This window comes from Methanomassiliicoccus luminyensis B10 (assembly GCF_000308215.1).
In the GTDB taxonomy this organism is placed as follows: domain Archaea; phylum Thermoplasmatota; class Thermoplasmata; order Methanomassiliicoccales; family Methanomassiliicoccaceae; genus Methanomassiliicoccus; species Methanomassiliicoccus luminyensis.
This window is the reverse complement of record NZ_CAJE01000020.1, coordinates 1-90,121: the sequence shown is the minus strand read 5'-3', so window position 1 is coordinate 90,121 and position 90,121 is coordinate 1. Positions and strand designations below refer to the sequence as shown.

Genomic DNA, 90,121 nt, shown 5'->3' with positions numbered 1-90,121 from the left:
GGCGGGGGACCCGCCCTTCGCCTCACTGGGCGAAGGACTGGTCGTACTTCCCCGCCAGGACCGCTTCGCGGAACACCTTGGGCTCCTGTCCGTCGATGGTAACTCCCATCGAGGTGCAGGTGCCTGCTACCTCCAACACTCTCATCTTGAGGTCCTTGCCCATGAGGGAGGACTCCTTCATCTGCGCGACCTTGATGGCCTGGGCGATGCTCAGGTTGCCGACCTTGGTGGCCTTGGGAGAGCCGGAGCCCTTCTCGATGCCCAGCTCCTTGCTTACCAGCGAGGAAGTGGGAGGGGTGCCGACCTTGATGTCGAAGTTCTTGGTCTTGGAATCGATGATGATCTTGACCGGGACCTTCATCCCGTCGAACACCTTGGTCTTGGCGTTTATCTCCTGAACTATCTTGGGTATGTTCACGCCCAGGGGGCCCAGGGCGGGACCCAGGGGCTGGCCGGGGGTGGCCTTGCCGCCTTCAACTAGCACTTCAACAGTATCTGCCATAAACTCACCTTTCTTTCTCGAGAACCCTTACGTGATCTCCTCTGACCGTTACCGGGATGGGAACCATCGCTTCGAACAGCTCCACGGTGATCTCCTCCTTGGCCTCGTCTATCTGCTGGACCCGGGCCTTCTCGCCCTTGAACGGTCCCGCCACGAGCTCGACCACGTCGCCTTCCATGATGCCCGACACGAGGGGCTTGGGGGCGAGGTAATGGTCTATCTCGGAGAAGTTCATCTCTCCCTCAACGAAACTGTGTGCCTTGCGGACGCCCTTCACCGCCTCCCTCAGCTTGTCGGTGTTCATGCCCTCGATGAGCACGTAGCCCCTGAGGTTGGTGGGGGCCAGGATGGCGGCGATGTCCGACTTCCCGGCCTTGGCGCGGCTGGCGATGCCGTCGGCGACGTCCTTCTCATGACCGATGGAGGTCTTGAGCGCGAGGATTGACTGCCTGGCCTCTGCCGAGAAGGCGAGGCGGTCGCACTCCGACGGCGCCTCCACCAGGCAGGCCTCCAGGCCTATGAGGATCTTGTCCTGGTAGGCCGCTCCGATGGGGGCGTGGGCCTCCAGCTTCAGCTCCTTGGCCTTGGAACCCTCCAGGTAGAACTCGAACTCGGGGGTGGACTGGGAGCTGTGATTGTCGAACAGCGAGCCCCCCGCGGCGTCGAAGAGGCGGATGCTCCACTCCGCGGCGTCGGCGGGCTGGAGGTCGAGGGAGACCTTCATCCTGACCTTCTTCTTGCTCGCCTCCTTCCCCTTCAGCTGAAAGCTCCAGCTGGTCATGCTGGACGCGGGGACCTTGGCCTCGGAGCCCTTTCCGATGAACGCAAGCATCGCGTTGCCTCCCGAGACCGTCGGGACAGCCTGTAAATCATCTTTCATTTGCATCAATCCTGAAATGTTTAGGTGAAGTATCCTGGAAGGTACGTCATCAGCCAATAGATGAGGAACCCCAGGCCGCCGATGGCCACCAGGCCCAGCGCGGTGATCTGGATGATCTTGACGTACTCCTCGGTGGAAGGGCGGCGCGCCATCTTGATGACGCGGCCGTACTTGCCCTTGCCGATCTTCTTTACCCGCTCCTCGATGTCCTTTTGGACTTCCCAGGACTTCTCAACAACGTCCATCTTCACACGCTCTCAGTAGGCGCTGCGTTCGTTAGGTTAGACCCATCTACTTAATAAAGTCGACGTCAACCGCCTTGGCGCTCCGGTCCTGCCTCGTGGGACCAATGATGTTCTTCGACTTGACGCCGGTGATCACGACCATCACCCTGACGGTGTCCTTGAGGCTGGGGTCCACCGCGGCGCCCCATATGATGCGGGCGTTGGGCGATATCCTGGACTGGATGATCTCCGCGACCTTCTCGGCCTCGGAGATGCTCATGTTGTCCCCGCCGGTGACGTTGACAAGGGCGCCGGTGGCGTCAGAGACGTCCACGTCGATCATGGGCGAGTTGATGGCCTCGTTGATGGCGTGCTCGACCCTGTCATCGTCGTCCCCCTCTCCCAGGCCGATCATGGCCACGCCGGCGCCCTTCATGATGGTCTTGAGGTCGTTGAAGTCGAGGTTCACCAGCCCGGGCTTGGTGATGAGCTCGGTAATGCCCTTGATGGCCCTGACCAGCACTTCGTCAGCGACCTTGAAGGCGGCGTTGAGCGCCAGCCTCGGGCAGATCTCCAGCAGCTTGTCGTTTGGTATGACGATGACGGTATCGGCGGTCTGGCGGAGCCTCTCCAGGCCCCACTCCGCGTTCTCCGAGCGAATGGCCCCTTCGGCCTTGAATGGATATGTGACAACAGCGATAGTGAGAGCGCCCATGTCCTTGGCGATCTTGGCGACGTAAGGAGCGGAGCCGGTCCCGGTGCCGCCGCCCATGCCCGCGGTGACGAACACGATGTCCGCGCCGGTAAGCATCTTCCTGAGGTCCTCCTCAGCTTCCCTGGCCGCTTCCTCGCCTACCTGGGGCAGGGCGCCGGCCCCCAACCCGCGGGTGGAGCGCCTTCCGAGAAGGATTTTGTGCGGCGACCTTATAGCCAGGAGGTGCTGGGCGTCGGTGTTGGCGGCGAAGATGTCCGCTCCCACGATGCCCACCTCGGACAGGCGATCGATGGTGTTGGTCCCGCCACCCCCGCAGCCAACGATCTTGATGTTGGTCTTCAGGCTTTCCAGTATCTTGACGAGCTCCTGGTCGGCGGAGGAGTACTCTTGGTAGGACTGGGAGGCGTTCCCACCCTGAGCACCAGCGCGGGATATAGCGTCGCTGAGGAATGACTTCATTATAAGCCCTCCTGGGCGAGCCTGACGTCTAGTGCTGAAGCGGTCGCCCGGGCAAGGGCTAACATACATTTGTACTTTAAAAAGTTTCGGTGCCGTATTTAATTTCAGTATGTGAGCCTGGGGGAAAGGGAAAAAGGGGGCCGAGAAGCCTCTCTCGGCCCGGAGTTGGTGCTGCCGTACGTCCAAGACTCACTTTATGAAGTCCACGTCGGTGTCCTTCAGCCGGGAAGGCCCGTCGTTGCCCCGGCCCAGGATCTGCTTGGACTTGACGCCGGTGATCACGACCATCACCCTGATCTTGTGGTCGATGGCGGGGTCCACCGCGGCGCCCCATATGATGCGGGCGCTGCCCGACACCTTCGTCTGCAGGATCTCCGCCACCTTCTGGGCCTCGGCGATGGTCATGTCGGCGCCGCCGACGACGTTGACCAGTACGCCGGAGGCGCTGGAGACGTCCACGTCCAGGAGCGGGGAGTTCAGGGCATCCTCGATGGCCTCGGTGGCGCGGTCGTCCGTTTGACCGTTGGATTCGCCCAGGCCGATCATGGCCACGCCGGCGCCCTTCATGATGGTCTTCACATCGTTGAAGTCAAGGTTCACCAGCCCGGGCTTGGTGATAAGCTCGGTGATGCCCTTGATGGCCCTCATGAGGACCTCGTCGGCCACCTTGAAGGCGGCGTTGATGGACAGGCGCGGAACAAGCTCCAGGAGCTTGTCGTTCGGTATGACGATGACGGTGTCCGCAGCGTTGCGGAGCCTCTCCAGGCCCCACTCTGCGTTCTCCATGCGCATCTTGCCCTCGCCCTTGAAGGGCAGGGTGGTGACGGCGATAGTGAGAGCGCCCATGTCCTTGGCGATCTTGGCGACGTAAGGAGCGGAGCCGGTCCCGGTGCCGCCGCCCATGCCCGCGGTGACGAACACGATGTGGGATTCCACCAGGCTCTTGCGGATATCGTCCTCGGCCTCCATGGCGGCCTCCTCCCCGACCTTGGGGAGAGCGCCGGCCCCCAACCCGCGGGTGGAGCGCCTTCCCATGAGTATCTTGTGAGGCGCCTGTATCGCCAGCAGATGCTGGGCATCGGTATTGGCCGCGTACAGCTCGGCACCGGTGATGCCTTCCTGGGCGATGCGGTTGATGGTGTTGGTCCCACCGCCCCCGCAGCCGATGATCTTGATGTTCGTCTTGAGCTTTTGCAGAAGTGCCAGCAGTTCCTCGTCAGCAGAGCTTACCTGCGCGACCGCTGGCCCTGCCGCCGCCACCGGAGATCCGAAGCCCGGACCGGCAGCGCTTTCTCTAGCCAGCGCTTCCTCGACCAAAGATTTCATAGTGCATCCCTTGGCCGCCAAATGGGGATTTTAACTATTAAATAATATCATCCCCTTTTTGACAAAGAAAGAAAATAATCGATGTGAGGGGATGCTTCATCATGACAGAAAGGGCCGAGGCCAGATTCTACGGGAAGGTGCAGGGTGTCTCGTTCAGGGCGTACACCCGGAGGTACGCCATCGCCGGCAGGGTCCACGGGTGGGTGCGCAACGAGGAGGACGGCTCGGTGTCGGCGGTGTTCGAGGGCGAGCGCGCGGACATCGAGCGCGTCATCCACCGCTTGTGCAGCGAGCATCCTTACGCGAAGGTCGACAAGTGTGACGTCAGGTGGAGCGCGGGGGCCGGGGAGTTCGACTCGTTCGCCATACGACGTTAGTCGATAGTGATGCCGTAAAGCCTCTCGGGGTTCTCCTTGTGAATCGCCCAGGCCTGATCCTCGGACATCTGTCCTGACGACAGGTATGCGTTGGTGCGCTTCGGCACGGTCTTGATGTCCATCACCGCCCCCGGGCGGGACGGCTCGTCCATGAAGTCCGTCTCCATCACGAAGCGGGTGCCCTTGGACAGCGCCTCGGTGACGGCGGGCTTGGAAGCCAGCACCGAAGGGAACAGGCCGTGGTTCTCCTCCTCCAGGACCAGCGGTGGGGAGTAGTGCTTGATCGCCCTGCCCCGGTCCAGGCCGGCCCGGTCGGCGATCCTGGCGAGGTCAAGCATGACCTCGGGGGTGCCGCTCTCGGTGTGAAGGACCACCGGGCACCCCGCTTCCTTGGCCAGCTGCATGCCGTAGAGCATGATGCCGTTGGACGCCTCCCATATCTCAGGGGGCACGGGGAAATGGGGCCGCCCGATCTCACCGATCGCTACGGCCTTGCGCTCCAGCACCAGCTTCTGCGCTCTTTCCATGCCCTCCCTCATGACCTCGACCGCCCGGGGCATGCCGAAACGCTCCGTCAGGCCGATGAGCAGCACCGGGTACGGACCCACCGCGGGGAAGACCTTCACGCCCGTTTCCGCGTTGGCCCGGTCGGCCAGGGACAGGGTGATATCATAGGAGCGGGAGAAGTCCTCGCCCGTGGATATGGCGACCTCGCGGTACGGCATATGGCACAGGATGGCGTGCGTCCCCCCGGCCTTGGAGAAGTCGAGGAGGGCCCCCACCCCCCTCCCGGAGGGCTGGAGGTGCATGTGGTTGTCGAAGATGGGTCTCATTCAGCGCAGCAGCCCGGCGGACTTGAGTTCTACGGTGATCTTGGTGACCGCGGCCTCCACGTCATGGGGCTTCCTGGCGCCGGTGCACACCAGCTTGCCGGAGCCGAACAGCAGGACCACCACTTTGGGCTCGTCCAGGCGATAGACCAACCCCGGGAACTGCTCCGGCTCATATTCCACCCTCTCCAGGCCAAGGGAGATGGCGATAGCGTTGAGGTTGATCTCCTGTCCCAGGTCCGAGGACGCCACTATGTTCTGGACCTCCACCTTGGGTTCGTCCCTGATCTTGATGCCCGCCTTCTCGATCTGCTTGGCGACCTTGTTGATGGCCACTTTGACGTTTTCCAGGCTCTTGGCCCCGGTGCATACCACCTTGCCGCTCCTGAACAGCAGCGTGGCGGTCTTGGGCTCCTTCAACCTGTATATAAGCCCCGGGAACTGCTCCGGCTCGTACTCTGCTCCCTCGAGGGCGAGGGCGATCGCCTGCAGGTCAAGCTCTTCACCAAGGGACGTGGAAGCGACAACGTTCTCTATCTTGATCTTGGCCACTACAAGTCACCGGGTCGAGGTATTTATATATCTTTATATAGTACTATGTGTTTGCAAATCCGCCGAGCCACACCTCTTCGGCGTGAAGATCGCCAGATTTTTATAAGTGGCTTTGAAAAATGCACCCCCTCGGAACGTCGGACAAATGGGGGCTCGAGGTCCTAGCGAGGGCGCGCATCGGGACCGGGGGCCTCGGAACCCTCCCAGACCCGAGAGCCACATTCAATGAGCGACCCGTCGGACGGGCCTCGCCCACATCGATTCAGCAATTCGGAATCCTTGGCGATAACGAATGGTCCGCGGCACGTGCTATCCGACCTTGCCCAGACTGCTGTCGGGCACAGTGTCAACAAAGCGTAGGAAGCCTACAAGCATTATATAGTGCCTAGTGTATTATGACATTTGTCTGACAAATTATCAAAATCCGTCGGACGCACCTCTGAAAGGGCCAGAACATGAGCGACACTGAAAGGATCACCATCAGGATACCGAGCGACAAGGTCGACGCACTTGAGTCACTGGTGAAGGACGGTAGCTTCCCCACCATCTCCGACGCGATACGCGCGGCCATCGACAGCTTCGTGGAGAGCCACTTCACTCCTGAGCACATCGAGAGGGTCACCGTGGAGCTGCCCAAGGGCAACGTGGTGGAGCTGGAATCCCTGGTGAAGGACGGTGACTCCGTTTCCATCGACGACGCCATCCGCAATGCGGTGCGCGAGTACACGCGGAAGAGGCTGACCCGGGCAGTGGAAGAGATGCACTAGTTCTTTTCATCGGATCTGGGACGATGGGGGAAGGGACGGTGGAGCACTATGACACAGAGGAGGAGCTGAGGCAAGAATGCGCCCAGCTGAAGATCCTGGTCATAGGGTGCGGCGGGGGAGGATGCAATAGCGTCAACCGCCTGATGAACATCGGCATCCGGGGAGTGGAAACGGTTGCCATCAACACCGACAAGAGCCACCTTCAGACCGTCAACGCCCACCGCCGCCTGCTCATCGGCAAGGACATGACCAGGGGGCTCGGCGCGGGGGGCCTGCCCGATGTGGGAGAGGCCTGCGCGGAGAACGCCCTGGACCCCCTCAACACCATACTGAGGGACGTGGACCTGACCTTCATCACCGCCGGCATGGGCGGAGGGACCGGGACCGGGGTGGCGCCGGTGGTCGCCAAACAGGCCAAGCGCCACGGCTCCCTGGTGATATCCATGGCCACCACCCCCTTTGAGTTCGAGAGGGGCGGGAGGATGGAGGCGGCCCTGAGGGGCATCAAGAAGCTGAACGAGAGCTCCGACATGATGCTCCTGCTGGACAACAACCGCCTCCTGGAGATGGTCAACAACCTGCCCATGGCCCAGGGCCTCACGGTGATGGACCAGCTCATCTCCGAGGTCATCAAGGGGCTGGTGGAGGCGATAACGGTGCCCTCGATGGTGAACCTGGACTTCGCGGACCTCCGCACCATCATGCGGCACAAGGGGGTGTCGACGATCCTGTACGGCGAGAGCACCGACCCCGACGGGGCGGTGAAGGACGCCCTCAGCAACCCACTGCTGGAGGTGGACTACGAGGGTGCCACCGGCGCCATGATCCACGTCACCGGGGGCAACAAGCTCACCGTCAAGAAGGTGTCGAGAGTGCTGGACGGCATGAGCGAGCAGCTCGACCCCGACGCCCAGGTCATATTCGGGGCCAGGGTCGATCCCGACTGCGGGGACCTCATCAAGGTCATGGCCGTCATCACCGGCATCAAGGAGGTGCCGCAGCGGCGGGGGCCGAGGACCAAGGACGAGAAGAAGCTGGACGAGACCCTGGAAGAGCTGGTGGGAGCGGCCGGCTGATCACTTGGGCAGGCGCTTCTTTCCCTCGATGATCTTGTAGGCGTCCCCGATCACGCCCATGATCGTATAGAACTCCCACTTCGTCGGGACGGCCCGACCCATCATCCGGCGGAACATGGTCTCGGTCTTGTCCCGGCGGTAGTCGGGGTAGTCGATCGCCACCAATAGATTGTGGAAGAACTCGAACAGCTTTTCCTTCTCTTCGATGGTCGCTACCGCGGGATGGTACGGCCTATCCCTCGTCAGGAACATCTCGTACAGCACGATGGACACCGCGTGGGAGAGGTTCAGGACCGCATAGTCGGGGTCGGAGGGGATGTGCACCAGCATGTCGCACCGCTCCAGCTGCTCCTGCGTCAGGCCCAGGTCCTCGGGGCCGAACACCACGGCGACGGTCCCTTCGTGGTCCTTGATCTTGGAGGCGAAAGCCCTCGGCGTCTCGGGTATGCGCACGAAGTGCCTCGGTCCGGCGGTCACTATTCCAGATGTCCCGACCACCAGATCGCAGCCCCTGACGGCCTCCTCGAAGCCCTGCACCACCAGGGCGTTCTCCAGCACGTACCCGGCATGCTTGGCTCTCTTGTACGCCTCCTCGGTGAGCTCGCAGGGATCGACCATGCGCAGCTCCTTGAACCCGAAGTTGGCCATGGCCCTGGCGACCGCTCCGACATTGCCGTCATGCATGGGCTCGACCAAGACGACTCTTACTGCTGGCATCGTTCCTCGCGGAAGCCTTAATAGATGATTTCTACTTAATCCTGACGTGGTCTGGCGCGCAGCGGTAAAGCTCGCCTACGACGGCAGGGCGTTCATGGGTTCCCAGCGCCAGCCCGGGGAGCGCACGGTCGAATCGGAAACTATCGGCGCCCTGGTGAAGATAGGGGCCATCGGGTCGGTGCAGGGGTCCCGCTTCAAGTTCGCCAGCCGCACCGACCGGGGGGTGAGCGCCCTGGGCAATGTGACCGCCTTCGACACCTCGTTCTCGAAGAAGGCGCTGCTGCGCGCGCTGAACTCCGCCGTCGAGGACGCCTATTTCTACGCCGTGGCCGAGGTGCCGGAGAACTTCACCCCCCGTCGGGCCAAGGGGCGGTGGTACCGCTACCTGCTGCCGTATGGAGAGCAGGACCTCGAGGCCATGAGGCGGTGCGCCGAGCTGTTCGAGGGGAAGCACGACCTCAAGCGCTTCTGCAAGCCGGACGGCCGCTCCACCGTAAAGATCATGGAGAGCATCGAGGTCTTTGAGGTGGGCGACCTCATCGTGATCGACCTGCGCTCCCGCGAGTTCCTGAGGAACCAGGTGCGCAGGATGGTGGCGGCCATGGACGCGGTGGCGCGGGGGAAAGCGCCCCCCGAGGACGTCAAAGCCGCCCTGGACGGCAAGGACCTGTCCTTTGGCCTCGCCCCGGCGGAAGGGCTCACTCTCATGGACATAGAGTACGGGTTCGAGATGGTCCCGGAATGCCCGCCCACCATGCTCCGGCGGGCGGAGAGGTACCGGCAGGACGCCTTCTCCCGCCTGGCCTTCATCGACTCCCTGCTCTCCCGGTGCCCAGGCAGGTGATCCTCAAGGACATGTCCTGCTCCAGATGGTCCGGGACGCCCGTTCCTACGCTCCGACAGCGGCGGAAAAAAGGAGCGCCGCCGCGGAGGGGCAGGGGCCCCGAGAAAAATCGTATCCAGATGTTTCACCCCTTATTCCCCATATTAAAAACTAACTGTAGCATGCTCAACAACCCCTTTAATACGGCAAAGAGAATCTGTTAATCCCCAATGGAAGGAGAAGGTCCACGCGGGAACTATACCTACGCCGGGGTCCCCACCCCGGCCATCAGGGCATAACTATTTTCTGCGTCATCGCCCTGCATCAATCGTGATAGCCTCCATCACCGGCACGCCGGGAACGGGAAAAAGCAGCGCCGGGAAAATATTGGCATCGCGCGGCCACCGCATCATCGAGCTCGGTGATTTCGTCAAGGAGAAGGGGCTCTACGACTCCTATGACGAGGAGCGGGGGAGCTATAATGTCGACCCCGAGGTGCTGGACGCGGCGCTGCGGAAGTGCCTGGCAGGCGACCCGGTCCTCCTGATCGGGCACCTGTCCCACCTGGTGACCACGGACCTCATCGTGGTCCTGCGCTGCCGCCCCTCGGTCCTGGCCAGGCGCCTGGAGTCCCGCGGATGGGGCCCCGAGAAGGTGCGGGAGAACGTGGAGGCGGAGGCCTTGGACGTCATATTGGTGGAATCGGTGGAATCATCCTCCGATGTCGCCGAGATCGACACCACCGAACTGACCCCAGAGGAGGTCGCTGACGCCGTCGAGCGGGTGCTGGCAGGAGAAAAGGAGAAGTACGGGGTGGGGAATGTGGACTGGAGCGGGGAGGTGTTGGATTGGTTCTAGATTCCAAGCGCCAGAGCGTGGAGTTCATCATCGAGCCGGTGGCCAAGGCCCTGTCGAGGTTCCATCCCAACACGGTGTCCTGGCTCGCTTTCGTCCTGTCGATAGTGGCCGGCGTGCTCATATTCATCAGCCCGGAATGGTGGCAGGTGCTGCTGCCCCTGGCCTCGATCGCGGTGCTGGCGAGCGGCTTCTTCGACGCCCTGGACGGGAAGGTCGCCCGCCTCACCGGGAAGGCGTCCCGCCGCGGCGACCTGCTGGACCACGTCCTGGACCGCTACGCCGACATAATCATGATCGGCGCGGTGGCGGTGAGCGCGTGGTGCAGCCCCTACATCGGCATAGTGGCCATCATCGGCGTGCTGCTCACCAGCTACATGGGCACTCAGGCCCAGGCCATCGGCGCGGGGAGGCTCTACTCCGGCCTGCTGGGGAGAGCGGACCGCGTGGTCCTGCTGATCGCGGCGCCCCTGCTGCAGATGCTGTTCTTCGCCTTCACCTCCGACGGGTGGCTGGCCATCGGGCCGATAAGCCTCTCCGCCTTCGAGCTGGTGATGCTGTGGTTCGCGGTGGTCGGCAATATCACTGCGGTGCAGCGGGCTCTGAAGATCTGGAAGATGGTGCCGCCTTAGGCCCCTTTTTGGGGGCGGGCTTCCGCGGGTTGTTCTTTATCCTATAATAGTTGAGCGGATGCTTGATGGGATACCTGGAGTTGCACAGATTGTCCGGGTTGAAGCAGATGCCGTAGCTCTTCATGGTCGAACATTCCGGGGGCGTGTACTCCGTCCCGGAGGTCTCCCCGGTGATGTGGTCCACCTGGTACTTGGTCTTGGAGACGTCGAAGTCCGGCGAGGTGGCGAACAGGGCCAGGATGTCATCGGACGACAGCCCGATGCTGTGCAGGAAGGCCACCAGGGAAAAGCGTCCGGAATGGGGCATGTTCTCCCCCGCCTGGGACATCCCGATGAGGTGCTTCATGCACGGCGGGAAGTTCTCTACGCTCACCTTCCCGAAGTCGTTGGCCTTGAACTGGTCGCGCTTGACGGCGGTGCGGTCCTTGAGCTCCCGCAGGTCCTCGCCCAGCGCCTTCACGATGGTGTCGTTCACCGGGAGCGGGAGCTCGGCCTCGATGCGGTCCTGGAGGGCCTGCTGGAGCACCCTGGCGAACTTCGTCTGGGTCAGGGTCACGCGGCCGTTCTTGACCTCGGTGTTGACCAGCTTCCACTCCTTGCTGCGCATGCGGGAGGTGAACCGCAGATAATCGGAGAAGTGCATGCGGAGGTCGTCGCCGTCGGTCGAGGACCTCACCCCGAGCTGGTAGGCCACATCCTCCACGATCTCCAGCTCCTCCTTCTCCAGCCTCTCGCACATCGCCACCCCCTCCGCCAGGGCGTACCTCCTGACGAGGAAGCGGTCCCCCACGCAGGAGACGAACATGCGGGCCATGGGATACGAGAGCACCTCCTCCAGGCGCTCCACCGGGCTGCCCATGGGACGCAGGTGAATGACCCCGTCCTCCAGAGCGTCGATGACCCTGAGCTTGCCCCTGGTGCGGGCGGGGCGGTAGACGTCGTGGGCGAGCAGCTCCTCCAGCGTCACTCCCTGATCCTTGAGGTACTCTGCCGCATCCTTCAGAAAAGGGTACTTGGCGAAGTGCAGGGAGTCCATCGCTTGAGTCAGGGCTTGCGCGGATAAAAAAGTTCCACCGCCGGCATCGCCCGGGTCAGTCGAACGAGACAAGGTCCTTCAGGCCCGCCGCCACCTTGGGGTCGTCCAGCGCCTTGGCCAGGTCGTCCATGCTTCGCAGGGGCCTCTTGCGGAACAGCCGCACCGCCCTCTTCCTTCCCACTCCGGGCAAAGCCTCCAGCGCCTTCAGCGGGCAGGAATTGATCCTCAGGGGATGCTCGATGGCGGTGATGCTGCGATAGCCCCACCCGACGACGGCAACGTCGACGAACTTTCCGAGTTCGACTGGGTAGGGAATGCCGATGAGCAGAGGGTAGGAGCCGATCTGCCGCCCGAAGGTTGTGCCGCCGTCCCGCAGCTCGGTGTACACTCCCCGCAGCGCCCGGCCCTCGGGCACAAGGCGCGATAGCATGGGGCGGTCGATCTCCTCCCTAACCCTCTCCTTGAACTTGACGAACTGAGCGTGGGAGATGGGCGAGGAGAACTCCCGGCGGATCGGGATGACCTGCCGGATGTTCAGGCGGCGCAGCAGGTACCCCCGGTCCAGCACCTCCTTCAGGAAGGCGTGGTCGATCTCCAGGGTCTGCGGGGTCTCGCCGTCCAGTCCGATGATGAGGTTGAGCCCGGGCAGCAGCCGGGGCAGGCCGTTCTCCCCGACCTCCCCACCCTCCTCGTTGATGATCCGTATGGCATCCATCACCTGCTCCGCCGTGGAGTTGAGGTTGTTCGCTTCCACCACCATGGGGTCCGCGCTCTCCATCCCCAGCGCGAGCACGTTCCCGGGGGTGCAGTGCCGGACCAGGGAGCGCAGCACCTCCCTGCCCTCGTCCGGATACGCAGCGATGACCGCGGGATTGGCATTGTCCACGTGCAGCACATCCACGCCGAGATCGGCGATGCCGGAGAATAGCCTCTCCACCGCGGCAGGGTTCGGCCTCGGAGGATCGCCAGTGCTCAGGTCAGCCTTGTACGAGATGATGCAGGTCTGCGCTCCCAGGCGGAAGTTCCTCACCCCCAGCTCGTGCAGCTTCCTGCACTCGTCGATGATGTCCTCCTCGTCCCGGAACGACGGTGCCCCCTTCAGCGGCTCGACGCAGAAGGAGCATCCCCCGGAGGAGTGGCGGACGCAGCCCCGGTAGGTCTCGATCTCGGCGATCAGGGGCTGCGGGAAGTCGGGATGGTCCCTGACGATGTCGGCGCCCGCCAGCAGCCACCGGTTCCATTCCTCCACGCTCCTCCAGCGACCCGACGGCTCCTTCCCCGTCAGCAGGTCGTACACCATCGCCGCGGGGTCCCTTGATGCAAGGTGGTGGAACATGCCGCCGTCCCTGAACCGCGGTTCTAGAACCGCCGGGCCCGCCAGGACCCTCATCCCGGGGAGCTGGGCGGCCATCCGTTCGACCTCCTTACCGGATGCGGGCATGGCCCGCAGGTACTTCCCGGGAACGGCCGCCCCGGCCATGAGGACGCTCAGGTCCGCCCGGGGGAACGCCTCTCCCTTCCTGAAGCGGTCTACGGTGGAGTAAATGGCCTCGGCCCCCGCATCGACGGCCGCTCCCGCGATGGCCCGGACCTGCGGTGAGATGTACGGAGGAACGCCCAGGCACGCCGGTTCATCGATGTACCCATCCACCACCAGCACTTTCATCATATCACCCGCGCCCCGTCGGGCCCATGCGCCGAACCCTTCTGTCATATAATACAGTATAGTGTATATTGTGTCGCTTCGCCCTCGCACCGATGGCGCTTGCCGGACAGCCCTGTTGCGAAACCTCCCTGTCCGTTTACGATTCCCAATCCGGGGTCGACCCCATGCCCTCCTCGCCGCATTAGTCTTAAATAACGTTGCGGCATCTTTCCCCCAGAAACCCATTAGTGCTGTTACGAATTAATGCGTAAATTTCCGACGAATAGGGGTTGCGGTCATGAGTCCTGATAAAGAAACCGAAACAGAACTGCTGAAGAAAGCTAACAAGCCCGCCGAGCTCGCCATGAAGTACCACCCCTTCTACGAGGGGAAGATCGAGGTCACCGCCAAGTGCCCGGTGAGGGACTTCAACGATTTCGCCATCTGGTACACTCCCGGGGTCGCCGAGCCGTGCAAGGACATCAAGAAGAACCCCGAGAAGGTGTACGAGCACACCGCCAAGGGCAACATGATCGCCATCGTCTCCGACGGCACCAGGGTGCTGGGTTTGGGGGACATCGGCCCCGAGGCCGGTTTGCCGGTCATGGAAGGCAAGGCCCTTTTGTTCAAGTACCTGGGCGGCGTGGACGCCGTGCCCATCTGCCTCGCCACCAAGGACACCGAGGAGATCATCAAGACCGTGAAGCACCTAGCCCCCTCCTTTGGCGGCATCAACCTCGAGGACATCGAGAACCCCAAGTGCTTCGAGATCCTGGAGCGCCTGCGGAAGGAGATGGACATCCCGGTATGGCACGATGACCAGCAGGGTACCGCCACTATCGTCACCGCCGGAGCGATCAACGCCCACAAGGTGGTCGGCAAGAAGGTCTCCGAGTCCAAGGTCGCCATGGTCGGGGCCGGGGCCGCCAACATCGCCATCGCCAGGATCATGGTGACGGCGGGATTCAATGTCAAGAACATCATCATGGTCGACAGCAAGGGGACCCTCCACCCCGGCCGCGAGGACGTCAAGAAGACCCACGCCGAGAAGTGGTGGATGGCTACGCACTCCAACGCCGAGCACGTGCACGGCGGCATCAAAGAGGCCATGGAGGGCGCCGACATAGTGGTGGCGGCGTCCCGCCCCGGCCCCGGGGTCATCCAGAAGGAATGGATAAAGGGCATGGCCGACGACGCCATCGTGTTCGCCACCGCTAACCCCACGCCAGAGATCTGGCCCTGGGAGGCCAAGGAGGCCGGCGCCCGCATCGTGGCCACCGGCCGTTCCGACTTCCCCAACCAGGTCAACAACTCTCTGGGCTTCCCCGGCATCTTCCGCGGCGCTCTCGATGTACGTGCGTGGACCATCACCGACGAGATGTGCATCGCCGCGGCCGAGGCCATCGCGCAGACGGCCGAGGACCACGGGCTGTCGGAGGACTACATCGTCCCCAACATGGACCAGTGGGAAGTATTCCCCCGTGAGGCCGTGGCCGTCGGGCTGAAGGCCATGGAGACCGGCGTCGCCCGCATCAAGATCAGCAGGGACGAGCTCCAGCATCGCGCCGAATCCGCCATCAGGCGCGCTCGCGGGGAGACCAAGCTGCTCATGGACCAGGGCTACATCAGGGCCCCTCCAGAATAAGACGGTAGTAAAACTCTTCAAACCCTTTCCTCATTCTCCCTTCAGGTGTATAGATGAAGTTCTCCGAGGCCCGGCAGGGGCGCGTGTTCGTGGTCCGCCTGGAACAGGGCGAGATCGTCCACGAGGTTCTGGAAGCGTTCGCCAAGGACCATGGGATCAGGGCCGCCGGGCTGCTGATGGTCGGCGCGATCGACAAGGGCTCCCGCCTGGTGGTGGGGCCGGAGGACGGCGACGTCCCCCGAGTGGTGCCGCTGGAGCATGCTCTGTCGAAGCCGCATGAGGTCGCTGCGGTGGGCACTATTTTCCCCGATGAGGGAGGCCGCCCGACGGTGCATATGCACCTGGCGGCCGGACGGGAGGGCATGGCCGCCGCGGGCTGCATACGCCGCGGGGTGAAGGTATGGCTGATCGCCGAGGTCATCATCTACGAGATGGTCGGCACCAACGCCAAGAGGGTCGTGGACCCCGCCACCGGCTTCGAGCTCCTGACCCCCTGAGCGCGGGAGGGCAGGAATTATATCGACGTTATTGGATGCAGTCATATGGACCGTCGCGCCGCGATCATCATGGCATTGGCAGTGGCCGCCGTCGTCATCATCGCCGGCTTCGCCATCCTGTCGGCCTCGCCGTCGAAGGATAGGGAAGCGCTCTACCAGGTCTCCTCCCTGGACGCGCTGGTGGAGGGCCGCCTGGCTGGGGTGCAGCCAGTGGACGACCTCCTCCGGCACGGGGACATCGGGGTGGGGACGTTCGAAGGCCTGAACGGTGAGATGATAGTGATCGACGGCAAATGCTACCAGGCCCTTGCGGACGGGACGGTCCGGGAAGCTTCCGGCTCGGCCGCCGTCCCCTTCGCCCAGGTCACCTTCTTCGATCGGGACGGGACCACGGCCCTGAGCGGCAACATGAGCGAGGCGATAGCCACGCTCTCGGCGGCCCTGGCCTCCGACCGCGTGTTCTACGTGCTGCGCATCGACGGCACCTTCGACAGCATCACCGTGAGGAGCGTGCCGGGATGGGAGGAGCCGTACCCCACGCTGGAGGAGGCGACGGCAGAGCAAACGGTCTTCTCGTACTCGTCAATAAAGGGTACCCTGGTATGCATAGTGTCCCCCTCCTTCACCGACGGGATGAGCGCGGCCGGATATCATTTCCACTTCATCAGCGACGACCGCACCAAGGGCGGGCATGTCCTCGCCTTCGACATCTCCGGCGCGGAAGCGCAGTGGGACGAAACGCCCCGCTATGTCGCGGACCTTCCAAAGTAAAAAATGAACGGACAGGGCGCGGGGGCGCGCCAAATGAGTTTCAGACCAGGGTAATGGTCACGCTGTCCACGCCCTGCACTTCCGGTACGGCGCGGAGGGATTCCTCGAGCTTCTCGATCAGGCCCTCGGCGTCGTCCATGATCGCGGTGACCTCGATGATCTTGAGCCCGAAGGCGAACGGCTTTACCACCATGTTGCTGACCTCGACGCCCTGGGGGACACGCTTGGGGATCTCCCCCATGATCTTCTCCGTGGGCACCTCGGGGCTCTCGGGTATGACATTGTAAACGGCTGCGACTTTTCCCATGACGGCCACCTTCAAGGTCCTGCGAACCCGCACTTCTGGCAGGTGTAGGCGATGCTCTGGTCCCTGCACTGGGGGCAGCGACCGATCTCTACCTCGCCGCAGTTGGGGCACTTGAAGAACGTCATGCCGTCGTTCTTGCCCAATCTAACTCCACATGAGCTGCAGATCTTCTCGTTCTCCATGGAAACTCACCGAATTTAAGCCGCTACAGTTTTGTCCATATATATAAGACTTGTCTGGCGGTCCTTCAGAACCATCTTCGCTTCCTGAAAATGCCGATCATGGCCGCTCCGATGAAGACCATGATGGCCGTCACCAGAGCGTACCCCCAGGGATGCTCGAACCCCGGGAGGTAGCGGAAGTTCATGCCGTAGAACCCCACGATGAACGTGAGCGGCGCGAAGATGACGGAGATGATGGTCAGCACCTTCACCACCTGGTTGAGCTGGTTGCTCACATTGGTCTGGTAGATGTCGATCATCTCCGAGAGCATGTCCCGGGAGGTGTCGATGGTGTCCATCAGCTCGATGGTATGGTCGTAGACCTCCCGGAAGTAAGGATAGGCGTAGTCGCCGATGAGGTCCGACTCCCCCTTCACCATGGCGTTGACCGCCTCGCGGAACGGCCATATGGCCCGGCGAAATCTCACCAGGGAGCGGCGCAGACGCTGCACCCTCTCCAAGGCGTCCTCGGCGTTCTCGTTGATGATGCGGTCCTGTATGTCCTCCACGCGGTCCCCCAGCTCCTCGGAGACCGCGTAGTAGCCGTCGACGATGGAGTCGAGGATGCTGTACAGGAGGTAGTCCGGCCCCATCTTGCGTATCCTGGATCGGGGGTTCCGTATGTTCTCCCTGACCTCCTCGAGCGGAAGGTCCCCGGTGTTGGTGGTGATGAGGAAGTCCTTCCCCAGGATGATCTTCGACTGCCGCTCCTCAATGGAGTCGTCGGTCCCGCTGAACCTCAGCAGCTTCAGGGAGACGAAGATGACATCGTCGAAGTCCAGCATCTTGGGGCGCCCTGGGTCATGCTCTACGATCTCGTGCACGATGACCGGGTGGAGGTCGTACTTATCCGCCAGGGCCTGGGCGTCCGCCGGCGTCAGAGAGTCCTTGATCTCCACCCAGGCCACCGGGTACAGGCCGGTGCAGGCCAAGGCCCTGTCCAAGCTCCGGGGGGCGTCCTCGGCGATGGAGTCCGCGCCGTAGCATACCGTGGCGATCCTCGACCCTCCTCCCTCCGGCCCTCCGCCGGCGTCCTTGTTCATCGGGTTGATATTCGAGGGACGGGATAATCAACGATTTCGTAGGGGCGCCCTGAGGAGCACCTCCCGCTCCAGGGTGTCGGTCTTGATCTCGTGGAGGACCAGCTCGTCCCCGCCGATGTCCAGCATCCCCATGGCCGGGTGCGACCGTCCCTTGAGCCGCCTGGTGGTGGCGGTGCCGGTGGTGACGAAGTAGGTGCCGTCGAGGTTCCAGATCCAGGGAAAGTGTTTGTGCCCCGAGAGCACCAGGTCCACCGAGGCCTCCTTGCACAGCCCCAGGACGTCCCCGGCGTCCACCGGTATCTGCCTCTCCCTCCCGGTGCCGGGGATCGGTATGAGATGATGGTGCAGGGCCAGTATCCTCACCCGGTGCCCGGCGAGGTTCGCGATGATGTCGTCATAGTGCTCCCGCCCCACGTGGCCGTCGTCCACGTCCGGCTCCGTCGAGTCGAGGCCGACCACACTGACCTCCCCGCTCTTGAAGCAGGGGAACCTGTGGCCGAACATCTCCTCGAAGATGACGTACCCGAGGTTGCGGGCGTCGTGGTTCCCCGGCACGATGAGCTTGTCCCTGGCGTCAAGGCGGTCGATGAACTTCTTGGCCAGCTCGAACTCGCTGACGTAGCCGTCGGCGGTGAGGTCCCCCGTGACCACCAGCAGGTCCGGCCGCTCCTCGTTGATGATGGTCATGACGTTGTCCGCCCATTCCTTAACGAAGTGGGAGGAGGCGAAGTGCAGGTCCGAGATATGCGCGATCTTCATACTTTCCTGAACAGGAAGGGTTCGGGCGGCATATGCATCTTATGCCTCGCATACATCGTGCCGGCGAAGGGCTCATTACGCCGCCCGCCGATGGCGGCGGCATGGACGCCAGGGAGAAGGCCGAGGAGATAGGGACGAGGTTGCGGGCCATGGCAGACCCTCGGGACGCCGCGGGCATGGCCAGGTTCGGCATCAGGGCCAGCAACGTGCTGGGGGTCCCCGTCGCCAGACTGAGGCCTCTGGCCAAGGAGATCGGGAAGGATCACCGGCTCGCCCTGGCCATGTGGGAGCTGGACATCCATGAGGCCCGGATGCTCGCCGCCCTGGTGGACGATCCCAAGCAGGTGACGGAGGAGCAGATGGAAGCGTGGGTGAGGGACTTCGACACCTGGGACATCTGCGATGCCTGCTGCGGCCAGCTCTTCGACCGCACTCCCTGGGCCTTCCTTAAGGCGAGGGAATGGCCGTCCCGAGAGGAGGAGTTCGTGAGGCGGGCCGGCTTCGCCCTGATGGCCTCGCTGGCGGTCCATGACAAGAAGGCCCCGGACCGCCAGTTCCTGGAACTGCTCCCCCTCGTCGCCGCGGGCGCGTCCGATGACCGAAACTTCGTGAAAAAGGCGGTGAACTGGGCCCTGAGGCAGATAGGGAAGCGCAACGCCGAACTTAACAAGGCCGCCATCGCCTGCGCCGAGGAGATAAAAGGGCAGGGATCCAGGAGCGCCCGGTGGATCGCTGGCGACGCGCTCAGAGAGCTGCGCGGCGAGGCCGTGCAGGCCCGCCTGTCGCGGCGGTAAAGGGCTGTTAATGGACAGCTAAATTAATAATACTCGTGAACGCGTTACACCCTCCGATAAAAGGCCCGGGACGTGCGATTTTACCGGCCTTTGGGAATAGCCAGTAGGCTCAATGACAATACTTATATAGTTGGAGTCGTTACTCCCCCTTCTGCAATGCCCGTTAGCTTGCATTGGGCCCGTAGCTCAGCTAGGTAGGACCTCAGTGTCGCACACAGGGGTCCCTAGAAAGAGCATCTGGCTTTTAACCAGGTGGTCCGGGGTTCGAAAGCGCACGGCCTTCCCGTGCGTCCGAAAATCCCCGCGGGCCCGCTCGGAGCGAGGTAGAAGAACGATGGAAGGGGAAACGTTCGGTGAGCCATTGCGGCATTCTTTTATAACTCTGACTCGAAGTGAAATCGCATTTCCAGCATGTAGAATGGGCGAGGTGAACTAGTTGGCGGAATCCGATCTAAATGTCTTAGAGCACGATTTGGTACCGGAGCATCATTTGCTCTCCGCGGAAGAGGCCGAGAAGGTCTTGGCCGAGCTCAAGATCACTAAGGACCAGCTCCCCAAGATCAGAAGAGGGGACGCCTGCATCCGTTTGCTGGAGAAGATCCACGGCCCCATCAACGAGGGCAGGATCATCAAGATCGTAAGGCGCAGCGCCACGGCCGAGGCGTTCGTCGTCTACCGGCTTGTAATCAAGGAAGTTAAGGGGTGATTGAACATTGCGTGATCTGATAGAACTTTATTTCAAGGACAGGAGTATAGTCAACCATCATATATCCAGCTTCAACGACTTCCTTTCCACCCTGGACAACCCCAACAGCCGGATGCAGAAGATCGTGGACAACCTGAGGGTATCGGCGGACGACATCGACCGCGGGATCATCAGGCTGGACCCCGACCGCACCGAGGGGCGCATCGTGGAGATCCGCGTGGGACGCCGCAGGGACGAGAAGACCGGGAACGTGGACCCCCAGGCCCGCCCGACTGTCCATGTGCAGCTCCCGGTGGTCAGGGAGGCCAACGGGGCCACCCATCCCCTGACGCCCATGGAGGCGAGGCTGAGAAACCTCAACTACTTGGCGCCGATATTCTTAGATTTCACTATTATAGAGGACGGCATCGAGAAGGAGCCCGAGAGGGTTCACCTCGGCGACCTCCCGGTCATGCTGCGCTCCAAGCGCTGCAACCTGTTCAAGGAGAACATGGAAGAGGAGAGGGAGCTGACCGATGACGAGTACAGGCAGAAACTGATGGAGGCCAGCGAGGATCCCGCGGACCCCGGCGGCTACTTCATCATCGGCGGCACCGAGAGGGTGCTGATATCCCTCGAGGACCTCGCCCCCAACAGGGTCATGGTCGAGTACAACGAGCGCTACGGGACCCAGCTGGAAGTGGCCAAGGTCTTCTCCCAGAAGGAAGGGTACCGCGCCCTGACCCTGGTAGAGAAGAAGAAGGACGGCATCCTTATGGTCACCGTCCCCGCCGCCTCCGGCCAGATCCCCCTGGTCGCCCTGATGAAGGCGCTGGGCATGGAGAACGACAAGGACATCTACGAGGCCATTGTCAGCGTGCCCGAGATGGCCAACATCGTGTACGCCAACATCGAGGAGTGCCACGACAAAAAGCTCTACCCGCCCAACGGCATATTCACCACCGAGGACGCCATCACCTACCTGGAGCGCAAGTTCGCTACCGGCCAGGCCAAGGAGTACAGGGAGAAGAAGGTCGAGTCGATCATCGACCGCTCCCTGCTGCCCCACCTCGGAGATACGAAAGAAGACAGGGTCAAGAAGGCCTATTTCCTCGGCAGGATCGCCCGCTCGGTCCTGGAACTGAGCATCGGCATGAGGAAGGAGGACGACAAGGACCACTATGCCAACAAGAGGCTGAAGCTCTCCGGGGACCTGATGGAAGACCTGTTCCGGGTCGCCTTCACCAACCTGATGAAGGACCTGAAGTACCAGCTGGAGAGGAGCTTCGCTCGCAAGAAGGACCTGCGCATCGCCTCGGCCATACGGCCCGATCTGCTGACGCACCGCCTCCTGCACGCTCTGGCCACTGGCAACTGGGTCGGCGGCAGGGCCGGCGTATCGCAGCTGCTGGACCGGACGTCCAACATGAGCACCCTGTCCCACCTGAGGAGGGTGACCTCATCCCTTACTCGGTCCCAGCCTCACTTCGAGGCTCGTGACCTGCACCCCACCCAGTGGGGCCGCCTTTGCCCCAACGAAACGCCAGAAGGTCAGAACTGCGGCCTGGTGAAGAACGCCGCGCTGATCATCGACGTGTCCGAAGGGTTCCGCGAGGAGGACGTGCAGTGGCTGCTCCGCGACCGCGGGGTCGTGGAAGTGAAGGCCGGCGAGCTCCGCTCCGGGGCCAAGGTATACGTCAACGGGGACCTGGTAGGCAATGTCGATAACCCGCGGGTCCTGGTCCAGGAGGTCCGCGCCGGACGGAGGCAGGGCCTTTTGTCCAACGAGATCAACATCCGCTACGACGAGGAGATGGGTGAGGTCATCATCAACTGCGACGAGGGCCGCCTGAGAAGGCCGCTGCTGGTCGTCCAGGAAGGCAGGACCGCCCTGGTCCGCAAGCACATCGAGGACATCCGCGAGGGCCGCCTGAAGTGGGCGGACCTGCTGCGCGACGGGGTCATGGAGTGGATCGACGCCGAGGAGGAAGAGGATACCTTCATCGCCGTGGACCCTTACGATCCGCCGGAGAGGTGCATCAACTGCGGACGCGCCCTTTCGCCTACTGACGTTGACTGGATGAACCCCGGCACCGAGAGCACCGATGCCGTCCTGAAGTGCAAGCACTGCAGCGCCGACATGTCGGTGCCGCTGCTGCTCAACAAGGAGCACACCCATATGGAGGTCGACCCCATGGTCATTCTGGGAGTGGCGGCCGGCGTGGTCCCGTACCCCGAGCACGACTCCTCCCCTAGAGTTACGATGGGGTCCGGCATGGCCAAGCAGTCGCTGGGCCTCAGCTGCACCAACTACCGGAAGAGGCCCGACACCCGCGGCCACCTCCTGCACTACCCGCAGAAGCCGATGGTGCAGACAAAGCCCATGGACTTCGTGGCGTTCAACGAGAGGCCGGCCGGCCAGAACTTCGTGGTCGCGGTCATCTCCTTCCACGGGTACAACATGGAAGATGCTCTCATCCTGAACAGGGCCTCGGTGGAGAGAGGCCTCGGACGATCGACCTTCATGAGGACCTACCGCGCCGAGGAGCGCCGATACCCCGGTGGCCAGGAGGACCACTTCGAGATCCCCTCCCCCGATGTGCGCGGTGCGAGAGCGGACCTGTCCTACGCCAACCTGGGCGAGGACGGCCTCATCTCCCCGGAGACCAGGGTCTCCGGCGGCGACGTGCTGGTCGGCAAGACCTCCCCGCCGAGGTTCCTGGAGGAGGAGACGGACTTCCTCACTCCCCAGAAGAGGAGGGAGACGTCCATTACCATCAGGCCCGGCGAGAGCGGCTGGGTCGATTCGGTCATGCTGACCGAATCGGAGAACGGCTCCCGCCTGGTCAAGGTGAAAGTGCGTGACGAGAGGATCCCCGAGCTGGGCGACAAGTTCGCGTCCAGGCACGGGCAGAAGGGCGTCATCGGGCTCATCGTCCCGCAGGAGGACATGCCCTTCACCGCTGACGGCGTAACGCCAGATCTGGTCATCAACCCCCACGCCATCCCGTCCCGTATGACCGTCGCCCACGTCCTGGAGATGATCGGCGGCAAGGTCGGCGCGATGGAAGCGAGGTCCGTCGACGGCACCCCCTTCTCCGGCGAGAAGGAGGAAGCCATCAGGGAATCGCTGGTCCGCAACGGGTTCAAGCACACCGGCAAGGAGGTCATGTACGACGGCCAGACCGGCAAGCTGATCGAGGCCAACATATTCACCGGCGTGATCTACTACCAGAAGCTGCACCACATGGTGTCTGGAAAGATGCATGTCCGGTCCCGCGGGCCGGTGCAGATCCTCACCAGGCAGCCTACCGAGGGCCGTTCCAGGCAGGGCGGTCTGAGGTTCGGCGAGATGGAGAGGGACTGCCTCATCGGCCACGGCGCGGCGATGGTCATCAAGGACCGTCTGCTGGACGAGTCCGACGGCACCTTCCTATATGTGTGCGGGAACGGCAACTGCGGCCACATCGCCATGATGGACCGCAGGGGAGCGATACGCTGCCCGGTGTGCGGCAACAATACCAACGTGCATCTGGTGCAGACCAGCTATGCGTTCAAGCTCCTTCTGGACGAGCTGCTGTCACTTGGCGTTGTCATGCGCCTTCAACTGGAGGACCTAAGATGATGCGAGGCGTTTCAAAGAGGATCGGCTCTATCAAGTTCTCAACCCTTTCGCCCGATGAGATCAGGAGGATGTCCGCCACCAAGGTCATCACCGCGGACACCTACGATGACGACGGGTTCCCCATCGACATGGGCTTGATGGACCCCCACTTGGGCGTCATCGAGCCCGGCCTGAGGTGCAAGACCTGCGGCAACAAGGTGGACGAGTGCCCCGGGCACTTCGGACACATCGACCTGGCCATGCCGGTCATCCACGTCGGCCTGGTCAAGGAGATCAAGAAGCTCCTGCAGTCCACCTGCCGCTCCTGCGGCCGGCTGCTCATGACCAAGGAGGAGGCCCTGGAGAAGACCAAGGCCATGGAGGCCGTGGAGGACCTGGGCGGCGACGCCATCGACTACCGCCTCATGGCCAAGGACCTGGCCAAGGACGCTTCCAAGAACACGGTGTGCCCGCACTGCGGCCAGGTTCAGGGCAAGATCACCCTGGACAAGCCCACCACCTTCCGCGAGGACGGCCACAAGCTCACCCCCAAGGAAGTGAGGGAGCGCCTGGAGAGGATCCCTGACGACGACCTGCCCCCGCTGGGCATCGACCCCGGCTCCTGCCGCCCCGAGTGGATGGTGCTGACCGCTCTGGCAGTGCCCCCCGTTACCGTTCGTCCGTCCATCACCCTGGAGTCCGGCGACCGGTCCGAGGACGACCTCACCCACAAGATGGTGGACGTCCTGAGGATCAACCAGAGGCTCAGGGAGAACCGTGACGCCGGCGCGCCCCAGCTCATCGTGGAAGACCTGTGGGAGCTGCTGCAGTACCACGTCACTACCTACTTCGACAACCAGACCTCCGGCATCCCGCCGGCCAGGCACCGTTCCGGCCGACCCCTCAAGACCCTCGTGCAGAGGCTGAAGGGGAAGGAGGGGAGGTTCCGTTCCAACCTGTCCGGTAAGAGGGTCAATTTCTCCGCCCGTACCGTCATCTCGCCCGATCCGACGCTGTCCATCAACGAGGTCGGCGTTCCCTACGAGGCCGCCCGCGAACTCACCGTGCCGGTCCACGTGACCAACGCGAACATCGAGGCGCTGAGGGAGATGGTGAAGCGCGGCAGCACCGGGCCGATCAACGAGGAGAAGTACACCCCCGGGGTCAACTACGTCATCAGGCCCGACGGCCGCAGGATGAAAGTGACCGACAGGAACGCCGAGTCCATCGCGGAAGGCCTGGAGATAGGCTATGTGGTGGAGAGGCATCTCATGGACAAGGACGTGGTGCTGTTCAATCGGCAGCCCTCGCTGCACAGGATGTCCATGATGGCCCACACCGTTAGGGTGATGCCCTGGAAGACCTTCAGGTTCAACCTCTGCGTGTGCCCGCCCTACAACGCCGACTTCGACGGCGACGAGATGAACCTGCACGTGCTGCAGAGCGATGAGGCCAGGGCCGAGGCCATGATCCTCATGAGAGTGCAGGAGCATATTCTGTCCCCCAGGTTCGGAGGACCGGTCATCGGCGCCATCCACGACCACATCACCGGGACGTTCCTCCTGACGCACAAGGACCCCCGCTTCGACAAGCAGGAGACCCTCAACATCCTGACCAAGGTGAACCACGAAGGGCTCCCGGAGCCGGCGGTGGTGGAGGACGGAAAGGAGTACTGGACCGGCCACCAGCTGTTCTCGCTGGTGCTCCCCAAGGACTTCCGCATCACCTTCAAGGCGTCCATCTGCCGCAACTGCCCCTCCTGCAAGAAGGAGGACTGCGACCTTGACGCCTACGTCAAGATCAGGGAAGGCAAGCTGATCCAGGGGACCATCGACGAGAAGGCCATCGGATCGTTCAAGGGCAAGATCCTGGACAAGGTGACCCGCGACTACGGCGCCACCGCGGCCAAGGACTTCCTGGACAACGTGACCAAGCTGGCCATCGGAGCCATCATGGTCCGCGGCTTCACCACCGGCATCGACGACGAGGACATTCCCGCGGAAGCTACCAAGCAGATCCAGGAGACCCTGCGCGACGCCGTGGCCAGGGTCGCCGAGCTGGTCGAGGCGTACCGCGAGGGCATACTCGAGCAGCTGCCCGGGCGGTCTCTCGACGAGACCCTCGAGGTGGAGGTCATGAAGGTGCTGGGCCGGGCTCGTGACGAGGCCGGTCAGATCGCCGGCCGCCACCTGGGCATGGAGAACTCCGCCGTCATCATGGCGCGTTCCGGCGCCAGGGGCTCCATGCTTAACCTGTCCCAGATGGCCGGCTGCATCGGACAGCAGGCCGTCCGTGGCGAGAGGCTGTCCAGGGGCTACTGGAACCGGACCCTGCCGCACTTCAAGAAGGGCGACCTGGGCGCCGAGGCCAAGGGCTTCGTGCAGAACTCCTACAAGAGCGGGCTGACCCCCACCGAGTTCTTCTTCCACTCCATGGGTGGACGCGAAGGTCTCGTCGATACCGCGGTCAGGACGTCCCGTTCCGGCTACATGCAGCGCCGTCTGATCAACGCGCTGGAGGACCTCAAGCTGAAGCAGGACGGCACCGTCCGCAACACCGCGGACATGATCGTCCAGCTGAGGTACGGCGAGGACGGTGTGGACCCCACCCGATCGGTGGGCGGCGACGCCATAGACGTCGACGACATCCTCTCCGAGGTGCTGGGCGACGAGGCCGACCTCCTCGCCAAGATCGAGGAGAAGAAGCAGGCCGGGTACGCCACCATCGAGAAGGACCTCATGGAAGCGACCACTGCCGAGGAAGAAGAGCTGGAGGAGCCTGAGTACGACTCCGGCGGCGGAGGTGAGGATTAATGGCACGCAAGGACACCCAGAACGCACTGCGCAAGAGGGGCTTGGACGACAAGACCGTGGATAAGCTCCTCACTAAGTATGCCAGCCTGGGCGATGTGTCCGCGGCTTCCGTCGCGGAGCTTATGGACCTCGGCCTGAGCGAGGGAGAGGCGGCGGACGTCCATAAGAAGGTGGGCAAGAGCAAGAAGGAGCCGTCCAAGAAGGCCCCCAAGGCGGCCGAGGCCGCCCCCGAGGCCGAGAAGATAGTGTTCAAGGCCCCCGACAAGTCCCGCGCCATTACCCCGCTGGAGGAGAAGATGAACCAGCTCCTCGCGGACATGAAGATGAAGATGCCGCTGCGCGTGGTATCGGACATCGCCTCCCGCATCGAGGGCGTGGACATCCCCGACGCCAAGCTGAAGGAGATACTGAAGAAATCTTACCAGAGGTACGATGAGCACCAGATGGACGCCAACGAATCGGCTGGCATCCTGGCCGCCCAGTCCATCGGCGAGCCCGGTACCCAAATGACCATGCGTACCTTCCACTACGCCGGTGTCGCCGAGATCAACGTTACCCTCGGTCTGCCGCGTCTCATCGAGATCGTGGACGCGAGGCGCGTGCCGTCGACCCCCATGATGGAGGTGCATATACAGCCCGAGTACATGGGCGACGTTGACGTGGTCCGCAAGGTGGCGTCCAAGATCGAGAAGACCACCCTGCTGGACATCGCCGACATCGAGACCGACATCGCTAACATGAAGGTCGTCGTCCACCCCGACACGGTGAAGATGGAGCAGAAGGACATCTCCATGGAGCAGATCAAGGAGCGCCTGAACAAGGACCGGCGCCTCCGCGGCCTCGTGAACATCGAGAGCGACCACCTGGTCATCTCCTCCGATGAGCCGTCCTTCAAGAAGCTCCAGGCCATCGTGCAGGCTACCAGGGACTCTGTGATCCAGGGTCTTGAGGGCATCGAGCGGGCCATCCTGCGCAAGCAGGGGAACGAGTACGTCGTCTACACCGCCGGCTCGAACCTCCGCGACGTGCTGGCCGAGGACAAGGTGGACCGCACCAGGACGACCACCAACTCCATACAGGAGATATACGATGTCCTGGGCGTGGAAGCCGCCCGCAACTCCATCATCAACGAGGCATCAAGGACGCTGGATGAGCAAGGTCTCACCGTGGACATCCGGCACATCATGCTCGTGGCCGACCTGATGACCAACGACGGCGACGTCAAGGCCATCGGCAGGCACGGAATATCCGGTAGGAAGTCGAGCGTACTGGCCAGAGCGGCCTTCGAGATCACCGCCACCCATCTCCTGCATGCCGCTCTGACCGGAGAGACCGACTACCTGGACGGGGTGGCCGAGAACATCATTGTAGGGCAGCCGGTTACGCTGGGGACAGGTGCTGTCAACCTGGTGTACACCCCCAAGCCCAGGCCCAAGGAGGCAAGCGAATGATAGATTTGGGAAGAGCAATCAAGGCCGCTGCGACCACCGGCAAAGTGGTCTACGGCGTGCAGCAGGCAGAGAAGGCGGTTACCAGCGGCGAGGCCAAGATGATCATTGTCGCCGAGAACTGCCCGAGTGAATTCCTCAGATCTGGAAACCACAGCACAAAGGTTTACAAGTATGAGGGGAGCAACATGGAGCTAGGGGCTCTATGCGGCAAGCCGTTCTCGGTGTCCGCCCTGGCGGTCATCGACAAGGGGACCTCCAACATCCTTTCGTTGTGATATCATGCCAGCGGAAATCACTTTCACTGAGGATACCCTGAGGTACATCAACCTGTTCGAGCAGGTGACCAAGACCAGGGTGAAGGACTGCATGGAGACCGAAGAGAAGCTGGTGTTCGTGGTAGAGCCTGGCCAGGCCAACCGGGCCGTGGGCAAGGGCGGGGAGAACGTCATCCGCCTGAAGAACCAGACCGGCAAGAACATCCAGGTCATCGAGTACTCGGACGAGCCCGAAAAGTTCATCCGGAACGTGTTCTACAACTACAACGTGCAGAACGTGGTCATCGAGAACCGGGGGAACGTCGTCCATGCCACCGTAACGGTGGACCCCAAGGTCAAGGGGCGCGCCATCGGCAAGAACGGGCGCAACCTCAAGATCGCCAGGGACATCGTGAATCGGCACCACAACGTCCAGAGCATCAGCGTGGCCTGAGCGGCTCGCGCTCGACCTCGAGCCTATCGGCGGTGGGGTACTCCTCCACCAGGAAGGAGTCGTAGGGGAGGAGGGGAGCGATCTCCTCCAGGACCCACGGCGCCACCTCCACCCTTTTCTTTTCTTTATCTATTCTCATAAGTTCGTCCGGCACGTCATGCTCGCTGCGCAGCAGGGCCATGATCTCCTCCGACGGCCCCTCCACCACTCCCTTGAGCAGCGTGCCCTCGGCGGTGATGACATCGGACGGCAGCGCCACGCGCTGAGCTCGGCGCTTGATCCTCTTGCGCAGCTGCACGGCGTCCTTGAAGCTCGATGAGCAATAGTGCACCGGAATGCCATGGCTCGAAGCGACCAGGCGGAGGGCCGTCTCATCGCTCCCCCTCACCGCGCTGGAGATGTCGTCCTTGACCTCATACCCTTTCTCGCTCAGCCGGTCCCAGTTGCCTTCCGAGAACTCCAGCTCGTTGAGGTTGACGAAATCGAGGCCGGCGTCCCGGGCGTACGCGATCAGCGCCGCCAGCTCCGCTTCCTTGTCCGGGAGCGCGGGCACCTCGAACCCCACCTTCATCTTGGTCCTCTTGACGAAGGATGCGATATCGGTCCCTTCCATCCGGGTCCACATCTCCGCGGCCGGGTGGATCCTTAACTCGTCGAGGCCCGCCTCCTCCAAGGCCGTGAACGCCTTGGTGTCGAGGGACGAGGTATACAGGTGGATATGGTGCCTCTTCCCGAAGCGCTCCTTGAGCAGCCGGATATAATGGACGGTGCGGTCGAGGCACGCTGCAGGGTCCCCTCCGGTTATGCCGGTGCCCTCGGCCCCGATCATCTCCGCCTCCTTGAGCACCGCCTCATCGCCGGACGCCTTCAGCTCGTTGGCGTACAGGACGTCCTTGCCCTTCTTCTCCAGGGACAGGGGGCAGTAGAAGCAGCCGGTGGAGCACCGGCCGGACACCAGGAGCACCATTTTGGCCCCTTTCCGGCACAGCACGCACCCCCTGGGCAGGCGGCCGGTGTACGCGGAGCCCGCCTCCATATCCTCGACCCTCATCTGGCCGAAGGAGGCCGCCTCACGCTATAAACCTTCCCTTCGCTTGGGGGCCGGCATTTCTTACGACCGTTAAGAACAGGCGCGTTCGATAGGACGATTGAAAAGATTAAATACAAGCGGCTCAAATTAAATCGCGGAGGAAGTGGGAAACGTGTCGATCAGAGCGGGCGATTCGGAGACCTTCTTAGTGGAAGGTAACTCATTTTCGACGATGGACGGGGAGAGGGTGATAACCACCCCTGCCAAGCTGATGTGCATCAGGACCGAGGACATCCCCACCAGATGGGTCGAGAAGAGGGTCAGTGTGATGAACCAGCCCCGGTTCGGGCAGAGGGACTACGCGAGCGCCCGTTTCTGCATCGAGGAGGGAGGGTTGGAGAAGGCCATCGTATCCTTCGAGACCGTGGTGTACAAGGACGCCCCCACCGCCTCCGGCGTGTTCGTGGGCACCTTGAAGAGCTTGGGCTTCCTGAACCTCTCCAAACTGCAGGTGGGGGACATGGGAGCTATGGTGGAAGTGCCTGGTCAGCCGTCCCGCAGGCTCCGCGCGGTGCTCTTCGCCGAGCGGAACGTGTTCGGGCTCATACTCCTCTCCCATGCCAAGGACAGCGTCGTATCCGATTCCTGGCTGATCTCCATGGCCAGGCTCATGGTCTCCCGCATGCACTGAGCTACACTATTATATCGGAAAGGGCCATCCTCGTCCCGGTGCACTGATTTGAGGAAGAAGACCCGGATGGTCCTGGCCCTGGACGAGACGGACGAGGCCAAGGCGCTGAAAGTGGCGGAGGACGTGGGCGGACTGGTGGACGCCATCAAGATAAATTGGCCCCTGGTCCTGTCATCCTCCCCCGAGATGATCACCAAGCTTTCCCGGTACTCCGAGGTCATCTGCGACTTCAAGATCGCGGACATCCCCAACACCGCCCGCCTCATCGTGGAGCAGGCGGTCGGAAGAGGAGCTTCCGCGGTCATCGTGCATGCCTTCACTGGGACCGACTCCCTGCAGGCGGCGGTGCAGGCCGCCGGGGACCGCCAGGTGTTCGTGGTCACCGAGATGTCCCATCCGGGGGGGCAGGAGTTCACCGCCCCCCACGCCGAGCGGTTCGCCCAGATGGCCGTGGACTGCGGCGCGGCGGGGGTCATCGCCCCGGCCACCCGGCCCGAGCGGATAAGGAAGATCAGGTCCATCGTGGGCGATCTGCTCATCCTGTCCCCCGGAGTGGGGGCACAGGGCGGCAGCGCCTCGGACGCCATCGCTATGGGTGCGGACTACGTCATCGTGGGCCGTTCCATCTACGGTGACAGGGACCCCCGGGGCGCCGCGGAGCGGTTGGCCGCGGAGATCGCCCACGCCCTCTCTCCCCGAGGAGAAATCTCCCCGCCTCTTTAGTGCAAAAAGGGTCCGCCGAGGAGGTTTTTTCTGACCTCCAGCAATACCTGCCGAGAACGTCAGGCCCAGGATTTCCTAGGATAGACTATTTATATTGGGCCCGTAATTGTTGGGCGATTCTCTTAGGAGACCTAATAAATGGAATCGAATGAGGGTAGGTCGTTGGGCCGATCCCTGAGGGAACTAAAGCCTGTAAGAGGTAGCTCCCGCTCTGGTCCCAAGGATACTTGGCTGGGGAGGAATTGGAGCACTGTCCTCATCCTGGTAGCTATCGTTTTGCTCGCATTATTCGTGCGTAGCTACTTCGGATTCTCCACCGCGGTGGACAATGGCTTTTTGGTCGCTGGCGGTTCAGACTCATATTATCATCAGCGCGTCATCGACTACGTCAACTCAGAAGGCTCCCACCTCGTTCAGGACCCCGCGCTCAACTATCCCTTCGGGATGAGGAACGCCCGTCCGCCGATGTTCGATTGGTCCGTAGCCATAGGCAGCCAGGTACTGTCCGGCATCTCCGGTATGGCCATCTCCGACGCCGCGGGATACTCCCTGCTGGCCTCCTCTGCCATCTGGGGTTCCCTCACCTGCATCCCCGTCTACCTGATCACCAGGGGCGCCTTCGGCAACCGCGCCGGCATACTAGCCGCGCTGCTGTTCGCGTTCATGCCCGGTCACATCAGCCGCAGCGTGTTCGCCAACGCCGACCACGACGCTTTCATCCTGTTCTTCGTGGTGTTCGCCCTGTACTTCTTGATGAAGGCCCTGCAGTCCATGAAAGGGACGAAATGGGTCTCCTCGTGGAAGAAGACGGACTCCATACGTACAGGCATCAGGTCCTATTTCCAACAGAATCAAAGATCACTAATATACTCGGCCCTGGGCGGCGTGTGCATAGCCACAGTGGCCATGGCATGGACCGGGTACACCTACATACTGGTAATCATACTGGTATACTTCCTGGTCCAGGTCGTCATCAACCGCTTCCGCAACGCGGACTCCATGGGCGAGTTCTTCATCGTGGGGATCATGCTCCTGACCGCGTTCGTGCTGGCGGCCCCGCTGTACTGGCAGCTCAGCTACTGGAGCCAGTGGTTCGACGTTCCGTTCTACCTGTTCCTGGGCTCCATGTTCATCGGCGGGTTCTTCACCGTCACCAGGGACTATCCCTGGACCTTGACCATACCCATCCTGGTCGCCATAGTGGCCGTCGCCCTGGTCGGCGTGTTCTTCATCGCCCCCAACCTGTTCGAGGCCATCATCTCCGGGCAGGGCTACCTGGTCAAGAGCAAGCTGTACTCCACCATCGATGAGGCGTCCGCGCCGGAGTTCTCCACCCTGGTCTTCAGCTTCGGGGTGGTGTCGTTCTGGCTCGCCATAATTGGTCTGGTGTGGGCCGCGATCAAGATACCCAAGGACCAGTCCCCCTACCTCGTGTTCATCGTGGTGTGGATGGCCGTCAGCATGTACATGGCCGCTTCCGCGGGCAGGTTCGTGTTCAACGCCTCCCCGGCCTTCGCCATGGCCGCGGGATGGATCCTCGCGCTGCTCATCAGCAAGGTAAAGTTCAGCGAAGTGCCCCGGCTGTGGGCCGGCTTCTGGTCCAATCCCAAGAGCACCCTCCGGAAGGCCTTCAAGCTCAAACACGTGGCCGTCGCGCTGTTCCTGGCGTTCCTGATCGTCCTGCCCAACGTATGGACGGCCCTGGACGCGGGCATCCCTTCGCAGACCAAGACCGACTACGACAGGGAAGTGTACGAGGCCATGCCGTCCTTCCTTCGCCCTGACGGGTACGATGTCCAGAACGGCACCTACTGGTACTTCGGGGCCTTCGGGTACTCCCTGCCCATGCCGAACACGTACTGGCCCACTGCCTGGTCATGGTTCAAGACGCAGGACGCCGATATAGCGGACCTGGAGGACCGCCCGGCCTTCCTATCGTGGTGGGACTACGGGTTCGAGGCGATACAGGAAGGGCAGCATCCCACCGTCGCGGATAACTTCCAGAACGGCTACGAGTACGCCGGTTCGTTCATCACTTCGCAGAACGAGAGCGACGCGGTGGCCCTGTTCATAGTCAGGGTCCTGGAAAAGGCCAAGTTCACCGACGCCACCCGCCAGATCCTTCAGGACGGCGGCGTGGACGTAGTGAAGCTGGAGGACATAATGAACAACCCCCAGAACTACGTGGACGAGGTCAAGAACAACCCCCTGATCTACGGGGCCTATGACTCCGAGCTCAGCGCCAACAACGCCAAGTATGCCGCGGCGAGGATCGAGCTGCAGAAGGTAGGGCTGGAGGATATGGTCGAGATATACAACCAGCTGAGGGCAGCTACCGGCATCGACATCGGCTACTTCGCCGTGGACGGCCGCCTGTTCCCCTGGAGCGCGACCTCTCAGACCATCTTCTATGCCCCGGCCAAGCTGTCCGACCGCGTGATCGATTCGACCACCAACGCGCCGACCGATTACTACGAGATCCTGGCGGTCACTCAGAATTACGAGACCAAGCGGATATCGGACCTCACGGCGAGTGATTATCCGATCATAACCTACACCATCGTGTACAAGGAGGCGTTCTACAACTCCATGCTATACTGCTCCTTCATGGGCCTGAGCCCGGCGGACATCGGGTCGACCAACATGCAAAGCTTCCCAGGCTACAACCAGATGGCGTCGTACGGCGCCATGCCCGGGTACAACCTGACTCACTTCAAGCAGGTCTACCGCACCGCGTACTACAACCCCTACACCGACGCGACCAACCACTCCGACGCCTGGAAGGCGGTGTCGTGGGAGGAAGCGCTGTACCTGCAAGAGCAGATCGAAGCCGGTGCGGAAGGGACCGTGGACATGTCCGTCTCGGCCCTGCAGTCCGGCGTGGTGTTCATGCAGTACTATGACGGAGCGATCATGGAAGGCGTCGCGCGCGCCACTGACGGCACGCCCTACGCCGACATCTACGTCACCGTGCTGGACGAGTACGGCATACCCCACCAGGTCGTCAAGACCGACTCGGAGGGTCGCTACAGTGCGATCCTCCCCTTCGGCAACGTCAGCGTGGTCTATTCCTCTGGCACCCTGAACAATGCGACCAAGATCGCCTCCGAGCTCGACCGCGTGGACCTGTACGTCACCTACGCTCAGGCCATGAGAGAGGAGCCCTACCACTTCGACGGCGACATCACCCTCTCGGCGGCCCTCGTCACCGGCAGCGTATTCTATGACAACAACGGCAACGGCCGCTACGACGCCGGGACCGACGAGCTCATCAGCGACGCCCAGGTGACCCTGACGAACCCCTCCACCGGGTTCAACGAGACCGTGACCACCTCCACGACGGGATCCTACCGGATCCTCGGCCTGGCTGGCAGCTCACAGGTCCTCTACGCCACCTACAACGGCCATAGGCTGGGGGAGACCACGGTCACGCTGACCGCGTCCGGAAACTCCAATCGCAGCATCGCCATCATGCCCGCCTCGCTAACCGGCACCATAAAGCTCCAATCAGGGAGCGCCGCCGGCGGGGTGGGCCTGACCCTGGTGGACAAGGTCAACGGCAACAAGTACTACGCCACCAGCGACAGTAGCGGGAAGTACACCTTCTCGAACCTGCTGCCCGGCGACTACACCCTTACCACCACGGACTCGAGCCTGAGCGTGGGCACCCAGAGCATCACCCTGACCCAGGGGCAGTCCGCTACCCAGGACCTCAAGCTGGTCCAGGCGACCACCGTCTCCGGGACCGTGACCATCGGCGGGGTCCCGCAGGCTAACGTGTCGGTGGTCTTCCGCTCCGAGCAGAGGGAGATCTCCGTAATGACGAACGCCAGCGGCGGGTACCTGGTATCCCTGCCCCGTGGGGAGTACAGCGTGTACGTCCTGACCGTCGACGGCGACGGGAACAAGTGCGCCGCACTGGAATCTTTCAGCACCGGTGATGCCGACACCGTCCCGCCACTGAACATCGAGCTGGGCCCTGCGGCCGTGCTCTCCGGCACGGTCTTCAAGGATCTCGACGGGGACGGCGAACAGGACACCAACGAGAGCGCCGTCAGCGGCGCCATCGTGGTCTATACCCTCCCTGACGGCTCCTATGTCAAGGCCGTCGCCAATGCGAAGGGCGAGTATAACGTGATAGTGCCAACCGGCACCTACTTCATGTATGCGTCCGGAGGGGGCAGGTCCTACTGGGCCAGCGACGTCCAGATCCTCGCCGACGCCACCACGGACATCGCCCTGGGCGATTCCGTGTATCTCACCGGCAAGGTCTTCAGGGACCTCGACGGGGACGGCGAACAGGACAGCGGGGAGTCCGGCATATCCGGCGTCCTGCTGAGCATATGGAACTCCGATGAGCCCGGGGAGAAGGTGCGCTTCGTCACCGGCTCCAACGGCAACTACAACATCTCCGTTCCCGCTGGCTCCTACATAATCAACGCCACTATAGAGGGCTACTCTACCTGGCAGGGCGACGCCGGCACCGGTGTTAGCATCGCCTTGGAGGCGGAGGACCGCGAGGTGACCGGTACGGTCACTGACGAGGACGGCATCTCCATAGGCGGCGTGACGGTGAACTTCAAGCCCACCGGCAGCAGCGGCCAGGAGGACAGCGCGATCACCGATGCCTCAGGCAGGTTCATCGCGTCCCTGGAACCGGGGACCTATTGGGTAGTGATCGACCAGAACATTTCCTCAGGTGACGACTCCTCGAGGTACTACTACAACAGCACCCTGACCGTGCCCATCTCCAGGGACCCCGACGCCCTTGACATAGAAGCCGCCGTGCAGCACAAGGTCGTTCTGGACATCACCGGTCCCAGCACGTATGATTCGGACTCCACGATCCGCATCATCGGTCCGGAGAACAGGACCGTGGGGGTCAACGACCTCCCGCTGTACCTGAAGCCAGGCACCTACACGATATATATCGACCTGACCGACGAGGATGACCACTACGTCTACCTCGGCTCTGTGATCGTAGCCCCGGGCCTCAACGACCTGGGCGATCTGGAGGCAAAGGTTGCCCATAACCTGCGCGGCCAGCTGCAGCACGACGGCGAGGACCTCTCGATCCCCGCGGCCGTGAACATAACCTACGGCCCGGCGGTCCTGCCGGTGACGGCCAGCTCGCGCGGCATCTTCAGCGTGTACCTGCCGGCCGGCGACTACACCGTCTCGGCCGAATACACCACCAAGGCCACCCTGGAGGACGGCAGCGCCCGGTACGTCAGGTATTATAACTCCAGCATGCCGGTGACGGTCGACGCCGAGGAGATAGAGGACTTTGAGCTTCTCAGGGATCTCAACAACTCCACCGTGAGCCTGACCGCCAACGGGGCCGTTTCCGACGTCACCTGGCAGTTCATCGGCCTGTCGGACACCGCCATCGATCACACCGTCGGCTCGTCGCCCAGCTCCGTCTCCCTGGCTCCCGGCGTATACAGCGTGTACGCCCATGACGCCTCCGGGAACGTGTACCTGGGCATCGTCGACGTGAAGCCCGACGTGGGCAACACCCTGAGCGTGACGCTGGCGGCCGGGACCGAGGTCAGCGGCCACGTGACCATCGGCGGCGAGGCCAAGTCCGGCGCCACCATAACCTTCGCCGACAACGCCATGGTCAGGACCACCACCGACGCGAACGGTGATTACTCCGTGTTCCTGCCCCGGGGCTACTACAACGTCACCGCCAAGGTCGTGGTGGCGGAGAACCATCCCGGTCCGGTGAACATGACCTACGCCAGGTCCTTCGACCTTGAGGTGAACGGCACCGCTGTCCCCGCCAAGGACACGGCCTTGGAGCTGGTGGACAGCGCCGTGGTGGAGCTGGTCTGGAGCGAGGCGAACTCGATACCGACCATCGCCCCCGGCGAGAGCGTCGTGTATAACGTTACCATATACAACCGCGGCAACGTCAACGACACCTACGAGCTTAGCACCACCTCCGACTGGGGCGTGGAGTTCTCGCAGAAGACCGTTTCACTGCCCTGGGGCACCGGGACCGGGCAAACGGTCCAAGTGACCATAACCGCCCCGGCGGACGCCAAGGTCTCCCACTCCCCCATAAAGATAGTCGCCAAGTCGACGAACCGCACCGGGAGCCAGGGAACGGTCAGCGTGGATGTGGACATCACTCCCACGTACAGCGTCGTCGTCAGCCAGCCCTCCGCGCCCAGCACCGATGGGTCCACCGTGACCTACAAAGTGCTGGTGAAGAACACCGGGACCTCCAGTGACATCTTCGTGTTCAGCCTGACCAACCCCGATGACCTGAGGAGGGACGGCTGGAACGCCACAATAACCGGGACCAGCAAGCATACTCAGAACCTGACCATAGCCGCAGGCGCCTCCCAGACGGTGTCGGTGACCCTGACCCGGACCAACTCGTCCGCCTTCACCGCCGACATCGTGCTGAATGTGACGGCCCAGAGCAAGAACCACGGCGGGACCCCCGCCACGGCCAGCCTGGCCCTGAACGATGCCGACCTGAGCGTGGCCGACGACAAACTGACCGCTTCCGGCCGCGGGGCGAGCATGATCATGCCGGGCATGACCGGGACCACCTGGCTCCTGATCGCGCTGATCGTGCTCGCACTCGCCAGCGTGGTCATCCTTAGAGTTAACAAGGGGGTGTTTGGACGCAGAAGAAAGCGGTGATATCGGCCGCAGCGATCGCCTCGCTGCTATTGATGGCAACCTTCGCGGCCCTGCCGGCGGCAGCGGGGGACGTTGCCTACAAGATAAACTTCGACGGGAGCGTCCAGTACCTGCCCACTGGCGGGACGGGGAAGGTCATCGTGAACGTGGGCGACGGCAGCCCCGAAGGCAGCTACAACTACACTGCCACCGCCGACAAGGGCTCGGTGACACCGTCCAAGAACGGCCCCATCTCCGATGACAATTTCACCCTGACGGTCATCGCTCCCGCCACCACGGGGGACATGACCGTTACGGTGAAGCTGAGCAACGGGACGGACAACACCACCGCCAAGTACGTCATCCACGTGGTGGAGCCGGTGGTGATCTCGGCGACCGTCAAGAACTCCGGGAACCTGACCCTCAAGGGCGTCCCGGTGCAGTTCTACGTCGACGGCACCATGGTCAACGCCACCACCTTCGACATCGATGCGAACTCCACCAAGGAGGTCACGTACCGCTGGGCCCCCTCTGACCTGTCGAAGGGGGAGCACACCTTCAAGGTGGTCATCGATCCCGATAAGAAGTTCCAGTTCCTGAGCTTCGCCGACGGGTCCCTCGAGTACACCGGCAAGTTCTACATCGGCGACTCCGGGTGGGGCATCATCAACCTGGTGCTGGCCTTGGTCCTGGGCCTGACGGTCTTCATCCTGATCCTGACCTACGGGGGCAGGAAGAACCGGAAGAGAAGGTGAAGCCAAACCCGAGGGAACGAGGCTCATGCCTCCCTTTCTCCCATTTTTCCATATCTATTCCATCGTTCGCCCGCTTCTTCCCCCTATCCTCAGGTCCCCGCCGCCTGAAGCATGCTCTGGAGCCGCTCTTTCAGGAATAATCAACAAATAGTCTTAGGTTGATAGTTGCGGACGATACATATGGCCGATAACGTGATAGAGGTCACCCAGGACAGTTTCGATGCCGTCAAGAAGGACAACTCCAACCTGATAGTGGATTGCTGGGCCGCGTGGTGCGGCCCCTGCCGCATGATGGGCCCGGTGATCGACAAGCTGGCCGACGACTACAAGGGAAAAGTGTCATTCGGCAAGCTCAACGTGGACCAGAACCAGAAGGCGGCCCAGCAGTTCAAGGTCATGGCCATCCCTACCCTGCTGTTCTTCAAGAACGGGGAGCTGGTGGACCAGAGCGTCGGCCTGGTGCCCCGTGAGGATATCGAGGCCAAGATGAAGAAGCACTTCTGAGCCAGGCTCAGAGCTTCCGGGACAGCTCGTCGATCTTCGCCTGCAGGCGCGCGGAGTTGACGGCGACGGCCACGTCGCCCCTGGTCTTCTCCAGCAGGGAGCGGGCCACGTCCTGCTTGCGGCGTATCGGCACCAGGGCGTCCGGGTAGTCGAAGCGCATGAGCACCAGGAACATATCCTCCATGAGGTCGAGGTGCTTCCTGGCCTGCTCGATGTCGCCCTCGCGAAGCTTCTCCAGCACGAACCTCCTGAGTTCGCCCACGGCGTCGGCGAGGCCGAGAAGGTACGCCGCGCCCGGAATGCCCATCTCGTCGGGGTCCGGGAACGCCTCATCCTTTATCAAAGCGAGAAGAATGGCCGCCTCGGCCAGCTCCTGGAGCGCCCCCTCCACCAGCCCGGACTCCCAGATCTCGGGGTAGTCCTCCAGCAGCGATCTCAGACGGTGCGTTTCGTCGAGCGCCTCGTGCATCATCGCCCTGACGTCCTCTCCCTTGTGGATGGCGTGGACGATGCTCCCCGAGAGGCGGTTGATGGCCCGGGAGGACTTGATGGCGACCTCGCGGACCTGGTCCTTCTCTTCCAATCGGGACTCGATGCGGTTCGCGATGTCTTCCAGGTTCTTCATGAGCTACATGGAAAGGGTGGGGTGTACTTCTACCTTTTTCTCACCTGCATCATGTGCTCCACTCTCTTGCGGACAACTTCCGGCCTGCCGATGTCGTGGCGCACGTAGATGGCCTCGCCTTGAACATGCTCCAGAGCCCTCTCGCACGCCTTCTCGGCGGAGTCCAGGTCGTCGGCGATGCCTACAACGCCGACAGCGCGCGAGGTGGTGGTGACGATCTTCCCGTTCTCCTCGTTGACCATGGCATAGTAGAGCTTCGCTCCCTCCGAGGCCACCGCCTTCTCGTCGACCCTGACCTCCTTGCCCGCCTGGGGTTCGGTGCCGTAGCCTGCGGGCACGACGTACTTGCATACGGTGGCCTTCTTCTCGAAGGAAACGCGATTCTCCGTAAGCCGCCCGGAGGCGATGCCGGAGCAGATGTCGGTGAAGGAGGAGGAGATGATGGACAGCACGTTCATCGCCTCGGGGTCGCCGAAGCGGGCGTTGAACTCTATGACCTTCGGTCCCTCGCTCGTGAGCATGAACTGCCCGTACATGATGCCGCGGTACGGAAATCCTTCCGAGCCCATGGCCTTGACGATCCGGCGCATGATGTCCAGCGACGCCTCCCTGTCCGCAGGGGTGGCAAAGGGCATCAGGTGGTCCTCCATGGAGTACGAGCCCATGCCACCCGTGTTCGGCCCCACGTCGCCCTCGTAGGCGCGCTTGTGGTCCTGGACCATGGGCATGGGGATGACGTTCCTTCCGTCGCAGAAGGCCATCAGGGTCAGCTCCTCGCCGATGGCGCGCTCCTCCAGAACGACGCCTCCGCCGCCGATGTTCTTGCTGAAGATCTCTTCGAGGTACTCGATCGTTTCCTTCTTGGTCTTGAGGTGCTCCCCCATGACCTTGACCCCCTTGCCGCCGGTCAACCCGATGGGCTTGACCACGAGCTCGCGGTCGGTATCCTGGACGTACCTCCTGGCCTCGGGGAAGGAGCTGAACGCGGCGAAGCCGATGTTGCCGGGGACCTGGTGCTTGCGCATGAGCGCCCGGGTGAAGGATTTGGACGTCTCCAGCCTTGCGGCCGCCTTGGTCGGTCCGACGCACCCGATGCCCTCGTCGTCCAGCGCGTCGACCAGTCCCGCCTCCAGCGGGGTCTCCGGCCCGATGACGGCGAGGTCTATGCCCCACTGCACGGCCGTCCCCACCACTTTCTGGATGTCGGTCTCCGGCGCAAGCCTGTACTGCTTGGACAGCCTGGCGATGCCGGGGTTGTGGTTCTTCATGACCGAATACACATCGGAACCGCTCTCGGACAGGGCCGCGGCGATGGCATGCTCGCGCCCGCCGCCTCCAACTACCAACGCTTTCATGGGAGCACCTTTCGAAATGGTAATGGAAAGGGGTTAAAAAAGATGGCGGGAGCTCTCACAGGTCGATATCGATCGCCCTGAACAGCTGGTCCAGGCCCTCCAGCGTCTTGGCGCTGGTGCGGTGCAGCTTCGCTCCGTTCTTGACCTTGGAATAGTCGCGGTCCAGAAGGTCGACGTTGATGTCCACGTACGGCAGGAGGTCTATCTTGTTAAGGACGGCGATGTCCGAATCCACGAAGATCAGGGGCTGCTTGCGGATCATGTCGTCGCCCTCCGTGACGGAGATGACCACCATGCGCATGTCCGTCCCCAGAGGGAAGTCGGCCGGACATACCAGGTTGCCGACGTTCTCGATGAACAGGAAGTCGATGCTGTCCAGGTCCAGCTTGTCCAGGGCATGGTCGACCAGATGCGCGTCCAGGTGGCACTCCTTCCCGGTGTTCACGTTGACCGCGGGTATGCCCGCGGCCTGGAACCGGCTGAAGTCATCCTCCCCGGTGACGTCACCGGCCAGCACCGCTGGTCGCAACCCCTTCTTTTTCATCTCCACGGCCATCTTGGTGATCAGGAGGGTCTTCCCGGAACCTATGGAGCCCATGACGTCGAGGGACCGCACCCCGTGCGAGCGGAGATGGCGGAGATTGTCCTGTCCGAGCTTGCGGTTCTCGGCCAGCACGTCCGCCTCTATGCTGATATCAGAGACCTTGTGCACGAGCGTATGTATCGGGGGCGACCACTTAACCGTTTTCCCGTTCCCGATCGCCCCGGGCGAACGGAGGGAGCGGCGCGGGGCCGTAACTTGTGATGCACCAGCAGATCGAGTACAATGCATCCTGTCACACGCTCCGAAAGCATGTTTGGAGCCCTCCTTCCGAGCTCGGCAATATTTCCGGGAGGTTCCACCTTCCGGGGGTATCACTCTGTTAATATTATCAGATTTTAAAGCTTGAAATATGATTAAATAGTCAAAATCTATTCTCTTATTTAAATAAAGACAAATGTCCATCCATTTATGATTTTGGAGGTTCTAAACAATGACTTCGTCGGCTGCGGTGTGCTCATTCAACTGTTTTAGTCTGGGAAAGCGGACCACTGTGTTCTTGTGTGCCACGTTGCTCGCGCTCTCGTTCCTCCTATGCATGGGGGGCGTCGCGGCGGATTCGCACGAAGAGGCCGGGACAATAACCTCCGATACCATGTGGGTCGAGGGCGACACCTACAACATCACCGGCATGCTGTATGTTCAGGCCGGAGCTACCCTGACGATACCCCAGGACGTGACGGTACTGTTCGATGAGTATGCCGGGATCGTCGTAAACGGCACCCTGGTCGTGGCCGGCATCGATGGCCACCCCGTCATCTTCGACGGCAACCCTAGACCGACCTCCGGCCCGGATGGGTCCGTCTCCGAGAAGGTAATTTACCCTGGCTATTGGGACGGCATCAGGATCAACGGCGGCCAAACATCGATAAGCTTCGCCAACTTCAGGGCCGCCGCGGCGGCCGTCAACGCGACGGGTTCGGACGGCATCAGCGTGCTCAACTCCACGTTCATGGACGTCCCATACGCCATCGTGCTGTCCAGCTGTGACGATGCGGTCGTCAGCGGGAACACCATCGTGGGGCCCGATGCCCCCGCTCCAGGCACCTACCCCGTGCACCCGTACGTTCTCCGCGCTATCACCCTGCACAACTGCAGCGGTGCGGCAGTTAGCGAGAACACCATCACGAGGTCCGGCCCGTACGCCATATCCATGGACGGCACCGGCGGCACGCTCGGGGACATCACCATCGCCGGCAACATTATAGAGGCCAGCGACGGTTACGGCATCCGGATCTATGCCAACAGCGACGTTGGCAATGTCATCATATCGGACAACCGGGTCGGTAACAGTACTGGCATCGGCATGTTCATCTTCGCCTACAACTTCGGCGGCGTCACCATCGAAGGCAACTACGTATGGAACGGCACTTCGGGGGTCTATCTTTCCACTTCCGGCAGCTTCGACAGAATCGATGTCATCGGCAACGAGATCTGGAACAGCACCGGTGCGCCTGTTGACAGCTACGGCATTACCATCTTTGCCCCGGTCGGCCTGGGTGATGTCACCATATCAGGGAACTATATCTGGAACAACGTAGGAAACGGCACCGTAGTTAACGGCGGCGCCTTCGGAGACGTCATCATAGAGGGAAACATCGTCGAAAACAACCGTGGCAACGGCGTTATTTTCACCGGCAACGGGTTCGGCAGCGTAACGATCAATGGCAACATCGTGACCGGCAACGGCATCGGCGGCATCAAGAAGTACACTGGCTTCTACATGGAAGGGACCTACTGCGGCAACATCTCCGTTGCCGGCAACAACATCAGCGCCAACGGCTGGAACGGACTGGGCATTTGGTGCTTCGGCAATTTCAGCAAAATTGAGATCTTCGGGAACACCGCCAGCGACAACGGCAACGCGGGCATGGCCTTTTGGGGCTATGGGTATGGCAATGTGACCATAACTGGAAACACGGCCAGCAGAAATGGGAACGACGGCATATATGTCGGCGGCGGCGAAGAGATCGCCCCGAATACTTACCGGAACAACGGGTTCCGGGACGTCACCATAGCAGGCAATGTCCTTGACGGCAACGGCGGCGACGGCATCCAAGCGGGCCTCGGCAACTGGGGTTCAGGCTACTGCTACAATGGCGGCTTCGGAAAAGTCACCATCCTGGACAACAAGGTCCGGGGCAACCACTACAACGGCATCAAAGTGGGCGGGAATGAGTTCGACGGCATAATCATCATTAAGAACAATATCATCACCGGCAACGGCATCGGCGGCTCGTTTGCCGGCCTTTACGTCGAGGGCGGCACTCTCGGAGACATCAACATAACAGGGAACAATTTCAGCTCCAACAGCTATGACGGCATCGGCGTTCTTGCCATCGTTCTCGGCGATGTCCTCATCGATGGGAACACCGCCAACGGCAACGACGGTTGTGGGATAGCAGTCTTCACGAGTACTGGCACCATCGGCGATGTGATCCTCCGGGATAACAAGGTGCGGGGCAACGCCGATACGGGCATCTGTTTACAGGCCAACCTGGACATAGGCAGCATCACCGCCGCGCACAATACCGTGAGCGAGAACGACGACTATGGTATAGATTTCTACAGCACCTTCGGACGCATCGGGGACGTCACCCTGCTGGGCAATGTCATCGAGGACAACGGCGAGATCGGCATCAGGGTCGACAGCGGGATCGGCCTCGGAGACGTCATGGTCAGAGACAATGTCGTGACGGGCAACGACGAGGGGGGCATCTTCGTCCTTGCCTATAATGGCAGCATCGGGGACGTTGCCATCGAGGACAACGCCCTGAACGGCAACGGCGGCGCAGGGTTCCGCATTGGCGGGGGCGACATATTTGATTTGCAGTACGAGACCCAGGGCATCGGCGACATCATCATCCGGCACAACACCTTCCAGAACAGTACCGGGGACGGAGTGTACTTCGAAGGCGACGTCTTCGGCAATGTCACCGTACATGACAACACTGCCAGCAACAACTCTCGCTCCGGCATCCGCTTCCGCGGGAACGCCTCCGGCGACGTGTCGATCGAGAATAACAGGGTCGGGAACAACACCGTGTTCGGGATCGGCCTCAAATTCGATACTGTCGGTAACGTTGATATCCGGAACAATCAGGCCTGGAACAACTCCAACGCAGGCATTCGGTTCGAAGGCGACGTCTTCGGCAATGTCACCGTGGCGGACAACAAGATCTGGGACAGCAAGGGATATGGTGTCCAGTTTGCCGGCGGCACCTTCACCAACGTTACGGTCCGGCACAACACGGTGGAGAACAGCGAGAACCATGGCATATGGTTCGAGGGCAGCGAGTTCGGGAACGTGACCTTCCGCAGCAACACCGTCATGAACAGCGGCGATGACGGCATGCACATCGCGTCCAGCGGGGACATCCACAATGTCAAGGTCTTGGACAACATCATCGGCGGCAGCGCCGGCTATGGCATTTATCTCTCCGTTGACCTTGCCGTAGGCAATGTCACCGCCACCGGCAACATCGTGACCGAGAACGGCTACAACGGGATCCTCTTCACCATCTACTACGCCCATGAGGTGTTCATAGGGTCCAACCACTTCCACTCAAACGATGGCGGAGGCATCTTCGTCTCTTGCGGCCGTGTCGGGAACGCCACCGTATCGAACAACTGCGTGGCGGACTGCGCCTACGGGTCCGGCATCTTTTATTGGGCCGATAATACAGGGAACCTCACCGTCGTGAACAACATCGTAGAGGGCAACGGAGGCGACGGCGTCTGCGCGGGAGGGGCCTTCTACGGCGTCCTGATCGCTAGCAACGCAATCGAGAACAACGGCGATGACGGCATCGACCTGAATTTCGGCCGGGAAAGCACCGACCGCGTGATCATCGAGCGCAACGAGGTCAGGAACAACTGCCGTGGAGGCATAGCCGTCTATATCTCGGGCTATACCTCAGGCGGTAGCTACTTCTTCAGCATCATCGGCGAGATAGTCATCGCGAACAACATCCTGGAGAGCAACGGGGTCGAGGATTATGGCGGGGTAGGTTCAGGCATCCGCGTGTACGCATGGTTGGCGGGGATCGATTACCTGAACATCACCTGCAACGAGGTCATCGGCAGCCAGGATCGCGGCATATTCGTAGATATTTACGGTACGAACGAAACCTTCACCTACCGTTCTTACGTCGGGGGTCTGCTCATAAGGGGCAACACCGTCATGAACAGCGGCGATGACGGCATCGGGATATGGGCTGAACTCAGCAACATATGGGACCTGACCATTTGCAGCAACGTCATCTGCAGCAATGGGGGCGGCGGGATCCGCCTCGGCGGCGAGGACGCCTACCTCGACACTATCGCCATATGCGAAAATGAGATCAACGGCAGCGGCGATGACGGCATCGAGGCGAGCGGGTCCATATTCTCGCATAGCATCGCCATCGAGCGCAACATCGTGGAGAACAGCAATGGGGACGGCATTTGCATCGACGGCTCGGACGGATACCCTTCAAACGTCGTCATCGGCAACAATACCGTCCTGAGCAATCACGGCGACGGCATCTATGTCCTCTTCATCGAGCACCTCGACCTGTACAACGGAGAGATCAACAACAACCTCGGCTGGGGAGTGTATGCCTCTGACGTAAAGGAGGCGCACTGGTTCATCGATCTGTCCGCGATGGTCAGGAACAACGGCGTGCTGTTCAGCGGCGATGTCATAATCGACGGGACCATGTCGCTGAAGGGCGTGGAGCACTTCCTCGTCAACTACGAGAATGATAACGGAAGCATAACCGTGAACGAGGCCGGCACGCTGAACGTGCTTAACTCGAACATCGGCACCACTGCCGCGGGCCTGTCCTTCGGGAGCGACAGCGGCATCCTCGAAGGGTACCTCGGCTACTACGGCTTCGACGTCTACGGCGCCCTGGACCTCAACTCGGTCAAGGTAGGCTACGCCGTCGAGCTGTACCTCGGCCCCACTGCGGTGGCGAGCATCAGGAGTTCCTCGGTGTACTCGAACCTCGGCCACGGCATCATGATCGACGGGTGCGCGCCGATCATACTGGACAGCAGCTTTGCCAGCAATGGCGCCGCCGGAGTGTTCATCACTGGTGAGGGGGCCGATCCCCTGATCGTGGGCAATATGTTCATCATGAACCAGCACGGGATACTGGCGAACGATGCCGACCTGGGGAACGTGATAGGCAATATCTTCTTCATGAACGCCCTGGACGGCATCAGCGTCGTGAACACCGCCAGCGGGAACATCGTCGGCAACACCTTCCTGCTGAACAAGGTGGAGATATCGGTGGACGGCAGCACCGTGAGCATAACCGGCAACAGGATCGGGTACTCGCCGTCGTTCGACATGTACGCGATCTTCAGCGCCATGACCCTTCTCGGGTACCCGGAGCACGGCAATGTACTGCTATACTCGGGCAGCGCGGAAATGATCTATGACCTGATGACCAGCCACGTGGGCATCAGCATGACCGATTCCACCGTGACCACGAGCGGCAACAGCTACGGGATGCTGGTCACCGCCATCAGCGCGACCGGCTCGGTGCTCTACTTCGGCGATGATATACTGCTCCCGAGCGATCCGAACGAGATGGTCAAGGTGCCGTACTATTCCATGGACAACAGCCCGATAGCGAGGGCGGCGATCAATCTCTGGACCTTTGGGAACGCTTCGCTTCCCTTGGCCATAAAGAACGGCATCTCCGCCGCTGGCTCGGAGGTGCACGTCTCCGGCAGCACGATACAGGTGCTGAACATCGCCATCTTCCTCGATACTTCTCGAGCGACCATCACAGACAGCAGCCTCTCCGCCTCCGGCGTCGGTCTCTTCCTGTTCCGCGCCTCCGCCGCAACGGTGGACGGCTCCGACATCGGCACCGTGCAGCAGGATGCCACCTCCTCCGTTTCGCACCTGTGGGGCGTCATCTGTGGGATCATCAAGGACGAGGGAGGCAGCCCTATCGCCGGTGCGACCGTCGAGCTGAGCGATGGAAGGACGGCCACCACCGACGCGAACGGCCATTTCGAGTTCGATGAGATCGCTTCTGGGACGTACACCCTGACGGTCACCAAGGACGGCTACAAGGTCTTATCGCAGAACCTTTCCGCCGCGGTGGGCGAGGGCAGGGACCTGGGGACCCTGAGCCTGCAGGCCCTGGGGAAGGCTGGCGGCGACACCCCGCTAGGCCTCGGCATCCTGGCGGTGGTCATTGCGGCCGGGGTGCTCGGCGTGGCCCTGTACAGCAGGAAGCGGCAGAACTGAGGCTGGCACCTCGGTTCTAAACTCTTTCCCTCCTTATTTTGTTCTGGATGCGGCGCCGGTGATAGCTGGAACGCCATCGACTCCCTCTCGCTCGTTCTTCCTGATAACGGCTAAATACCCGCCGCTGACAACAGCATCATTCGTCTGACGATGCTCTGGATGCCAGGGGAGGTTCGGTCATATGATGGCTGGTGATCCAGCGGACGCGCTGAAGGCCGCCAAGGTCAAATGGGCATTGGCATCCGCACTGATCCTGTTGCTGGTATCATCACTGTTTTTGTGTTCGGGCGATGCCGGAGCGGAAGGGCACGAGGCGGACGAGGATCCCTCGGCGCCGGCATCGGAGTGGGACGTGGACGACGCCGCCAGGCCATACGTGATATTGGGCACCATAGCGCTCTGCGCGCTGGGAGCGCTGGCGATATCCCTGCACACCAGGAAGGAGAAGCGCGGCTGAGCCCTCGCCGCGTTCCAAACCCTCCCGTCACTAACGTCCTGCTCCCTATCTTCATGCATCTCAACGTCGGCGGCCAGGGACGACAAACAACAATTAAATGTTGAACGCCATCTCACGCTCAGTGCGTTCCAATGAGCTACTCATCTCACGTCAATGATCTGCTGAAGCGCCTGGGCGCCGCGGAGGGCGACCTGCTCAACATCAAGAGCGAGGGCCGCGAGCACAACGGCACCCTGATGCCCCATCATGAGTTCAGTCATCCCGACGTCGTGGTCCTCAAGCTGAAGAGCGGCTATAACGTGGGCATCAAGATCACCCCGTCCTCGGAGGTATCCGTGGTCCGCAAGGGCGAGGCGAGGGAGAAGAAGCCCCGCCCCCAGGCCGGGGGGAAAGGCAAGAAGGAGGTGGCGGTGCTCGGGACCGGAGGCACGATAGCGAGCTACGTGGACTACCGCACCGGCGCGGTCCACCCCGCCCTGGCCGCCGGCGACCTGGTGGCCGCGGTCCCCGAGATCGCGGACATATGCGACGTCAAGGCGGAAGTGCTGTTCTCCATCTTCTCGGAGAACATGTCGGTGGACCGGTGGCAGGCGCTGGCGGGGGCGGTCGCCGACCGCATCAACGCCGGCGCGGAGGGGTGCATCATCCCCCACGGCACCGACACCCTGGGATACACTTCCGCGGCGCTCTCGTTCATGCTCGAGGACCTGACCAGGCCGGTGGTGCTGGTGGGAGCTCAGCGCTCCTCGGACCGCCCCTCCTCGGACGCCTACACCAACCTGCTGTCGGCGGCGCGATTCATTGTCGACTCTGACGCCGCAGAAGTGGTGGCGCTGATGCACGACTCGCCCTCGGACCTCAGCGCGGCGGTGCACCGCGGCACCAGGGTCAGGAAGATGCACACCTCTCGAAGGGACGCCTTCCGCAGCATCAACTCCCGCCCCCTGGCCAGGGTCGACTTCGAGGGTGGCATAGTGCCCATCTCCCCATACCGCAAGAAATCCTCCGGGAAGGTAGCGGCGAGGACGGAGATGGAGACCAATGTCGCGCTGCTGCAGTTCTATCCTGGCATGAGCCCCTCCCTGTTCGAGGGCGTGCTGTCGAAGAGCAGGGGAGCGGTGTTCGCCGGCTCCGGCCTCGGCCACGTGTCCTCGGACATGGTGAAGGCCATCGCCAAGGCCGTAAAGGGAGGCACGGCCGTGGTCATGACCTCCCAGTGCCTGAGCGGGAGGGTGAACTTGAACGTCTACGACACCGGCAGGGACCTCATTTCCGCCGGCGCCATCCCTGGGGAGGACATGCTGCCGGAGACCGCGTACGTGAAGCTGATGTGGGTGTTGGGGCAAACGAACGACGGCAAGAAGGTGAGGGAGCTGATGTGCTCGGACCTGAGAGGCGAGATATCCGACAGGAGGGAGCTCGATGAGTGAGCAGCACGAAGTGATATGCGGGCTGGAGATACACCAGCAGCTCGACACCAAGAAGCTGTTCTGCGACTGCGCCACCGCGCTGGTGGAGGAAGAGGGCATGACCTTCTTCCGGCGGCTGAGGCCCACGCAGTCCGAATTAGGCGAGATAGACCGCGCCGCGCTCGCGCAGGCGGAGAGGAAGATGAGGTTCCGCTATCAGGCGCCTCCGGGGTCCTCCTGCCTGGTGGATGCCGACGAGGAACCGCCCCACCGCGCCAACGCCGACGCCCTGGACATCGTTCTTACCGTCGCCGCCATGATGCAGGCCCGCCCGGTCGACGAGGTCCACTTCATGCGCAAGATCGTCATCGACGGCTCCAACACCACCGGCTTCCAGAGGACCGCCATGGTGGCCATGGACGGCTTCATCGAGATCAACGGGCGCAAGATATCGGTGCCCACCTTCTGCCTGGAGGAGGATGCCGCCCGCAAGGTCGACACCAAGGCCGGTGAGGTCACCTACCGCCTGGATCGCCTGGGCATACCTCTGATCGAGGTCGCCACCGGCCCCGAGCTCCACTCCGCGGAGGAGGTCAAGGAGGCCGCGTTGCGCCTCGGCTCCATAATGCGCGCCACCCGCCGGGTCAAGAGGGGCATCGGAACCATCAGGGAGGACCTCAACATCTCCATTCCCGGGGGGGCCAGGGTCGAGATCAAGGGAGTGCAGGAACTCCGCCTTCTTCCTACCTACGTGGAGAAGGAAGTGGAGCGGCAGCGGTCGCTGCTGCAGATCAAGGACATCCTGCTGAAGCGCGGGACCGCGCCCGCCGCCGTGGAGGTGAAGGACCTCACTGAGATGTTCTCCTCTTCCTCCTCCAAGGTAATATCCGGCGCCCTGAAGAAGGGCGGCAAGGTGTTGGGCGTGCGCCTTCCGGGCTTCGCCGGCGTTCTTCGCTCGCCTGACGCCAAGCTCCGCCTGGGCGCGGAGATGGCCCAGCGCGCCCGCGCCAAGGGCGTGGCCGGCATATTCCATTCGGACGAGCTGCCCAACTACGGCATCGATCAAGAGTATGTGGACAAGGTCCGCGATGCCTTGGAGATCAGGCCCGAGGACGCCTTCGTGCTGTGCGCCGATGATACCAGGAAGGCCCAGGCCGCGCTGGGCGCGGCGGTGCTGAGAGCGAACGAGGCGCTGGAAGGAGTGCCCGAGGAAACGAGGGACCCCCAGCCGGACGGCTCCAGCTCCTACTCCCGCCCGCTCCCCGGGGCGGCCAGGATGTATCCCGAGACCGATGTCCCGCCGATCACCCTGGACGCCGGACGCCTGGAACGCATCGCCTCCAAGCTCCCGGAGCTGCCGGAGGCCCGCACCGCCCGCATCGCCTCGACCTACGGCGTCCATGAGCAGCAGGCCCGCCAGCTCGTCCGCGAGGGGTGGGACGACCTGTTCGAGGAGGTCGCCACGTCCAAGGACCTGGCGGCCACGGCGGCCCGTACCTTCCTGTCCACCCTGCCCGAGCTGGAGAGGACCGGGGTGGACCTGGCCAAGATCAGCGAAGGCTCTCTCCGCGAGGTGTTCCTCTCCCTCTCTGAAGGCCACTTCGCCAAGGAGGCGGTGCCGGACATCCTCCGCCATATCGCCCAGGGCAAGAAGGTGGAGGAGGCGGTGAAGGAGCTGGGCCTCTCGATGGTCAGCGCTGACGAGGCCTCGGCGGTCGTGGCGCGCATCGTCAAGGAGCGCGAGGCTTTCGTCCGGGAGAAGGAGCTGGGCGCGGTGGGACCGCTCATGGGCGTGGTCATGACCGAGCTGCGGGGCAAGCTGGACGGGAAGGCGTCCAGCGAGCTGCTCAAGAAGGAGATCCGGAAGCTTCTGGGGCAGAGCTGACAGCGCCCCGGAACGGTTTTCCTTCCTTTTCCCGACATTTTCCTCATCGGGGGCCGCTCTCCCCGCTCCCGGTGCCAATAATGTTTTTCAAGCTTCCGTTGCCATAGTTAGCTCTCTGCCCAGGACGGCGGGAGCCCGTCCTGGGCCACCGCGTGCGGGGAAGAAGGTGGCGGCGATGGACAGGGACCTGGATGGGGCCGGCTACGCGGCGGGGGTGAAGCGGGTGACGTGGCCCTACGTCATTTCCATCCTGGGCGGCCTGCTCATCCTCATCGAGGGGGTGGTGGTCGCCGTGGTGAGCCCCTTTATCGCCACCGAGGGGGGCATCGGGCCCGATGCCCTCCTGTTCGGCGTGGCCGTCATAGTGCAGGGCCTCATCATCATCTGGGCGGGCTGGGGCCTTCGCAGGTTCCCGAACCGGCACGTCGTTTTGGGAGTGGTGATAGTGGTCCTCTCGATGGTCTCCATGCTTCTGGCCGGCGGCGGCTTCATCATCGGCTCGGTGCTGGGGATCGTCGGCGGAGGCTGGGCCATGATGTCGTTCGAGCCGACCGCCAAGAACGAGTGGGGGGAGTGAAGCGGCCCCTGCGGGGGATGAGCTAAGCATCCCTGCGGAGCGGACCGCCATCGCCACGCCCCCGGCCGCGGCGTACGTGCTCATGCTGCTCGCCGGAGTGCTGGTGATCATCAACGGCATGATGTCCATCGCGGTGGGGCGGTCCCTCGACGTTGCAATCTTCGAGGCGGGGGCGCTCGTCGGCGTGGCCGGTGTGCTCATGGGGGCGGGAATGCTCCTCGCGGCGTCGCGGCTGAACTCGAGGCCGGCCGAGCACGTGCGCCTGGGCGCGGCGGTGATAGTCCTCTCCCTCGCCAGCCTGGTGCTGGCGGGAGGAGGGTTCATCATCGGCTCGGCCATGGGCGTCGGCGGGGGGATCCTGGCCATCGTCTGGAGAGTGTGATCAGGGAGCGATCTCCTCCACCCATAGCTCCTCGAAGAAGACGCGCCGGGTGCCCACCCTCCGGCGGGGGAACGGCGCGAGAGCGCGGTCAAGGGATTCGGTCTCCATCTCCGATGACAGCAGCAGGAGGACCTTGCCGTTCGGCCGCAGGCGCTCCGGCGCCCCCTCGAGGAATCGGGCCAGTACCTCGACCCCGGTCCTCCCCCCGGCCCACGCCAGCTCCAGATCGCCTTCTTCCTCCACCGCCAGGTACGGGGGGTTGAACAGGATCAGGTCAAAGCGGCCGCGGACGCCGGAGAAGAGATCGGACAGGACCACCTTTCCCGGGAGGCGGTTCCGTTCGAGGTTGCGCCTGGTGCACTCGGCCGCCTTGGGATTGATGTCCGCGGCGGTGAGGCAGGCGCCGGCCGAGGCCACGTGGCAGCTGATGAGCCCGGTGCCGCATCCCATTTCCAGGACCTCCATGCCGCGGACGTCGCCGATGCAGTCCAGCAGGAGGAAGGTGTCCTCTGCCGGAGGGTACACCCCCTCGCACTCCGTTATGTCGATGCCCGCGTCGTACTTCATGTCCGCACCGAGCTCACGGCGGGCCTGCATTTATCCTTTTGGCCGCCTCGACCGCATCAACGGCCGACCACGCCAGCAAGCCCAGCCAGGGCACCATGAACATGGCCGTGACCAGGACGGTCCCGAAGAAAATATCAGCATTGCCGGGGTCGAGCAGGACGTACAGGGCGACATAAGACATGGTCCCCAGGAACCCGCCCGCCACAAAGAATATGATGCCCTTGAGCCAGCGGCGGGTATAGAACTGGCCCATGCCCATGAACAGGAGGAGCCCCGGCACCAGCGCCAGGAACATCGCCAGGCGGGGGTTCTTCCGGTCCATCCCCTGCACCGGCGCCACCTGGTACGGCGTGGCGGGCCGCGGCGCCCATTGGCCAGGCGGCGGGACCGGCGCGGGAGCCGGGACGGGATGGGCATGCTCACGGCGCAGCATCCCTTGGTGCTCTGTCTCAGGGCCGGGAAATGGGGAGTACCCGGCGGGACCGGCAGCAGGGGAAGGGCCCGGGGCGGGGCCGGATCGGAACAGCTCCCTCGCTCCCGCCGGCCGGTCCTCGAACCGGTGCCCGCAGGACGGGCAGAACCGGGCGAAGGACGCGGTCCCGGTGCCGCAGGTGGGGCAGCGCTTCTCGGCCGAGGCATTTCCGTCCGTAGCGCGGACCGGCGCTTTTTTGGCATATTCTATCTGCCATGGGGCGGCCCCATCGCCGGCCTCGACCTTCCATCCCTTCAGGCCACTATCCTCCAGGCTATCCCTCAGGCGCGGCCTATCGAAATGTACGCACATAAAGATGCTCTCGCCCATAAGTCGAACGGTCCGGCAAAAATAAGATAACCCCCTCCGGTCATGCGCCCCCGAAATGGACCCTTACTCCCTCGTGATAATCGGCATAATCGTGGTCATACTGGCGCTGGGGACCAGGAAAAGGTTCGACCTGGTCTACCTGCTGGTCCTGGGGAACCTGGCCATATTGTTCGTGGACATAATCTCCCCCGCCGCCAAGTTAGACCTGGCCTTCCGGCCGGGATATCTCAGCACCGGGGAGAACCTCTACACGCTGTTCACTCAGATGTTCGTCCACGCCGGCTTCGTGCACGTGCTGGGCAATATGCTGTTCCTGTTCCTCCTGGGGATCCCCCTGGAGCAGCGCATCGGGAAGAAGCGCTTCGCCCTGGTGTACTTCGCCGCAGGCATCGCCGGCGCGCTCATGGCAGCGGTGGTGCGCTGGGATACCCCCTGGGTATACGTCCTCGGCGCGTCGGGCGCCATCTCCGGCCTGGTAGGCGCCCTTCTGGTGCTGTACCCGAGGGACGAGATCCCCATGATGCTCGGCCCCATACTCCTGCCCAAGGTGCCGGTATGGGCCGGGGCCATATCTTGGCTGGTGTTCGCGGTCCTGTTCGCCGCCATCGGCGGCGGCAACGTGGCCTGGGAAGCCCACGTCGGCGGCCTCCTGGCGGGCCTGGCCATCGGCCTGGTCATAGGGAGAGGGGTGCAGGAGCAGCGGGCCCGGGAAAGGGCCCCAGTGGACTACTCCAAGCTGGAGCCTCTGGCCACCACCGCCGCGCTGCGGAACGCGCTGGAGACCATCAAGACCGAGAAGCAGCCGGACATCCGCAGGGCCTGGCTGGAGTACTTCGCCGATCACGCCACCTGCCCCAACTGCAAGGATGGGAAGCTGAAGTACAAGGGCAACAAGATCGTGTGCCCCTGCCACTTCGAGATGGAGATCCGATGAACGCGGTCAGCAAGGTCATCTTCCCCGGCGTCCTGCGCAACAAGAACGGGGTGCTGGTGGAGGCGCACTCCACCTCCACGCTGGTCACCAGCGAGGACCACATCATCGTGGTGGATACTTCCAGCCCGCAGTTCCGGCCCCTGCTGCTGGACGGACTGAGGCGGCTGGGCGTCGACCCGCTCAAAGTGGACATGGTCGTCAACACCCATCTCCATCACGATCACTGCTCCAACAACGATCTCTTCCCCAATGCCACGTTCTACGCGCGCGTCGAGGAAGATCCCAGCCCCGGCATGCAGGCGGTGAGGGAGGACACCGACCTATGCCTGGACGTCCGCCTGGTGCACACCCCCGGCCATACCAGGGGCTCCATGAGCGTGGTGGTGAGGGCCCCCGACGGCGTGCACGTGGTGGCCGGGGACGCCGTCCCCACCCGGGAGAACTTCGAGCAGTGGGTCCCGCCCATGATCAGGTTCGATGAGTCCGTGGCCCTGGACAGCATGCGCCGCATCGCTGACATGGCCGCGGTCATCGTGCCCGGGCACGGGCCCGCCTTCAGGACCTACGGGGAGAAGCGATAATTTTATCCGCAAGTAAGGCACATGGTTTGGGCGGATTCAGATGTCTGTACCAAACGCGCTTTACCTGGACTGCCCCTCCTGCGGGGAGCATGCTGTGCACGAGGTCCTGAAAGGCAAGATAGGCAAGAAGCAGGAGGTCTTGGAGGCCACGGTGAAGTGCCAGGAATGCGGGCACACCTACTCCACGGTGGTCCGCGAGCCGGAAATGCTCAAGATTCCCATAATCGTGTCCGAGCTCGGCAGCTCTAAGAAGAGCGAGATCGAGCTGGAGGCGGGGGAGCGGGTCAGCGTCAACGACGAACTGTTCCTGGGAGAGGGCCATCTTCTTGTAACGGCGATAGAGAGCGACGGCAGGAGGGTGGAGAGCTGCGACACCGCGAACATCTCCACCATCTGGGCCAAGAAGTTCGATAAGGTCATCGTGAAGATATCGGTCAACAAGCACACCCGGACCATCCCGACGCAGATAGAGGCGATGCCAGACGAGGAGTTCTACGTGGGCGACCTGATGAAGGTAGGGAACGAGGACGTGGTGATCCACAACATCAAGTCCAGGGAAGGCACCGTCCGCCGGGGCAGCGTGCCGGCCCGCGATATAGTACGGATCTACACCAAAGCGGTGAGGACCACCAACGCCTGAGGAAGCGATGCATGAGGACGAGCGGGGCCAGCTGATAGAGAGGTTGCGGCGCTACGGGTACGTGACGGACCGGAAGGTCCTGGAGGCCATGGGTTCGGTACCCCGGGAGGAGTTCCTCCCCGCTGACCAGAGGAGGCTAGCTTACCAGGACACCCCCCTGAGCATCGGGAAGGGGCAGACCATCTCGGCGCCGCACATGGTGGGCATGATGCTCGACGCTCTGGAGCTGAGGCCGGGGATGAAGGTCCTGGAGATCGGGACCGGCTCCGGCTACCACGCCTCGCTGATGGGGTACCTGGTCCGTCCGAACGGGAGGGTGTATACTGTCGAGAGGATCGAGGAGCTCGGCACGAGCGCCCGGGGGACCCTGGAGAGGCTGGGCTTCGGCGACGTGGTGGAGGTTGTCATCGCCGACGGCACCGAGGGGCTGAAGGAGCACGCGCCGTACGACCGCATACTGGTGACCGCGGCCGCGCCGTCGGTCCCCCAACCGCTCAAGGAGCAGTTAGCCGACGGGGGGCGGTTGCTGCTGCCTCTGGGCACCAGGGCCATGCAGGAGCTGGTGATGGTGACCCGGCATGGGGACGAGTACCGCCGGCAGGAGCTGGGCGGGGTGATGTTCGTGCCCCTCATCGGGAAGCACGGCTACCGTGATTGAGCAGCGGGGGCAGCACATCCCGCAGGTCCCGGGAGCGCAGCACCACGTTCGCTCTCTTCTCCACCAGGTCATCGATGGGATTGAAAGCTATGGACAGGCCGGACCCCGCGAACATGGACACGTCCACGAAGCTGTTGCCGATGGCCGCGGTCCGCTCCTCCGGCGCCCCGTACAAAGCCTGGAACCGCTGCAAGGCCCTCCTCTTGTTCGACAGCTCCACCCGCAGCACGCCGTTGCCGGTGAGCCGTCCCTGCGGGTCGCATTCCAGGCTGTTGGCCATGAAGTCGTCGAAGCCGAACTCCTCCGCGATGCGCCGGGCGGCCATGTCCAGCCCGCCGCTGATGATGACGCACTTGGTGCCCTGGCGCCGCAGGGTGCTGACGGTCTCGGCGATCCCGGCGACGATCGGCACCGGCCTCAGGATCTCGTCGATGTCCATCATGCAGAGGCCGTCCTTCTTCCTCATCCACAGCGCGATGTCCCGGCGCATGAACTCCAGGTCGTCGATGCGGCCTTCTATGTAGTCGTCGAGGGAGACCTCGTTGCTCACCTTGAAGTGCTCGTGCACCCAGGTCCACGAGCTGGCAAAATCGACCAGCACGCCGTCCATGTCGAAGGCCACCAGGTCGAAGGCGCGTTCCATGGCCTGGAGCAAAATCAAAACATTATATAGTGCCTTCGGCTGTTGCTTTCGCGATGATAGTCATACTGGGCGTGGGCCACGTCTTCGACATCGCCTCGGAAGTGCGGCGCATAATCGAGGAGGAGCGCCCCGACGTGGTGGGCGTGGAGCTCGATCCCGCCAGGTACCACGCCCTCCTCCACCCCGGAGGACAGACCAACGCCCCCCTGACCTATCGCCTCCTGGCGGCGTTCCAGAAGCGGCTGGCCGGACAGTACGGAAGCGAGGCCGGCGCGGAGATGCTGGAGGCCGCCAAGGCCGCCAAGGACATCGGGGCGGACCTGCTGTTCATCGACGCGGACGCCAGCAAGCTGTTCCAGAGGATGTACCGCGAGATGCCCTTCGCCGAGAAGGTCAAACTGGGCCTGTCGGCCTTCACCTCCCTCTTCGTCAGCTCCAAGAAGGTGGAGAAGGAGCTGGAGAACTACCAGGAGAACGAGGGCACCTATATGGACCAGATGGGGGGCCAGTTCCCCACGCTGAAGCGCGTCCTGGTGGACGAGCGGAACGAGCTGATGACCAAGCGGATCAACAGCGCCGCCTCCCGGTACCCCACCGTCCTGGCGGTGGTCGGGGACGGCCACGTGGACGGCATAATGCGCCTGCTGGACCGGGACGACGTCAGGGTGTACCGTCTGCGGGACATCCGCGAGAAAGGGCGGGGCTCCCAGGCCAAGAGCGTGGAGAACAACTCCCAGGCATCCTTCCACTACGAGTACTGAACGTGGATGCTATCCTTTTTAGTGCCGTCCCCCATTCCCTTGTCGTGCGCGTCACCCTTCTCTCATACACCAAGGACGCGGAGCGGCTGTGCGCCGCCGCGGCCCACTCCTGCTATTCCGAGAAGCCGGCCAGCGAGCTGATGGACGAGTGGACGGAGAAGAAGGGGGAGCGGTGGCTCGGCTCTCCTCTGGACAGCGGCCACCATTCGGTCATCGAGCACGCCAACTATACTTTCTCCATCGAGGGGGTGTCTCGCGCGACCACTCATCAGCTCGTTCGCCATAGGCTCGCCTCATTCTCTCAGCAGTCCCAGCGCTACGTGGACATGAAGAACGCTGAGTACGTGGTGCCGGAGAGCATCGCCGCCGATCCCGAGCTCGAAAAGCGGTTCCGCGCCCTGATGGACAAGATCTGGGAGGAGTACCGGGCTCTGAGCGAGAAGGTCCCGGTAGAGGATGCCAGATACGTTCTGCCCAATGCCTGCACCACCAACATCACCGTGACAATGAACGCCCGAGAGCTGTGGCACTTCTTCGAGCTCAGAACCTGCCGCCGCGCCCAAGATGAGATACGCGCCGTGGCCGATGAGATGCTCCGCCTGGCCCAGGAGGCGTCCCCGTTCATCTTCAAGAGGGCCGGGCCTCCGTGCATATCGAAGGGCAAGTGCTCGGAGGGCAGGATGTCCTGCGGGAAGCCCCGCACCGAGCTGAAGAGGGCTTAGGTCCTCTTCCTCTTGTCGGCGGGGTCCTCCGGCTCGATCTTGTACCTCGATGCTATCACCATCGACACCACCGACATCAGTGTGATCACCCCGAGCAGGGAGGCCACGCTGTTCAGGGGGGTGTAGTGCGGCAGGTTGTTGCTCACCGTCAGCTTCAGCAGCCCGATCCACGGGATCTCCGCCACTGCCTTCCCCAGGATCCACTCGTCCTTGATGGGCTCCGGCACGTCGGACAGGGAGGTCTGGTCCACCGCCCCGGTGCGCTCGCCGCCTCGAGCGTACCAATTATTGTCCCCCATGGTCAGGAAACCCCCGTGGGGCTCGTCGTCCATGTTCCTGAGTATCTGCCACAGGTCGATGTGGACGTCCACCCCGGCATAGCCGATGTCGCGGATGGTCACCGTCTCCTGCAGGTTCCACCACTCGTTCCCTCTTCCCTCTGCCTCCCACCGGTCCGGCGGCAGGCCGGCCAGCTCGGGGATGTCGAACCCGCCGCTGGCGTTATACTCGATCTTGACCAGGGCCCGGTGGATTATGGGCATGGGAGCCTGAGGGGTCTGGAACACGATAACGTCGCCCAGCTCCCCGAAGCTCCGGTGGTCGAGGGGCTCCGAGGCAAGGTAGCTCCTCACCTCCTGCTCGCCGCGGCCGATGACCACCATGTCCCCGGTGTCCAGCACCCCCAGGGCGCTGAGGTCATCGTCGTGCTGCATGCTCCTCGATTCTATGACCATCGGCGGGGCCAGCATCCCGTTGGACAGCAGCAGCGCCGACAGGACCACCATGGCTCCGACCAGCGTCCCGGCCACTATTAGCCCCCTGGACCTCCCCCGGCGCTTCCCCCCACCCCTCTCCTCGCCTCGTACTTCCACCTTCTTTTCTACGCATCGGCCAGCACATAAAACCGACGCCTCCCTCGGACGTCTGGGCGGCAAGGGGGCCTAGGGAAGAGGATTTATATATCCTTTCAAACTTAACCGGCTAGTTGCATTAGGTGTCAATATGGGAAATATCAGACCCACTTACATCAAGAGGATCGCACTTGACCTCGTTAAGCAGTACCCCACCGTCTTCAACGACGATTTCGAGAACAACAAGGCCCTGGTCTCCAAGTTGACCAACGTAGAGTCGATCACCATGAGAAACCGCATCGCCGGCTACGTCACCAGGTACTGGCAGCACATGGAAACCTGAACCGGTACGGTATCTATTCTAGCTCCATGGTTAGGCCGGCCTCATGGCCCTTGCCATCGAGGTCAGGTCCTTCTTCCGGTTGTTCTCTAGCAAGAAGGAAACCGTTGCCCTGAGCGGCATCGATCTGCGTGTCAAGGGGGCGGAGCCGTTCGGACTTTTCGGGCCGAACGGGCGGGCAAGGCCGTTCATTCCGCTGCGCCGACCGCCTGGCCCGGAGGGAAGGCAAGATTGACATGACCGCCACGTACTGATCAGCGGTACGCTTCCCAACCGCACTTGCACTTCTCGGGGGCGAGGCCGCAGGCGAAGCAGCGGGGGCCTTGGCTATCGTCGTGCTGCAACTCCGGCCCGTTCTCTGCATGCTCGGCGGGGAGCATATGCTCCTTGACCTCCTGGAAGTTCTGGGAGAGGTCGTCCATGATCTTCTCGAAGCACAGCGGGCACACGCAGGTGGAGCGTGCTGGTCTCTCTTTCTCCCCGACCCTGACGAACATCAGGTCCTTCTCGATGGCCCCGCCGCAACGGTGGCACTTCCGCTTCCTGTGCGCCTGCTCGATCCACATGCTTAGGTCTTTCACTGCGCCTGCCTCGTCACATCACCGCCGCCGTGGTTAAGGAGATTTTGTGTCTAATTATTCGGAATGATAATAGATTGGCCAGATGTCGTACGATGACGGACGCGGGACCCCTTCCGGCGTCGCGGGAGCGACATCAGCCGATGCTCGCCCACACGATCAGGCCGAACAGCCACAGGACCACTATATGCAGCAGGACGCGCTCGTTGATTCTTCCCTTGTTGACGACCAGGCCGAGGCTGGCAAAGCCAAGGCCTCCCACGCAAAGCCCCAGCGAGTTAAGATGGATCACGTGGCCCAGAAGGCGGGCGATGGGGATGAGGGAGATGAAGTAGAGTATCCCTCCGAGAGCAAAGAAGAGCTCGTCCAGGGTCTTCGGGAACTTGCGCCGGGCCATGAGGGGGCCGAACGGGGAGCCGGGTTAAAGCTATTGGTAGGAGGGGACCGCATTTTGAACATCAGAGAGGATAGGAAGGACGGACCGGGCTTTCATTCATTGATGTAGTCAAAGCGATACTTCGACCCGTCCAGGTAGTCCTGCACCAGCTCGAATCCCAGCCACTTCCGCTTGAGGTCCTCGGCGGTCCTGCCGGTGACGTTGCTCCCACAGAACGGGTCCAGAACCACGTCTCCAGGGTCGGTCAGGAACTTGATGAAGAATCCAGGTAGATCTGAGGGAAACCTCGCGGGATGGGGGTCCAGGCCGAACTCACTGCATTTCTTCAGATAGTCGCCGTTCGAATCATTGTTGCCCATTTGTAGCACGTTCGGCGGGATGGAGCCGCCATGGTCTTTCTGGAACCCATTGGTGATGTTGTGGCCTGACGGCCGCTTCTTGGCCCGGTAGCCGTTTTCGATGAGCCGGAGCTGGTCCGGGCTGTAGGGTTGGAGGACCTTGCGGTTATCAGCTTTCGGCCGTTCGGTCTTGGACAGCCACCATACGTACTCCACGGAATCCTTCACTCTGATCCTCTGTACCGTGACCCATTCCGCGGGAGCAGGCAGCTTGGCCGGGTTATACCAGAAGAACTCCTGAGCCAGTTTGAACTTCTTGGTCAGGTTGAGCAATAGCTCGAATTGATAGAGGGATCGTGTAGGCGAGCCCTTGTTCCAGCACCCACCGATATTGAGGACGAAGCTGCCGGTTGGCTTCAGAACCCTGAAGATTTCATCTGAGAATGTCAGGAACCATCTGGTATATTCCTCTGCATCCACGTTCCCGTACTTCTTCTTGAACACTAGGGCGTACGGGGGCGAGGTGACCACAAGATCTATCGAATCGTCCGGCACGAGCTTGAGCAGTTCTGAAGAGTCGCCTAGATATGTGGCTCCCAGGTCGGTATGGTAATAAGCATCCCGTCCGGGCACGAGCTCGGCGACGGGGTTCGTCGACTCCAGGGGCAGAGGCTCTATGCGCATGCCTACCTCTCCCTGTGGTTGTTGTTCAGCATTCGGTCCTTGGCGATAGTGGACACGAACGATTTCTCTGCGAGCCACGCAAGCACGATGTTTCTCACGATCTCGGCATCCCCTTCTCCGAACTCTCCTCGAAGGTTCTCGATCATGGACCACTGGTCCTGGGTGAACACGACCTGCACTCTCTTTCTGGACATTTTGTTCCCCTACTCTTTAACGACACATATGGGACACAGTTCAGCTACGCTTGCTTAAGATGGCATTCTGGTTAATGAATTTAATCACTACCCTCACGGAACGTCGGACCTAATGCCCTCATCTCTTGCTGATAAATACAATCTCACCCCGGAAGAGGTCCTAAAGATCATCGAAGACAACCCACGTTGCGAACAGATGGTGAAGGGGTTCGTGGCCGAGTATCACTTGGAGAAGATTCTCAAGGTCCTCAAGTCAAAGGGCATCATCCTCGATTTTCACGGGCCAGTCAAGGATAAGGATCCAGACTTCACTTTGGTTACTAAGAACGGTACGTTGCTCATGGAGTGCAAGATGTTCAGGAGCAACAAGAAGGGCTACGAGGTCGACTTCCAAAAGACCCGCAATGCCCAGGATGACAAGCTATCGCGCTTTTATCGAAGGTCTAGCTTTGATATATTGGCCGCTTGCACCTACAACAAGAACGAGAGGTGGGACTTCCGCTTCATCCGGACAAAAGACCTTCCACTGGACGTAAGTGCCGGGGAGGACTGTTTGAAGAAAGTGGTGCGTTGCGAGGAGGGCGACTGTCGTTGGTCAGACTCTTTGGAAAATCTGCTGATTTCGGATACGTCTTCTGCTGAAAGTGGAAGTACAATCGTATCTCCTCCACTTTCATCGACACTGCAAACGTCACCTAACAATGTTGTTCAGCAAGGATTCTCATCCTAATGGGATCCGGAACTCAGCTCATAGCCCAAGAAATGCCTGCATCGAGGTCTGCCTTAGAAAAAAGCTGGCCATCTCACCATCGCAGAAAACGCGACGGAAAAAGAGTTATATGGAGACAATATACAGGAAGATTGCCCGAGTGGGGTAGCTTGGATATCCTAAGAGATTGCGGATCTTTAGACCCGGGTTCGAATCCCGGCTCGGGCGCATCTCCCCACATCCTTCTGAACTCAGCGCTTAAGCATGAATAAGTGGATTCATGGCCACGTTATCAGGGATGCCCCCGAGATCTGGGGACCTTCTGAGCTCCACTCAATGCGCGTATTGCGCCATGCCTTCGATCCTCAGGCCCTCGGTCTCCGCGATCACCACATCCCCGGGGGGCAGTATCCTCGATATCTCCTCCTCCGGGACCTCGAACGCCTTGGCCAGCTGCGACGACGCCTTGCTGCGCTCAGACTTCCCCGGAACGATGATAGCGTACTTGACCGAACGCTCTTCTATGCTGGACACCGGCCCGCACATGATCTTCCGCTCCCCCTCGTAGTCGATCTCCCCGACCGCGAGCTCCAGGGGCAGGTGGTACAGGTAGTTCCTCTTTCCCCTGATGACGAAGGCGCCCCGGGGCACGAACTCCCCGGCCTGGGCCATCTTGCTGACCTGGTCCGGCAGCACCCAGTACGCGGTCCCCTCCGAGGCCCCGGCGGTCCACGCTTTCGAATGAGCAAGAGCGAAGGCGCACGCCTCCCTCATCTCCTCCTCGGAGGCGTTGTTGCCGTCCGTGACTACCACGCTGGGCGCCCCGTGCACGTCGGCGTGGGCGAACCGCTCGGTAGCCTTGAGATGCTTCTTGACCAGCTGGTCGTTGGAGTGCGCGTCGCGGCCGGCCAGCACCAGGCGCCCTCCGGAGGTGATGAACCACTTGTACCGCTCGAACCAGAACTCCTTGGTCTTGCGGACGGCCTTCTTGACCGCCTGGCGGCGCATCTCGCCCTCCTTGAGGACCTTGGCCAGCTTCTTCTCCGTCTCCGCCATCGCCTCCTTGGCCCCCTGCATCTTGTCTTTAGCCTCCTTGGCCCTCTGGTACAGGGCGTTGGCGTTCCCCTCCACTCCGAGGGTGTAGTCCAGCAGCACGCTCTTCTCGGCGATGGTGGCGGTGACGCTGTGCTTCTCCGGATCGACCGACAGTATGTCCGGGAGCGGTTTCACCGCCTCCACGGTCCTCTCCCAGTTCAGTCCCTGGGTGATCTTGGCCAGCTTTTTCAGCATGGCGTCGGTGCCCATGTAGTCGGAGTAGATAGCTTCCGCCTGCTCCGTGTACCCTCGAGCCTCGGCCAGCTGGGCCTCGATGGCCGTCCTCTGCTGGTCCAGCTGCCTCTGCAGCCTCTTGGCCTCGGGGTCCTCCTTCTCCTCCGGCCCCTCCAGATTGGAAACGTAGGTGTGCAGCGCGTCCGAGAAAGTCCCATGTTCCCTCGCTTCCTTGGTAGCGTACTGCATCAGAGGTATCGGCGTCACGTCCACAGCCTTGCCTCCTTCCATCACTTCTCTCGGCCGCAGCTTCGATGACGCCTCGGCGAGCATCATGGACAGCGCCTCGTATATCTTGTGGACGTCGTCCTCGCTCAGCTCCTTGGCCTTGCGGTTCTTCTCCACTCCCGCCCGGAGGCACGCTTCCTCGGCGTACTGCCCTCCCACGTTCACGGCGGTGGCGAGGGTACGCACCGCGTCGGAGGAGGAGTTCAGCACGGTCTTGCGGAAGGAGGCCTCGTCCATCTCCCGGGGGTTGAACCGGGGCTGGGGGAACACGTACTCCACGCCCGGACGGACCTCCCTGTGGCGCCACTTGCGCGAGATGACCGCGTTCAGCACCTTTCCCTCCGATACCACGATCAGATTCCCGTCCCCGAACAGCTCGATGATCACCTGGTACCTCGACGGCCCCTTCTCCAGTTCCATGACCACGATGCGGTCGAACTCCCGCTGGCGGACCGAAGCGATGCGGCAGTTGGTGAGATACTTGCGCAGGTTCACCGCGAACTGGGAGGGGATGTCCGGCATCTCCGGGCGCTCGGGGGCGAGATAGAGCCACTGGAGGTCCTGGAGCATGACCTCCTTCCTCCCCTGGCCGGGCGAGTTGACGCGCAGGAGAACGTTCTTGCCCTCCCAGTGGAACACCTTGTCCAGATAGCCGCCGACCAGGGACTGCATCTCGGTGGTCATGGCCAGGATATCGAACGCGCTCATCTCGTCCTTCATGTCCTACCCACTACGATTTTGCGAAGATAAGCTTTGCTGGTCCGCGGACGGCGAGAAAACGCTTATCCCTGCGCTACGGCTTTTCCGTCCCGATGATCCGGCGAGCGACCGAAGAGGACCTGCCAGAGATACAACGGCTTCAAAGGGCGGCATTCAAGGAGGAGGCCGAGCATGTCAACGATACCGAGATCAAGCCGATGACCCAGACCGTCGAGGGGATAGGGGAGGAGTTGAGGACATCCATCGTCCTCAACTACGTCGAGGACGGGAAGATCATCGGCTCCGTCAGGGCCAGGATGGAGGGCGATACCTGCCATATCGGCCGCTTGGTGGTGCTCCCGGACCGCTGGAGCAAGGGGATCGGGAAGGCCCTGATGATAGAGGTCGAGTCCCGCTTTCCGGAGGCCCAAGCGTTCGAGCTGTTCACCCGGGCTGACCATCCCAGGACCAGGCCGTTCTACGCCAAGCTCGGGTACCTTCCGTTCAAGACGGAGAAGGTGACCGACGCCCTGAGCTTCGTGCATCTGAGGAAGGAGAGGGCATAGGGCCCGATGCGTTCACCAACATGATTAATTTAGTATCAGGTCGGTTAGGTGGAACGTTGATCGACATCGAGGACGTGATGCTGCAACGGATAGAACAGCTGGAAGAGGACGACCCCGATCTGGAGACCGACTATGATCTGGTCGTGGAGGGCAATCGGGGGGTGATCACGATAAGCAGCGACGATGTCACCATCGGCGCCGAGTTCGTGGAATCGGACCTCAGCTGGGAGCGCGGCGATGCGGTGGAGGAATATAATGATGCCGCCGACGAGGGCCTCTACGTGGCGGTCATCGTCCCCAACGAAGCGTTCTTCGCCATAATGGACCGGGTGAACAAGCAGGGCCGGGAGAACATCGTGGTGTACAGCTACGAATCCCTGGGGATACTGTCCACGCCCATGGCGGGGTGACTGTCAATATTTCCCGTGCCAGGGCTGTCGAAAACATTATGTAGGTCAACCCTATTGATGGTCTCCATCCGCCACTGTGGCTTAGTGGTATAGCGACGCCTTGGTAAGGCGTAGGTCGAGGGTTCAATTCCCTCCAGTGGCTCCACAACTCATTATCATTGTGGGTTTTGTTTCTCAACCGGCTCGGTTTTTATATCAATGATTCCGATTCCGTTCCCAGTCAAGGGATGGGATCGGGATGAGACGTTCTTTAGCTCTAGTCTTAGCTGTATTGATGTTCAGCGGTGCGTGGGTGGCTGCCCCAGGCCTCTCCACGCAAGCGGCGGCCGCATCAGGTGACCTGACGGTCACCATCGCCAGCCCGGCGCACAACGCGGTCCTCGCTTCCCCGCTGGTGCCGGTGACCTGGACGAGTAGCGTTCCTGATGGGGACGTGTGGTTCTGCGAGGTACAATTGGATCAAAACCCCATACTGGTGGCCCAGACCACCGAAGGCCACCTGTTCCAGGGTGTCCCCGAAGGGTACCATACGGTCAAGGTGTGGATCTACAACCAGACCGGGGAGAGGGCGTTCGACTCGGTAAACTTCATCGTAGATACGTCCGATCCCTCGCTTAGCATAACCTCGCCGGCCAACGGTGCGTGGCTGAGCAGCTCCACGACGAACGTGACCTGGAGCGCCACCGATCCGTCGCTGATCGCCTTCTTCAATGTCAGCCTGGACGGCGGGGACGGCCAGTTGCTCCCACCTTCCAAAACATACATGGCGATTGATCTCGAAGACGGTCCCCACACTTTCGTCATAGAAGCTCATGACAGGATTGGCAACACCGCCGTCCGAACGGTCTCCTTCACCGTCGATACGATCGCTCCGGCCGTGGAGATAACGAGTCCTGACAATGGGACGGGGTTCAACCACGATGACGTCACCGTGTCCTGGTCAGGCTCCAGTACCGATACGACACTGGTCGGGTATCAGATATGGGTCGATGGGGTGAAGAACATCGACGCCGCCACGACCGCGCGTCAATTCACCCATGGCTACTCTGATGGGCACCATACCGTCACTATCGTGGCGGTGGACAAGGCCGGCAATACCGTCTCCGACTCCGTCACCTTCTTTGTGGACACCACCGAGCTCAGCCTCATGGCCCACACTCCCACCGGCGGCAGCGAGGCAATCGACGTCCTCATAGCCGTGCAGTTCTCTAAGGAGATGGACCACAGCGCCACTGCCATTACGGTCAGCGGGGTCGCCGGCACGATGCAGTGGGACGGCCTCATCGCTACATTCGTCCCGTCCTCTGCGCTGTCTTACGGGACTGGATACACCGCCACTGTCACGGGAGAGGACCTGGTGGGCAACCCCATAACGTTCTCGTGGTCGTTCACTACCACTGACCTGGGCACCATCACCGGCATCGTCAGGAACAGCAACGGGAACCCCCTGGAGGGGGCGACCGTGACCCTGGACGACGGCCAGTCGTTCGTCACCAACGCCACTGGCAGGTACTACTTCCAGGCCTCCGCCGGAACCCACGAGCTGACCATCGCCAAGTCCGGCTGGGCCTCCCAGACCCTGCAGGTCGACCTGGCGGCAGGGCAGTTCTGCGAGATGGGCGACCTGACCATGGCCCCCAACGATATCCTCACCATGCTAGGCATAGTGGCGGCCGTGATCGCGGTGGTCATCGTGGGCATCATGGTCTACCTCGGCCGGCACCGCAAGGGCGGCAGACGGCGCCCCCCGGCCCGCGCCCCCGTCCGTTCCCGGAGGGGAATGTCCGACCTGCAGAGGAGGGCCATGCAGAACAGCCGGCGCATCGACGACGATGACGACGGCCTCGACGGCCTGGACCGGCTGTGACCCAACCTTTTCCGCATATTCTCTTCCGCCGGTGGCCCGACCGGACCACCGGGGCTCGGCCTAACGCTAACAGCACGAAAAGAGGACGAGTTGAGCTGGTTCAGGCGGACCCGGGCACAACGACGAGCATCACCACGAGCAGGCAGACGTACAACAGCAGAAGGAGGATGTCCCTCCCTTTCTGCACCATGTTCCCCACCATACCGCCGTACATGCTCTTCCCCACCTTTCGCTGTGCCCGAGAACCCCCTGCGCTAACGCTTTTGTAAAGACCGATACAAATAGATTGTCATGATAAAATAATTATCTTCTATGATAATCATCTTTTGAACAGCTGCCTCACTTCATCCTGTACAGCACGAACCCTGACCATATCTTCGGCCAGAAGTAGGTGGTCTTCTTGGGCATCTTGCGCCCGGCCATGGCCACTTCCCAGGTCTGGTCCAGCGACGGCGCGCGCACCGCGATGCCGAGGCCCGCCTCCCCTGCCCTCACCTGCTTCTCCACCGACCCCAGGTCGTGGTCGTACACGAGGTCCAGCTCCTCGTCCGGGGGCAGGGCCCGCTGCACGCACTTGAGCAGGACCTCCTGACCCACATAGGTGTCCACGGTCCACAGGATATCCTCCGGCGGGGCGGTGAACCTGGCGACGACGACCTCTCCGGATGGCAATATAATGCCGAAGGTAGGCTCCTTGGCCGCGGCCATCGCCGCGTTCATCTCCTCCACGTCCTTCAGTTCGCGCACGGAGAACTGCGCGGCCAGGGAGTCCAGCAGCTCCCCCTCGTTCACCTTGAGGTTCCTGACCATGCGATGGGTCGGACGCACGAACATGCCCGTATCCTGAGAAGACACCATGGTGCACAGTACGTACGCTTTCCTCTCGTCCCCGGGGTTCTCCTGGGAGTACCGGTACGAGGTCTCATAGCGGTGGTGTCCGTCGGCGATGAGGATCCTCTTGCCGCGCAGCATCTTCCTGATGGCGTCCACCGTTTCCCGGTCGGAGATGCGGTACAGCTCATGGACGGTGCCCGACGCGTCGGTGTGCTCGAACAGCTTCCCGGCGGTCTTGGCAACATCGTTGAGGTCGATCTCCGACCGGTCGAACAGCCCGAAGATGGACTCGCAATGCGTGGCCGTCGCCCTCAGCAGGTTCAGGCGGTCCTCCTTGACCTTGGGGAACGTTTCCTCGTGAGGTATGATGTTCCCGGCCTCGTAGCCTTCCGCTCTCAGCGCCCCGATGATGCCGTTCCGCACCAGCCACTTCCCGCGGTCCTGAAAGCTCTGCCGATAAATGTAGTAGCAGGGCGCCTCGTCCTGCACCAGCTTCCCGGAGGAGATCCAGGAGTCCAGTTCCTCGGCCGCCTGGACGTACTTCCCGTCCACCCCTCCCAGGGTGATCCTGGTGATGTTGTACCGGTGCGACTGGTAGCGTTTCAGCTCCGCAGGGGAGATGATATCGTACGGCGGGGATACCCGCTCCCCGATGCCCTCGTCCTTGTCAAGAGCGGGCACGAACCCGCGGAACGGCTGGAAGTCGACCATGTGCGTATCGCCTGGGGGATAACGTTCATCCCCTCAATATGGTTGCGCCATCAGGCGCGGTCCCGGAGCGCCTCAATTGGACCTTTTATGCTCCACGGCCAGGAACGCCGCGGCGATGGCGCTGACCGCCACCAGGGCCGAGTAGATCAGGGAGAGGTTCGCCAGCCCCAGGGTGCCGATGAAGAGCCCGAAGGCCATCAGGCCGGCCACTATGCCGACGGCGAAGCAGGTGTTGTACAGCCCCGTGGCCATACCCTCGGTGCCCTGCTCGATGCGGCCCAGGGCGCTGATCAGCAGCGGAAGGCTGGTGGCAAAGAGTATGCCTTGGGAAAGGCCCATGAGCGCGCCCACCCCGGTAGTAGCTACGAAATCGTCCGGGACCACCAGCAGGGAGAACAGCATGGCGTACACGATGCTCGAGACGATCATCGGCCACTTTCTGCCGATGCGGTCGGACAGCCTCCCGAACAGGGGCTGGGAGAACGCGTAGGGGATGCTAACGGCGGCGAAGAACACCCCCACCATCACGGCGTTGGCGGCGAACCTCTCGGGGAGGTAGACGGCGTAGGCAGGTTCCAGGAAACCGAACCCCACCGCCCACGCCACGATGACCAGGACGGCGGACAGCACGGTGCGGTCCCTGAACAGCTTCCTCCACGGAAGGCCCCTGCTGGGAGCGATCCTCCCTCGGCCCTCCTCGTCGACGGAGCGCAGGGCGAAGTAGGCGAACACCGCGACCGCGATGACCACTGTCGTAGTGACAAGGAACGGCAGGGCATAGCCGCCCCATTCCATCAGCAGGCCCCCCATCACGGGACCGGCGACATAGCCGCCCCCCTGGGTGGCGGTGACGATCCCCAGGCTCCCTCCCATGCTGCCGGAGGCGGCCTTCTCCGAGACCAGCGCCAGGCCGGCGGTCATGGTGCACGAGGAGGCCAGCCCCTGGAGCCCCCTGGTGAGGACAAGCTCCCATTTTTCCGTGGACATGGCGAAGGCCAGGGTGGAGGCGGCCATTGCTACCAGCCCGAGGACGATGAACCTGCTCCGGCCGTACCGGTCGGACAGTATGCCGATGGGCATCATCGAGACCATCTGGGCCGCGGGGTATGTCGCGAAGATGATGCCGACCTCCAGGTCCGACGCCCCCAGGCTGTAGGCGTACGATGGCACGACGGGGACAATGAGGCCATATGTCACCGCCTCCATGAACAGGGCCACAGCTACCACTGCAATTATCAGGGGCACTCGGTTCGGCCGGGGGCCGATGGGCATGCCGGCTACAATCGCGGTGGATTATTTCAGGATGCCGACATGATCTGGACGGGCTAAAGGGACGACATCATCGAGGAACGGAAGACGGGAAACGCGTTCGGACGCAAGAGAACAATGAGCCAGAAGCCAGGCCAATTTGGGAAACTGTGGCTTCGGCCGATGGGACCATAGGAGGATTCAGGCAGAAGAAACAAGCCAAACTTCCGCCCGGTTGTCAGACCTTGATATCAGATGATTGCTGATGACCCCATCGGCCGCCAGAGAGCAATATCACAGCATCTCATCCCACCTCATGCAAGGCAACGGGATGGCCTGGCCGTAGCCCCATGGCCGGTAGTGATAGGCGATATGCCTAGCGCTCTCCGCCTCCGTGGGCATCCCTCCTTCTGGTCCTTGCGGCCCCAATCCCCCCAGCTCGAGGGACGACATGCGGAACGGGCCTTCTGCCGCACCTTCGCCGTCGTACGGCTTTCTGGCCCCGTTCCTCTTTCTCCACATGTGGCTCACCAAGTCGATTACCAAGTTATTGGAAGGATGATATATCCAACCCATGAGCTAAGTTGGATTATATCTCCAATAGTGTATCGGCTCTACGATTATTTAATGGTTTTTAATTGCAACGATGCTGTCGCCGACGGTCCAAAAATATCCGTGGCAGTAGTGGCCCGTTCTTGGAGGAAGGGCGGCATGTAGATGAGCACGGCTCGGCTAAAGGATCGATCCACGGCATCGTTCTACCGCATTTACCATCGGCTGGGGCCCCACGAAAGCCCAAAATCCGTCAGCGGACAAGGCGCTGGCATGTGAGATGTTCCCTCGACGTCCGCCGGGATTGAAACCGGACGATATCCATGTTGACATCTAATAATAATCATTATCAATTACTAGTCATAAATATATACGCGTAGCAGCATTAGCTCACTGCTATTGGATGTAATATCCAATTGAATCTTTGGTTGGATGACGATCTCATCCAGTGTCGAGGTGAGGGGTTCAATGAACGTGAAGACTAGGAATGCCGTGATAGCTATTGTTCTGGTCGCCGCGCTGGTGCTAAGCGCGACGGCATTCGTTCTATATGAAAGCATGAAAGGGGACAACAACACGCCAGCAGCTATCACGGATGGCATTGGGAGGACCGTCAAGTTGGACCAGCAGCCGTCCAAGATAATCTCTACGAGCGATACGACCACAGCGATGATATTCGCGCTGGGCCTGGGGAGCAGGGTCATAGGGGTCAACGGGGACGGCAATTACAACGTTCCCGACACGGTCATAGGTTTGACTACGACCGGCGACTTTCCTAAGGTCGTGAGGGAAGAGCTGGCGAAGGAGAAGGAGGGAAAGTCCAGCACGATCAAGAGCGTAGGAGATACTTGGGGCCAGAACGTGGAGACACTAGCATCCATGGGTCCCGATCTTGTCGTACTTGACTACAACTCCTACACATATTCTGGGATAAAGGACCGGCTGAGCGACTTCGGCATTGAATACATCGTCACGGGCGAAGAGATGGACCTGGATGATATTTTGGATAACGTCAAGCTTCTTGGGCAGGCCCTCGGCAGGAGCGCGACCGCCGAGAAGGTGATCGATGAGATGAAAGAGGTCATGAGCTCGATCAACAACAAGGTCAAGAGCGCCACCACGGAGCCGAAGGTGGCGTTCCTGTTCATGGCTGCGGAGCCCTACTATGCGATCGCCAGCGGCACCTTCATGCATTCCCAGATAGAGCTTGCAGGCGGTCAGAACGCTTTCGGGGCCCTGTCCGGGTGGGCAGAGACCGCAAAGGAGGGAGTGCTCAGCGTGAACCCTGACATAATCATCGTCGACATGGATATGGGAATTGGTTCCAGCCCCGACTATGGTGCGATGTGGGCGTCCATGCAGGCAGACCCCATATGGAGCCAGATAAACGCGGTCAAGAACGGGGATGTATACTTCCTCACGGGATCGGCCAGGGCGGTGACCGAGAACGCTTCCCTCCGGATCGTTGAGGGGGCGGCGCTTATGGCCATGATCCTGCACCCCGAGCTGTACGAAGAGGACCTCCCGCAGATCATCGGTGATGAGTACCAAGAGTACCTTGATTAGGGAGGCATAAAACAATGAGCTCAGAGGGCGTGTTCGGGGGGTGGGGCCGCAGGTCAGCCTCCGGCGAGGGTGCCATACGCACCGTCCGGGGGGTCAAGCATGCGAAGGCAAAGCTCCTCGTCATACTCCTCATGGGCTCGGTGAGCTTGGGGATCCTGGTGATCATGTCCTTGACCTTCGGGACGATACAGATCTCCTTCCTCGACGCGTTGAGCTCGACCACCTCGCTCATCCTAAAATTCGGGAACCCAGCACCGGGAAACTTGAACGAGCTGGTGATCTACCACCTCCGCATGCCCAGGGCGCTGGCCGTCATCGCGGTGGGGGCGGGCCTCTCGGCCGCAGGCGCGGTCATGCAGGCCCTCATACGCAACCCCTTGGTGGACCCGTATATCACCGGGGTCTCGTCCGGCGCCAGCTTCGCGGTCACCCTGGCCATGCTGGGGGGAGTGTTCCTAGGAGGGGCTTTCTCCTACTTCACCATCCCGATCTCGGCGATCATCGGGGCGATAGGGGCGTTCTTCCTTACCATGGTCCTTGCTGAGGGGGCGGGCGGAAAGGCGATGAGCTATGTCCTCTCTGGCGTAATCATCGGGATAGGGCTCAGCGCTGGAACGACCCTGCTGATGACCTTCAACGCTGAAAACGTCCACATGACCTTGTTCTGGATGTTCGGCTCGTTTGCCGGCATAGACTGGACCGACGCGCTGTTCATCAGCATCCCTATAGCTATCTGCCTTCTCATCCTGCTGTTCTTCGCCAGGGACCTGAACACCGTCCTGCTGGGCGACGAGCAGGCCCAGCAGCTGGGGCTCAACACGAGGAGACTGAAACTGGCCATGGTGATTCTGGTCTCCGTCCTCACGGCTATGTGCGTGGCGTTCTGCGGTGTCATCGGCTTCGTCGGCCTCATCGTGCCCCACGTCGCCAGGATCATCATTGGAGGCGACCACCGGCTGCTGCTTCCGGCGTCCATGATGATCGGGGCCAACGTCCTGCTGGTCGCGGACATAGCGTGCAAGACCCTGATGAGCCCGGCGGAGCTGCCCATCGGCGCGATCATCGCGGTGATCGGGGTCCCGTTCTTTGCTTATCTTATGTTGAGGGAGGGAAAGCGGTATGCAATGTGAAGAAGAGATAACGGTGAAGCTGGACAACATATCCTTTGGCTACACATCGACGAAGAAGACGCTGAAGGACATCAAGATCGAGGCGGGGAAGGGTGAGTTCATCGGCCTGATGGGTCCGAACGGTTCGGGCAAGACCACCCTGATGAGGTGCATCAACAGGCTGCTGTCCATCCAGGAGGGGCTGGTCCTTCTATGCCACAAGGACGTTCGCACCCTGACCATGATGGACATAGCCAGGCTGTGCACGACCATCCCGGCGGACGTGCCTGACGACTTTTCCCTGGTGGTAAGGGACTTCGTGACCCTGGGCAGGACCCCGTATGTAAGCAATTGGTGGTGGGAGGGCGACGAGGACGAGAAGATCGTCAACGACGCGCTGGAAGAGTTCAAGGTCACCGATTTCGCCGACCGCAGGCTGAATGAACTAAGCAGCGGGGAAAAGGCGAGAGTGCTCCTGGCGAAGGGCGTGGTGCAGAGGCCCCGGGTCATGCTGGTTGACGAGCCGTCCGCTCACCTGGACCTCAAGTACAAGCTGCAGGTGATGGAGTCCCTCCAGGCCCTCTCCCGGAAAGGCATCACCGTGATCACTGCGTCGCACGACATCAACCTGCTCACCAAGTACTGCGACAAGGTCATCCTGCTGAGCAAGGGAGGGATAGTGGACTACGGTGCCCCCAGCGATGTGGTCAACGAGGAGGTCATCAAAGCCGTCTATGGGGTGGAGGTCTCCATGGTCACCAAGGACGGCACCCTGTTCGTTCTGCCGCTGAAGCCGTCGCGCGAGGGAAGCATGCCCCCATCTGGGTGAGATGAATGGGGAACAAAAGACCGCTGTGAATGTTACGAAGAGGGTTACAATGACTGCAGTCACATGGCAAAGCGTAATGGAGCAGGAAGTGGTGGAGAAGGAACGAAGGCTCATCCGCAGGTTCCAGAGCGGGGAATGTCTCTATCGGCAGGGCCGGGTCCTGATGCTCATCCTGCCCGAAGGAAGGCGCACCCTGGTGACCTCGTACATGAACGGCGGGTACCAGGAGGGCCTTCAGGCCGTTTTCAACAGCCAGACCATCGACGGCGACCACGCGCTGGTGAAGATCGAGGACTATTCCCAATTCCTGAGGGCGACGGCGGAACAAGTGGGTCTGGACCCCGAACGCTGCGCCGGCCTGTCCACCGCGGCGCGCATGGACAATGCCGCCCTCGTGACCAAGAGGTTCAAGGCCACCGAGGTGACGGCCATCGTCACCGCGGGTATCGAATGCAACGGCGGCAGGGCCGGCGACCCCGCAGCCTACAATGAGGTGAGGGGAGTGGAATTCCTGGGAGGAACGATCGTCACCATGCTGCTGATCAACGGCGACCTCCCCCGGCAGACCATGGCCAGGGCGATCATGACCGCTACCGAGGCGAAGACCTGCGCGCTGCAGCAGCTCATGGCCCACAGCCGCTATTCGACGGGGATAGCCACGGGCTCGGGGACCGATCAGATAGCCATCATCGCCGATCCCGGCAGCAGCAACCGCCTCACCGACGCGGGAAAGCACTCCAAGCTGGGCGAGCTGGTCGGCCAGTGCGTCATCGAGGCCACCTCTCAAGCGCTGGACAAGCAGAACGGGCTCAACCCCCTATCCCAGAGGAACGCCCTGGTCCGCCTGCAGCGGTTCCGCGTCACGGAACGGGACATATGGATGTCCTCCCAGAAGTTCCCCGGCAGCTGCGGGGAGCAGGACTTCCTGCGCTCCCTGAGCGCTCTCGCGGGAAGGCCCGACGTGGTGGCGGCGACCGGCTCCATCCTCCACCTCATGGACGAGATATCATGGGGCCTCATACCCGAAGATGTCGGAAGGCGCATGGGGGCCGCGCTGGTGAAAGACCTCCCCCGGACGCTGAGCGCACCCCATGAAGGCCTCCCGGACCTCATGGTGGATGAGACTGCGGATCCCGTCCCCAATCTGGTCGACGGACTGGCCCAGATGGCGAAGTACGGCCGGTGGTGCACATGACCAAGACCAGGCCGGTATATCCCTTCTCGGCGATAGTCGGGCAGGAAGGGATGAAGGAAGCGCTGCTGCTGAACGTCATCAACCCCTCGATAGGGGGCGTCCTCATCAGGGGAGAGAAGGGGACCGCGAAGTCGACCGCCGTGAGGGCCCTGGCCGATCTTCTCCCAGAGAGGAAGGTGGTCGCAGGCTGTCCCTGCGGCTGTAAGTGGGGGGACTGGGACCGGGCCTGCCCCATCTGCATCGAAAGGAGGGAGGGGGGCGAGGAGCTGAAGGAGATGGCGGTGCCGATGAAGGTCGTAGAGCTGCCGCTCAGCTCCACCGAGGACCGGGTGGCGGGGACGCTGGACATAGAGCACGCCCTGAAGACCGGGAAGAAGAAGTTCGAGCCGGGAGTGCTGGCCAAGGCCAACGGGAATATCCTCTATGTCGACGAGGTGAACCTGCTGGACGACCACCTGGTCGATCTGCTCCTGGACGCCGCGGCCATGGGGACGAACTTCGTGGAAAGGGAGGGAGTGTCCTTCGCCCATCCCGCCCGCTTCACCCTCGTGGGCACCATGAACCCCGAGGAGGGCGACCTTCGCCCTCAGCTGCTGGACCGGTTCGGCCTCCTGGTGGACGTGAAGGCCGAGCAGGACGCCACGAACAGGATGGAGGTAATCAGGAGGCGGATCGTTTTCGAGAGGGACCCCGAGGGTTTTTGCGAGGAGCACAGGGAAGCGCAGGAAGACCTCCGGAGCGAGATACTGGCGGCCCAGCGGAGGCTGGCCGACCTGGCCGTCAGCGACGAGGTCCTGGAGACGGCGGTGGAGATCTCTCTGCACCTGGGGGTGGACGGCCACCGCGCCGACCTGACCCTGGTGAAGGCCGCCCTCGCGTCCGCTGCCCTGTGGGGAAAGGAGCAGGTGGGGCGGGAGGACGTGATAAAAGTGTCCCCTCTGGTCCTTCCGCACCGCATGCGGAGAGGCCCGTTCCAGGACTCCAAGCTGGACATGAAGGAGCTGGGAGATTGGCTTCAGGAACGCTTCCTGCCGGCGTGAGGCGCTCCTACCCCTTCACCGCCGTGGTGGGCCAGGACACGGTAAAAAAGGCGTTGCTGTGCGCCCTCGCCTCCAACAGCATCAGCGCCGTCCTCATCACGGGCCCCGCCGGCACCGCCAAGACCACCATCGCCAGGGCCCTGGACGGCCTGGTGCCCGGCTCGAGGGTGATCAACCTTCCCCTCAACGCCACCGAGGAGCAGATCGTCGGGGGCATGGACCTGGAGGCGGCGCTGGTATCGGGCGAGAAGAAGGCCCAGGCCGGCATCCTTCACAGGGCGGACGGCAACATACTCTATGTCGACGGGATCAATCTCCTGCCGGAAAGGCTCGTGCACACCGTGCTCGACGCGTCCTGCCGCCAGCACAACCTGGTGGAGAGGGAAGGGATCTCCTGGAGCCACGAATGCCGCTTCCTTCTCGTGGGCACCATGGACCCCCGGGAAGGGGAGCTGTCCCCGCACCTGATGGACCGGTTCGACATCTGCGTGTCCGTTTCTGCGGCCGACCGCGTCGAGGAGAGGGTGGAGATACTCCGGCGCGGCCTCAGCTATGAGCGCGACCCCGCCGCTTTCCGGAAAGATTACTGCAATAGCGAGGAGGAGGTCAGCGCCTCGGTGCTGAAGGCCCGGGAAAGGGTCCCATATGTGATCATCCCCCCGGGGCACTACGACGCCATCGCCAAACTGTGCCACGATCTGGGCGTGGAAGGCCACCGCGGCGACATCGCCCTGGCCCGCACGGCGTCCGCGCTGGCGGCACTGAGGGGAAGGGACCAGGTCGTCCTGGACGATCTCCAGGAGGCCGCCCCGCTGTGCCTGGAGCACCGCAGGAACGACCAGGCCCGGGATGACCCTCCCCCGCCCCCGGGTGACCGGAGCGATCCTTCCGAACCGTCCCCGGACGAGGGGCCCAGAGACAGTAATAAAGGTCGCAGCGAGGACCGGGAAACTGGTCCGCCCCCGGAGGCCGAACCCTCTCCGCCGCCATCTCCCAGCAGCGGCCCCCAGGAGCGCGTCTTTACCGTCGGCAGGCCCTTCACGGTCATCGACTACATCGGGGACGGCGGGAAGAGGAGGGACGTTCCCTCGGGTCACGGCAAAAGGGACCGGACCGTCACCTCGGACCGCTCGGGCCGGTACACCCGGTTCCGGGTCCCTCAGGGGCCGGTGAGGGACATCGCTTTCGATGCCAGCATCCGGGCGGCGGCGCCATACCAGCGGTCCAGGCCCCGCGGGGACCTGGCGGTAGCGCTGGACGTGCAGGACCTGCGGGAGAAAGTAAGAGAGAGGAAGCAGGGGACCAAGATATTGTTCCTAGTGGATGCCAGTGGGTCCATGGGGGCCCGTCAGAGGATGACCGCGGTGAAGGGGGCCATACTGGCCCTGCTGCAGGACGCCTACCAGAAGAGGGACGAGGTGGGCATGATGGCCTTCCGCAAGGAGAGCGCCGACCTGGTGCTCCCCCTGACCCGGAGCGTATATCTGGCCTCCCGGAAGCTGGAGCAGATGCCTACCGGGGGCCGGACTCCTCTGGCGTTGGGCCTTGCCAAGGGCTGCGAGCTGCTGATGAAGGACGACCCGCGGGGGCCCCGGGAGCGCCCGGTCATGGTCATCCTGACCGATGGCAGGGCCAACGTGCCCATGGGGGGCGGCGAGCCCTTCCAGGAGGCTCTTTCCGTCGCTCGGAGGATGGCGGGCTCGGGCATACGCTTCGTGGTCGTCGACACTGGCTCCGGCTGGCCCCGCCTGGACCTGGCGATGCGCTTGTGCGGAGCCCTGGAGGGCACGTACTTCCGCCTCGAAGAGCTGGACGCCGACTATCTGGCTTCCTCGGTGAGGGCGGTGGTGGGAAAATGAACGAACTCAGGTGAGAGAAAATGTTCCAGATCGCGATATACGGCAAAGGGGGCATAGGGAAGTCGACCGTCTCGGCCAACCTGTCCTACGCTCTGGCCAAGGAGGGCAACAGGGTGCTTCAGGTCGGCTGCGACCCCAAGCACGATTCTACCAGGCTGCTGTTGGGGGGAGCGGCCCAGCGGACGGTATTGGGCTACATCAGGGATGTCCCGCCAGTCCAGCGCCGCCTGGAGGATGTTCTCCAGGAGGGGGCCCTGGGCATCAAGTGCGTGGAGGCCGGCGGTCCCGAGCCCGGGGTAGGCTGCGCGGGGAGGGGGATATTGACCACCTTCGATGTGCTGAAGAAGCTCGGCCTGGACGATCATGAGTTCGACATCAAGGTATATGACGTCCTGGGCGACGTGGTCTGCGGGGGCTTCGCTGTTCCCCTGCGGAGGGAGTACGCCGATGCCGTCTGCCTGGTGACCTCCGGGGAGTTCATGTCGATATACGCGGCCAATAACATCCTGAAGGGCGTCCGGAACTTCGACGGGAGCTCGGCCAGGGTGGCCGGCCTTATCTTTAACGGGCGCGGGCTGGAGGGAGAGGACGAGATGGTGGAGCGGTTCGCCCGGGCCGTGGACCTCCCCATACTGGCCAGGATCCCCCGCAGCGCGCTGTTCGCCCAGGCCGAGAAGGAGGCCCGCACGGTCATGGAGATGTTCCCCGATTCCGTTCTGGCCAAGGTCATCGGGACGCTGTCCCGGCACGTCATCCGAGCCTCCGAGGACCCCAGCGTGCTGAGGGCGGCCAGGCCTTTGGACGACGATCAGCTGAATGCCCTGGCCGCCGGCAGGCCCGTCCCCATGGCGGAGGTGCGGGAAGAGCCCCCTCGGCCCGCGGACGAACAGGCGTGCCCAAAGGCCGCGTTGGCGCGGTGCGAGCCGCCGCAGCTCCCCGCGGCCCCGCAGGACCGGAAGGTCGTGCACACCTGCGCCACCAACGGGGCGGTCTACTGCACCTCCCAGATCGACGGCGCGGTGACGATAGTGCACGGGCCCCGGAGCTGCGCGCACATAATGTCATCCAGCAGCGACTACTACACTCTGAGCTCCTGGAAGAGGAACGGCGAGGTCCAGTTCGGTCCGGCGGCCGCCAGGGTGGCCTCCACGGACATGGACGACCACCTGTCCATCTTCGGCGGGGTCGCGGAGCTGGAGCGCCTGATCAGGGAAGAACTGGATAAGGGCTTCCGGACCGTGTTCGTGGTGACGACCTGCGCCTCGGGTATAATCGGCGACGACGTCGCGTCCATGGCCAAACGTGTAGAGGGCGAGTTCGAGGGGGCGGAGGTGAAGGTCATCGAGTCCGACGGGAACATCACCGGGGAGTGGGACCAGGGATACCTGGACGCAGTGGGGAAGGCCATCGAGCTGGTCGACCGCGCCGTCCCCGCCGAGAGCGGCATGGTCAACATCATCGCGGAGAGGGATTTCTTCAACTACAACCGGGAGAGCAATTTCAAGGCCGCCCGGGAAGTGCTCGGGGGCCTGGGCCTGGAGGTGAACTGTCGGTTCCTGTGCGAGTGCGACATCCCCTCCATCAGGTGGTTCCAGCGGGGCGGCCTCAGCATCATGGCCCAGGACGACGCCATGTCCCGGCAGATATGCGAGATGCTCAGGGACCGGCTGGGCGCGCGCATCTTCGATCTTCCGCTGCCGGTCGGCCTCCACGAGACCGTGGCCTGGGTCGAGAAGCTGGCGGGTCAGATGGGGAGGGAGGCGGCAGGCAGGTCCATGGTCACGGAGATAAGGGAGGAGTATCGGAAGGGAACGTCCGAGCTCCGGCCCCTGCTCAAGGGCAGGAAGGTCCTGGTATCCGACAACTACTCCCAGGACATCGACTGGCTGCTGGACCTGCTCCTGGACCTGGACATGGTCGTTCTGAAGGCGGGCCTGGGCCCGAAGCACATGCCGGACAGGTCGCGGCACCGGAGCTCGATAGTGTTCCAGGAGGATTATTCGCCGGAGGACATGAGGCCGGACATTGACGCGATGCGCCCAGACCTGATACTGGCGGACCATAGGCTCCCCCAGGACCTGGCATGCCGCTGCGATATCGTTCACCGTCCCGATGTGGGGGTACGCTCGTCGATCGCGCTGGCCAAGCGGTGGGCCGACATAATCAGGCTTCCGGCGGTGGAGGGTTGGAAGGACGGGGAGGAGCTCTGATGGGCGTCGACCCCGACGGCCTCACGGGCAGCCTGCTGGCGGTGGAGAGCATACCCGACGCCCGCGTCGTATTGAACGGGCCGGGGGGTTGCCGGCACTATCACTCTTTCCTGTCCGAGGTTCACCATCCCCGGTCCTCCCGAGACCGTCCTGAGTTCATAGAGCCGTTCTTCTTCGGGCAGCCCAGGGTCCCCTGCACCTATCTCGACGAGGACGACTATATACAGGGCTCGGCGGAGAAGATGGAATGCATCCTGCCCTCTGTGGAGAGGAAGGGGGACAGCCTGGCAGTGGTGATAAACGCCCCGGGGGCGGCCCTGATCGGCGACGACCTGGAAGGCGTGATCGCCCGGAGCGGTCTCTCCGAGAAGGTGCTGGCCATCGAAGGATCGACCTTCTCTGCCCCCCTCTCGACCAGCTACGACGCCACCATCCGTTCGGTGCTGGAGTGGCTCGACCCTCCCCGCGTCCGGAGGGAGGCGGGGTGCGTCAACCTCCTCGGCCTGCCCATCACCAACAAGGACTGGAAGCATGCCGTGGCCGGGCTCCGCCTGCTGCTCGGCCTGATGGGCCTGAAGGTGATATCGGCACCGGGGGCCGGGTGCACCGTCGAGGAGCTGCGCGGTTCGGTGAAGGCCTCCTGCAACATCGTGGTATCGCCGGAATACGCCTCCGCCACCGCTGACCTCTACCGAGAGAGGTACGGCATACCCTGCGTCACATGCGAAGAGGGGGCCCCCGTAGGCTTCAGCGCCACGGAGAGCTGGCTCCGCGCGGCGGCCTCGGCGACGGGGGCCGATCCCTCTGAGGCGCTGGTCAATGTCAAGCACCACCGGGAGATCTCGGTCCAGCTGCTCAGGGAGTTCCAGTCCCACACTACCCTGCCCAAGGGAGCTACGTTCGCGGTCAAGGCGGACAGCTCGGTGGCGCTGCCCCTCGTCAAGTGGCTCCTCAACTATCTGGGGATGGTGCCGGCGTCGGTGCAGCTGAGCCCAGGGGCATGCCGGCCGATGGCCGGCGCCCTGCGCTCGTTCCTGGAGGACAGCGGGTTCGGGGACGCCTGGGAGAAGAGCATCGACGAGGCCAGGCCGGATGTGGCGCTCGCCGACGGCCACACCGCCAGGCTGATGAAGGGGATGGGCGCCTGCCGCGTAGGGGCGGACATCTCGCTGCCGTCCCTGGACAAGTTCGATTTCATCCCCCGTTCCATCTTCGGGCCCCAGGGGGCGATGTACCTGCTGGACGAGATCGTGAACGGCCTCTGAGCTCCGGCCGCGACCTCCCGGATGATGCCGGCCGGCTTAACGCCGGTCATCCCCGTTCATGCGCGCCCCTCTGCCGCGGGCGCATAGTTGTCCCCGTGGCCCACCAGCTTGTTCCCGTCGTTCCCGAGGATCTGCGACAGGGCCTTCAGGCTCAAGGTGTCGCAGAGCCTCTCCGCAAGCTGGACGTTCTCCTCTTTGGCGCTGCACACCGCGTCCCTCACCAGGTACGGGGAGAGGCTCTTGTCGAAGGCCCCGTAGTATGTGGCCAGGACGCATTGCGTGGCGCTCAGGCCCATGAGGACCACGGTGTCGCACCCTCTTTCCCGGACGATGCGCTCCAGGTCCGTCCCGTTGAACGCGTTCATCTGGTCCTTGACCACTTTGCCGTCGGCCTCCGCGGCCGCCAGGCCAGGATGGAGTTCGAACCCCTTGCCGCCGGGCTCAAGGCCCAGGGCCGGGCATGCGTGGTAGGTAAATATCACCGGCGCCCCCGCCGCTCTGAACAGCGAGACCGCCTCGCGCATGTACCCCAGGCGTTCCTCCACCGAGCGCTTCAGTCCGCTGGACATGTCCAGCCATCCGTTCTGTACGTCTATTATGACCAATGCCGCTTTCATATTTTCAACTCCTTTTCATCGCTCCTCAGATGCTGCTCTTCCTCAGCACGTGCATGCTGGCGAGATAGAAGAACGCCCCGAACCCGACCAGGACCACCAGGGAGATCCATGGGAACGGCTGCCCCAGGGCCGCCGACCGTATGCATTCGCTGGCGTGGGTGAGGGGGAGCGCGTACAGCACCGCCTTCAGGAAATCAGGGACCTGGCTCAGGGAGAAGAAGGTGCCGCACAGGAAGGTCATGGGCAATATGACCATGCTGTTGAAGGTGGACATGCTCTGGTGCGATCTCACCACCAGCGCGGCGAAGACCCCCAGAAAGGAGAACGCCAGGCACGAGGTGATCAGGGCGAGGATGAAGAGGGGATCGATGATCAGCTTCGGGGATATGAAGGCGCCCATGATAATGATGGCACCGCAGCTCAGCAGGCCGCGGAGCACTCCCAGGAGGGCCTTCCCGACTATTATGGAGGAGAAGCTGACCGGGGACATCAGGATCTCGTCGAAGCTCTTGTAGTATAGCCGGTCCACGTTCAGCTTCATCGCCGCGCCGCTGAAGCTCACCGACATGGAGGTAAGGGCGACTATCCCCGGTATGATGAAGGCGAGGTAGCTGACGCCATCGACGGTGACGCCCTGGCCCAGGCCGTAGCCGAACGCCAGGAGGTACAGGACCGGGGTGATCAGGCTGGTGACCAGTATGGAGGCCCAATTTCGCCTGAGGAAGCGCAGCTCGGGCCACAGCACCGAGTAGACGTCCCGGAGCGAGAACGCCATCAGGCATCACCGACCTTCTGTCCGGTCAGTTCCACGAAGACATCCTCTAGGTTGGAATCGCGTATGATGATGGTCTTCTCCTCGTCGGAAAGTTCCTGGACATAGCTGGTGGCCCCCGCCCGGTCGGCGAAATAGTGGTAATTGGTCTCCTTGTTCTCCCCGAGCAGCTCCACGGTGGCCATGCCCAGCTTCTGCCGCAGCTCCATGGGAGTGCCCAGGGCGATCAGGCGCCCGTGGTCCATTATGCCCACGCGGTGGCACAGGGCCTCCGCCTCCTCGATGTAGTGAGTGGTGAGGAACACCGTGGTGCCGTCGAGGTTCAGGCGGCGCACCAGGTCCCAGAGCCGCCGCCGGCTTTGGGCGTCCAGCCCCACCGTCGGCTCGTCCAGGAAGAGAACCTTGGGCCGGTGGATCAGCGCGCAGACCACCGCCGCCCGCTTCTTCATCCCTCCCGACAGGCTGTCGACCATCTTATCCACATGGTCCTCCAGCCCCACGTACCCGATGAGTTCGTCGATGCGCTTGTCGCGCTCAGGACGCCCGATGTGGCGGAGGCGGGCATGGAACACCATGTTCTCCCTGACGGTCAGGTCGCGGTCCAGGCTGTTGTGCTGCTGCACCACGCCGATGAGGCTCTTCATCCCCTCCGCATCCCTCACCGTGTCAAGGCCGCCGATGCGGACGCTCCCGGACGTCGGCTTGGTCAGCGTGGTCATCATCCTGATGGTGGTGGTCTTGCCGGCCCCGTTGGGCCCCAGGAACCCGAATATCTCCCCGGCGCGGACGGACAGGTCCAATCCTTTAACGGCGGTGACGTCCCCATACTGCTTCGTCAGCTTCTCGATAACGATGTAGTCCTCCAATCCCTTCCCTCCCTCATTTTGGCTCGTTGATCTCTTCCAGGGCCGTCTCGGCGTCGAGGTAGACGGACTGTATCCTCCGCCTCATTTCCTCGTCCGCCTCCCACAACCCTCTCTGGATCGCTTCCAGCAATCGGCTGGCCATCTCCCTGAGGGCGTAGGGGTTGCTCTCCTCGATCCACTTCCTGGTCTCCTCATCGAACAGGAAGCGCTCCGTGATGGACCGGTACATCCACGGCTCGATGATGTCCGAGGTGGCGTCCCAGCCGATGACATACTCCACCAGCTTGGACAGCTCCTGCGCCCCCCTGAAACCGTGCTCCTTCAGGCCGTCAAGCCACTTGGGGTTGAGCACCCTGCTGCGGAAGACGAACTTGCTCTCCTCCTCCACCGTCCTGGTCTTGAGGCGCTGGGGGTCCGAGCTGTCCCCCATTATCGACAGCGGCTTCCTTCCGCCGAACGCCCTCACCGCGGCGTTCATGCCGCCCAGCATGGTGTAGTCGTCATCTATGTCCAGAAGATCGAACTCCCGGTCCTCGTGGTTCTTGACCGTGACGTTGAGCCGGGAGAGCTTTTCCTTGAAGACCTCGGGCACCTTCTCTCCCCGCCACTCCCTCCCGTAGGCGTGGCAGCCCCAGGTGACATAGGTCTCGGCGAGGTCCTCGGTGGTGGACCACTTCGAGGACTCGATGAGCACATCCACCCCCGCCCCGTGGTCCCCGGGCGGGTCGCCGAATATGCGGACCATGGCCCTGGCCCGGGCCTCCCGGGGGGCGAGGCCCCTGCGCAAGGCCGCTTGAATGTCCTCCCTCAGGTGCATGGCCAGGTAGTTCTCCTCGTCCGACTCGTCCAGGGAAGCGATGGTCTCCACGCCCTCATCGATCATGTCGATGAGGTTGGGAAAGGTGTCCCTGAACAGGCCGCTGATGCGCAGGGTCACGTCGATGCGAGGCCGGCCGAGCTCGGGGATGGGTATGACCTCGAGACCGGTGACGCGCCCGCCGGAGGCGCTCCATCTCGGCCGCAGCCCCATGAGCCACAGGATGTAGGCAATGTCGTCCCCTCCCGTCTTCATGGTGTCGGTGGCCCAGACCACCATCCCCACGTTCTTGGGGTAGCACCCCATCTCCTTCACATGGCGCTCTATCATCTGATCGGCCATCTTCCTGCCCAGCTCCCAGCAGGCCGGGCCGGGGATGGCATTCGGATCGATGGAGTAGAAGTTGCGCCCGGTCGGCAGCAGATGCGCGTTGCCCCTGGTGGGGCACCCGGACGGTCCCGGGGGGACATACCCGCCGTCGAGTCCCCGGAGCAGATTCCCGATCTCATCCTTCGTGCCCATGATGTCGGGATAGATCCTGTCGCAGATGTACAAGGCGACATCGAGCAGCCCGCTGCCACCGGGGAACGATGCCTTCACCATGTCCAGACATGGCCCCTTTTCGAACCCCGCCCCCATCATCTTTTCCAAAAGCCGATGGCAGTCCCCGTCGACCTCGTCCAGGAGCGAGCCTTTCAGCGCCCCGCTGCCAAGGTGCACTTCTGATGGATGGTCCTGGAGGTCCCTGAGGTCGAGCCCCTTGGCCCCGGCCACCGCGGCCCGGAGGGAAGGCACCGGCCCGTTCTGCAGGCGGGTCAGGGAGTAGAGCATCTCCTCCAGCCTCGCCCCTTCGGGCGGCCTGCCCATGATGTGCAGGCCGTCCTTGATCAGGGCGTCCTTGGTCTCCAGCACGTAGTCGTACAGCCGGTCCATTCGCTCGGTCAGGTCCTCCGGGGACGCGTCCGCGGACAGCCCGATCTCCTCGAGCATGGAGATCCTTCTCACCAGGCCGTGGATGCTCTCGGCGAGGGCCCGCGCCTTGTCGCCCTGCCCCCCGTTGGCGGCGTGCAGATAGGCCTGCAGGTCAGCATCGAGATCCATCAGCTCGTCATAGCTCCCCGCCCTGGTCATGGCAGGGATCAGGTGGTCCACGATGGCCGCCGAGCTCCTCCGCTTGGCCTGGACCCCCTCCCCCGGATTGTCCATGATGTAGGGGTTGAGGTTGGGGACACTGCCCAGCACCACGTCGGGATAGCACTCTTTCGAAAGCCCCACGTTCTTACCGGGGAGCCATTCAAGGGTCCCGTGGCAGCCCATGTGTATGATGGCGTGCGCCCCGAAGACCTCCTTGAGCCACCGGTAATACGCCAGGTACTGGTGGGGCATCACCACGTCTGTACTGTGGTAGAGCGTCTCCGCCTGCGCATGATACCCGCGATTGGGCTGGAAGCCGATGAACACGTTCCCGTTGCGTACCCCCGGCACGATCAGGCGCCCGTCCACGTTGTACAGTTCCCCCGGGGGCTGCCCCCAGTCGCGGCACATTGCTTCCCTGGCCCGGGCGGGGACGGCATCGAACCATTGACGGTACCGGCCCTCTTCGACGGAGTCTGCGGCCCGTTCCTTTATTTCCTGGGAGGAGAGCCACTCGACGTCGTTGGTCACTCCCTTCATGATCTCGTCCAACAGCTCCTTGCCGTGGGAGAGCGTTCTGTCCAGCGTGTAGCCGCGGTCCTTCATGGCCCGGAGGATCGAGGCCACGCTCTCGAAGGTGTCCAGTCCGGCGGCGCCCCCCACGCGGTCGTTCTTGGGAGGGTACATGTACAGCAGGATGGCCACCTTCCTCTGAGCGACCGGCGTCCGCCTCAAGTCCCCCCATGCCTTGGCCATGGAGGCAACCCTCTCTATCCTGTCCGGCATGGGCACGAACTTTCGCTTGCCGTCGGCGGCGGTTTCGGTGCAGGCTATGGGGACGGCGATGATCTGCCCATCGTACTCCGGCCACACCACGTTCGTAGATATCTCCACGGCCCCCAGGCCGGTGAGGCTTCCCTCCCATTCGGTCCGAGGCTTCCACAACGTCATGGCCTGAAGGACCGGGACGTTCAGGTCCCCGAAGAAGTTGTGGACGGCCGCCCGGACGCTCCCGTCCCCGGGGGTCGACAGAGACAGCTGGGAAAAGCCCATGTTCAGGATGACCGCGTCGACTCGCGATGCATTTCCGTCCATGAAATATCGGTCCACCACTGCCCTGATGCCGATCGATCCAGAAACGGGGTTGGGGGAGGCGATGAAGAACACCGGGATGACGTTCGCTCCTATCCGCTCAAGCTCCCTGATCAGCGCGTCCATGGGCTCCAGGTCGTTCGACAGCCAGTATCCCTGGAAGAACATGACTCCCACGGTGGGGCGGGCCGGGTCCAGGGTCCCCAAGTAGGTCGGGAGGTCGACATCCCTGGGATGGTCCGGGTGATAGATCCCCTCGGTCCTCTGCCTCTGGGGGGGCGGGACCTCCACATCGAGCCCGCTGATGACGCGGCACGCCCACAGCAGCAGGCCCCGCTCATTCTCGCCGCCGCCCAGCTCTATGTAGGACCTCAGAAGCCCGTAGTCCTCCGAGGTCCCCTTGAACAGGCCGCGTACCTCCGCCGCCACCTCGGGCATGCCGCTGTTGATGAACACCAGCCCTTTCGCCCTTTCCGCCGCCGCCCTGAAGCGGTCCCATTTCTTGAAATGCGTGGTGTCGCTGTGCAGGCGAACTATCACGAGGTCGGCCTCCGCGACCAGCTTCAGCATCTCGATGAAGGACCTCTCGTTCGCATCGAGGTCCTCGGAATCGGCGCAATGGACCTCGATGTCCATCCCCACATCTCTCAGCGATCTTGCAGGTGGCAGAATGTTGGAGCTGTCCCTCGCTCCGGCCGCGATGTTGACGATCTTCACGCTCTCCACGCCCCCGCCGCGGGAAACCCGCTCATCTCCCCTCATCGCTTCAGCGAAGGAGCGATGATCGGCCCTTTTGCCGAAGAACCTGAAGCGGTCCCCGTGAAACCTTCTCCAGTGAGTTCTGGACCGAAAGTGGGATATATCGTCCAGCTTATTAATGCTTCTCAATTGATGATAATGATTATCATTTATTGGGCAATTATATGTAGAGACCCACCCATGCGGAATCCGAAGCGCGATATCTGGTGATAGGGAGGGGAGCTATCGGCAGTGGCCTAGTTAGTACCCCGCGGCGGGCACGAAGGGGATGATACAGGGTGTACCCGGAAGAGGACATAGTGAGATGGACCAAGCAGATGAAGACGATAATCGACATCGTCTACGCGAGCGACGTTCACCTGACGGCCGACGAGATATTCCTGGAGTCCAAGAAGACCCTCCCCAACATCAGCCTGGGGACCGTATACCGGAACCTAAACAGGCTGAGCGCGCAGAATATGATATCGATCGTGCCCAGGGGGGCGGTGAACACCTTTTCGAAGCCTCATGACAGCAGTGCCTACTTCGAGTGCGACAGGTGCCACAAGCTTTACCGCATCCCCTACAGCACTTTCGGGCTGAACGTATCGGATCTGTCCAGGAAGAGCGGCTTCAGGGTCGGGAAGACCACCTTGAACATGAGCGGCGTGTGCAGGGAATGCCTGAAGAAAATGTCCGTCGAGGGCGAGCCGCGCCCGCCGGTGGCCGTTGATATGCACTGACGGTCCTTTGATCGCCGTCCACGTTCAAGAGGATATTATAGGTAGCAGCAATTACTACCGCTCTTTATGGGCGCGAGCATCAGGCGGTGGACCAAGCAGATGAAGACGATAATCGACATCGTCTACAACAGCAATGTCCACCTCACTGCCGACGAGATCTACGTTGAAGCGAGAAAGGTCCTGCCCAACATCAGCCTGGGGACCGTATATCGGAACCTCAACAAGCTGAAGGCGCAGGGGATGGTGTCCGAGGTCCCCAAAGGGCCCCTCAATACATATGCCAAGCATCCCGACAGCAATGCCCATTTCGAGTGCGAGAAATGCCACCGGCTGTACTGCATACCCATGGACATGAGCGTTTACGACCTGTCCAGGAAGAGCGGCTTCCAGGTCAACCGGTGCTCCCTGAACATGAGCGGCATCTGCAAGGAATGCGAAGAGAAGGCGAGTGAGGATTGACCTCCGCCTATATACTTCTAATAAGAAGCTTTATTAGTAATTCATCTCATTAGCATCCAGGTTGGATGTATCGTCCAATGGGGATGAAGCAAGGGATGAGGGAATTGGCCGGAGCGGCATCCAGATGCTCTCTTCGCGCCTAAGTCCGCAGCAGATCACGAGGAGAGTGTAAATAAAATGCACATCATGGAAGGATTCCTGCCGCTGGAGTGGTGCCTGGTATGGTTCGCCATCTCCATACCCATCGTGGCATGGGGGGCGATCAAAGTGATCAGAACATTGAGAGAGCATCCGGAGCAGAAGATGATCCTGGCGGTGTCGGGGGCGTTCGTGTTCGTCCTCTCGTCCCTGAAGCTGCCGTCGGTGA

83 protein-coding genes and 3 tRNA genes are annotated in these 90,121 nt (G+C 62.3%); 52 read left to right on the top strand and 34 right to left on the bottom strand.

The window, feature by feature from the left end:
• Nucleotides 1-22: 22 nt before the first annotated feature.
• The 5 genes from WYS_RS11445 to ftsZ (WYS_RS11425) form a co-directional block, all read right to left on the bottom strand.
• Entirely contained in the window at nucleotides 23-502 is a 480-nt protein-coding gene (locus WYS_RS11445; RefSeq protein ID WP_026069059.1) for a 50S ribosomal protein L11, read from the bottom strand.
• Nucleotides 503-506: 4 nt separating this feature from the next.
• Nucleotides 507-1,334 (bottom strand): transcription elongation factor Spt5, encoded by an 828-nt coding sequence (locus tag WYS_RS11440; protein ID WP_019178310.1) that lies wholly within the window; start codon nucleotides 1,332-1,334, stop codon nucleotides 507-509.
• A gap of 68 nt (nucleotides 1,335-1,402) precedes the next feature.
• Nucleotides 1,403-1,627 (bottom strand): protein translocase SEC61 complex subunit gamma, encoded by a 225-nt coding sequence (locus WYS_RS11435; protein ID WP_026069057.1) that lies wholly within the window; start codon nucleotides 1,625-1,627, stop codon nucleotides 1,403-1,405.
• A 46-nt stretch (nucleotides 1,628-1,673) separates the two neighbouring features.
• On the bottom strand, nucleotides 1,674-2,780 hold the full coding sequence (gene ftsZ, locus WYS_RS11430) for a cell division protein FtsZ (RefSeq protein ID WP_019178308.1): 1,107 nt from the start codon (nucleotides 2,778-2,780) through the stop codon (nucleotides 1,674-1,676).
• Nucleotides 2,781-2,969: 189 nt separating this feature from the next.
• Nucleotides 2,970-4,106 carry a cell division protein FtsZ gene (ftsZ, locus tag WYS_RS11425; protein WP_019178307.1) on the bottom strand — a complete coding sequence of 379 codons (1,137 nt, stop codon included), beginning with the start codon at nucleotides 4,104-4,106 and terminating at the stop codon, nucleotides 2,970-2,972.
• Nucleotides 4,107-4,207: 101 nt separating this feature from the next.
• Here ftsZ (WYS_RS11425) and WYS_RS11420 point away from each other — a divergent pair, with 101 nt between their 5' ends.
• Complete coding sequence (locus WYS_RS11420) at nucleotides 4,208-4,483, top strand: acylphosphatase (RefSeq protein WP_026069056.1); 276 nt, start codon at nucleotides 4,208-4,210, stop codon at nucleotides 4,481-4,483.
• On the opposite strand, the gene WYS_RS11415 is transcribed toward WYS_RS11420, so the two are convergent.
• Nucleotides 4,480-5,316, bottom strand: a complete 837-nt coding sequence (locus WYS_RS11415) for a TatD family hydrolase (RefSeq protein WP_019178305.1) — start codon at nucleotides 5,314-5,316, stop codon at nucleotides 4,480-4,482. The two genes, WYS_RS11420 and WYS_RS11415, sit on opposite strands and share 4 nt — an antisense overlap.
• Nucleotides 5,317-5,865, bottom strand: a complete 549-nt coding sequence (locus WYS_RS11410) for a TATA-box-binding protein (RefSeq protein WP_019178304.1) — start codon at nucleotides 5,863-5,865, stop codon at nucleotides 5,317-5,319.
• Between the two features lie 455 nt (nucleotides 5,866-6,320).
• On the opposite strand from WYS_RS11410, the gene WYS_RS11405 reads away from it, so the two are divergent.
• Together WYS_RS11405 and ftsZ (WYS_RS11400) are read left to right on the top strand one after the other, a co-directional pair.
• Nucleotides 6,321-6,632: a ribbon-helix-helix protein, CopG family gene (locus WYS_RS11405; RefSeq protein ID WP_019178303.1), complete on the top strand. Its 312-nt coding sequence runs from the start codon at nucleotides 6,321-6,323 to the stop codon at nucleotides 6,630-6,632.
• 23 nt (nucleotides 6,633-6,655) lie between these two features.
• The gene (ftsZ, locus tag WYS_RS11400) at nucleotides 6,656-7,708 is read left to right on the top strand and encodes a cell division protein FtsZ (RefSeq protein WP_019178302.1); all 1,053 of its coding nucleotides are present in this window, start codon (nucleotides 6,656-6,658) and stop codon (nucleotides 7,706-7,708) included.
• Here the strand turns inward: ftsZ (WYS_RS11400) and WYS_RS11395 are convergent, their stop codons facing one another.
• Nucleotides 7,709-8,425: an RNA methyltransferase gene (locus tag WYS_RS11395; protein ID WP_026069055.1), complete on the bottom strand. Its 717-nt coding sequence runs from the start codon at nucleotides 8,423-8,425 to the stop codon at nucleotides 7,709-7,711.
• Between the two features lie 46 nt (nucleotides 8,426-8,471).
• On the opposite strand from WYS_RS11395, the gene truA reads away from it, so the two are divergent.
• The 3 genes from truA to WYS_RS11380 all read left to right on the top strand — a co-directional run bounded on the left by truA (nucleotide 8,472) and on the right by WYS_RS11380 (nucleotide 10,735).
• Nucleotides 8,472-9,269: a tRNA pseudouridine(38-40) synthase TruA gene (gene truA, locus WYS_RS15245; RefSeq protein WP_019178300.1), complete on the top strand. Its 798-nt coding sequence runs from the start codon at nucleotides 8,472-8,474 to the stop codon at nucleotides 9,267-9,269.
• A 309-nt stretch (nucleotides 9,270-9,578) separates the two neighbouring features.
• Nucleotides 9,579-10,106 (top strand): adenylate kinase family protein, encoded by a 528-nt coding sequence (locus WYS_RS11385; RefSeq protein WP_019178299.1) that lies wholly within the window; start codon nucleotides 9,579-9,581, stop codon nucleotides 10,104-10,106.
• On the top strand, nucleotides 10,097-10,735 hold the full coding sequence (locus tag WYS_RS11380) for a CDP-alcohol phosphatidyltransferase family protein (RefSeq protein WP_049796353.1): 639 nt from the start codon (nucleotides 10,097-10,099) through the stop codon (nucleotides 10,733-10,735). The genes WYS_RS11385 and WYS_RS11380 overlap by 10 nt, the downstream gene beginning before the upstream one ends.
• Here the strand turns inward: WYS_RS11380 and WYS_RS15240 are convergent.
• Both WYS_RS15240 and WYS_RS11370 read right to left on the bottom strand, forming a co-directional pair.
• A complete protein-coding gene (locus WYS_RS15240) occupies nucleotides 10,686-11,771 on the bottom strand; it encodes a DNA primase large subunit PriL (RefSeq protein WP_019178297.1) in 1,086 nt (361 codons plus the stop codon). The two genes, WYS_RS11380 and WYS_RS15240, sit on opposite strands and share 50 nt — an antisense overlap.
• Nucleotides 11,772-11,826: 55 nt before the next feature.
• Nucleotides 11,827-13,440, bottom strand: a complete 1,614-nt coding sequence (locus WYS_RS11370) for a radical SAM protein (protein ID WP_201798817.1) — start codon at nucleotides 13,438-13,440, stop codon at nucleotides 11,827-11,829.
• Between the two features lie 274 nt (nucleotides 13,441-13,714).
• On the opposite strand from WYS_RS11370, the gene WYS_RS11365 reads away from it, so the two are divergent.
• From WYS_RS11365 to budA, 3 genes are read left to right on the top strand one after another with little or no spacing between them, the layout of a single operon-like run.
• Entirely contained in the window at nucleotides 13,715-15,061 is a 1,347-nt protein-coding gene (locus WYS_RS11365) for an NAD(P)-dependent malic enzyme (RefSeq protein WP_019178295.1), read from the top strand.
• Nucleotides 15,062-15,114: 53 nt separating this feature from the next.
• Nucleotides 15,115-15,558 (top strand): PPC domain-containing DNA-binding protein, encoded by a 444-nt coding sequence (locus WYS_RS11360; protein WP_019178294.1) that lies wholly within the window; start codon nucleotides 15,115-15,117, stop codon nucleotides 15,556-15,558.
• 45 nt (nucleotides 15,559-15,603) lie between these two features.
• A complete protein-coding gene (gene budA / locus WYS_RS15235; protein ID WP_019178293.1) occupies nucleotides 15,604-16,329 on the top strand; it encodes an acetolactate decarboxylase in 726 nt (241 codons plus the stop codon).
• A 40-nt stretch (nucleotides 16,330-16,369) separates the two neighbouring features.
• Here budA and WYS_RS11350 read toward each other — a convergent pair whose 3' ends face one another.
• From WYS_RS11350 to WYS_RS11335, 4 genes are all read right to left on the bottom strand, one after another.
• The gene (locus WYS_RS11350; RefSeq protein ID WP_026069054.1) at nucleotides 16,370-16,636 is read right to left on the bottom strand and encodes an elongation factor 1-beta; all 267 of its coding nucleotides are present in this window, start codon (nucleotides 16,634-16,636) and stop codon (nucleotides 16,370-16,372) included.
• Between the two features lie 11 nt (nucleotides 16,637-16,647).
• The gene (locus WYS_RS15720; RefSeq protein ID WP_081579968.1) at nucleotides 16,648-16,818 is read right to left on the bottom strand and encodes a zinc finger domain-containing protein; all 171 of its coding nucleotides are present in this window, start codon (nucleotides 16,816-16,818) and stop codon (nucleotides 16,648-16,650) included.
• 65 nt (nucleotides 16,819-16,883) lie between these two features.
• Complete coding sequence (corA, locus tag WYS_RS15230; RefSeq protein WP_019178290.1) at nucleotides 16,884-17,900, bottom strand: magnesium/cobalt transporter CorA; 1,017 nt, start codon at nucleotides 17,898-17,900, stop codon at nucleotides 16,884-16,886.
• A gap of 27 nt (nucleotides 17,901-17,927) precedes the next feature.
• The gene (locus WYS_RS11335) at nucleotides 17,928-18,659 is read right to left on the bottom strand and encodes a metallophosphoesterase family protein (RefSeq protein ID WP_019178289.1); all 732 of its coding nucleotides are present in this window, start codon (nucleotides 18,657-18,659) and stop codon (nucleotides 17,928-17,930) included.
• 101 nt (nucleotides 18,660-18,760) lie between these two features.
• Here WYS_RS11335 and WYS_RS11330 point away from each other — a divergent pair, with 101 nt between their 5' ends.
• From WYS_RS11330 to WYS_RS11300, 8 genes are all read left to right on the top strand, one after another.
• Nucleotides 18,761-19,453, top strand: coding sequence for a DNA alkylation repair protein (locus WYS_RS11330; RefSeq protein WP_019178288.1), 693 nt, complete (start codon nucleotides 18,761-18,763; stop codon nucleotides 19,451-19,453).
• A gap of 175 nt (nucleotides 19,454-19,628) precedes the next feature.
• A tRNA-Lys gene (locus tag WYS_RS16130) sits at nucleotides 19,629-19,765 on the top strand.
• 124 nt (nucleotides 19,766-19,889) lie between these two features.
• On the top strand, nucleotides 19,890-20,159 hold the full coding sequence (locus tag WYS_RS11325) for a DNA-directed RNA polymerase subunit H (RefSeq protein WP_026069053.1): 270 nt from the start codon (nucleotides 19,890-19,892) through the stop codon (nucleotides 20,157-20,159).
• 7 nt (nucleotides 20,160-20,166) lie between these two features.
• Entirely contained in the window at nucleotides 20,167-23,763 is a 3,597-nt protein-coding gene (locus WYS_RS11320) for a DNA-directed RNA polymerase subunit B (protein ID WP_019178286.1), read from the top strand.
• Nucleotides 23,763-26,555: a DNA-directed RNA polymerase subunit A' gene (locus WYS_RS11315; protein ID WP_019178285.1), complete on the top strand. Its 2,793-nt coding sequence runs from the start codon at nucleotides 23,763-23,765 to the stop codon at nucleotides 26,553-26,555. The genes WYS_RS11320 and WYS_RS11315 overlap by 1 nt, the downstream gene beginning before the upstream one ends.
• Nucleotides 26,555-28,006 (top strand): DNA-directed RNA polymerase subunit A'', encoded by a 1,452-nt coding sequence (gene rpoA2, locus WYS_RS11310; protein WP_019178284.1) that lies wholly within the window; start codon nucleotides 26,555-26,557, stop codon nucleotides 28,004-28,006. The genes WYS_RS11315 and rpoA2 overlap by 1 nt, the downstream gene beginning before the upstream one ends.
• Nucleotides 28,003-28,281 (top strand): 50S ribosomal protein L30e, encoded by a 279-nt coding sequence (locus tag WYS_RS11305; protein WP_049796352.1) that lies wholly within the window; start codon nucleotides 28,003-28,005, stop codon nucleotides 28,279-28,281. The genes rpoA2 and WYS_RS11305 overlap by 4 nt, the downstream gene beginning before the upstream one ends.
• Before the next feature lie 4 nt (nucleotides 28,282-28,285).
• Nucleotides 28,286-28,714, top strand: a complete 429-nt coding sequence (locus WYS_RS11300; RefSeq protein ID WP_019178282.1) for a NusA-like transcription termination signal-binding factor — start codon at nucleotides 28,286-28,288, stop codon at nucleotides 28,712-28,714.
• Here WYS_RS11300 and WYS_RS11295 read toward each other — a convergent pair.
• Nucleotides 28,701-29,765 carry a radical SAM protein gene (locus tag WYS_RS11295; protein ID WP_019178281.1) on the bottom strand — a complete coding sequence of 355 codons (1,065 nt, stop codon included), beginning with the start codon at nucleotides 29,763-29,765 and terminating at the stop codon, nucleotides 28,701-28,703. The two genes, WYS_RS11300 and WYS_RS11295, sit on opposite strands and share 14 nt — an antisense overlap.
• A gap of 151 nt (nucleotides 29,766-29,916) precedes the next feature.
• Here WYS_RS11295 and WYS_RS11290 point away from each other — a divergent pair, with 151 nt between their 5' ends.
• From WYS_RS11290 to trxA, 5 genes are all read left to right on the top strand, one after another.
• The gene (locus tag WYS_RS11290) at nucleotides 29,917-30,435 is read left to right on the top strand and encodes a hypothetical protein (RefSeq protein ID WP_147654276.1); all 519 of its coding nucleotides are present in this window, start codon (nucleotides 29,917-29,919) and stop codon (nucleotides 30,433-30,435) included.
• 48 nt (nucleotides 30,436-30,483) lie between these two features.
• Nucleotides 30,484-31,158 carry an orotidine-5'-phosphate decarboxylase gene (pyrF, locus tag WYS_RS11285; RefSeq protein WP_019178279.1) on the top strand — a complete coding sequence of 225 codons (675 nt, stop codon included), beginning with the start codon at nucleotides 30,484-30,486 and terminating at the stop codon, nucleotides 31,156-31,158.
• A 138-nt stretch (nucleotides 31,159-31,296) separates the two neighbouring features.
• The gene (locus WYS_RS11280; RefSeq protein ID WP_081579967.1) at nucleotides 31,297-37,818 is read left to right on the top strand and encodes a carboxypeptidase regulatory-like domain-containing protein; all 6,522 of its coding nucleotides are present in this window, start codon (nucleotides 31,297-31,299) and stop codon (nucleotides 37,816-37,818) included.
• A gap of 32 nt (nucleotides 37,819-37,850) precedes the next feature.
• A complete protein-coding gene (locus tag WYS_RS11275; RefSeq protein ID WP_019178277.1) occupies nucleotides 37,851-38,552 on the top strand; it encodes a CARDB domain-containing protein in 702 nt (233 codons plus the stop codon).
• Nucleotides 38,553-38,732: 180 nt separating this feature from the next.
• Nucleotides 38,733-39,056, top strand: coding sequence for a thioredoxin (gene trxA / locus WYS_RS11270; RefSeq protein ID WP_019178276.1), 324 nt, complete (start codon nucleotides 38,733-38,735; stop codon nucleotides 39,054-39,056).
• Nucleotides 39,057-39,063: 7 nt separating this feature from the next.
• On the opposite strand, the gene WYS_RS11265 is transcribed toward trxA, so the two are convergent.
• The 3 genes from WYS_RS11265 to hypB are packed head-to-tail and all read right to left on the bottom strand — an operon-like array spanning nucleotide 39,064 to nucleotide 41,748.
• On the bottom strand, nucleotides 39,064-39,681 hold the full coding sequence (locus tag WYS_RS11265; RefSeq protein ID WP_019178275.1) for a hypothetical protein: 618 nt from the start codon (nucleotides 39,679-39,681) through the stop codon (nucleotides 39,064-39,066).
• Nucleotides 39,682-39,710: 29 nt separating this feature from the next.
• Nucleotides 39,711-41,036, bottom strand: a complete 1,326-nt coding sequence (purD, locus tag WYS_RS11260; protein ID WP_019178274.1) for a phosphoribosylamine--glycine ligase — start codon at nucleotides 41,034-41,036, stop codon at nucleotides 39,711-39,713.
• A 55-nt stretch (nucleotides 41,037-41,091) separates the two neighbouring features.
• Nucleotides 41,092-41,748, bottom strand: a complete 657-nt coding sequence (hypB, locus tag WYS_RS11255; RefSeq protein WP_019178273.1) for a hydrogenase nickel incorporation protein HypB — start codon at nucleotides 41,746-41,748, stop codon at nucleotides 41,092-41,094.
• A gap of 322 nt (nucleotides 41,749-42,070) precedes the next feature.
• Between hypB and WYS_RS11250 the strand changes: the two genes are divergently transcribed.
• The 6 genes from WYS_RS11250 to WYS_RS15225 all read left to right on the top strand — a co-directional run bounded on the left by WYS_RS11250 (nucleotide 42,071) and on the right by WYS_RS15225 (nucleotide 52,600).
• On the top strand, nucleotides 42,071-47,890 hold the full coding sequence (locus WYS_RS11250; RefSeq protein WP_081579966.1) for a right-handed parallel beta-helix repeat-containing protein: 5,820 nt from the start codon (nucleotides 42,071-42,073) through the stop codon (nucleotides 47,888-47,890).
• A 181-nt stretch (nucleotides 47,891-48,071) separates the two neighbouring features.
• Nucleotides 48,072-48,347, top strand: a complete 276-nt coding sequence (locus WYS_RS11245) for a hypothetical protein (protein ID WP_019178271.1) — start codon at nucleotides 48,072-48,074, stop codon at nucleotides 48,345-48,347.
• A gap of 131 nt (nucleotides 48,348-48,478) precedes the next feature.
• On the top strand, nucleotides 48,479-49,777 hold the full coding sequence (gatD, locus tag WYS_RS11240) for a Glu-tRNA(Gln) amidotransferase subunit GatD (protein WP_019178270.1): 1,299 nt from the start codon (nucleotides 48,479-48,481) through the stop codon (nucleotides 49,775-49,777).
• Nucleotides 49,770-51,641, top strand: a complete 1,872-nt coding sequence (gene gatE / locus WYS_RS11235) for a Glu-tRNA(Gln) amidotransferase subunit GatE (RefSeq protein WP_019178269.1) — start codon at nucleotides 49,770-49,772, stop codon at nucleotides 51,639-51,641. The genes gatD and gatE overlap by 8 nt, the downstream gene beginning before the upstream one ends.
• 175 nt (nucleotides 51,642-51,816) lie before the next feature.
• Entirely contained in the window at nucleotides 51,817-52,218 is a 402-nt protein-coding gene (locus WYS_RS11230) for a DUF6114 domain-containing protein (RefSeq protein ID WP_019178268.1), read from the top strand.
• A gap of 28 nt (nucleotides 52,219-52,246) precedes the next feature.
• Nucleotides 52,247-52,600, top strand: coding sequence for a DUF6114 domain-containing protein (locus tag WYS_RS15225; RefSeq protein ID WP_336603339.1), 354 nt, complete (start codon nucleotides 52,247-52,249; stop codon nucleotides 52,598-52,600).
• Here the strand turns inward: WYS_RS15225 and WYS_RS11220 are convergent, their stop codons facing one another.
• Both WYS_RS11220 and WYS_RS11215 read right to left on the bottom strand, forming a co-directional pair.
• Complete coding sequence (locus WYS_RS11220) at nucleotides 52,601-53,167, bottom strand: HemK2/MTQ2 family protein methyltransferase (RefSeq protein WP_026069048.1); 567 nt, start codon at nucleotides 53,165-53,167, stop codon at nucleotides 52,601-52,603.
• Nucleotides 53,168-53,180: 13 nt separating this feature from the next.
• Entirely contained in the window at nucleotides 53,181-53,969 is a 789-nt protein-coding gene (locus tag WYS_RS11215; RefSeq protein ID WP_026069047.1) for a zinc ribbon domain-containing protein, read from the bottom strand.
• A gap of 55 nt (nucleotides 53,970-54,024) precedes the next feature.
• Between WYS_RS11215 and WYS_RS15220 the strand changes: the two genes are divergently transcribed.
• Genes WYS_RS15220 through pcm form a run of 4 tightly spaced genes read left to right on the top strand, consistent with a single transcriptional unit; the run spans nucleotide 54,025 to nucleotide 56,782 of the window.
• Nucleotides 54,025-54,903 (top strand): rhomboid family intramembrane serine protease, encoded by an 879-nt coding sequence (locus WYS_RS15220; protein ID WP_019178265.1) that lies wholly within the window; start codon nucleotides 54,025-54,027, stop codon nucleotides 54,901-54,903.
• Nucleotides 54,900-55,484 carry an MBL fold metallo-hydrolase gene (locus tag WYS_RS11205; protein WP_019178264.1) on the top strand — a complete coding sequence of 195 codons (585 nt, stop codon included), beginning with the start codon at nucleotides 54,900-54,902 and terminating at the stop codon, nucleotides 55,482-55,484. The genes WYS_RS15220 and WYS_RS11205 overlap by 4 nt, the downstream gene beginning before the upstream one ends.
• Before the next feature lie 40 nt (nucleotides 55,485-55,524).
• Nucleotides 55,525-56,124: an HVO_0476 family zinc finger protein gene (locus WYS_RS15215; RefSeq protein WP_019178263.1), complete on the top strand. Its 600-nt coding sequence runs from the start codon at nucleotides 55,525-55,527 to the stop codon at nucleotides 56,122-56,124.
• A gap of 7 nt (nucleotides 56,125-56,131) precedes the next feature.
• A complete protein-coding gene (gene pcm / locus WYS_RS11195) occupies nucleotides 56,132-56,782 on the top strand; it encodes a protein-L-isoaspartate O-methyltransferase (RefSeq protein WP_019178262.1) in 651 nt (216 codons plus the stop codon).
• Here pcm and WYS_RS11190 read toward each other — a convergent pair.
• Nucleotides 56,754-57,425, bottom strand: coding sequence for an HAD-IB family phosphatase (locus WYS_RS11190; RefSeq protein ID WP_019178261.1), 672 nt, complete (start codon nucleotides 57,423-57,425; stop codon nucleotides 56,754-56,756). The genes pcm and WYS_RS11190 overlap by 29 nt on opposite strands.
• Nucleotides 57,426-57,478: 53 nt before the next feature.
• On the opposite strand from WYS_RS11190, the gene WYS_RS11185 reads away from it, so the two are divergent.
• On the top strand, nucleotides 57,479-58,186 hold the full coding sequence (locus WYS_RS11185) for a TraB/GumN family protein (RefSeq protein ID WP_019178260.1): 708 nt from the start codon (nucleotides 57,479-57,481) through the stop codon (nucleotides 58,184-58,186).
• Between the two features lie 44 nt (nucleotides 58,187-58,230).
• Nucleotides 58,231-58,908: an FAD-dependent thymidylate synthase gene (gene thyX / locus WYS_RS11180; RefSeq protein WP_026069046.1), complete on the top strand. Its 678-nt coding sequence runs from the start codon at nucleotides 58,231-58,233 to the stop codon at nucleotides 58,906-58,908.
• Here the strand turns inward: thyX and WYS_RS11175 are convergent.
• The gene (locus WYS_RS11175) at nucleotides 58,905-59,780 is read right to left on the bottom strand and encodes a hypothetical protein (RefSeq protein ID WP_019178258.1); all 876 of its coding nucleotides are present in this window, start codon (nucleotides 59,778-59,780) and stop codon (nucleotides 58,905-58,907) included. The genes thyX and WYS_RS11175 overlap by 4 nt on opposite strands.
• 130 nt (nucleotides 59,781-59,910) lie before the next feature.
• Here WYS_RS11175 and WYS_RS11170 point away from each other — a divergent pair, with 130 nt between their 5' ends.
• Nucleotides 59,911-60,102 carry a 30S ribosomal protein S17e gene (locus WYS_RS11170; RefSeq protein WP_019178257.1) on the top strand — a complete coding sequence of 64 codons (192 nt, stop codon included), beginning with the start codon at nucleotides 59,911-59,913 and terminating at the stop codon, nucleotides 60,100-60,102.
• A gap of 251 nt (nucleotides 60,103-60,353) precedes the next feature.
• Here WYS_RS11170 and WYS_RS11160 read toward each other — a convergent pair whose 3' ends face one another.
• The 4 genes from WYS_RS11160 to WYS_RS11145 all read right to left on the bottom strand — a co-directional run bounded on the left by WYS_RS11160 (nucleotide 60,354) and on the right by WYS_RS11145 (nucleotide 62,290).
• On the bottom strand, nucleotides 60,354-60,680 hold the full coding sequence (locus WYS_RS11160; protein ID WP_147654275.1) for a hypothetical protein: 327 nt from the start codon (nucleotides 60,678-60,680) through the stop codon (nucleotides 60,354-60,356).
• A gap of 133 nt (nucleotides 60,681-60,813) precedes the next feature.
• Nucleotides 60,814-61,074 (bottom strand): hypothetical protein, encoded by a 261-nt coding sequence (locus tag WYS_RS11155; RefSeq protein WP_019178254.1) that lies wholly within the window; start codon nucleotides 61,072-61,074, stop codon nucleotides 60,814-60,816.
• Nucleotides 61,075-61,166: 92 nt separating this feature from the next.
• On the bottom strand, nucleotides 61,167-62,096 hold the full coding sequence (locus tag WYS_RS11150) for a DNA-methyltransferase (protein ID WP_019178253.1): 930 nt from the start codon (nucleotides 62,094-62,096) through the stop codon (nucleotides 61,167-61,169).
• A 2-nt stretch (nucleotides 62,097-62,098) separates the two neighbouring features.
• On the bottom strand, nucleotides 62,099-62,290 hold the full coding sequence (locus WYS_RS11145) for a hypothetical protein (protein WP_019178252.1): 192 nt from the start codon (nucleotides 62,288-62,290) through the stop codon (nucleotides 62,099-62,101).
• A gap of 112 nt (nucleotides 62,291-62,402) precedes the next feature.
• Between WYS_RS11145 and WYS_RS11140 the strand changes: the two genes are divergently transcribed.
• On the top strand, nucleotides 62,403-63,020 hold the full coding sequence (locus tag WYS_RS11140; protein WP_019178251.1) for a hypothetical protein: 618 nt from the start codon (nucleotides 62,403-62,405) through the stop codon (nucleotides 63,018-63,020).
• A 133-nt stretch (nucleotides 63,021-63,153) separates the two neighbouring features.
• Nucleotides 63,154-63,227: transfer RNA gene (locus WYS_RS11135), tRNA-Arg, on the top strand.
• Nucleotides 63,228-63,332: 105 nt separating this feature from the next.
• On the opposite strand, the gene rqcH is transcribed toward WYS_RS11135, so the two are convergent.
• Nucleotides 63,333-65,276: a ribosome rescue protein RqcH gene (gene rqcH, locus WYS_RS15210; protein ID WP_019178250.1), complete on the bottom strand. Its 1,944-nt coding sequence runs from the start codon at nucleotides 65,274-65,276 to the stop codon at nucleotides 63,333-63,335.
• Nucleotides 65,277-65,368: 92 nt separating this feature from the next.
• Here rqcH and WYS_RS11125 point away from each other — a divergent pair, with 92 nt between their 5' ends.
• The 4 genes from WYS_RS11125 (at nucleotide 65,369) to WYS_RS11110 (ending at nucleotide 68,098) form a co-directional block, all read left to right on the top strand.
• The gene (locus WYS_RS11125; RefSeq protein WP_019178249.1) at nucleotides 65,369-65,821 is read left to right on the top strand and encodes a GNAT family N-acetyltransferase; all 453 of its coding nucleotides are present in this window, start codon (nucleotides 65,369-65,371) and stop codon (nucleotides 65,819-65,821) included.
• 56 nt (nucleotides 65,822-65,877) lie between these two features.
• Nucleotides 65,878-66,231: a hypothetical protein gene (locus WYS_RS11120; protein WP_019178248.1), complete on the top strand. Its 354-nt coding sequence runs from the start codon at nucleotides 65,878-65,880 to the stop codon at nucleotides 66,229-66,231.
• A gap of 70 nt (nucleotides 66,232-66,301) precedes the next feature.
• Nucleotides 66,302-66,376 (top strand) — tRNA-Thr (locus tag WYS_RS11115).
• A 147-nt stretch (nucleotides 66,377-66,523) separates the two neighbouring features.
• Complete coding sequence (locus tag WYS_RS11110; protein WP_162137736.1) at nucleotides 66,524-68,098, top strand: carboxypeptidase regulatory-like domain-containing protein; 1,575 nt, start codon at nucleotides 66,524-66,526, stop codon at nucleotides 68,096-68,098.
• A gap of 339 nt (nucleotides 68,099-68,437) precedes the next feature.
• Here the strand turns inward: WYS_RS11110 and WYS_RS11100 are convergent, their stop codons facing one another.
• From WYS_RS11100 to WYS_RS11090, 3 genes are all read right to left on the bottom strand, one after another.
• On the bottom strand, nucleotides 68,438-69,643 hold the full coding sequence (locus WYS_RS11100) for a DUF1015 family protein (RefSeq protein ID WP_019178246.1): 1,206 nt from the start codon (nucleotides 69,641-69,643) through the stop codon (nucleotides 68,438-68,440).
• Between the two features lie 72 nt (nucleotides 69,644-69,715).
• Nucleotides 69,716-70,915 carry an MFS transporter gene (locus WYS_RS15205; RefSeq protein ID WP_019178245.1) on the bottom strand — a complete coding sequence of 400 codons (1,200 nt, stop codon included), beginning with the start codon at nucleotides 70,913-70,915 and terminating at the stop codon, nucleotides 69,716-69,718.
• 270 nt (nucleotides 70,916-71,185) lie between these two features.
• A complete protein-coding gene (locus WYS_RS11090) occupies nucleotides 71,186-71,437 on the bottom strand; it encodes a hypothetical protein (protein WP_049796350.1) in 252 nt (83 codons plus the stop codon).
• A 474-nt stretch (nucleotides 71,438-71,911) separates the two neighbouring features.
• Here WYS_RS11090 and WYS_RS11080 point away from each other — a divergent pair, with 474 nt between their 5' ends.
• Genes WYS_RS11080 through WYS_RS11045 form a run of 8 tightly spaced genes read left to right on the top strand, consistent with a single transcriptional unit; the run spans nucleotide 71,912 to nucleotide 82,516 of the window.
• The gene (locus WYS_RS11080; protein ID WP_162137735.1) at nucleotides 71,912-73,009 is read left to right on the top strand and encodes an ABC transporter substrate-binding protein; all 1,098 of its coding nucleotides are present in this window, start codon (nucleotides 71,912-71,914) and stop codon (nucleotides 73,007-73,009) included.
• Nucleotides 73,010-73,023: 14 nt separating this feature from the next.
• The gene (locus WYS_RS11075) at nucleotides 73,024-74,139 is read left to right on the top strand and encodes a FecCD family ABC transporter permease (RefSeq protein WP_019178241.1); all 1,116 of its coding nucleotides are present in this window, start codon (nucleotides 73,024-73,026) and stop codon (nucleotides 74,137-74,139) included.
• Nucleotides 74,129-74,947: an ABC transporter ATP-binding protein gene (locus WYS_RS11070; RefSeq protein WP_019178240.1), complete on the top strand. Its 819-nt coding sequence runs from the start codon at nucleotides 74,129-74,131 to the stop codon at nucleotides 74,945-74,947. The genes WYS_RS11075 and WYS_RS11070 overlap by 11 nt, the downstream gene beginning before the upstream one ends.
• Before the next feature lie 49 nt (nucleotides 74,948-74,996).
• Nucleotides 74,997-76,142, top strand: a complete 1,146-nt coding sequence (locus tag WYS_RS15200) for an adenosylcobinamide amidohydrolase (RefSeq protein ID WP_162137734.1) — start codon at nucleotides 74,997-74,999, stop codon at nucleotides 76,140-76,142.
• Complete coding sequence (locus WYS_RS11060; RefSeq protein ID WP_019178238.1) at nucleotides 76,139-77,182, top strand: ATP-binding protein; 1,044 nt, start codon at nucleotides 76,139-76,141, stop codon at nucleotides 77,180-77,182. Before WYS_RS15200 ends, WYS_RS11060 begins: the two co-directional genes overlap by 4 nt.
• Nucleotides 77,152-79,041, top strand: a complete 1,890-nt coding sequence (locus WYS_RS11055; protein ID WP_081579962.1) for a VWA domain-containing protein — start codon at nucleotides 77,152-77,154, stop codon at nucleotides 79,039-79,041. Before WYS_RS11060 ends, WYS_RS11055 begins: the two co-directional genes overlap by 31 nt.
• 20 nt (nucleotides 79,042-79,061) lie before the next feature.
• Nucleotides 79,062-81,251: a nitrogenase component 1 gene (locus tag WYS_RS11050; protein WP_019178236.1), complete on the top strand. Its 2,190-nt coding sequence runs from the start codon at nucleotides 79,062-79,064 to the stop codon at nucleotides 81,249-81,251.
• Nucleotides 81,251-82,516, top strand: a complete 1,266-nt coding sequence (locus tag WYS_RS11045; RefSeq protein WP_049796349.1) for a nitrogenase component 1 — start codon at nucleotides 81,251-81,253, stop codon at nucleotides 82,514-82,516. The genes WYS_RS11050 and WYS_RS11045 overlap by 1 nt, the downstream gene beginning before the upstream one ends.
• 56 nt (nucleotides 82,517-82,572) lie before the next feature.
• Here the strand turns inward: WYS_RS11045 and WYS_RS15195 are convergent, their stop codons facing one another.
• From WYS_RS15195 to cobN, 4 genes are read right to left on the bottom strand one after another with little or no spacing between them, the layout of a single operon-like run.
• A complete protein-coding gene (locus WYS_RS15195; protein WP_049796348.1) occupies nucleotides 82,573-83,133 on the bottom strand; it encodes an isochorismatase family cysteine hydrolase in 561 nt (186 codons plus the stop codon).
• 25 nt (nucleotides 83,134-83,158) lie between these two features.
• Nucleotides 83,159-83,908 (bottom strand): ABC transporter permease, encoded by a 750-nt coding sequence (locus tag WYS_RS11035; RefSeq protein WP_019178233.1) that lies wholly within the window; start codon nucleotides 83,906-83,908, stop codon nucleotides 83,159-83,161.
• Nucleotides 83,908-84,771, bottom strand: a complete 864-nt coding sequence (locus WYS_RS11030) for an ABC transporter ATP-binding protein (protein WP_019178232.1) — start codon at nucleotides 84,769-84,771, stop codon at nucleotides 83,908-83,910. Before WYS_RS11030 ends, WYS_RS11035 begins: the two co-directional genes overlap by 1 nt.
• A gap of 13 nt (nucleotides 84,772-84,784) precedes the next feature.
• On the bottom strand, nucleotides 84,785-88,702 hold the full coding sequence (cobN, locus tag WYS_RS11025) for a cobaltochelatase subunit CobN (RefSeq protein WP_147654274.1): 3,918 nt from the start codon (nucleotides 88,700-88,702) through the stop codon (nucleotides 84,785-84,787).
• 149 nt (nucleotides 88,703-88,851) lie between these two features.
• On the opposite strand from cobN, the gene WYS_RS11020 reads away from it, so the two are divergent.
• The 3 genes from WYS_RS11020 to WYS_RS15190 all read left to right on the top strand — a co-directional run.
• On the top strand, nucleotides 88,852-89,295 hold the full coding sequence (locus WYS_RS11020) for a Fur family transcriptional regulator (RefSeq protein WP_019178230.1): 444 nt from the start codon (nucleotides 88,852-88,854) through the stop codon (nucleotides 89,293-89,295).
• A gap of 66 nt (nucleotides 89,296-89,361) precedes the next feature.
• Nucleotides 89,362-89,754, top strand: coding sequence for a Fur family transcriptional regulator (locus WYS_RS11015; RefSeq protein ID WP_019178229.1), 393 nt, complete (start codon nucleotides 89,362-89,364; stop codon nucleotides 89,752-89,754).
• Nucleotides 89,755-89,931: 177 nt separating this feature from the next.
• Nucleotides 89,932-90,121, top strand: a 190-nt coding sequence (locus tag WYS_RS15190; RefSeq protein ID WP_187120177.1) for an energy-coupling factor ABC transporter permease, incomplete at its 3' end; no start/stop codon positions are given.

Coding starts and splice junctions, on each gene's coding strand:
- WYS_RS11445 (WP_026069059.1), bottom strand. CDS start 502: ATGGCAGATACTGTTGAAGTGCTAGTTGAAGGCGGCAAGGCCACCCCC.
- WYS_RS11440 (WP_019178310.1), bottom strand. CDS start 1,334: ATGCTTGCGTTCATCGGAAAGGGCTCCGAGGCCAAGGTCCCCGCGTCC.
- WYS_RS11435 (WP_026069057.1), bottom strand. CDS start 1,627: ATGGACGTTGTTGAGAAGTCCTGGGAAGTCCAAAAGGACATCGAGGAG.
- ftsZ (WP_019178308.1), bottom strand. CDS start 2,780: ATGAAGTCATTCCTCAGCGACGCTATATCCCGCGCTGGTGCTCAGGGT.
- ftsZ (WP_019178307.1), bottom strand. CDS start 4,106: ATGAAATCTTTGGTCGAGGAAGCGCTGGCTAGAGAAAGCGCTGCCGGT.
- WYS_RS11420 (WP_026069056.1), top strand. CDS start 4,208: ATGACAGAAAGGGCCGAGGCCAGATTCTACGGGAAGGTGCAGGGTGTC.
- WYS_RS11415 (WP_019178305.1), bottom strand. CDS start 5,316: ATGAGACCCATCTTCGACAACCACATGCACCTCCAGCCCTCCGGGAGG.
- WYS_RS11405 (WP_019178303.1), top strand. CDS start 6,321: ATGAGCGACACTGAAAGGATCACCATCAGGATACCGAGCGACAAGGTC.
- ftsZ (WP_019178302.1), top strand. CDS start 6,656: ATGGGGGAAGGGACGGTGGAGCACTATGACACAGAGGAGGAGCTGAGG.
- WYS_RS11395 (WP_026069055.1), bottom strand. CDS start 8,425: ATGCCAGCAGTAAGAGTCGTCTTGGTCGAGCCCATGCATGACGGCAAT.
- WYS_RS15240 (WP_019178297.1), bottom strand. CDS start 11,771: ATGGACTCCCTGCACTTCGCCAAGTACCCTTTTCTGAAGGATGCGGCA.
- WYS_RS11370 (WP_201798817.1), bottom strand. CDS start 13,440: ATGATGAAAGTGCTGGTGGTGGATGGGTACATCGATGAACCGGCGTGC.
- WYS_RS11365 (WP_019178295.1), top strand. CDS start 13,715: ATGAGTCCTGATAAAGAAACCGAAACAGAACTGCTGAAGAAAGCTAAC.
- WYS_RS11360 (WP_019178294.1), top strand. CDS start 15,115: ATGAAGTTCTCCGAGGCCCGGCAGGGGCGCGTGTTCGTGGTCCGCCTG.
- budA (WP_019178293.1), top strand. CDS start 15,604: ATGGACCGTCGCGCCGCGATCATCATGGCATTGGCAGTGGCCGCCGTC.
- WYS_RS11350 (WP_026069054.1), bottom strand. CDS start 16,636: ATGGGAAAAGTCGCAGCCGTTTACAATGTCATACCCGAGAGCCCCGAG.
- WYS_RS15720 (WP_081579968.1), bottom strand. CDS start 16,818: ATGGAGAACGAGAAGATCTGCAGCTCATGTGGAGTTAGATTGGGCAAG.
- corA (WP_019178290.1), bottom strand. CDS start 17,900: ATGAACAAGGACGCCGGCGGAGGGCCGGAGGGAGGAGGGTCGAGGATC.
- WYS_RS11335 (WP_019178289.1), bottom strand. CDS start 18,659: ATGAAGATCGCGCATATCTCGGACCTGCACTTCGCCTCCTCCCACTTC.
- WYS_RS11330 (WP_019178288.1), top strand. CDS start 18,761: ATGGACGCCAGGGAGAAGGCCGAGGAGATAGGGACGAGGTTGCGGGCC.
- WYS_RS11315 (WP_019178285.1), top strand. CDS start 23,763: ATGCGAGGCGTTTCAAAGAGGATCGGCTCTATCAAGTTCTCAACCCTT.
- rpoA2 (WP_019178284.1), top strand. CDS start 26,555: ATGGCACGCAAGGACACCCAGAACGCACTGCGCAAGAGGGGCTTGGAC.
- WYS_RS11305 (WP_049796352.1), top strand. CDS start 28,003: ATGATAGATTTGGGAAGAGCAATCAAGGCCGCTGCGACCACCGGCAAA.
- WYS_RS11300 (WP_019178282.1), top strand. CDS start 28,286: ATGCCAGCGGAAATCACTTTCACTGAGGATACCCTGAGGTACATCAAC.
- WYS_RS11295 (WP_019178281.1), bottom strand. CDS start 29,765: ATGAGGGTCGAGGATATGGAGGCGGGCTCCGCGTACACCGGCCGCCTG.
- WYS_RS11280 (WP_081579967.1), top strand. CDS start 31,297: ATGGAATCGAATGAGGGTAGGTCGTTGGGCCGATCCCTGAGGGAACTA.
- WYS_RS11275 (WP_019178277.1), top strand. CDS start 37,851: ATGGCAACCTTCGCGGCCCTGCCGGCGGCAGCGGGGGACGTTGCCTAC.
- trxA (WP_019178276.1), top strand. CDS start 38,733: ATGGCCGATAACGTGATAGAGGTCACCCAGGACAGTTTCGATGCCGTC.
- WYS_RS11265 (WP_019178275.1), bottom strand. CDS start 39,681: ATGAAGAACCTGGAAGACATCGCGAACCGCATCGAGTCCCGATTGGAA.
- purD (WP_019178274.1), bottom strand. CDS start 41,036: ATGAAAGCGTTGGTAGTTGGAGGCGGCGGGCGCGAGCATGCCATCGCC.
- WYS_RS11250 (WP_081579966.1), top strand. CDS start 42,071: ATGACTTCGTCGGCTGCGGTGTGCTCATTCAACTGTTTTAGTCTGGGA.
- WYS_RS11245 (WP_019178271.1), top strand. CDS start 48,072: ATGATGGCTGGTGATCCAGCGGACGCGCTGAAGGCCGCCAAGGTCAAA.
- gatD (WP_019178270.1), top strand. CDS start 48,479: ATGAGCTACTCATCTCACGTCAATGATCTGCTGAAGCGCCTGGGCGCC.
- gatE (WP_019178269.1), top strand. CDS start 49,770: ATGAGTGAGCAGCACGAAGTGATATGCGGGCTGGAGATACACCAGCAG.
- WYS_RS11230 (WP_019178268.1), top strand. CDS start 51,817: ATGGACAGGGACCTGGATGGGGCCGGCTACGCGGCGGGGGTGAAGCGG.
- WYS_RS11220 (WP_026069048.1), bottom strand. CDS start 53,167: ATGAAGTACGACGCGGGCATCGACATAACGGAGTGCGAGGGGGTGTAC.
- WYS_RS11215 (WP_026069047.1), bottom strand. CDS start 53,969: ATGGGCGAGAGCATCTTTATGTGCGTACATTTCGATAGGCCGCGCCTG.
- WYS_RS15220 (WP_019178265.1), top strand. CDS start 54,025: ATGGACCCTTACTCCCTCGTGATAATCGGCATAATCGTGGTCATACTG.
- WYS_RS11205 (WP_019178264.1), top strand. CDS start 54,900: ATGAACGCGGTCAGCAAGGTCATCTTCCCCGGCGTCCTGCGCAACAAG.
- WYS_RS15215 (WP_019178263.1), top strand. CDS start 55,525: ATGTCTGTACCAAACGCGCTTTACCTGGACTGCCCCTCCTGCGGGGAG.
- pcm (WP_019178262.1), top strand. CDS start 56,132: ATGCATGAGGACGAGCGGGGCCAGCTGATAGAGAGGTTGCGGCGCTAC.
- WYS_RS11190 (WP_019178261.1), bottom strand. CDS start 57,425: ATGGAACGCGCCTTCGACCTGGTGGCCTTCGACATGGACGGCGTGCTG.
- WYS_RS11185 (WP_019178260.1), top strand. CDS start 57,479: ATGATAGTCATACTGGGCGTGGGCCACGTCTTCGACATCGCCTCGGAA.
- WYS_RS11170 (WP_019178257.1), top strand. CDS start 59,911: ATGGGAAATATCAGACCCACTTACATCAAGAGGATCGCACTTGACCTC.
- WYS_RS11155 (WP_019178254.1), bottom strand. CDS start 61,074: ATGGCCCGGCGCAAGTTCCCGAAGACCCTGGACGAGCTCTTCTTTGCT.
- WYS_RS11150 (WP_019178253.1), bottom strand. CDS start 62,096: ATGCGCATAGAGCCTCTGCCCCTGGAGTCGACGAACCCCGTCGCCGAG.
- WYS_RS11145 (WP_019178252.1), bottom strand. CDS start 62,290: ATGTCCAGAAAGAGAGTGCAGGTCGTGTTCACCCAGGACCAGTGGTCC.
- WYS_RS11140 (WP_019178251.1), top strand. CDS start 62,403: ATGCCCTCATCTCTTGCTGATAAATACAATCTCACCCCGGAAGAGGTC.
- rqcH (WP_019178250.1), bottom strand. CDS start 65,276: ATGAAGGACGAGATGAGCGCGTTCGATATCCTGGCCATGACCACCGAG.
- WYS_RS11125 (WP_019178249.1), top strand. CDS start 65,369: ATGATCCGGCGAGCGACCGAAGAGGACCTGCCAGAGATACAACGGCTT.
- WYS_RS11100 (WP_019178246.1), bottom strand. CDS start 69,643: ATGGTCGACTTCCAGCCGTTCCGCGGGTTCGTGCCCGCTCTTGACAAG.
- WYS_RS15205 (WP_019178245.1), bottom strand. CDS start 70,915: ATGCCCATCGGCCCCCGGCCGAACCGAGTGCCCCTGATAATTGCAGTG.
- WYS_RS11080 (WP_162137735.1), top strand. CDS start 71,912: ATGAACGTGAAGACTAGGAATGCCGTGATAGCTATTGTTCTGGTCGCC.
- WYS_RS11075 (WP_019178241.1), top strand. CDS start 73,024: ATGAGCTCAGAGGGCGTGTTCGGGGGGTGGGGCCGCAGGTCAGCCTCC.
- WYS_RS11070 (WP_019178240.1), top strand. CDS start 74,129: ATGCAATGTGAAGAAGAGATAACGGTGAAGCTGGACAACATATCCTTT.
- WYS_RS15200 (WP_162137734.1), top strand. CDS start 74,997: ATGACTGCAGTCACATGGCAAAGCGTAATGGAGCAGGAAGTGGTGGAG.
- WYS_RS11060 (WP_019178238.1), top strand. CDS start 76,139: ATGACCAAGACCAGGCCGGTATATCCCTTCTCGGCGATAGTCGGGCAG.
- WYS_RS11050 (WP_019178236.1), top strand. CDS start 79,062: ATGTTCCAGATCGCGATATACGGCAAAGGGGGCATAGGGAAGTCGACC.
- WYS_RS11045 (WP_049796349.1), top strand. CDS start 81,251: ATGGGCGTCGACCCCGACGGCCTCACGGGCAGCCTGCTGGCGGTGGAG.
- WYS_RS15195 (WP_049796348.1), bottom strand. CDS start 83,133: ATGAAAGCGGCATTGGTCATAATAGACGTACAGAACGGATGGCTGGAC.
- WYS_RS11035 (WP_019178233.1), bottom strand. CDS start 83,908: ATGGCGTTCTCGCTCCGGGACGTCTACTCGGTGCTGTGGCCCGAGCTG.
- WYS_RS11015 (WP_019178229.1), top strand. CDS start 89,362: ATGGGCGCGAGCATCAGGCGGTGGACCAAGCAGATGAAGACGATAATC.